Source organism: Bacillus sp. RCC_6_1 (genome assembly GCF_041360755.1).
Taxonomy (GTDB): domain Bacteria; phylum Bacillota; class Bacilli; order Bacillales; family Bacillaceae_G; genus Bacillus_A; species Bacillus_A cereus.
The window spans coordinates 1-115,343 of sequence record NZ_JBFUPV010000012.1; the positions used below are offsets into that span (position 1 = coordinate 1).

Consider the following 115,343-nt stretch of genomic DNA (forward strand, 5'->3'; position numbering starts at 1 on the left):
GTCCCCTGTGCAATACAGAGTTCAATCCTTAGTAGCTGCTTAATATATTTGTCTAATTTTTTGGGTTCAGTTCATAAGAAGTGATCTTTTTTAATCTATATACTTTTCACTACTAATTCGTTGATACTCTACTATCTTATCTAATCGATTTTGGTGAAAAAAAGGTTGGCTTCTAAACCAATCGTTCAAATCTTGATTATTTTTCGTTCTGTTACATCTTGAACATGCTGGAATGATATTGTTGATACTATATGTTCCACCTTTATCTACAGAAATGATATGTTCCTTTTCCAAACTATCCGCAACATCTCCGCAGTATGCACAGCAACTTTCGTTATCTTCATTTCTAAAGTAAGTTTTACATTCTTCCCACTCTTCATTCGAAATAGAATCGCCTAGATAAAGGTTCACTCGTCTTTCAATTTTGTTTATTTTCCTTCCTAATCCCTGGTCTTCCATCAATTTAACTAACAAATCACAAGCTTTTAATTTGCTCTCGATGGATACATCATCAGATTTTATAGCTGTGGTTACTACATTAAGAACTTGGAGATAAAGTGTCTTTTTATTATCTTCTTGGATGTTATTTTCGGATTTTTTCCCATCAACATTTAAACATTCTCTTTGTTCATTCCACTTATAGTAATACTTCCATTTTCTAATCTGTGACTCAGAGACACCAATTTCTTTAGCTATATCTTTTAATAATATTTTCCCGTTCGCTCTTTTCCATATTTCATAAGCAGCGTAGCTTTTTTCACTCCTAGCTCTAGCCATATTACCCCTCCTACATAATCCCCTTTTCTTTTGCTCTTTCATAAAGTACCATACGTCTTACACCAGTAACATCACATATCTTCTTTACCGTGTAATCATTCTCCTCTCAATTAGCAAGCAACTCTAAAGCATTGCTCCATTTTATTGAATTTATCAGTTTCAATATAGATTGTAAAAGCCATCTGCATTTCACCTGCCACCTCGCGGTCAATTTTTTATATTATCATTACCCCAATACTTACTCTAATTATAAATATCAAATAAAAAAACGCCATTAAGGCGTCTTAACAATCAAGGATTCATAAGTATTACCGTTAACACTTTCGTCTATCCCATCTACGTACTCAGTAAATTCCCTTTGAATTCTTAAAACATCATTCGGATGAGTTATCACTTCACTCGACAACATCTCAAAAAGCTTATTAGTTAAATCCTCTTCAACTAGTGGACTTTGCAAGACTACAAACGGCATATTTCCATCTTCAGTATTCAACGAAATGTCTCTAACCATTGGATCATTGTTAAAACTATAGGCAACAATCTCATTATTACACACTCCACCTACAACCATAGCGATACGATTTCCATTCTCATAAGAAAAGCTATTTACTCTTTCCTTAAGTTCTTCCTTAAGAATTCCTAGATTATACTCTTCTATTCTATTTGGATAACCTGCTAGTACTTCATCACTAATCTCTTTAACACCTGTATAAGCTACAAATTGTTTAGGACTTATCATATGAAACTTTGGACACTCTTCATTTCTTACAACCCTACCATCACCATATGTTGTCACAGCTAGACCATCTGACACAACTGTAATGAACAATTCATGTGCAACGACTGATACCAAACTCATATTTCCACTCCCTTTTATTTTTAATACTACTAATAATACTATATTCTATCATTAATATATACAATAACCATCATCCTAAGATAATAGTTTTTCAAAAGGGGTATTTATGTCACCAATCAACCCAGCAACATTACTAGGCTCAATAAGAAACACAAAAACCACGACACATACGCACCGTGGCTGAATATATAAATTCAATTGGTCTTTTCGTCCTTTTTGCGGATTCTTACCGCCCTTGCCCGTTCTCCGGTAACGTTTTGATAAAGGGGTTACGCTATCCCCATACTATTCTTCTTTCAAAGAACTCTATAGGTATAGCGTAATATTAATTACGTTTTGAAAAATCCCCGAAAATGTCCCCTAATTTATCCCTTGTTTTATCGATAAATAAAAAAGCTCTGTCATATGGACAGAGCTAATTCGAACTTAACCTAAGTATATCATCACGTATAAATTTAATTATGAGATGATTCTATCCTGTACGCACACCAAGCATTCACTCCAATTTTAGAAATAACATTGAATATTAAAGCTACTGCCGGTAGTATTAAAGCTGGCGTTGCTCCAACCACTGGAGCAAGATATGCCGTAATTATAGTAATAATTGCAGAACCAGCTCCTTTACATTTAGCAATGATTTCTTTTCGTTCCTCTACATATTTTTCTTCATTACACATTAACGCTCCAACTTCATCTTTCAATTTTTCCACAAACGAATTCTTTTTAACCTCCGCACCAAACGGAAACGTATTAGCAGGTCCATTAGCTGAAAGCCATACATTAGCAGCATCCTCATAATCTAAACCATTTTCCAACAACTTTTCAATAGTATTTCGTTGGTATGCCGGTAAAGCTTCCAAATAATTAGCATTAGGTTCTAAAACATCCCATATATGCATGTCCATTTAAATCATCTCCTTAATATATTCAGCGGAAATAACATGAGTAGTTTGGTGTAATGTATGCGGGTCCACGCCACCGAGGCTCATTCCTCCCCCGCCTCCTGGAGCATATGATCCAATTAACATACCAATTACATTGTTTGTATTAGAATCAAAAACCGGGCCACCTGATTGTCCTGGTCTAGCTTGGGTATTTAACACAATGTGTTTACTTTTAATACCTGTCCCCTTAGAGTCAATAAGAATTTTCGCTCCAACTTGTGTCTGATGTAAAGTTAAAACAAATCGATCAAAATCGGCATGTGGAAAACCAAATACACTTACATTAGACCCAGGGAAAATATTATCTGTGCCAGTTAAATCATAGATTGGGGCAATAGGTGACTTAATTGATAAAATATAAATATCTTTAATAGGATCAATCGCATGAATTTTTGCATCAGCAAAAGCGATTTGATTATCAGAGGTATCTTGATAATCAAAAAAACTATATTTAGGAGGCAAAATACACAGATTTCTATCATCTCCGCCTGTAACATGCATTGTCGTTGCAATCAATCCCTCTCCAACTACGAAACCAGTCCCCAATAGTTTCGCTCCTTGTGGATTATTTCTTGCAATACATACAATAAACTTACTTAAGCTTTCATATAACATATATACACTCCCTTTATTTGATATTCACCTATATAAATGTTATCAGAATCCTACTAAACTTAAAAGTTATATAATCCCCAATGCCATAGCTATCAACTGAATAGCGCTTTTTTTCTTCTGATAAAACGTATCACGTTTCATCATTAATTCGTTATATACATACGAATCTTTAACCTTCCGATTCCCAAGGTACTTCATCTCAATTATCCTGCGTTCATCTTCATCAAGTGCATGTTTTAACGTCCGTTCAATTTGTTTAAAACGTATCTCATGATTCTTATCGTCACCTTTCATTTTAGGAAAAAGAACGATGCCCCCTGCTTGAGCCTGTTCTTCTTGATTCTTCATCCGGACGCACAATGCTTTGTAGTTTTTCAGCTCCCTCACCACAAGTCTTCGCATCTCCTTTTCATCGATGTCTTCAAAAAATGACAATTGATTCATACGATACGGTTCCCCTCCGTTCGATGTGATTACTCTTTAAAACATTACTTCATTTCTTTCTGGCATTCTTTTAAATAATCGATAGCCTCTCGAATCTGTTCTTTTGTTGAAAGTAATTCCATCACATCGCCTTCTGTGTTATAAACACGAATCGTTCTATTCTTAAACTCCATACCCAACATCCCGTCATCACCTAAAAGTTTTATGTTATTCTCCATTCTCCTAACCTCACTTTCTATTCAAAGGATTATTTTGTTGAGTTTTTATAATGCTCTCTTTTCTCTTAGTAATTGACTGTTATTGATTATGACCGTATGAGCATTGCATTTTTCTTTTAATAGATCCATTAAATCTAGGACATCTTTTCTACTATTGAGTTTCGAACGACTATTGAATAAATACGTACAATCCGTATTACCGTTATTATGGTAATACTTATAAGAAATCAAATACTCAAATCTACGTGGTCTCATTTCTCTTCCTCCCCTGAATAAAACTCAATGTTTCGTTAATAATAGATACATGGTTATCTTTCCTCTGGTTTTCTTGGATGAGCAGTTAGCTTTTGCTAGCTGCTCTTTTAATTACACATTTTTGTCTTAACACTCATATATTATTGAGAATTAAAAAATCATTTCATGTATAAAGGGAAAGTATTCTTTTTCAATACTCCACTCCCTCTTTAAATACCACTGTTTGAATAAGGTTTTTAAAGAGGGAATACATTTAAAAATCTTGGTTACACTGTAAACAGGCTCGTGAATAGCCAATTTTACTAATACCCACTCTATGTCTATTACCTTGGGCCGAGCAATTAGCAAAAGCTAATTGCTCTTTTATATTGAGTTAATAATAAAATTTAGGTCTTATTCCTTTTCTACATCATATATTTTTAACCTCACCATCCAGCTCAAAGTGTTACCTCCTATCTTAAAAAGCACTGATGCATGGTGCTCTTTTTAGTTTCCTTATTTCTACAGAATGAAACTTTTGTTTAGTTTTCTTACCTGCATAATATTTTGATATTTGTTTATACTATAGTTGTAACTTTTTGTTACAACATATATCCGTATCGATTGTAACTTCTAAAATTGTACAACGAAGCAGTTAGCTATTTCGGCTAGCTGCTTTGTTGTATAAAATGAAGTTTTTGTTTAGTTTTCTACTCAATTACCTCAAATTCGGATGTTTGACAAAACTTTTCATGATAGCATCCAATTTGAACATCATATTCCCCATACTCATCTCGAATTATTGAATGAATTGTTTCAACTTCATCTTGATACATAACCTGATCTCCAACTTTTAAGTCCCCTATTTTTCGTATCGTAGGTTCATCATAAATATCCTTAGTTAACTTCACCATTCCGATGCCTTCTTTCGGCTCAACCGAGTAACCCTTTTCTTGCAAAACTTTAGCGACCTCCTGCATATCTTTCCATGCTGCTGTACCTGGTCCAAAGTTAATAGTCACTGTATTCATTTTCATTCTCCCTTTCGATTCAAATAGCGTTTTTGTTCAAATACTTCACGTCCATAAAAAAATTACATTTGGTATCACATTCTCTTTTTCATTAAGAGTTTTAGTCAGAAGAGCACTTATATATGGTGCTCTTTTTGGTATGGAATTTAAAACAGAGGCTTGCTCTTAAAAACTATTATGTAATTTTCATAGGTTTTTTCCTTACACCCCTGTGTCTGTTTACTCATAAGTTGTTAAAGTATAAATATAAATTGATAGTTAATTTATAAGGGAGGTGTAAAAATGAGTAAATTTAAAAAGCATTGTTGTCACATACCCTTTCCTTTACCTCAAATAGGGCCTACTGGATTAACCGGTGCTACTGGACCTTCGGGACCTACTGGAGCTACCGGACCTTCAGGTGGACCTCGGGGACCTACCGGACCTACTGGACCTCAAGGTAACCTGGGACCTACTGGACCTCAAGGTATTTCTGGACCTCAAGGGATTCCTGGGATTTCTGGATCTATTGGTCCAACTGGACCTTCTGGAATTCAAGGTATCCAAGGCATCCAAGGCGTTCCTGGCATTCAAGGCCCTATTGGACCCACTGGAATAACGGGGGTCACTGGAATTCAAGGGATTCCTGGTATTCAAGGGATTCCTGGCATTCAAGGCATTCAAGGGATTCCTGGCCCGACCGGACCTCAAGGGATTCCTGGCATTCCTGGTTCTGTAGGTCCAACTGGACCTTCTGGAGCTGTTGGACCTACCGGCCCTTCCGGGGGACCGCCAGGACCAACGGGCCCGACTGGACCTTCCGGGGGACCACCAGGACCAACCGGAGTGACTGGCCCCACTGGACCAACTGGGTCACCAGGACCAACCGGACTTCAAGGTATCCAAGGTATCCAAGGCATTCCTGGCCCCACTGGACCTCAAGGAAGTCAAGGGATTCAGGGGATTCAAGGTGATCCAGGACCTATTGGTCCTATTGGACCCACTGGAATAACTGGGGCAACTGGAATTCAGGGTATCCAAGGTATTCAAGGTAATCCAGGACTTATTGGCCCTATCGGCCCGACTGGCCCAACTGGGCTTCAAGGTATCCAAGGCATCCAAGGCATTCCTGGGCCTACTGGATTACCAGGAACCGCTGGAGCTACCGGACCTACTGGGCCTGCCGGTCTTACAGTATCTGGCTTATCCCAGTATGCTTATGTTTTCAATACAGCAGCTCAAGTTGTTGCCTTAGAAGCACCTATTCTTTTTAATTCACACGGTAGAATCACATCCGGTTTTACTCATACGCTCGGAACTTCTCAAATGACAGTTATTAATGCTGGAGATTATAAAATTTCTTTTTCTGTATCAGGAGTTGAACCTAATCAATTTGCCCTCTTTTTAAATGGGGCTCCCGTTACCAACTCCATTTATGGATCAGGTGCAGGTACTCAACAAAACAATGGGCAAACAATTCTCACTTTAGCAGCAGGTGATATTATTACCCTTAATAATCATACTTCCGCTGCTGCGGTTACTTTGCAGACTTTGGCGGGTGGAACACAAACAAATATAAATGCTTCGATTGTAATTGAAAAATTAAATTAATTTAATCATTTATTTCTTGAAACTCTGCCAGTAAATAACCTGGGATGGATTCTTTTTTCAACAAGCAGTTAGCTTTTGCTAGCTGCTCTTCTATTTTGTTCCTACTCCTATTTCCTAAAAAATCTTTACTTTATTCCTCCTTGAATAAAATCAATAATTCAGCATATAATATCTATGCATCTAGATTATTACCTTTGTATCGAGCAGTTAGACTGGGCTAACTGCTCTTTTATTTGTGACAAAATGAAATTTTTATTAAGTTTTCTATTAATAATGTGTATTGATTTCTTTTCTAAATTAATTTAGAGATAAATAGTTCATCGGTGAACTATTCTATGTTAAACTAAATTAAAAAAGAAAAGGGACGATTATTATGAGTTTAAAAAATCAAAGTTTCAAACAAGCAGGAGAAGTTGTCCAATCATTTGTAACAATAAACAAAGAAATTATAAAGTTCACACATCAAAACGCCTCCAGTTTAGGATTAACAGTACAACAAATGGGTATCTTAAATACAATTTATGCACTCCCTAATGTTACTCTTAAAGAGATTTCAGAACGTCTTTCAGTTCCTAAAAGTACAGTGAGTGTGAATGTAGATGAATTAGTTAATCTACAGCTCATCGAGCGAAAACAATCAGATGAAGATCGTAGAGAAATAAAATTAAAGGTAACAAACCAAGGACAAGAAGCATCGAAAAAATCCATTGAAAACTCTACTTCCTACAAGGCAATGGAATTAGCACTACAACAACTTCAAGAAGATGATGTTCAAACATTATTGCGTATTCATAAAGATTTATTAATCTCTCTACAGCAATTTCGTTAATTGATGTAAACCATTTTAAACACAAATTCTAATTCTTATTTTTCAAAGAACTGAGCAGTTAGATTTCACTAGCTGTTCTTTTATTTAAAATAGCGTTTTTATTAAGAAATTAGTCATTCCAACTAAAACGGATGTAATGTTCGTAATAAGATCCACCTAAAATGTTTTTCTTTTCTTCTACCTTAAATTCAACTTTCACACCATCCATTAATTCTTGTAACTTTTCCGTGAATGGTTTTGAGTGCAGAATATGCTTGTCTGGATTTTCCTTATGAATTTGATATCTATAACCTGAATATCCAATTGCAGCACTTTCGATTATTACGTATTCCATTTCCTCTGCAAATTCCAATACCTTTTCATCAATGACTTTTTCTTGGAGTTCTTTCAAATTCCCCACTAAGGACATTTCCATTCTCCTTTCTCTCAAATAACGATTTTGTTTTAAATCCTCACATTCCTAAAAAAAATACATACAGTATCATGAGGTATTCTTTTTTATTTTTCTTAAGGAACGCTTTAAAAAGCGCACTTTAGTTTTTAAATAAAGATTTTGTTTTACTTTTGCTAGCTACCCTTCCCTTGTATAAATGCACCTTTTTTTACATACGCTATTAAAATCCAAATAACCCTCTTTTAGGACGGCACTAATATGAACAAGACATTAAAATACATTTTAATCTTCTTTTGTGCGGTATTTTATATTGTAATTATGGGCTCGATTGTCTATCTAAACTTTGTTTAAGAGCATTTAATTTCTCCAAGTAAGAAATTAATCTAAGATCGAACATAAGTATTTATAATTAGGCATAAGGAGCACTCTACAAGGCGCTCTTTAACTTTAAAATAAGTTTTTGTTTAGTTTCCATTAACCATTTTGATTCATTTGCATACAGTATTATCACAAGGAATTCCACGGGTTACTCTGGTCAAGTTACCTTGAATTTCTTGTACACCTTGTGGGAAGAATCCGTTTATAACAAACGGGTTCTTTTATTTTTTCGTCATAAAATAACTATTTTGTTATATTCCCTGCACTTTTAAATAAGGCAAGCATATGTTATAGTGCTATGTTTCATCACATTCCTTTTTTTCAAGAGTACATATCGAATATGTACTCTTTTTGCATTACTATAAAATGAAATTTTTGTTTAGTTTTCTTACCTGCATAATATTTTGATATTTGCTTATGCTATAGTTGTAACTTTTTGTTACAACATATATCCGTATCGATTGTAACTTCTAAAATTGTACAACGAAGCAGTTAGCTATTTCGGCTAGCTGCTTTGTTGTTTAAAATGAAGTTTTTATTTAGTTTTCTTTCCTGCATAACATTTTCAAATCTGTTTATACTATAAATGTAACTTATGGTTACAATTTGCATATCCATCTGGAATAGTATTTACAGCAGGCAGTTAGCTACTTTAGCTAGCTGCTTTGTTGTGCAAAATAGCGTTTTTATTCAACATCAATGTATCTAATTTAATAATTGCACTTAAATCCTAATACATAAGCCGTTTCTAGTATTTAAGTACGTCATAGAATACAATATAGGACAAGTTTTCTCCTAATCTAGTCCTAATAAAATTGAGAAGGAGGTGAATACCAATGGCTATCATACCTCCATTTATGGCTTCTAGAAGATTTACTTCTACACTAGGTGCGGGTACAGGTACAGGTGCCGCTTTTGCAATTGCTGCTACAGCTTGCTTAAATGATGCTGGTGTTGCTGCTACAGCATTCCCAAAATTCACGTATTATAATTTCTACCTAAACGGTGTACTTCAGCCAGGCGGAGAATCAAGTGTTACTACTGGCCCAACTGGAGCGATTACAATTCCAGGTGGCGATACATTTGATCCTGCAATCCCAGTTACTATTGAATTTATCGTAACTTAGTTATATTCAATTTTTTCACAATTAATTACTGTAAGCATATACTAGTATAGAATGATAGGAATTTATATTCACGCTTGAAAAGGGCACTGTTTAATGGTGCTCTTTTTGATTTTAAGTTTTAATATCAAATAACGATTTTGTTGAAATTTTTCACACTTTAACTGGACGAGCATATGCTACTCTATAAGGGTTCCCCTCTTATACAATTCTTTTTACAAAGAGCACTTATATACGGTGCTCTTTTTTATTTAAATAAAGATTTTGTATTACTTAATGTTTCACGTCACTTATATTTGCAAATATCCAATCCGTGTCTACATCTTCCGGTTGTGGTATTTCTCCAAAGCTTTCTACAATAGACTTCTTTGCATCTTCAATTAACGTATCGATGTTTTCGGCTTTAGAAATGATACGTTTCACCTTTTCACCCACTTTAACCAAAAACTTCATTGCATCTTCTTTCGTACTTGTTTGAATAAAAATATCGATTGTAATTGGTACGTTTATAACTTTTACTCCTGTTGTAACCTCAGATATATTGATGTTTTTCCCAATAGGTATAGCGCAAAACTTATATTTACCCACTTGTATTCCGTGGCCTATTCCATGTACATAACCTTCAGTTGTTGCTAAGTGGAATTTTTGTGATTGTTCATTTATCTTAATTTCCATCCCATTCCCCTCCAAAATAAGAATTTTGTTCAGTTTCACTCTAAAAGTAAAATTTTCATTTTTTCATTCAACCAAGTTCATAACATATTCTTTTCTTCCCATAAAATAATGATTAGGTGCCTCACGCGCCTTTTATTCACTGAAAATAATACCTTTTACGTACTTACGTATTAGAAACCTCATTTCTGCTTCTTCTGCAATAGCAATTTCGTTCACTTTTTTGATACATTTATGAAACATTCACATGTTATCTTCAATATGTACTATTCTTTTTGAAAAACCATGTGAGAATACCAAAACAAGAAGCCCTAGAGCCCTAACTCTAGGGCTTTTTGTTTTTAAATAAGGATTTTGTTAAAGAGCTGAATAAAATTCAATATTCCGCCAATAATAATCACAATACAATCTGCTTCTTACCCAGGTTGTAATTCACAACAGAGAGCAGTCATTATAAAAAGCTGCTCTTTTTTATTTTTGTTACATAAACCTAGAATTTTGGCCCATACTATACTCAACCATGTAATTTTGTACTCCTAAATTCATGGGTGTAATTTCTCATTGCAGTTAGCTTTTGCTAACTGCTCTTTTGTATTGAGTTAAAAATAAGTTTTAGGTCTTATTCCTTTTCTACAACATATACTTTTAACCTAACCGTCCAGCTCAAAGTGTTACCTCCTATCTTAAAGAGCACTTATGCATGGTGCTCTTTTTTATTTTTTTCATTTCTGCATAATGTTTTCAGCCCTGTTCATACTATTTTTGTAACTTAAAGTTACAAACTATTTCTGTAAGCGCAGCGTTTCTTTTGTACAACAAGCAGTTAGTTTTATTAACTAGCTGCTTTGTTGTGCAAAAGAAATTTTTTAAAACTGCACATTTATTAAGAACATACATAAAATATCATGTGGTATTCTTTTTCAATTTTAGTTTGGTCATGGAGCGCCTTAAAAAGCGCTCTTTATATTTGCAAATAACCATTTCGTTCAAACATACACACGATTTATATAAACTAAGCATATATTTACATAGACAAGACATAGCTTTTACTAAACATGCACAATTTTTGTGCATGTTTTTTTGTTCAATACAATAGCTATTTTGTTAAATTTCTCGATACAGAAAGTACTAACTTTTTAAAATGAATTCATATACATTTATTGAATACATATAAAGTTCATATAAAACCAAATAATTTAGGAGCTGATCAGTATGACAAGTAAACCACTAGTAATAACGCTTCCTCCTATATCAAAAACCAAAATTACTTTTTATTCTTCTTCTGGTGACGTAATTAACCACACTTTTTTTACAAACGAGACTTCAGAGCCTATAGCAACGTTTGCATATTGTTCTATAGACTTTGAAAGATTTGAAACTAAAAGAATGCCAGTCCGTATAAAATAATTTTTCATTCTCCTTTACGAATAATCTTTTTTACATTACACACACTATCCTCAAGTCAGCTACACTCTTTTAAAACGGAGACTTCCCCTTCGGACTGTTTAGGCAGATGGCAAGTGATTTGGTCAATTACTTGCCATTTCCGATTAAAATAACGCTTTTGTTTAATGAAAATCAATTAACTATAATTTGAAAAATCGGAAACATTTACTCAATGTTTTTTCTGAATACTCATGCTATTATATATGTGCTGATGTTCACCATCCCAAGAACTCAGTAATTTCATCCACAGGCTTCACTCTCATCCTTTTGAGAGTGAGCCTTTATTTATAAGGATTATCCTCAATATTTATTTTTATAAAATTCAAATTTGATCTCTATCAAAATCTTCAATACCATGTAAAGTTTACGTAAAGATTGCTATGACTCAGCCTGTCCACCCCAAAAACGTTATATAATGAACTCGCAAATAACCGATTTGCGCAATACTTGTTTTCCATACGACTTATGTTGAGGCTAGGAGAAATCCTAGCCTTTTTTGTTTTCTCTCATATCAGTTGTGCCTTCCCATTTCCCTTCACGTACCCACTTCTTCTTGAGCTTTCCAACGTAAGTAAAACTGCGTTCATACATAATGCTGATTTCCGTATCTGGAATACCTTGTATATTCAAACCTCTTACAATTTCAGGGGTTAATCCAATTGGCGTTCTCTTTCTCGGTCCACCGTTCTTTTTCGGCTGTGTATCCAAGTATCTACCCAACTGGCGTAATTCTTCACCAGTCGGGCATGCTTTACACTCATTAACACTAAAACTTTCGTTGGATGAACTATTATAATAACAATGTCTACACTTCTGTTCGATAATGTCACCAATTTGGTATGTGAGCTCTTTTCGTTCTTCTTTTGTCAGTTTCATAGCATCCACCTACAAGACTGCTTTGAGCGCTAAACCGAGCGCTTGTGATCTGCCTTGTAACTCAAGGCGATGTTCACGTTCTTTCGCAGCTGTCTCTTCTGCGGCACGTACATTGATATGCATTTTTTGAAGGTCATGCCCCAATTCATGATTCTTTTCCGTAATCGTATTAAACTCGTTAAGTAATGTGTTGTAATCTTCATCACGATATTGTAGCTGCTCTTGTGATAGCTTTAGTGCATCTTCTGCTTCCAAGCGTGCTTTCGTTTCTGCAATCAGATCTTGAGCTAGTTTTTCTTTTATATTTTTTAATTCTTCGTATATTTCCGTTACTTCACTCAACTCTTTTAGAAGTACATCTTTTTCATCAAAAATGTTATTTAATTGCTCTTTCCAAGAAACATCTAGGGTTTCTACTTTCTCGATATGCTCAATAACTACAGGTTTTAATTTTGGTGGTTCAGATTTCGCTTTTTCGTTGTTTTGAGGCTGTAGTAATGGTTTTGTACCCTGAGCTTTCTTAGGTGTACCTACACGCTTATCAGGCGTTGCATTTGCCTCGCGTCTTTTTGCAACGTGATAATATAAATTCCCTTCCATTACTCCAAACTCTGCTCCGATTTTCCCCCAAGTCCATTTCTTTTCATCAGAAGCACGTAATTTTTCAGCAGTCGCACAAATTTGATCCCAGTTTTTTTGTTCAGCCATTTTCTCATTTCTCCCATCGTTTAGGCTTTCACCTAAGCTTTTTATACTTTTACCAATTACACAGTTTTCCGAACACCAACGCGCTATTTCATAATTGTTTCCAATCGATTTCGGAACAGTTTTACACCCTTTACAATTTTCATCTTGTATATTTAAAATCTTGATTCGGATTTGACGTTTTTCGGCTTTGTTCAATCCATCACCCCATATGAGATTGAAAGGCAGGTAGTACAACGAAATTGTCATACTACCAACCTGTATTTATTAGTCTTCTAATTTTTCATCAAAAGGTTTTTCCTCATCAGCAACTTTATTTTCTTCAGAAGATTGCGTCTCTTTCTCTTGCACCTGTTCTTCTACCGTTACAACTGTTTCTTCTGTCTTTGTTTCTTCCTTCGGTTTCTCTTCTACCTTTGACTGCTCTCCTACATCCGGCTGTTTCTCTTTCCATTCGTGCCATTTAATCGCCATCGGTGCAATGCGAGCACGGTAATCATCAATCATTTCAATTAGCTTCACGTTAGAAATCTTCAGCTCGTTTGCTAATTTTAGATAAGACTCTCCTTCAAGCTTTCGTTTTACAATGTAAGCAAAGTCATGTGGTAAATCATCTAAGCCTGGAGCAAGCCCGCTAATGATAAATGCATCAACGGTTTCACGATCCGCTTGCTCCCTTTCTTCGCGAGTTAGGATTTTCTCTTCTGGAATATCGAAGTCCGCTTCCATTTGCTCATACACCTGTTTAACTTCTTGCACAAAACCTTTTTCATCCACTTCATATTCAGTTAACGGTTTGTTCGTTTTTGCATTTAGCAACACATTATAATTCACAATAAGAGACTCCAATGATACAGCCACTTTAATATCGATTAATTCAGAAAGTGCATCTAACTTTCCATTTAATGAGCTATCCGTTACTTCCAAAACGATTTCTTTCTTCCCATCAGGTTTAAGATTTACTTTCTTTAAAGTTGGTTTGAATTCGATATATGACATATGATCCGCTCCTTTTATTTAGCCTTTTTTAGTTTTTTCTCTTCACGTTTTAATTTGTTGTACTCATCTAGTGTGATGAATCCGCCATATTTGATAACATGCTTTAAAAGAATGAGTTGTAAGTGTGGATATTTATATTCGAACATCTTCTTTTTCACCGCGAATGTTTCAGTCACCATACCCTTTATGTCCACGACTTCTACATCACCATTTGGCAAATAAACCATGAAGTCTGCGATATATGTAATTGCCTTAAAACTTTTACCGTTCTTTGTAAACGCTGGTTGCAAGGTGAATCTTGGTTGTAATTCGAAGCTTTTAATTTCACCTGCAGCTTGGCGAACCTTTAAACCAGAATAATAATCCGATTCAGCCTTACTATCGAATACATGGCCGTCTAGCTCAGCTTTTTTATTGTTATATTTACTCATAACTTTTCTCTTTCGCTTCACTAATTAACTGAGTGATTTCATATACAGCATTTTGTGCACATTCCATGTTTCTTCACCCCTTGAATATTTTTCAAAAATCAATACATACTATTTTCAAGCCGCTTAATCCACGGCTGGTACTTCCTTCTTTTACAGTAAGAGGCAGATTGGTTCATCACTTTTCTAATTCTTACTGTATATTTTTAAAAATATCGAAAATAATACCAACAAGCTGTTTGAACTAGCAGCTTCACTCTTCTCGCAATGGGAATGCAATTTATCACAATTAGCTAACTCATTCGACTAACTGGCAGACAACCGAAAATGTTGTCTGCTTTTTGTATGGAATTTTTCATTTTACATATACTACTTTTGAGCCTGTTGCCAATGCAAGCCATTTGGTGTTTTGAATTCCGACTAAGCTTTTTGTTGCATAGATTATTACATCTTTGACAACACTGTTTTAAAGCGCGTTTTCTGGTTATTCGTAGTTCTAATCCAGAATAATTTTTCTCCTATAAAGGACGGCAGGTACGACTGCTCGTCCTTTTTTACTTATACCGCATACTCTCCCTTCTGATAATTTCGAACCACATTGCCCTCATCATCGTAGTAAGCAATTTCCCAATAAGGATGGCAGTTGTGCTTTTCAATTTCTCCATCGAACAAAACAAACAGATTAGTTTTCCAGTTCCCAACGATCGTACCCCACATGCCAGCTACGTTTACTCGCATACCCATGTAAGCAAAATGTAGGTTTCTAAAGTTTTGCATTTTCTTAAACGCTTGTTCTGTGCTGTACATCCGCTTGATATCAAAAACCCCTTCGTTCTCACACTTTACAAACTTCATGAATTCAGCCATTGGCATCGTTAGAAGCTTTGTTCTGAACTTTTGCCAGTACAGAAATCTTGCCTTTCCTTCAGTTTCCGCTACCACATATTCTTCATTCGGCCATTGTTCGAAAATGGTAGTGAGTTTGAATTTGTAAAGAACCACCATCCTTTCACCTCCCCCTTAATTTGCAATCAACTGGTGGAACAGTTCTTTATTTCTTGTGTCTAGTGCATGATTAATGAGTTGGTATTTTATTAACTTTTCAATTTCATCATGATCTTCTCCGTCGATATGCGTTTCAAGTGAGCACTCATCATCTTCAAGTACTTCCATGTACAAAGGTTCCTTGTATTTACCTTTAAAATTGATTTGAATATATATCGGTGCATCATTCACATTGAAATGATGATATGCTGACATCCCATCTGTGACAGTTAAATTCGGTTTATAAAACGCGAACAGTTTGCCTTCTGCAAAATGTGCTGAAATTTCAATTCCATACGGATACTTCTTTGCATTTTCAACAAAGTGGATTCTAGTTACAAACCTTAAATGTTTATGAAATGTGTAGATAAATGGAAAGCCCTCGTGTCTTCTGGGCAAGATATGGTTTAAAACAAATTGCATAAACTCACGCTTTTTCTCAACCGACACGTTGCTCATGCAGTAACCCCCTTTTCCATCCTTCAAATTTTTGTATCCAAGCATCCCATTGTTCTTGGTATGAAGCTTCCTGCTGCTTTGCTACCTCACAATTACAACCCTCAATCGTTATCATCCCAGGATAAATTTCCGTATGAACTACGCCAGTGTTACTGCATGTTTTGCACATTTTCTTCACTCCTTTTCGAATCTTCTTAATCGATAATTGTTACCGTTCATTTCAATAACTTCCGTTTCATCATCAAAGATGCGGCTGAAAATACGTTCGTCATATATTCCAAACAAGGCTTGTACGGAATGGTTTGTTGTATAAATCGTGTGCCGTCCAATTCGACTATCGATAATTTCAAACATTTTCTTCCTTGCCCACTTATGCTTTTTTAACTCTTCTTCATCATCTGGTTCCTTTTCAGCCCCAAGATCATCAATTACCAAGCACTCTATTTTAGAAAGCATTGTAAGCAATTCATCTTCTGTCATATCGCTTTTACGGTTATAAGTGGACTTTAGCTTGGTAAATAACTTTTCTTCAGTAATGAAGCAAGCACTTATACCGCATTTCATCAGCTCTTTTGTCATCGATACGGCTAAATGACTTTTACCCGTTCCGTAATCACCGACAAGCATGATGTTTTGTCCAATTTTCTTATTAAACGTTCGTACGTACTGCTCACACGCTTCTTTCGCATGATGAAGTTGTTGACTTGGCGGAACATAATTTTGGAATGTTGCCTTTTTCAGTTTCTGATTGATTAAGCTGCCGTCTTCAAATCCTTTAAATAACTTGAGGACCTTTTCTTTTACATTCATTTCTTGTGCTTCCGTCGCCAGTTGTTGGTCTTCCTTCTCAACCGTTTTACATTGCGGGCAAAATTCTTTCCCTGTTTCTTTATCGATAAGCATGCGCTTATTGCACACATCTTTTATGTTCTTCTTACCAACCACGAAAACGTTTTGGCATCGATTCGGTGAAAATTGAAACATTTCAGCCGCTTTCTTTCTAGCGTTTTGAGAAATCGTATTTGCCGAAAAACTCTTCACTTGATTTACCTGCTTTAACTGCCCCATTCGATCCACCGCCTTTTACTTTTCCTGTTCGTTGTACAGGTCGTTCATTTAAATAACTTTCAAACTTTGTTCCAAACAAGGTGATAGGTCTTAAATAACAACACATATTCGAATCATTAAACCATTGAGCTGTTTTTGTTTTAATTACTTTTTTGAAATCTTCTAAAGTGAAGCCCTCTTTCCAACGAGCATTGATTAACTCCCTGGTCTTTTTGGACTTGTGTTGGTATTTTGTTTTTGCTTCAGCATTCAGATATTCAATAATTTCTTGATACGGAATTTTATCAGATGCATGGTCCTGAGCTTCATCAGGACTATATTCTTTTATATCTTTTAAATCTTTATCTTCTTCTTTATCTAATTCTTTATCTTCTTCTATGTCCGTGACATTTTCGTGACCTGTCACGTGACCATCTTCTTGCGGTGGGTTTAAAGATGCTTGTTTTTCTCGTTCTCTTTGGCGTTGTTTCCTAATCCGCGCTTGTTCTCTAATTTCATCCAAACGATCTAAGCTTTGATGTTTACCCCAATTTTTAATGTTGATGTAATGCTCTTGATCCACCTCAATCATTCCGAATTTATGAAAGGTTTCAAGTGCCAGTCGTACGGTGTTAAGTGGACGGTTAAAGACCGTAGCTAGCATGTCATCTGTATACGGAATGTTTTCTGCTAAGAAAATGTAACCATTTGCGTTCGTTTTCCCTGCAAGTGATAAAAGCTTCACCCAGCAAATTAAAATTGTGTCTGCTTCTGGCATACTTTCAATGATGCGAATCTTTTCATCATCGAACATACTAACCGATAGCTTTATCCATTTAACATCTGACACTTTTATTACCCCCTTATGCTACAAATTGCGATGTAAAACTCATTTTCCTTAATGACTTTCTGTATCCGGTAACCTGGATAGTTGTTGTGTATATAACGTGCAATCGACTGTTTTAAATCATCTTTCGATTGTGCTCTCTCCCACAATTTGCGAGAGAGTAGCACTTTGGACATGTTACTCACCTTCAATCACGAAATCACCTTGTCCGTCTCCTTCAGCTGACTGTTCCACTTCAATTGGATCAGCTTCAATAAATTCTGGTTCTTCCGTGATATCTTTACGAACCACTTCATCATGCTGCGCTTGTGACTGAACTTCGATGCTGATTGGTAAGTATTTAAACATGTAACGGACCACTGTTTTCTTCGCCATTTCATCATAGTCACTTGCCCATGGACTATAACTTGAATTCGCCGCTGCAGAACGTTGACGGCGCTTTTCAATTTCACTCTTCGGCATGAATTCCATTTGATGGCCACCATCTTTGAAATGCGCAACTGCATACGCTCCGATAAATTCGCCACGTTCACCAAATGATGGCTTATGCTTTAACTGAGGATGTAAACCAAGCTCATACTCGAACTCATCATTTTCATATACTGCATGTGCGTAAATGCTTTGAATATGACCAGAACGTCTAGCTAAATCAATCATCCCTTTGTAGCCGATAATGAATTGGACTTCCATTTTGTTTTGCTTTTTATTTTTGAACGGTAAAAGGTAGCAATGCCCGAGTAAACCTGGCTCTAATCCTAATTGCACTGCTTGCATTACAGCTCCCATAAGAGAAGGAACTTCACATTCTAATAACTTTGGATTCGTACGGATTGTCGTGAGTGCAATACGACTCATACGCTCCATACTCATGTGCTTTGGTAAAACTTCCGCAAAACGTGGAGCCATTTTCTTCATATAACCTTCAACCAATTTATCCGGTGTTGCAGGTGCGCTTGCCTTACGATTTGCCAATTGATTTTTAATTTGATCGTTAGTTGCCATTATTTATTTCCTCCCTTATTTAACCGTGAATTTTCTTGATTTAGATTCCTTAACATACTGTTCAAATAAATCAGGGTGTTCCGCTTTAAATCGCTTGCTATCAAAACGATTTGTTGTATATGACTTCCAATAAATTTTGTAGTTCTCCGTTCCACCAACTTCATTGGTACCGAGTTTTGCTTTGATTTTGTTTTCGTATTCTGCCTTTTGTTCTTGCAGAGCTTTAATTTCTCGGTCTACTTGGTCACGAGCTTCAATGAGAAGTTCTTCTTGTTTACCTAAACTTACAAAGCTATCTGTAATGGATTCTGGATATAGATGTTTTAATAATTCAGTTGATGCATCCGAACCATCAAACATTGGCGGCTCGTTCTTCTCAACATTGTTGAGCCAGAAGTCTTTCGCTATATCTACTAGATAACCAATCAATTCATCATCTCTTTCAATTTCTTTTATAACGAATTTATTACCACCGACTAATGCAGCGAAATATCCCCACTGTAAACCCGTTACATAAAAGTACCACTGTATTTGAACAATATATTGTTCAGGAATCTCGTCACTTTCCCACTCTTTTTTTAAATACTCGCTAGCAGTTTTAATTTCTAAAATACCGTTACCACGTTCTTTATTTATAATTATTCGATCTACATTAGCTAGGGCCCATTCATACTCAGGGTGTTGCAAAATTGCATTTCTTCTTCTAACCTTCATTTCAGTTCTTTTTACAAATTCTCGCGCAATAATATCCTCCATGACCGTTCCCCAGTACGCCGCTTCCGACTCAATCTTTGCATCCGGAGCAGAACCCGTTTTTTCTAAATACACCCCAATAGGCGATTTATATTTACTGATTCCTACGATTGCACCAATATCTGAACCACCGATGCCCGATTTTCTCCATTTCAACCATTCAATTTTTGAAATACTTGTTGTAGCAACTAACTGTTTTGCAATCATTTAATTGCCTCCTTTTTCAAAATTGGTATGTGCAAATTCACCGAAATACTGTATAGCCGCTGCATCGTAAGTTCTCGCAGCTGCTTCTTCATCAGCGAATGTACCAAGATGAATTTTTCTTTTATTAACCTTAATTTCAGCAATCCACTTCGACTTTTGTTTAGAAAACCAAACTCCTTTATACCTAGAAGCTCCTTTTCGAATATTTCTTTCGTTCTGCATATTTTGTGTTCTTGAGGCAAAGCGTAAGTTTTCACGAGTGTTATTTAGCCCGTTGCCATCTATATGATCTACATCTACACCCTTTGGAGCATTTGTAATTAAACGATGCATATAAATCACCTTACAATTTTTGCGACCTGTTCCTTTTACATATCCAACCGCATACCATCTTGTTTTTCTTTTATTTGCACACCATTTATATCGACTGATCAATTCATAATCTTCAGAACTAATAATCGCTACTTGCCCTTGTGTTAGAGGGATCTTTACAAAGTTCATTCCATCCACTCCTTTTCCGTGGTATACTTACTTTCAAATGAATTCTTTTAAGGGAACCCATTGCCGTGGATTCTTTTTATTCACCTGCAACAAACCTCGTTGCGTGCCGCTCTAAAAACTTTTCGGCACATACTTCACAAATTAAACTTCCTTCGAATTCGTAATAGGTCATTCCAAAATACAATTCACCTTCACAATCGCTACAATAGTATTCGAAGTCTTTTTTGCATGAATCTTGTTGATTTCCTAATACAATTGGATTTTCTAACATTCAACTCATCTCCTCTGAAAGAGTAATGTAATGAGCTCTTTCTACCACGTCCGCGTTTACTCCCTGGCTTCTTAACCGCTTAATAACCTTAAGAATATTTTTACGATCTTTTTCACGTTCCGCATCGTGCTTTTCTTTCGCTCGATATAGTGCTGCAAGTTCCCTTCTTGCTAGACATGCTTCCTTTACCCACTCACGCAATAATTTTTCATCATGTGTTCTTAATGCTTGGATTTGCATTAGATTACAATATTTTAAGAACTCATCTAACACCTGTTTCTTTTGCATGTCCTTTTGTAAAACTGGTGCTGTTATGCTCATACTGTTTTCTCCTTTCGTAACTGTTCATTTTCTTGCTTTAGCTGTTCGTTCTCGTTGATAAGCTTTTCAAATGTATCTAATAGCGCTACGCCACCCACGAATGAAACGATAACCACCGCTGTAACCAAAAGGCTGAATGTACTTTCAACCAACGTTTGGTTCCTCCTTTTGGGCTTCTAGCCATGCTTCCAAATCTTTTTGTAAGAAGAGTAATTTGCGCCCTTCTCGTATAACCGGAAACTTCGGATGACTTGCCAACTCATACATTCTGCAAACTGCGATGTTAAGGTAAGCTGCCGCTTCTTTTACTCGCAACACCTTGTTTGGTTGTGCTTGCAGTTGGAATGAAGCTAATGCGGCTTGAATTTCTTCACGAACAACTTCACGGATTGACTCTTTAATGATTTGATCTAATCCCATTTTGTTTTGCTCCCTTCAAAATTTATGTTGCATGTGTATTTTTTGTACTCTCTCGCATAAAGTTTGAGATTATTGGACTTCATTTCCTAAAAAAAGAATAAAAACATCTTCCTCTAATACCTGAGCCAATTGTAATGCATCACTTAATGTAGGAGTCGCATAACCTGTTTCCCAATTACTTATTACCGTTTTCTTTTTATTTATCTGCGCTCCTAATGCTTCCTGAGTTAATTTTTTACGTTTGCGAGCCTTGATTAAATTATGACGTTTCTTTCCCACGATGACACCCCCTAAAATCCAACTTACTTGGACTTCTTGTATTCATTATATATCCAATATTTTTGGATTGTCAACAATATTATATGAGTTTTTTGGACTTTTATTCATAAGTATAAAAACAAAAACAAAACCATTGAAAAAACTAATGCAAAAGTACAGTAAACAAAGTACAATTTAATTGTACTTTTATTTAGTAAATTATTTTTGACTACTTTGGTGAATATATTAACGGGGTGATTTTGTGACTACTTTGGGACAGAGGATTAAAGAGACCCGAAAGAAACGCGGCTTAACTCAAGATGGCTTAGCGCTAAAAATTAAAGAAAAAATGAATGCAGACATTAAAATGAATAAAACTACTATTTCTAATTATGAGACTGGTTATAGTTCTCCTTCTAATGAACTTCTAGTTGTAATTTCAGATGTCTTGAATGTATCGGCTGATTTCTTATTAGGAAGATCTGACGATCCAGAATTAAATGCAGTTCAGTATACTGAATTAAGAAAACAATTCAATGAGCTAATTGATGTGTTAGAAAAAATGCCAAAAGAAAAACAAGATATGTTATTGGATATGATGAAGGCTGCTGTAGGCCAAAACAAAAAATGATTGTCAGCATAAGAGCTAACAATCATTTTTTGTTTTAACGATATTTTTAATACTTTCAATTTCTTCTTTTTTCTTTTCATCATCAGTTAAAGCTCCTACTTTTAACATTTCCCATAGTGTAACCGCTATTGTGTTCCCCATATCAACTTCCTCCATATCGTAATCATTAGTTTGTGAATAGTGAGCAAACTTTTCCTAAATATCATTTTTTATTTTTAGGCAACATCCCTAAAAATGACGAATGCGATTGCCTAATTATAGACAATCGCATTTAAATACGTATGTAGTTTTTATATGTACAAAAACAGTATTAACCCATTCCGCCTCCAGGATCAACCATGTACATAATTACTGGAGCTTCTTTCTTAGGTTGTTCTTTCTGTTCTTCCTTAGCAGGAGTTAAGCATAGTGCTCCAACTAAAGCTAAGCTTGTTATAAACATCATTATTTTCTTCATTTCGCACCACCTGCATAAATTGTACCATATCTATAAATATCTTCCAATAATATTTTTGCGAATTTACTGTAAAATAAATTGCCACCACATTCATAAATTTTAATTGCTTCTTTAACTAAATCTTCATCACCATTCGCCAATCCTAATATGCACGTTTGCATTGCAGATAATTTACCGTTTTTTATTTTCAAATCCTTTAATATCTTTTTTGCAACTTCTTTATCACCATTTACAATTTCATTAAAAGCTTTTTCAGCTTCACCACATTCTTCTATAAAATCAACTTGTTTACCATTTATTAATTTTAAAAAAGCATAAGTATTCAAGATATTTTTCTTTCTTTTTTTCATTCTCTCAAACAGACAATCTCCTATTGTACTTAATGATTTTTTTATATGCCATTCAGCTTGAGAATAATCTTCCAACATATACGATTCTCCTAAATATACAAATGCCGAGGCTTGCAAAAGTGTTAAACAATTATTCATATCGTCTGTATTTATAATCTGGTGACATAAAGCTCTACATTCTTCAATCTTTTCAGCCGTTAAATAAGCATATGCCAATCCTTCTTTAATACGAGTGGAAAATGCTGTTTTAACGAACTCGTCTTGAATGTTATTTACTTCTGGTAACAACACTTCTGCATAATCAAACAGGGAATTAAATCTTTCAAGATCATACATTGTGTAAAACGTAAGAATCCCTAACAACACATGCATCTCTTTCGTCTTAATGATTCGGCTATTTTTTCGAAGTTCTAATTCCTCTAAAAACGAAGTTCCTGTTAAGATCCCTTTACCTCGTTTCCATACCAGTTCGTACACATAGGCCCATTCCCTATTGATTGCCAATGATGAAGTCTTTTCTTTTTCTATCAACAACCCTAATAATTCTAAATCACCTATTGTATTCGCGTATTCCATGGCAATACGTGAATTTTTTTTACTCACTGTTGTTGTACAGAACTTATGAATTAGTTCTTTTTTCTTCATGCTATTACCTTCATATAAAATGTTTAATAGTTTTACAACAGTCCAAAAATTAAATTCACGATTACCTGATAAGTTTTTTGAGAGGTTCCCACCACTTATACTTATTTTTTTTGCTAAGTCCTCTTGTTTTAATCGTTGAAAATCAATTTCATCAATAAGTTGATTCAAAAGACCTTTCACTTTTGTCCCCCTTCTGGACCAAAAGACACATTCCCTATTTTTAAATCCATCAGAAAACGCGTCATTGTCACGAAATTCCTCTACAGATGCGCTATACTATTTATGACTCATGGCAAATGTTTTCCCTACTACAATTAGGGTTAAACGGTGTAAGCGTGTTCCCAGCACAATTACACACGCTATGGGTCTTTTTCGTTCCGTTTGATTTCTTAAAATCAGTTTATCACAAGATTTAGAATCTTCATTTCACTTAAAGTCAATTCATGTTGAGAAAGTTTTTTCGAATGGTCTATACCTCAACACTATTAGCAAGTATATTAATTGTGACCTGTACTCTGGCAGTAAACGTCAAACATTTGCCGTTTACAATTTTTAAAAAAATCTATGAGCGTAGACCTTAACATTATAAGTAAAGGGGTTGTCTTAGGAGTTATAACTGTAGGAATTGATTTGAAAGACGAAGTTCAAGATTGGTTACTTAAAAAAAATGAAAAATAAATTTCTGTAAATCAAAAGCATAGTAGCATTAAGCACTGTGCTTTTTTCACTCTTTATATTCCCGTTCCTGGATCGGCATATCCTGCGCCACCTCCAGAACCTGCTTCATTATTCTTTTGAGCGTAGTTCCATCCGCCTGGATCTTTTATATATGTATTTCTCATGACTTCTTCCCCCCTTCCTAATTTGAATCTACAATTATTTTAGCTCATACGTTCTGCAACTGTAAATTAACTATTTTGGTATCTTGTAGGAGTATACACTTCCATTAATAAATTAAATATATTAATATATTTATAAAACGATTATAAGGAGTATATTATATGAATCAAATTGACTTTAGTTCTATACAATCACCTGTTAATCAATTAGCTTTGCAAGCAGCTATTATGTTTCTTACCATGGGCGTTACTTTTGGAGTAGTTTATATCTTACTACTAAAAATCCATGCTCCAAAAACGTTAGCTAGTGTGATTGCGACAGTGTGTACTGTGGTAGTTGCCTGTAAAACGATTTTAATTTTCTATACTTGAATACACCAAAAAGGAGCCAATGGGCTCCTTTTTAATTTTAATGTTAATGAAAAGTAATCAAGAGAACGTCTTTAAGTTGTTCATCAAACTCCAAATCAAGTTCTATATACATTGCCTTAAACAATTCTATTAATAGTTCATTAGCGTCCCCACTACGTTTGCCATTAACATAATCATGAAAATCCACCAATTTTTTCAAAACATCTGGACTATCGCTAAAAACTATCATTACTGAATTCAAAGCTTTCATAAATTCCAAGTAGTTTTCTCCAGTCCTATCACCAGTTACGAGCCAAATCCGATGTTCCATCAAATTTTTTAAAACATCCTTTTTTTCTTCCCAAATTCTATTTGTAAAAAAGGTCTTTCTTTCGTTTTTAATTGTTTTTCTTACTCCTAAATAAGTAAGTCCACCGCTAACGAAACCGCCTAAGACTCCTCCCCAGAATCCGAGCCAATTTGTGTCTATAGATAACCATTCAAAATTCATAAACTCACTACACCCCATTACTCTATTACTCCTTTTTAATTATTATATATTATAATATATATTTAAATAAAATTCTATCAAACCTTTATTTTAACTCAAATAAATTACGTCCCTCCTCTTGTTTTTTAAATATGAATCACAATGATTTTTAAACAAAATAGGAAATTACTTACAATTACATCCTATAACCGAATTTGTTCATTTATGGTAAAATGTATCCATCGCTGATATGTCCAACTAGGTAATTTTTATAACAGCAAAATTACAACTAGACTTATACAACATGATTCAAAACAAAATGAAGGAGTGTTTTAAGTGAAAGGACATATTCGAAAAAGAGGAAATAAATATTGTATTGTGGTCGACATTGGACCTGATCCAGAGACAGGAAAAAGAAGACAAAAGTGGTTTTCTGGGTATAAGACAAAAAAAGAAGCACAGGCTGATGTTGCGAAGAAGATTACAGAATTAAATGAAGGAACTTTTATAGAGCCGTCAAAAGTTACATTAAAGGAGTATCTAAATCATTGGCTAGAAATTAAAAGTATGAGTATAGAAAGAAGTACTTTTGTTGGGTATAGGGCATTTATCAACCAACATGTTATACCTAGTATAGGAATGGTCGCACTCCATAAATTAAATGTTATGCACATTCAAAAATGCTATAAGACTGCGATAGATAAAGGTATTACAAATAATTCCATTCTGCTTATGCATAGAATTTTAAAGAGTGCTTTAAACCTAGCTGTAAAACAAAATATTCTTTCTCGAAATCCAGCAGATTTTGCTGAGATACCTAAAAAAGAAAAAACCCCTATCCAGACTTGGACAGAGGAAGAAGTAAAAAAATTTTTAGCTCATTCACAAGAATCACGATATCACATTGGGTATCTACTTGCAATAACTACAGGTATGCGTCTGGGAGAAGTTCTAGGTTTACGATGGCAGGACATTGATTTTGAAAAACATACTGTTACAATAAATCAAACATCTGGTCATGATAATAAAATCAAAAGAACTGCAAAAACAAATTCATCAAAACGCACAATTCCTGTACCTAATGAAACAATAGCAGCCTTAAAAAAACATAAAATTTTAATCAATAAAGAGAAATTAAAGTTTGGTTCTGCTTATCTAGATCAAGATTTAATAAATTGTAATGAGTTTGGAAGAATAATAAAAAGAGCACATTTCAGAAAAAGTTTCATTAGGACGACACACAAAGTAGGTATAAAAGAAATTAAATTCCATGATTTAAGACATACACACGCAACTCTACTATTAAAACAAGGAGTTAATCCTAAAATCATCAGTGAGCGATTAGGTCATACAGATATTTCAATGACATTAAGTGTCTATTCTCATGTTTTACCGAATATGCAGGAAGAAGCAGTTAAAAACTTCGGTAAAAGTATCTTTGGATAACCTATGTTTGCAAAATGTTTGCATTTTATCAAAAAAAGTCAAACAAACGTTGTCATATCAGGGTTTGTTTGACCTATCATCTTATATTCTTGATAAAATCTCCGAATCCCTATTGAAATATTTAATAATGGAGCGTTCTCACCACCACGGGTTATGCATTGGAATCGATATACATAGGAGAAAAAATCTTGTTTTTTTTCATCTTTTATCGGCTCTGACATCGCCTCACAAATATTTTGTGATCTAAGAGGAGAAAAATAGATTTCTTCTTCATTTGTATTTTCTAAATATATAGGACGCTCACAAAAAATATGTGAGATTAAAGCGGGTACCCACTTAGAATACGTTTCATTATCATGTAGTACTGGCAAATTAGAAATCAAATCGGATTGCCATTCATATTTTGGTGGTTCTACTAATCTATTTGGCTTCCAATCATGAATAATCTCATACCAACTTTGAAAAATATAATCGAGTTGCTCTTGTTTAATCGGTTCTTTTGATACAATCCATGGTATATTTTCATTTAATACGTACGGATTATGCTGAATAAACAATATATCCGAAAACATATCATATAATCTTTCATTCAAACGTTTCAACTTACTCGTTAATAAAAACGTCTTATAATGTATCTCTACGATGTCCAGCCATTCAATAGGAAAGTATATAAATGATACCTCTTCATTTAAAAGGGGTTCTACTATATTTTCAAATGTTAGCAGCCTTAATTTTTTCATAAAATGATTCCTTCCTTTCTTCAGTTGTCTTGATTATCAAAAAGCTAGAACAATAGTTACTTAATCTAATCCATTTAAATCAAGTATTTAAAAGAAAAGTAAAAACTATTTATCTGAATAAAACATTATCAAATCGACTCTTTTAACAATTAAAAGTAATTATCATATACAGCACCTCATTATATTTATATTTTAATACATTTAAATTATACAATTTATATAATGTATTGTACTTATCATTTACAAAAAATTTACAAAAAACTAAAAAAGAACACCTTAAATCGGCGCTCTCTTTACAAATATTAAGCGTTATGTAATTGAACATATAGATAACAGTAATCCTCCAAATGAAATTGTTCCTAGTAAACCTACTACAAATCCTGTTAAACAAATACAATCAGCAAGACAAATAGAAGACTGCGATAATGGAACGAATGACCTACTTGTACCCGAACCATATTGTTTTATCTTCTCATAATTCATATCTAACATTAAATGTAGACATGTTACACCATCCTCAATAGTATGTACAGATTCTTTTTCTAATCGCTCCAATAATTTACTATCAAAAGCAACTGCTAGAGGGTACTGCTTATCCGATTTCATATTTTGATAAATTAGTTGCAAACGAGATAATATATTATTTTTCTTCTTTTCAGATGTTACTGTACATTTCATATTATTAAATTCATTTAATAACAGTGATAATTCATCTCTTTTTCCGTATAAATCTTTAGCTATTTTTCTCTTTAGTTTATACGAATGGAAAATAGATTTTAGTTCAACCATATTCATACACTTCCTAATTACATAGTATTTACCCTATTATTTTGTAGATAAACAGTACTTTTTAATCTTATTTAAAATACACTTAAGCAACTTATTTTACTATCGATTAACATTACATTAACCTTACACGGTTGTAATAAAATCATTAGCTAGAAGGAAGCAATGCCCAAACTAGACAGATATTTAATGATAAAACCATAAGAAAAAAACAATGATTAGATTTTAAATCTAGTCATTGCTTTATCCATCACATCTTGATTACATCTATATATCTTATTGTTACTCTTTCACTTGAATGATTGAATATATCCATTAATAATGGCTATATTCTTTGTCGGCACGTACATATAACTAATGTTTTTTAATTGATAAAGTGAAACTTTAATCAGCTCTCACCAATCGGGCTTTTATGGGCAGTCCTCCACCTAACTTCTCTTTGCTCTCGCTGAATTTTTTTGGGGATGTTACTGCCCGCAACTAGCAAGATAGATGTTATCAATATTCATACGTTACAATAGTACCGGTAGTATCAGTAAAACCATCAAAACAGTTAGAGCAACCACCACAGCCTCCACAACCGCCACAGCCTCCGCAACCAAAACAACCGAAGCAACCAATACAACGGAAGCCACCACAACGGAAGCCGCCACAACGACCTCCACCACAACCGCCACAACGACCACAACCGCCACAGCGACGAGCAGCATCTTCAATATAGTAATATGGATATTGGTTTTGCTGGTCCCAATAGACAATATTTCCAGACCGGTAATCATTAAGGCTTAACGCTTGTAGTTCTTGTTGAAACTGATTCATTTTCATAACCTCCGTTTATAAAATACAACCTCATCGATACTTCCCTATATTCCTGTTCGTTACATCTAAGTAGAAATAGCGCTATAAACTAAGTTCAATACGTACACCAACAAAGTATGACTTATCACTAGATGATGCACCTTGTTCATATACCTATTTTTACTATGGGCTCATTTTTATAAAGTGAAACTTTAATCAGTGGGGTTTTGTTCATCCCCTACCTAACTTCTTTGCTTCCGCTGAATTTTGAGGTGGGGGGCTTACTGCCCGGCAAATAGCGGGATAAATAAAAATTAAAAAATATGAATTCTAGCGTCATATCTTCATACTTACTAAGTTCAATTAATTTCTCAACAATTATGATGCCATATTCTATATATTTCCGTCTGCTGCTTAGATTTTTCTGTACTGTAAATGGCTTTCGCTATAACACCTCCAAGTGACCGATTTCTATGACGGTTAAGAAATTCCAACAAAAAAAGCCCTAATTAGGGCTTTTCATTCTATTTCTCCAGCAAATCTCTATATGAAATTGCTAATTGAAAAAAGACACATTTAGATTGATGCGTCTTTTTTTGATGCCTCTTTTGTGAAATCATATAAAGCAATTGCGCCTAAAAGAACAAGTATCCCTTGAGGAACATCTAGCAAAATAGTTTTCCAAATTTCTGGAATTACCCATTTAATATCTGCTGCTGTTTCAAGATATGTTTGGAAATAGCTGATTGTAAAATTAATTATCCCTAAAAATACAAACAACGATAAACCAAATCGAATTAATTTCTTATTTGTAAACATATAACACCTCTCAAAATTCATTGGATATTCCTGCTTTTGCTTCTTTATATTTCCATATCTCTATATCTAATTTTAACACATAAAGAACTCAAAAAAATACGATATGCATATTTGCATATCGTATTAACAACACTCCATGATAATTTAGAAATTCCTGCAAAGAAAAAACAACTCCGTTACAGCTAACAGCTCGGGTTTCTTTTCTTATTTAACTTCATACCACCAACATTTACGTTCTTTGATTGTAAAATAAATGTGACAGAAGTTTATCCAGTTAATGCGTAGACAAGTAAATGAGCTAAATTATCGATATTCTATTTCGCCATTTCCGTAGCACTAATGACTTTTCGCAAATTTGACAAGAAAAAATATATAGATAGGTATGATCCATACCTATCTATAACATTACTTCTATTCTTTATCCAATTACGTCTTTTACGTCTGTATCCACTGGCCACTTTTCTAATGTATAAGCCATTTCCCAAAATGAATATTCATATCGACTGCTAATAATAAAATGCTGTTTCATACGTTTGCGATCTGCCTCTGTTACTTTTTCAGCGATAGTATCTAAACGTGTAATTTGTTCTTCAACTAGCGTACGGAACCAATCAGATCCATAAGCAGAAATCCATTCGTTATAAATTGGCTCTTCCGGCTGGCACTCTTTTAAGCGTTCGCCAATTTCATAATACAACCAATAGCAAGGTAAAATTGCTGCAATGATATCTCCTAAATGCCCTTCATACCCAGCACGATACATATGTGAAGTATACGCATATGCAGTTGGCGCAGGAATAAAATTATCTTTTTCTTCTTTTGTTATCCCTAATTTCTTCGCAAAATTCTCATGTAAAGATAACTCTGCCTCATATGTATTTTGAGCATGATGTGCCATACGAGCTGTCGTCTCTAATTCAAGAGCTTTCGCAGCTCCTAAAGTTTGTACTCTAGCAAAATGGCTCAAATAATATGAATCTTGAAGCACATAATAACGAAAACTAGCTAAATCTAACGTTCCTTCACCAAGTTTTTTTACAAAAGGATGGTTAAAACTCGCTTCCCAAATTGAATCTACTTCTTTACGTAACGATTGTGAAAAAGTCATTTAAATCCCTCCAATAATGTATAAAATATAAGTATTTATCCACAATTATTAAAGCTGTAAAATAAAAAAACTTTCTTTACAGGCGTAAAGAAAGTGAAATCGACAGTATTTATTTACTCATTAAATAGCAACGTCTTTCCCACTTCCCTACGCTGGCATTAACCAGATCAGGTACTAAGAGTCTCAAAATCACATTTGATCTCAGCCTATAAAAGGCCCCCCTAGTGGATAAATATTTTGTTTTTATAATGTATTCATCATAGCATACTTCGTGAAACTGTCAAAAAATTAGTTATATAATTCCCTTAAAACCCTTCTTCTTTTCTAACTTTTAATGATGTTTCAATAATCATATCTAATAGTTCGCTATAACTAATTCCCGCCGCTTCTGCACTTTTTGGCAATAAACTTGATTGTGTCATCCCTGGTAATGTATTAATTTCCATTACATATGGAATTCCGTCCTTCACCATCATATCAACTCTTGCATAAACACTACATTTTAATGCTTTATAACAAGCAAGTGACGCTTTATTTACACGTTCATTAATTTCTGCTGGAAGTTCGATAACTTCCTCAACTGTACTAGTATCATCATATTTTGCATTGTAGTCAAAGAACTCGGCTGCATGTCGAATTGAAACTATAGGTAACTGTTTTCCATCCAGAATTGAACATGTAATTTCATCACCTTTTATATACTTCTCAATTACTACTTCAGAATCCCATTCGAATACAGTTTCTAGCATTGAGATCAATTCATTTTTATTATAAACGATTTTCACTCCGACACTCGATCCGCCAGAGTTTGGTTTTACTACTAATGGAAATCCTAACTTATCTAACTCATCAAGATTTAGATCCTCCATTTTTGTAAGTTCAATCCAATCTGGTGTTTCTACACCTTCATAACGTAAAATCTTTTTCGAAATATTTTTATCCATACATATACTGCTAGATAACATATTATTTCCGCTATAAGGAATCCCTAAACTCTCCAGTGTTCCTTGAACTGTCCCATCTTCTCCGTATTTTCCGTGTAACGCGAGCAACGCAAAGTCAATGTCTTTCGCTTTTTCAATTAAATCCACTTTTTCATTTAATGTAATTGGAACTATTTCATACTTATTTTTATCTAAATGAGCAATCATTTCATTCCCCGTCATAATTGAAACTTGTTTTTCAGACGATACCCCGCCCATAATAACACCGATTTTCATTTTCTCAACTCCAAATTTCATTTTTTAATGTATCACCAATTATTTTAATTCCCCGAACTATTTCTTCTTCTTTCAAGCGCGAAAACCCTAATCGGAAAGTGTTCGCTCCTTCTCCATCAGAGTAAAAAACATCTCCAGGTGAAAACGTAACGCCTTTCTCATAACACTTTTGTAAAAGTGTGCGGGCATTCATATGCTCTTCTAGTTCTATAAATAAATGAAGTCCACCATCTCCAGTCATTCTTTTGAAATGAATGTACTGGTTACATGCCCCGACAGCTAACTCATATTTTTTCTTATAAACAGATCTTGCCTTTTTTAAATATTTCTCAAAATATCCCTCATGTAAATATTGAAACAGAACAGCTTGATCTAGCGTAGATGTGTGAATCGTTCTTGCTCTTTTTACGCTTTCTAAATAATGAATCAGCTCTTTATCTGCAATAATCCAGCCTACACGTAAACCAGGGAAAAGTACCTTTGAAAAGCTACTAATATAAATCACATTATTGCCAGCTCCCGCAAAAGTTAATAATGGAGCTAAATGTGAACCTGAATAACGTAATTCTTCATTAAATCCGTCCTCTATAATAGGAACGTTGTATTTTGAGAATAACCTCATCAATTCCGTTCTTTTCTCTGAACTCGTAACAATACCGGTTGGATTATGATAAGAAGGAATTAAATAAGCAAAATCAAAATCTTTTTCACGCAAACTTTTTTCAACTTCATTCGTATCAATACCATCCTCATGCATATCAATCCCATGAACTTCAAGTCCATGTAAACGGAAAAGCTTAAGTGCAGCGTGGTGAGTTGGATTCTCACAAATGACACGACCGGATTTTTTTGATAAAGAAGAGAGTACAATATCCAATCCTTCTGTAAATCCATTTGTAATTAGAATATCTTTATTCGAAATGTCTACACCTTTCATTTCCATGTAATGAAGTAAATAATTCATTAACGGTCTATATCCCTTTGCATATCCGTAGTTCAATACGATGTCTCCTTCAATGGACATACGAGTAAGAAAAGCTCTTTTGAAATTTTCAACATCAAATAGCTTCTCATCTGGGGCTATACTATTAAAAACAATCATTCCCTTTTCCCAACGAACACCATGTTTCATTAAATCTAATTCATCCGCTAATGCGGTCACTGTATTAAGTTTATTTTTCCAATCTATTTCAACAGATGAAGTGTTAGATATATCCACCTTCGCAACAAAGTTCCCTTTTCCTTTAACTGCATAAATGAGTCCTTCTTGCTCTAAATCTGCATAAGCAGCGAGTACAGTGTTTCTACTCACACTTAGTAATTCACTTAGTTCCCTTGTTGATGGGATTTTTTGATCCCCGAGCAAATGCCCTTTCATAATCATCTTCTTCAAATAATCTTTCAATTGAATATAAACAGGACGATCTTTAACAACTTTAAAATCCTTAAACAATTCCTTACCCCCTGCAATCATTTTTGCATATTTATTTCATTCTCAAAAGGTCCACGACATATGTATTTTTTATAAAGGGCGGTACGGTCTTACAAATCTTTTCGATATAAGTTAATTACATCTTTTAAAGCTGCAGCTGCAGCGCCTCGTGGATTAGAAGCCCCACCAATTGTAGTAACTTGTCCCATCGTATCTGTAAAGAACGTAATTCCTTTTTCGGTCCCATTTACTTTTGCTAACGGATGATCTTTCTCTATTTCGCACGGTTCAACATTTAAATTCACATTGCCACCCTCATCCTTATATGTTGATGCTATTAATTTAATAATTTTATGTTGTTCCTTAGCATTTCTAATTTGCTGTTTTGTAACGTGCTCGATTCCTTTTATATGTATATCAGTAAGTGTTTTCTCTGTTTCCATTAAGCTGTTTGTCAAAAGTAACAATTTACACGCACTATCTGAACCACTTATATCTAATATAGGGTTTGTCTCAGCAATTCCTTTATCTTGTGCTTCTTTCAATGCTTCTTCAAATGTCATATCTTCCTCATACATTTTCGTAAGAATATAATTAGTTGTTCCATTTAATATTCCTTCTATTTTTTCAATACTGCAACCGGCTAAACTAAATTGTCCGATATCTAGGGTCGGTAATGCAGCGGCTGTTGCACCGCTATATCGAATTCGTACATTGGCGCCTCTTGCTGCTTCATTTATTTCTCTCCAGTTTGTAACGAGCGCCCCTTTAGAAATTGCTACTATATCCATCTGTTTCTCAATCGCTTGTTTCATATATTGTTTCCCTGGATTTCCATCTTTAAGATTTGTAACTGTTGATTCTACCAATACAGTACCACTTATGCTAGTTGTTGCACGTTCCTTCGGATGATACTCTAAATATTTTTCAATTGCAGCGGTACCGCCACCATACATCAATAAATGATGAAGTGATAAGCCGTCTTCATTATGTATTGCAATATTTCTCCCTAATACGCCACTTACAACTAATTGAATCCCATATGTTTCATATATATATGAATATTTTTCATTTAATAATTTTATAAACTCTCTGCCTACTGTTCCGTATCCTGATAATACAACTTGAATTTTCATAATATCCCCCCATATTTTTCTACCAAATCCCTCTTTCAATATAATATAAAGCGCTCTCGAATTCCATCGAGAGCGCTTTATTATTACCTATTTCGGTAAACGTGATAGCTTTTCAGCAATTGTTCTATAAAACTCTTGAATGCTAGAAAAACCTAATGAGTCTGAAACACTTAATCCTACCATATCGAGATGATCCCAATTCGCTTTCGTTTCGATATGATTCCATTTTCCAATCTGTAATGACCCATTATTATTTACAGCAACATTAGAAGATGGTGCAATCATAGAATTCGTATTTACTACACCATCATTTTGCCACCAAGAAGTATCAACTAACGGACGGTTTTCTTCATATCTCGCATAAGAACCTAAGAAAAATGCATTCCCCATCAACACTTTATTCATCGTAATATGCGGTAAATGTAAACCTGTTATAGGTGCTGCTTGTGATGCATGTCCACTATAGGATAAATAATACACATCTGGTTGCGTCTTTACCCAATTATTTAACTCCTTTGCACCATCTGTACTTAAATCCCATTGACTTATATCTTTTGTATTTTTCCAAAGTGAACTATTTAGAATACGATTACTATATTGGAAAAAGGACTCTCCAGCATTTTTCTTTATACCCCATTGATCCAATTTAAAATCATATAATGATAAATTATTGTTTCCTCCAAAGCTTGCAGCTGTAATGAGTAAATCTTTAACGAACGGTAGCAGAAGACTACCATCCGCAAGTGTTGTACCGTTGTGAGGGGTTGCTAATGTTGTAACACTATGAACATATGATTTTCCGCCTTCAAATAGTGGTGATATTTTGATGTCTGGGTGATTTTTCACATAATTCTTTTCTTCAAAACTACCTTCTTTTAATAGCTGTACTAATGTTCTAATCGTTTGTCCACCCATGCTATGTCCAACTAAATGAACTTTATTTGTTTCACTCCAATTCGGCGCAAAACCACTATAAGTTCTGCCAAAACGATTATGTCCATGTTTCTCAGCATGTACGGCACCATAGTCTACTGTCCCACCGCTAATTTGTGCATACAATTCACATGCACGATCCCAGTTACTAGAAACAGGTCCAACAGCTGCGGTATGTACCGTATAACCATTGCGTTTCAAATCTTCCTGTATATCATGAACACCACCCCAATATTTTACGCCAAGCATTTCTTCTCTACCCCATCCAGCAAATCCATTCACCAATATGATTGGATAATTATTTTGTTGCCTCTCTTCAGCGTATGATATTTTCGCTGCGAATGAACATACGGTCACTAATGCGAAAAAACATATTTTTAAAAATAACTTCCCCATACTTTCTCCCCCTAATAAAACGTTTACATTTTTCTTTTTTAAAAATTAACAGAATACTTTAACAACTTAAACATAATGTAAAGTATTTTATATACGTTGTATATATAGAAAACATATACAAATGTTGATAAATATTAATTCAAGTAAATATTTACTTTTTACAATACAACTTGTAAATCTGTTTATTTGAATTTATAATTAGATATAGTTGCCTCATGTTAAAAAGATTTAAAAACCATAAGAAAACTAATCTCATTGCTTGAAAAGGAGGAAAAAGCATGCAAATCGGATCAAATATTCATACATTATCTCAACCTACTAAAATAACTCCATCTACTCTTGAGCATAATACTATCTCTTCTACTAAACTTGAAAGTAAGAAAATAAATGATCCTATCAAGTTTGATATTCGTTCATCTGAAAAAGAAATGAAACAGCCTGAGCATAAATTTAATGAATTAGATTTATGGAAGATGTTAAAGGATAAAGGTGTTCCCTTATGGATCATCCTTGAAATGCTACAAAAGGCTCGTAAAGAAAAAGAAGCACAAAATAATTCAGTTCAAAATTCAAATGCGATTGAAGAAACGAGTGAGACTCGATTAAATGAAGTAATGTAAAGCATAATAATTGATTTGTCTATAAACTAAAAAGAGTTCGAAGCTGATGAAATTTTTATCAACTTCGAACTCTTTTTTAAGGTTTTTCGCCAATCGTTACAAAGTGAAAAGATACTTCTCCTTCCAAACCTTTAATTAACTTTTTTACTTTGACATTTTCATTAACCAATGTATTATCTGTCGACATTTTAGGTTTTTCGTCACCTAGTGATTTTTTCAAATGAAGAAGATGCATTTTCATTTCATTTGCCTTTATTTCTTTATAAACACTATTTTTTGCTACAATCATATACCATTCCGTTGAATATTTACGATTGTTACCTATCCAAGCATCACTATCGTATGTAACAGGAATCTCTTCCTCTCCTATTTTAATACTTTTCATAGTCTTATTGTCTTCACTTGTAAATAATAGCGCCCCTTCTTTGGGGAATTTCGGTAACGTATCTATAATATAATTGGAGCCATTATCTTGTTTTCGAAAAAGTTTTTCTTTAATCAATGCTTGTGCTGTAGATTCATTTAAAATTAAGACATTTCCATTTCCAACTTCCCCTTTTTTCACAGAAAACACTTCATTTTCTTCCGTAATTTCCTGATAACGATTAATAATTGGTGAAATATTATTTTCATCTCCAATAATTAATACACCGTTTGCAGGAAATGGATTTTCCTTTTTAGAACATGCACTAAAACTTATTAATAATAGTATCGTTAACATAAAAATAGTTAAAGTTCTTTTCATCTCGTTTCCTTTCATCATACAGTTCATTTTTCTACATACTTTATTGTAGTCTTACAAGCTAATAAATTCTATTGCTCCATAACCTTATAAAGCTTTTGCAGATAACGCCAACGGGTTATAAAGAAATATAAAACTTGTATACATATAAATGAAATTAAAATAACGATAGAGCTATTTATGATAGAAAAATCGACTAATTGCTGTAATGCTATATAAGCGACTACAGTATGAATCACTGCAACGACAATTGGTAAAAAGAACATTAATAATAACTGTCTCGTTACAACTTTTTTTAACTCACCTTTACTTAATCCCATTTTCGAAATCATTTTATATTGCTGCTGATCGCGATCCAAATCTGTATATAATCGGAAATAAATAAAACTAGCAGCGAATGTAAAGAAGACGATTCCGACTAAAATACTTACCATAAGTAATAAACCATTCTTTTGCTTTGCTTCCAACAAGTTTAATGTTAAAGCTTCAAAGTAGAAATCTCTGTCCCTAAGATCTTTATCGAATATACTCTTTAATTGATTGGAAATCTCTTTCGTTTTTATCCAATCATCTACAACAAATCCGTAAGTACGATATGGAATTTCTTTATTAACTGGGTCACTAGTAAGAGGCATTCCATCATATACCTGATCTTGAACAGCGATATAAATAGTTCTAGAATCGTGTGGTAAAACTAAATTTTCTACAGCTTTTTTCACATGAAATGTCTTTGTCCAGTCACCTTGAATGACTTCTATATTCTTTTTATACTCGCCATTTTTAAATTCTTGTTTTTGTGATACGACTCCAGGAATTAATAAAATTTCATCTTCTTTTTCAATTTTTTCTTGTTGATAGCCTAGTGCTTTAGCAAGATCGTTGTATTCACTTAACTTCATTACATTTACGCCATTTTCTGTGTATATATATGAAGATGAAGCCATTCGATACGGAATATTAGCATCAGAAAGGTGCTTTTTTATAATAGAAAGATTTTTATTCAATACTTTGTCATTTTCAAGACTTCCATACAAAAATGTATAGGGATTTGTCATCCTTACTAAATCCCTATTTCCAATTGCGGCTGTTGTACCAATTGCTGTAAATGCAACTGCTGAAACAATAGATACTATAAAAAACATCGTTGCATTATCTTTCATACGGTAAATTAATTCAGAAAATGTTAATATATTTGTTCTCTTTAAAAAGAAAGATTCTCTCCTTTTAGCAAGGCGCAATATATACACGCTACACTGTGTATATAAAAAGTACGTTCCTATAATTACTAGGAGCACACCTATTCCAAGCGTAATAAAATTGGTACTTGGTATGAAGCGAAATACTGAAAAATATCCATACCCTATACTAATTAAAGAAAGTAGCGATAATAAAACTGAAGATTTCGGTTCAGGTTTTGGCTTTTCCTCTGCTCGAATAAGTTCCACAAGTTCCGTTACTTTTATCATTTTAAATGTAAATAATGAAACAATTAAAAACAAGAAAAGAAATGTGATAACAGTTAATAATACAGCCCGCACTGGTATATAAAAAGGTAAACCATTATTAATCATTAATACACTTGCACTTATCAATAAGACTAGTTTAGAAAATATGAGTCCAATGAAAATCCCTATACAAATTGAACCAAGTCCAATCAACATATTTTCAATTAATAATAATTTCTTAAGCTGTCTCATTGACATACCTTGCATCATTAAAATGCCAAATTCTTTCTTACGCGTTTTTAAAAACGAACTAACTGAATATAAAATGAAGAAAAATGAAAATACAAAAATCAATCCTTGCGAAACTGAAAATCCCAATGTACCAAATGCACTTATTGTTGCACTTGTCGATTTCAACTCACCTTGTAAATCAGGATGAAATAATAAAAGAGCATACGTAAAGAAAATCATAATAGAAAATGCACTACTTAAAAAATGGGCAGCATATGTACGCTTATTGCGAAAAATATTATTAAATGCGAACTGACGAAAAGTCATGCCTTTTCCCTCCTAACAAAGAAAGGACATCCATAATCTTTTGATAAAAAGTTTGCCTACTTTCACCACAATAAATTTCGTTATATAGTTGACCATCTTTAATAAAGATTACTCGGCTGCAAAAGCTCGCTGCATACGGATCATGTGTAACTAACATCATCGTTGCTTTTTCTTCTTTATTTAGAGTATCCAGCATCTCCATTACATCATTTGAAGATTTAGAGTCCAAGTTCCCTGTTGGTTCATCTGCAAGTAATAATTGCGGCTTATGAACAATTGCACGAGCGATTGCTGTTCTTTGAGCTTGTCCCCCTGATATTTCAAACGTTCTTTTATTCAATATATCTGTAATATTTAACTTCTCTGCAATCTCTTCCAATCGCTTGTTCATTTCTTGCACGGAAACACCATCTAAAGTCATCGGCAATACGATGTTTTCTTTTACAGTAAGTGTGCTAAGAAGATTAAATGATTGAAAAACAAATCCTAATTGTTTTCTGCGGAATAACGCTAATTCTTCTGATGATAATTGAAAAGGATTTGTGCCATTAATAAATATTTCTCCCGATGATGGAGAATCAATAGTAGATACCATATTCAATAACGTTGTTTTTCCGCTACCTGATGGACCCATAATTCCTACAAATTCACCTTCTTGAATTGATAAATCAATATCTACTAATGCTTTATAAGGTACTTTCCCTTTATATACTTTACTAATACTTTTAGCCTGTAAAATTTCCATGTATATTCTCCCTTCATTTCCACTGCTCACTATAAAGTGTAAATAAATTGTCTTACAGCTCATATTGATTCATCTTTCATTTACCTTACACGCTTGTAAGATTTCTAAAAAAACTGACAACATAATTATTTCAAACTAAAATTAACGCATAACTATCTTATAATAATTGTATAGTAGTAGGAAATATAATGTATAATAAATCTTTATTATATAAATGAGAAAAGACCGATTGCTATCGGTCTTTTACTACCAAACGTTATATTTTTATCCACTCAGATTTTCTCAATATATAATGATTATATATTTGATTTTCTATCCTCTGTTGGCTCTTATAAATAAACCCGCATTTTTCAATAACTTTATTTGATGCTACATTGTTAATTAAAGCAATTGCGTTAAGGACATTTAAATTTGTTTCTTTAAACAAATAGTCAATTAAACCTTTAGTCGCTTTTGTAGCATAGCCATGATTTTGATATTCATTTGAGATAGCATACATTATCTCTCTGTTTGGTGAAGGGAGTTCTTCTTTCATACCCGTGCAGCACCATCCAATGAGTTCATTTGTAGCTTTCTTAAATATTCCTAGCTTTAACATATGATTATCTATGTTATTCGTAGTTTTCACTGCATCAAGAAATGCTTTGTTTGCTGGTATTTCATAATCTGCAATCCAATCCACCCTTTGTTCTTTCGTTGATTTTCAGTCTGGTAAAAATTTTGCTATTTCCGGTTGATTTGCTATTTTATAAATACTCTCTGCATCTTTGACCGTAAACTCTTGCAAGTATATATCTCCACAATCTATTTTAAATAACTTAGTGAATCTCTCTTCTCCCATGTTAATCCCCCTTATTTACGTTATAGCTCCTTAATCTGCTTCGTAAGTTCAATAAACCGTTCATCCAGTGCTTTATATTCTTTGTCTTTAGAAGTTAAAAAGCTTAATTTTCCTAATACTTCTTGTCTCTCTGTTTCTAACGTTAAACGTAGCTCTTCAATATCATCTCTTGTTTTAGTAGGTTCTTCTAGCTGCTTTTGTATCGTATTGTTTGAAAACACGAGTTTTGTGTTAGTTGTTTTCTCCAGAAAATATCGATCGTGAGATACAATTACTAATGTTCCGTTATACTCAGCTAATGTATTTTCAAGTTGTTCACGTGAAGGTAGATCCAAGTGATTCGTCGGTTCGTCTAAAATGAGTACATCTTTTTCATCTAAAATATAAGCCATTAGCTTACACTTTACTCTTTCTCCCATACTCATATGCTCAATCGGCTCTTTCCATTGAGACGCTTGGAATCCTAAATGTTTCATTAAATTTTGGACTTTTCCTCTTTCTTCAAACGTCTCTTTAAAAAATAAATTTTCTGGTGTTTTATCAAGCGGTAAATCAAAAACTTCTTGTGTTAAATAGCCGATGTTTGCTGAAGGTGAAATCCATATTTCTCCTTCAGCAGTTTCCGTTCCCATAATCATCTTCAGTAATGTTGTTTTCCCACTACCGTTTGGTCCAACAATCGCAACTTTCTCACCGTGCTGAATTGTAAAATTAACGTTTTCAAATAATACTTTCCCATGAAAGTCTTTTTTTAATTGCTTTACTTCTAAAAAGCGTTTTCCTACTTTTTTGTTCGCTTGAATAGAAAACTCAACTGAATACTCTTCTTTCACACGTTCTACTTTCGTTTTCTCCAGCTCTTTTTCAAGTCGTTTTCGTTTTGACTTCACTTGTGCATCCATTCGCTTCGCTTTTACACGATAGAATTCTTTCACACCTTCTTGTTTTGTAGACTGCGCGTGTGCCTTTTGTGACCATGAACTCAATTCTTTTATATGTGTTTCTACTTGTTCTATCTTTTTTTGTTGTTTTTCATATTCACGCTGCTGCGACTTTCTTTTTTGCTCACGTGCTTTCATGTAGCTCGTATAATTACCACTATGCTCAATTAATTTTTTGTCCTCAATTGACCATATTTTTGTTGCGACAACATCTAAAAAATATCGATCATGCGATACAACGATAACTGTACCTTTCATGTTTTTTATTTGTTTAATGAGAAATCCCGTACTGATCTCATCTAAATGATTTGTCGGTTCGTCTAATATTAAGACATTAGGATTTTCAGCAAATCCTTTTGCTAATCGAATTTTCAGCTTTTCACCACCACTTAAAGTATGAAAATCGTTCGTTGGCACGCCCCATTTCGCAAGAAGTTCTGCTTCTTTTGCAATTACATCATTACTAATAAAAGATTCTATTTCTTGCTCAACATATGCGGTTGTCATATTCATTTGCTGCCATTCAACAATCCCTTTTGAAGGCTCAATCTTTCCATTTATTAATTGAAGTAACGTTGATTTACCAGCACCGTTTTTACCAATTAATCCGATAACATCCCCTTGTTTTACTGTCACATTCATTTTCTCTAACAACATATTTTCTTTTATTTCAACATAAACATCATTTAATTTTAATAGTTCTTTCATAATACCGATCCCTTTCATTAAGGGAGAATAAAAAAATCCTCCCAAATAAATTTGGCAGGATTAGTCGTTAAAATATTTACACCCAAATAAGCTATTACGTAACATAAATAGCAATACCGTTCTATGGAAATTGGGCAGACTAATCCTATTTTTTAGAAATTGAAATTTATTGAATTTCAACATTTAAAAATAAGATTAGTTAATCATCGTCCACCCATCATTCCTTTCTGTCATTAATAACCATATTGTACCATGATAATACTGTATGCGTAAATATTATTATTTGTACTTCAAAAGCAATTATTTTTCTTCAAGTTTATTTTTACAATTTCATGTGCTCATATCTTTAATTTTTACTAATTTGTATCATTTATTCATATGAAAAGTTTTTAAAAAATACAAAACAAGGCTAAAAAACTTATCTCCAACGTTCTTTAGCCTTGATCACTTTTTACACATTAAAAAATATTACTCGTACTACCGTACCTTTATCAACTTCTGAATGGATTTCTACACTATGTCCTAATTGCTTCGTAATTTCATATACGAGATATAGCCCCATTCCTGTTGATTCTTTAAAATCTCTACCGTTTTCTCCTGTAAAGAAAGGTTTGAAGACTCTTGGTAAATCTTGCTTCGGTATACCTACGCCATTATCAGCAATTTCAAGTATAACGGTATTACCTTCCTTACAAGCTTTCACTTTAATCTTTTCTCTACTACCTGATGAATATTTAATCGCATTCGATAGTATTTGCCCAATTAAAAATTGTAACCATTTCGCATCACTTTCTACAGTAATGTCCTTATCAATTTCAAGCTCTGGATATACAAAATTCCGGATAAAGAACCGTTTATGCTCATGTACCGAATCATTCACTATTTTATGTAGTTGTACTCTTTCTACATAAAAATCTTGTGTAAATGCTTCTAAACGTGCGACATACAGAGCCATTTCTAATCCCTTTTTTAATCGATCAGTTTCCTCATTTATACTTTCAAAACGTGAATCTACTTCATCCTGTGTAATTAATTCTATTACAGATAAAGGTGTTTTCATTTGATGAATCCACTGATTCATAAAGGTTAAATGGTCATTATTTTTTCTCTCTTGCATTTGCAGCTGATTTTGATAATGTCGATATTGCACCTCAAGTAGTTCTTGAAGAGCAGCCGATACAGCTGCAAAATCAGATTTTTGAACAGATTCATCCAAAGATTGCATCGGGTTTGCTAAGCGCTCATAAAAAGAACGATGTGTAAAATAACGAAACACTAAATAACTTCCCATAAAGAAAGCCCCTAGAAACATTGCATATAACGCCGTTGTAATATGATTATGCCCATCAAACCAATATACGAGAAATATAGCTAGTAGTTGAATTATAGTAAAGCAAATAAGTGGTATATGATCACGTATAAACAACCTTATCATTTTTCTATACCAGTATCCCAAGTAATATGCAATCTATATCCAACACTACGAATCGTTTCAATCGCACCTTCTATATGTAACGTTTGTAACTTTTTACGCACACGTGTTGTATTTACACTTAATGTATTATCATCAACATAAGATTCGCTATCCCATAATTTATTTAACAACACTTCCCTACTCACAACACGCGGATAATTTTTCATTAATGTCTCTAATAAAATAGCTTCGTTTCTCGTTATATCAATCTCTTCGTTTCTAAGTTTCAATACAAGTCTTTCAGGATATAAACAAAGGCCTTGTTGCTCAATCATTCGCTCTTCTAGTTTCGGTGCATAATCTCCATATGCACGTCTTAAATGACTACGAATTTTCGCCACTACAACTTCATAATGAAAAGGCTTCGGAATAAAATCATCGCCACCATTTTCTAACGCCATAACTTGATCCATCGTACCTTCACGGGCCGAAATGAATAGTATCGGACATGTAGAAACAACGCGAATTTGACGACACCAAAAGTACCCATCAAAACTCGGTAAATTAATATCTAATAAAACTAACTCTGGTTGTTCATCTAAAAAAATGTCTAATACATTTTGAAAGTCCGATACAATAACTCCTTGATAACCATATTTCGCAACATGTTTTGATAATAGTTCTGCAATTTTCATATCGTCTTCTACAATCATAATTTTGACCATTATTGAACTCCTTTTTAATCCACAATCTCAAATATACTTATATAAAATAAATACTACCTCTTTTCACAAAATCCGTAAATTAAAAAAGGATGCTTTTATACAAAAGTATCCTTTTTCGTCCCTTATCTATTTAATATGAAATTTACTAAAAGTAAATCCTAGTTTCTCCACATAATCCATCCCTAATTCCATACGCGCCGTTTTCAACGGATCCACAACTTGGCAAACTTTTAAATTACCTGCTGCCGATAATAAAAGCGTTGCATCAGCTTTAGACATTGCTAATTCTTCATGTAAAAATGTCACCATATTACGTACAGCACGATTTGCTGCATCATCTAGCAATTTTTCTGAAGCAATCGTCATTACTTTTTCTTTTTGAATAGCCATTGGTAGTGGCCATTTTTTCCCTTTTATAATTTGAACTGTTACAGTTACCTCACCAGCAACCTCTACTCCACTAACCCCAATTTCACCATCCCCCATTGCTGCGTGTAAATCACCTAACGCTAATAGTGCTCCTGGGACATTAACTGGTAGTAGTAATGTTGTTCCTTCTTTAATTTCTTTACAGTCCATATTCCCGCCGTGATCATGCGGTGTGCCACATGAAATGCTCTCTTCTTTCGGTGCAATACCAATTACCCCAATCATTGGATTAATCGGGATTTGTAGTTCACTTGAAAACAAAACATGTTCATTATGTATTGGGACAATTTTCACTGTATTTTCATTTAACTCATTCCCTATTACACCAAGGTTTGCACCTGTAGTTAAAACGCCCTGCTCTGCAATTTTAATCTTTTCAATCGTTACGGCTAATATATCGCCAGGTTCTGCTCCTTTAACATATACAGGTCCAGTCGCTGGATTAATTCGGTTCCAATCTAATTCTTGAAACACAACATCTTCAGAATCGATTTGATTTTCAAAGCAATCATATGTTTCAAATACAAGACTGCTCCCAATTTCCACTTCCATACAAGGCTTATTTTCTGGTGACATTGAGTAAATGATATGGTCTTTATGAATTCGATACATAATACCTCTCCCTTTTATATTTATCTACTATTACTAATTAGCTCTTTTTATACAAGCTCCTCTTAAAATTAAATGTTATTTTTATGTAAAAAAGCACGCAGATTGTTTTATAACATACACTCTTTACTATAACAGAAAGGTGGTATCACTATGCCCCTTATTCCATACAACGAAAGTGATGTTGATTTACTAGCTCGTTTAATTCGTGCTGAAGCTGAAGGCGAAGGTCGCCAAGGTGAGGAGTTAGTTGGATGCGTTGTAGTAAACCGTGTATTTTGTGATTGCTTAGATTTTAAACAACTCCGTACCGTACGCGACGCTGTATATCAAAGCCCCGGCGGATTTGAAGCAGTACAATATGGATATTTTTATCAACGCGCTCGTGAATCAGAAAAAGAAATTGCACGAAAAGTTTTACAAGGTGAATGGCGCTGGCCTGCACGATGGGCTCTTTGGTATTTCCGTCCAGTTGGAGCTTGTCCACCTGAATGGTATAATCAGCCATTTGTAGGACAGTTTAAAAGCCATTGTTTTTATGAACCAAGTGGTGATGAATGTCCAAAAATGTATTCACGATAGTAAAAAAGAAAACACCGAAAGTACCTGCTTTTATATATACTTTCGGTGTTTTCTTTTCATTCAAGTAATCTAATAGTAAGATAAAATATTTAACTCCTATAACATTTTATTAATCGAATATTCAACATGTACTGAAGTTTCTTAGACTAATAGAAACCAAATGGTATATAAGAGGTTATCACTAAATAACAACTTTTAGTTTTAATGTATATATTTGTTTATAAAAAAATGATAAACTAATTTACGCATTGGAAAAATTTTATAATGATAAAAAGGGGATCACTATGAAATTACTACGTTTATTTCTCATTCTAACTCTTGTTGTATTATTAAGCGCATGTGGTAATACAGCAGTAAAAGTCACCAAGGTTCAAAAAAACGGCGAAACAACTTTAAACATTGGCTCCCTGAAAGGGTATTACGATGTACAAACGATCAAAACTGAACAAGGAAATGTACAATTTCCTTTTGATGCAACCGTTGAAGAGGGTACAATTTTATTACAAATCACTAAAGACGATAAGGTCATTTACGAAGAAGAAGTCACTTCTCAAAAAGAAGGTTTACTTTCTTTTGAAGCACCAAAATCTGGATCTTATAATTTAATTGTACGCGTAAAGAACGAAAAAGAAAAAGCAAAAGGTATACAAATACATACAAAACTATAAAAAAACGGCAAGCGAATTCTAGCTTGCCGTTTTTATTTCTAACTCAATTTTCATAATATATACTTATCGATTAAACGAATTGTTTTGTGTATACTTCATCTTTATTTACATTCTATATTTAGACATTATTCTTAAAAAATCTTCTAAAATAAAAATTAAGTTATGATTTCCGGAATTTTAGTTTAATTACCTAAAAAAATTCTTTATCGCTTCTAATTGAATTTTGTGACTACACTCATCACAACAATATACCCCTTTTGGTTTTTCTTTAAATCGCTTATATTTTTCACTGCCCTCGTAAACACGAAATATATTCTTACAAGAAAAGCAAACAATCTCATAAAACATCATATGCATTTTCCTCTCCTTGTTTATACACTTTTTTAATCACTTGTGAGAAGGTCATTTTTCTACAGCATAAATTTTAATATCCTTTGACTAAAAGGTTTACCTCTATTCTTATCGAATTATATTAATATCTTATAACGCGAGGTGAACATCTTGTTCAGTAATATAGAATTAGTTTTAGATGCTAAAGCAAGTTTAGCTGAAGGACCATGTTGGAATGAAAAAAAGCAACTTTTATATTGGGTTGATATTATGGAGAGAAAATTATGCATATACAATCCTACCGCTAATACGAACCGAGTAATTGCACTCAATCAACAAATCGGCTGTGTTGTTCCATATTTAGAGGATGTACTACTCTTAGCTATGGAAAAAGGCTTTTATTCTATTAATATAAATACCGAAAAACTGACACATATTTTTGACCCTGAACCACATTTAATAGAAAATCGTTTCAATGATGGAAAATGTGATCCAGCTGGTCGTTTCTGGGCAGGTTCTACAGATACATACGGTATGAATGCTGCAGGTTCCTTGTATTGTTTACATCATAATTTAAGTGTAGAGAAAAAAGTTTCACATGTAAATACATCAAATGGAATTGCTTGGTCACCTGATCATACATACTTTTACTTTATAGATACACCTACTAAAAAAGTGGTTCGCTATCAATATAATATACGTACTGGAGACATTCATAATCCAATTGATGTAATCATTTTCTCTGAAAATGATGGTCTACCTGATGGTATGACAATTGACGAAGACGGCTGTTTATGGATTGCACATTGGGGAGGTTCAAAAATAACTAGATGGAATCCCTCTACTGGAGAAAAAATATTAAGCATTCCAATTCCAGCTTTATATGTAACATCATGTACATTTGGAGGACCTAATTTAACAGATTTATATATCACAACAGCCAGAACAAGAATGACTGATGACGAATTAAAAGAGTATCCACATGCTGGTGGTATTTTTCGAATTCAAACAAATGTTAAAGGCTGTCCCACCTATTCATTTTGCAATAAAAATATTGGGGCTGAAACAATATGAACCGTATCGAATACATAAGACAAGAAGAAAAGAAATATCACGACCTTTGCTATGAACAATATAAACTATTTGAAATTGGCTCTTGGCTGTACAAACCGGTTAAAACAGTTATGGACTTGATGGATCACTTTGAAGGACAAAACAACTTGCAAGTACTTGATCTTGGCTCTGGCATCGGTAGAAATAGCATTCCAATTGCACAAATAATAAAAAATTATAATGGCACTGTTACATGTGTTGATTTACTTGATTCCGCTTTAACAAAGCTAAAAATTTATAGTAAAGAACATGATGTATTCGAGGCTATAAAAACAGAACAAGCAGAAATTGAAAACTATCATATTGACTCTAACGCTTATGATTATATCGTTGCAGTATCAAGTTTAGAGCATGTTAAATCAAAAGAAGATTTTAAAAAAGTGCTCCATTCTATGAAACAAGGGACAAAAAACGGCGGTATTAATTGTTTAATTATTAACTCTAACATACAAGAAATTGTTTTAAAAACGAATGAAGAATTAGAAGCTTTAATTGAAATTAATCTCCCAACTGATGAAATGATACATCTATTAAAAAGTATTTATAAAGGATGGAAAGAAGTAAAAGTTGAAATAAAAGAATTAGCTTATAATATAGTTCGTAATGAAAGACACATTCAATTAAAAACAAATGCTATTACTTTTGCCTTTCAGAAATAATACTATAAAAGGTAAGGATATTTTCTCATATATTCATAGGAATACCCTTACCTTTTATCTTCATAATATTATTTCGTTATTAGTTTTCGTATCATCTAAAATATAATTTTCATTCGAAATACTAATCAGCTATTAATTGAATTCATTAACTGGAAGAAATATTCCGCTTCATGAGTCTCATTCAATTTATACCATGAATGAAGTGTATCTGGCGCAAATACATCTAATTTTCTCAATACCTCCATGGCAAATTCTAGAGGAGCTACACCCGATGCGGTAATAAGGTTTTCACTGGATGATACAGGTCCCTCTTTATAAAAATTTTCTCCTTTATAAGTAGGACAAACCATTTTCATATACTCTAAACTATTGCTTGTGTGATTTATAGAATCCAAGTAACCGTAATTTGCAAGACCTATAGTTGCACCGCAAATGGCAGCCACAATTGTACCAAGTTTTAAAGCCTCATCAACTTTTTGCAAAATAGGTTTATGTATTTCTTCACTCCAAGTATTCCCTCCAGGTAAAATTAATAGATCGTTACTCTCAAGGATACATTCATCTAGGGAAATATCCGGCTTTATATTCAAGCCCCCCATTGAAATAACCATTTCTTTATTTATTCCAACTGTGACTACTTTAAAAGGCGCTACATCTTTTTTAAAATATCTCCCTGTATTAAGTTCAGCAATTAAATGTCCGTACTCCCAATCAGACATCGTGTCAAATACATATAGATAGGCTTTTCTTGTTTGCATTCAATAACACTCCATTCATATACTACAGTTTTAATTACAAAAATTGCTCTTTTCAGTTTAACATTTTATTCAACATTTATGGTTTAAAATTCCAAATAAAAGAGCACTTGTTTCCGCAAGTGCTCTTTTTGGGGATTTTGAGATATCCTATTAAAGAAAGTTAAGGTTACTTAAAGTTAATAGGTACTTCTATTATATGCTTGTCCTTTTTATTTGTGCATAATCAATATATAAACATCTTTAATAATTCTTAATAACTTTTAATTATAGTTCTCTCTTACATTTTATCGTTAAAAAATTAATTGGAGGTTTATTTGCCATGTTCTTATTTGGTTCATCAATTTCCGAAACTTGTACTAATCCATATTGATTAAAATCTTTTTTTATAGATTCAGAATCATAGAAGAACATTTTTACACCTTCCATTATCTCATAATAATCTTTATCCAACTGTTTTCCTTTTCCGTACATGGGAGCTTTTTTAGAAACAGTTGTAAAAACCATATATCCGCCTGGTTTTAACTGATTATAACAATCTTCAATAAAATTCTCTCTTTCCTGTCCATTCAACAAATGAAGAAGTGCATGACTAAATATCCCATCATACAGTTTATTATCAAAAGGCATTTCGTTTACTGAACCGTGATACATACTAACATCTTCTAGTCCGTTTTCTCTTGCTAAATCGATCGCTGTTTTCGAAATTTCAATACCTGTTACATTTATACCATTATCGATAAAAACCTTTGCATTTCTTCCATAACCAATACCCGGAACTAATATATCCTTAACGTTCTTTTCAATAAAAAAATCTTTTGTCAAAATTGCAGATTCTGTAGGTTCCAATCCCCACATCGTTTGTTTTTCAATAAAACTTGATTCCCAAAATTCCATTATGTTTCTATCTCCTTATTCTTATCTCATGTTTAATATCACATGAAAGACCTATTCATTTTAACGCTGCTTTTTTCACCACAGTCACTATAGCTCCATTGAATATAGCATATTAATAAGCCTATATCTAATTTAAAGATTGGCTGAATATCTATTCTAAATATTAACTTTTACATTTAGAAAAAATAAAAAATGCCAATAATTCAATTGTATATTGGCATTTCACATAAGAAATTATCTTTTTATATTGTACCGATCTAATACTTTTTCTAACATTTCTAAAGTTATTGGTTCTGCTTCTTTTATTAATCGATAACCAATACGCCCATTCGGTTCCGCTGTAACTTGCTGTAAACTCTTTACATCATGGATCCCTTTTTCTCTTAATTGCATATATAGTTGTTGCTCCGACATTTTTGCCTGCATCAAATTCTCTTTTAAAATCTCTCCGTTTTCAACAATTATAATGCTACTTCCATTTAAAAATTGTTCCAACTTCCTTGATTTTAATTCAAAGAAATGAATGATAAGTAATATACTTGCAAATATGATAGCCGCAAATATAGATGGGACTACTTTTCTACTTAATACAGGTTCTACAATAATACGGCCAATTGATACAACTATAATGATTTCAGCTCTTGTCATTTGGCTAACAGATGTACTACCTGTCATTTTCAAAACAATTATTCCAGTAAGAGTTAATATAATACTTTCCCAAATTATATTCATATTAGCCCAATCCTTTAATGTTGTATTTTACTATCATTCCCATTAAAGTTGTGTTTTACTTACCTATTAAGTTGTTAAATCCTTCAGACCATGATGGAAATAAAGGTATCCAACCATACTCTTTACGTGCCTTATTATTGGAAGCTCCTCTTTCCCAACTATTTTTCCCATCTTGAACTTTAGGCTTAGGTGCCCCTATCCCTGCTGCATATATTGGTAACCATTCTTTACTAGTTGCTGGATAATTATCTACAATATTTACGATTCCTGAAGGCCAATTAAGGGCTAGCATAGTAGCTCTTGCAGCATCTTCGACATGTATAAACGAGCTTATCCCGTCTGATGCGATAATCTCATTATTACGAACTTGATTTGCTATTAATCCGTTTTCCGCATACCATGTTCCTGGTCCATATAATGTGCCATAACGAAGTATAACCGATTCAGGTAACTCAGTAACAGCTTCTTCTAATTTTAATATGCCATTAACAGTGACTTGCCGAGGCGCGGAAGCAGTAATATGTAGTGAATCTTTTTCAGTCGCAAATGTATCCCCTGGTTCATACGCCCATGAAATACTTTGAGCGATTATTTTCTGTACCCCTACATTTTTAGCTGCATCGACAAGGTTACGAGTGCCTTTTGTTCTAATTTTTGCATTATCCTCAAAATTCCATGATGACAATGACGTTAATTGATGAATAACTATATCGGGATTTGTTTCTTCTAATACAGAAAATACAGCCTCTCTATTAAATACATCAGCTATTACTGGTATGGCACCAACCTTTTTCATTGCTTCTACTTGCGAAGTAGTACGGATCATCGCAAACACCGTGTGCCCATTTTTTATTAACAGTGGTAATAAAGAACGTCCTATTACACCAGTTGCACCTGCTACAAATATTTTCATATATGTTCCTCCTCATTTAGTAATCATAAATGTGACGAAACATTTGTAAGGTATGTGACAAATATTTACTCATTTTTTTCGTTATTCATATGAAACATATACTTTTAATGGTTTAATTATCCCTAAACTCAATTCATCAAAGCATTCTATGAGTGAAGTATAATGTATTTCATGTTGAAAGATCTCTTCTATAAATGGTGTTTTTCCTATTTCTTCAAAAAACCAATCTGCATGCTTTTGATAATCGGATCCATCACTTGATCCAATGATTTGCAATTCTTTCTGATAAAAGTTAGCAGTTAATGTTAGTTCTTCTATATTACCATCAGACAGTATACATATTTCACCATTAGTTTTAAGAGTTTTTTGCAAAGTATGGAACCCACTATTTGTAGCAGAACATTCAAAACCATAATTATATGTTTCTATTATTTTCTCTTCTGAATCATATATGTTTTTCGCACCAAACTTCTTTGCAAAATCTCTTCTATTTTTATTAGGCTCAACAACATCCACGTGCTCAATGCCTACATAGTATTTTAAGAAATTACAAGCGAGTAAACCAATAACTCCCATTCCAGTTATAAGTACTTTTTCATCCTGTCGCGGGTTTAGTTTCAATACTCCTTTAGCGGCATCACACGAAAGAATAGATAATAAAGCAACTTTAGGTTGTATAGAACTAGGCACTCGGATTACTTTATGCCCCTTAACTATCCCTATCGTTTCATGTCCATAAAAAGAAACTACTTTATCACCTACGTTTACATGTGTTACTTTATTACCAACTTGAATCACTTCACCATAACTTTCATATCCAGTTTTTCTTGGATAAAAAGGATTCGTTTCCGTAACATCGGATCCATTATACTGTGGTAACTCGGCCCCAATGCTTATCGCTCCTGCGATTGTTTTAACGATAATTTCATCGTCCTGTATGTCCTTAATTTCATTTATTTCCCACTTGAGTTGTTTAGGCCCTTTTAAAATTAATTTATATTGTTCCATTTATATCCTCTCTTTTTATAAAGATGTTATAAGTAATATTGTTATCCATCTAGTTATCGACTATATTTATTTACCCACTAGAGAAATTACCCTTGCCCACGTTTATACCGTTACTGCTCCTGTACATTACTGTTCAGCATCTAACACTTTAAGATTACTATTCTGATAACATTTTAAGAAAAGTTGTTGCCGCCCAAATGAAATACGCAAGTTGCGTAACGATATACATCGTAATTTCAAAACCTGTAAGCTTTCTTTCCTTTTTTATTTTCTTTAAATATCTATAAAAACAAAATGAACATAAAATCAGTAAAACAATAGACATTTGATATAGATTTTCCACTAAAAGAACTGCCATTTATTTCATCACCTTTCCAATAAAGTGAAACTTTAATCAGTGGGGGGGTTGTTCATCCTCCACTGATTATCAGCCCTCACCAGTCGGGATTTAACGGGATAAAAAACATATAGTTCAAGCATATCATTTTAACGGAACTAATTACCGCAATTTTCAAATTAAATGAACTTCCTAAGTAAAAGAAGTAACTTTTTGGAAATGTTTCAATACAATATTATGTAATTCAATACGCTCTATATAATATTAGATTAGGTTTTCTTTTACTGTACATGCTTAGGAGGAAGTTTTACATGCAATTGATTCATAACATACAAAAAACGTTTAATAACCTATGTAACTACGATACGGTCAATTTAATACACGTTATTCAATCATTAAATATTTCACTTCATAAAATATCTCCTTTTATTACTTCACCAGTTAATCTTGAATACGGACGGAACGTTATCTATCAGTCTGAATTTGTAGAGATTTTAGTATTAAATTTCCCCAGCAAAGCAAAGACTTTTGTGCACGATCACGGAATATCTGTAGGATGTATACTAATAGTCAATGGTACGCTACAAAATATAACGTACGAAAATAATAGCGAGCGGATTGAAGAGTTTACAGAGGGAAATATTTTCACAGTAAAAAAAGATACTGTGCATAAAATGTATAACAGATTCGGCAGTAATAACTTTCCACGTATATTCCCCACCATTAAAAGATGTCCAAATATATGAATAGTCTTTAGAAGGAGGAAATATGCAAAATTTGAAAGATTACTATATAAAGAGCTTACAAGATGGTCGTAACGTTTGGCTCTATGGACAAAAAGTAGATGTAACTACAGACAAACATTTTGCAGGAACATTAAGTACCATTTCTAATTTATTTTCATTGTTTGATGATCCAATACGAAGAGATTCTGTTGGATATGTTAGCCCAAAAACGAAAGAATTTGTCCATACAGCCTTTTTAATTCCGAATTCCTATAACGAATTATTAATGAGGAGAACCGCTTTTGAAACGTGGAGTTATGCTACAGACGGTGTAATGAGTAGACTATCTGATTACGCAAGATCGAGACTTACCGGCTGGTACGTATCAAAATATTTTTATAAAAAATTCGATGTACAGTTTCCAGATAAAATTACATCTTATTATGAAGAAGCGAGAGATAATCACTTGTTCTTAAGCGTAGTTCAACGTGATCCACAAATAAATCGATCTACAGAATCAATGTTGAATACAAATGACTTAGGATTACTAAGAGTTACGAAGAAAACTTCTGACGGAATTTATTTAAGTGGTGCTAAAATGATTGGTACTGCTTCTCCTTATTCAAATGATTTATTAATCTATCCATTAGCAAAACTGACTGATACTCAAAAAGATTTAGCTCACTTTCTCATTGTGGCAGCCAATTCTCCTGGATTACATATGGTTTGTAGAGAACCATTTGCGAATACACATTCAATTACAGTTGATTCCCCTCTTAGCTCACAGTACGATGAAATGGATGCACTATTAATCTTTGATAATGTATTTGTACCATGGGAACGTGTCTTACTATATAACAACCCTGAAGCGTTATGGGCAATAAAGTCAGATATAGCTTCTAGTAGTTTAGCTTATCACCAAGCAATTGTACGATTAGTAGTAAAGCTAGAATTTATAACTGCAATTGCTTATGAAATTGCTGAAGCGATTGGTGCTACTACTTATTTGCATGTTCAAGAGAAGCTTGGGGAATTAATTATGCAAATCGAAACAATTCGCGCACTTTTAATTGCTGCAGAAGTTGAAGGTACTACAAATGAAACAAAAACTTATTTGCCGAACTTTAAATATATTGAAACTGCAAGGAATCTTGGTTCCAAATATTATCCCCGTGCAATAGAAATTTTACAATTAATTGGAGCAGGTGGGTTCATTCAACTTCCTTCGAGCTCGAATGACTTCCAGAGTCCGATAGCTGATTTATTGAAAAAATACTTTAATGGAACGAATATAGATGCCGAACAACGTACAAAATTATTTAAGTTAGCCTGGGATATCATCGGAAGCCCATTAGGATCTAGACACGAATTGTACGAAAGATTTTACGCGGGAGATTCAATACGAAATACAGCTACGCAATATGTAAATTATGATAAAAATCATTTTAAAAAGATGCTAAGTAAATATTTACATTAATGAAAAAGAGCACTTTTTGCTAAGAGTGCTCTTAAAAAACATATAGTTATTCAGTTACATATATAGTTGCTCCGGCCACAACTGCTACTTTTCTCCGTAATCGTTTCATTTTATTCAACTTTTATAATTCAGCTTTATAACCTCTGGTATATGCTTCCTATCATATTTCCTCATATAGGCTTCTCCATCTGGAGTAACTAATTGTAAAACAATCTCACAACAAACCTCCTAATTCAAATTATTCCTTTCTAAACTGAAAATCCAACTGTCTTGATTGCTTGATTTCCTCAATTACTTTACGAATACCTTCTTCAATCTTATCTTCTTTTACATTCGAAACATTTAATTTTAATAGTTTTTCTTTAGGAAAATCCCTCATATAATTCTTATCAATAGTATCGACACTTATTTGAATGTCACCTAATTTTTGTATAAGTGTTTCTGTAACTATGTTTTTCTGCATTTCTAAACAAGTGTGTATTCCAAGTGTGTTTTGTCTATTATATGTAAATAATGATGAATTTTTATTTTGCACTTTTTCTAATGTTTCTGCTAGTTTTATTGATCTATTGTAGTAGGAAGAATTAATTTTACTTTTATGACGTTCAAACATACCACTCTTTATATAAATTTCTAAAGCCGCTTGAGAAATCATCGGACTATCAATATCTAGTATTTTTTTGTATGTATAGAAAGCATTTGCAATGGATCGTGGGATGACCGCAACTCCAACCCGTAAACCTGGAAAAATAATCTTCGAATAACTTTTCAAATATATGACATGACTACAATTATCCAAGCTATATAACGGATCTGCTTTTGAATCAGTTTCTAAATCTGCTAAATAATCATCTTCCACTATAAATACATTGTATTTCTTAGCCAATAGTGTGATTTTTTCTTTCTCATCTTTAGAATAAGACGTTCCAAGCGGATGATGATATCTCGGTATCGTATAGAAGAATTTTATTTTTCCGGTTTGAAATATTTGCTCCAATTCATTCAAATCGATACCTTCATTCGTACGTTTAATACCGATTACAGGAACTTTATTTATTTCTAGATAATCAATATATAGATGATATGTTGGTTGTTCAATTAATACAGTTTCATTTCCATTCGGAAATGGTATAGAAGTTAATATAGCAAGTGCCTGCTGAACACCTGACGTTATAAAAATATTTTCTTCTTTTGTAAAGACTTGATAATTTGCTAGTTGTTTTTGAATAACTGGTATTAAAGATGGTAACCCTTTCGGCGTTCCATATACAAACAAATCATTTTTATACGTATCAATAGCCTTATTAATACAATGTTGAAAATCTAAATATGGGAAAACATCTGGATCTGGTGCTGAGGAAGCAAAATCAATTATCTCGTTATTTTCTATGGTACTCCCAGATTTCTTAACAACGTAATATCCACTTTGAGGGACAGAATATATAATATGACGCTTTTCTAATTCATGAAGCGCACGTATAACTGTCGCCTTATTACATTCATATTGCGTAACGAGTGACCGTATAGACGGTAATTTCTTTCCTTCATTTATTTCTCCATTTTGAATCATATTTTCTATGTCGTTTAAAATATGTAAATACTTATACATATTACACCTCCTTCAGCAATTTTCTATTTAATTATATCGATTTTATATTCATATAGCATTCATTCCTCAATTAGTTAATTTTCCGATCATCTATATCGTAAATCCCAATAGCGTATGAATCATTTTCAATCCATTTCTTTACTGCTTCTGTTTTAAGTACCCCTTCAACTTCTTTTTCTATTTTCTGTCCAAGTTCTCTCGCCCCTACTTCATCATCGCTAATCTTAGTTTTTATATCAATGGTAACAGGTTGATTCTTTTTATAATTTATTTGCTGAATCCCAAACCCTTCATATCCATTCTTCCTGAATACGTCATCAAATATCTGTCCAAAAACTAACTCCCATCTATGTTCTGCATTTACAATCTCTTTGTTTCTTTGAGATATATTTACTTTATAGGACATAATACCTTGAATTTGCAATCTTTTATTAATTTCTTTTTTTATTTCGTTAGCATTTTCGCTATCAGCAATTTCTAAATCTACTATTCTTGCTTTTTCATCCCATATAGCAGCACTAAAAAAAGATTCCTCCTTTACCGCTGCTGTAGCAATATCCATCACTATAGAATCTTCACTTTTAGCATCTTCAATCTCATTCTCACAGGCACATAATAAAGCAAATGGAATTAAAAATACAAGTACCTTTGTTCCCTTTCTCATGTAGCACCCCTCCACACATTTTCATTTACGATAAACTTTTTACTTTGACATATAAATACCTTCTATAATTATTAAATTTAACATTATTTCACATTTTCCCCACTTAACAAGGGAATTACAATTAATAAATAGAATATCTCTATGAATAAATAAAAAGTGAGGGATATATAATGCAACGTGTAAATACGATTGATATTAGTAATGTACTACAATTGGAAAAAACTCTTTCGACTTTATTAAATAAGATGATTTCTTCAAAACTAGACCTTGAAAATTGGTTAAAAGAGCAGTCAAAAGTAATTTGGGAAATCGAAGAACAATTAAGATCACATTACATCGCCTTTCAATGTAATACGGATGATGAAGAAATAAAGGATACTTTTGAACATGATCAACAATTTGTAAAGCCTCTTTTAAAGCGGTACCAAAATTTATTGGATAATAAATATTTAGAGTCACCTTTTCGAATGGAATTAGATTCTAACGTATATGGTTTGTTAGATGCAAAAATAAAAAATGCTCAAAAGTTATTTTGTGAGGAAAATATCGAATTAGAAATAAAGGAAGATAAATTAGTCACAGAGTACTTTGAAATCACTGGAGGATTAAGTGGAATTTGGGACGGAGAAGAAAAAACGATAACAGAATTACAATCCTACTTACAAGATTCGAATCGTGACATCCGTAAAAAGGCAAAAACCATTATTTCTGAACAATTTTTATCTGTTGAAAAAGAACTCCAAAACATATTAAATCAATTAATTGAAATTCGTCATCAAAAAGCAAAAAATATTCAACTAGAGAATTATCGCGATTATATGTTCAAAAAATACGAGCGTTTTGATTATTCAGCGATAGATTGCTATGAACTAGCCGAATCCATACGTAAGTATGTTGTGCCTCTTAAAGATAAAATAATGCTAGAGAAAAAAGAAAAACTGCAAGTAGATACACTTCGCCCTTGGGATGTATCAGCTGTAACTCCAGATCAAAAAGTACTTAAACCTATTGCAAATGAAAATGATTTAATTGAAAAGAGCACTCATATCTTTAATAAACTAGATGTTGAATTTTCAGCACTTTTAAACCGAATGTATAAACACAATTGTCTTGATTTAACAAGCCGCAAAGGAAAAGCAGCTGGTGGCTTTTGTGAGTACTTACCAGCTTCACAATTATCTTATATTTTTATGAACTTAAATTATACACAAGATGATATTATCACTTTTATACATGAAATGGGTCATAGTATTCATAACGAACTCATAAAACCATTAGAATTACGACAGTATATAGAAATTCCAGCTGAAACAGCTGAACTAGCCAGTATGACAATGGAGTTATTCTCGCTTAATTATTGGGATACCTTCTATACAGACAAAAAAGATTTAAAACAAGCAAAAATTAACTTCTTTAAAGATGTTATTTCATATTTACCTATTATGCTTATTGTAGATCAATTTCAACACTGGCTGTATGAAAATCCAATTCATACTTCTGAAGAAAGAAATGAAAAATACTTACAACTTCAAAAACATTATCAATCTAGCGTCATACATATTGATGGCTACGAAAACTGGATAGCAACGAGTTGGTTACCTGTACTCCATATTTTTGAAGTACCATTTTATTATATTGAATACGCGATTGCCCAACTTGGGGCATTACAAATGTATAAACAATATAAAGAGGATCCTAAGCAAACACTAGAAAATTATAAAAAGGCATTATCACTAGGAAGCTCGCAATCTATAAAAGAAGTATATGATGCAGCCGGTATTCGTTTTGATTTCTCTGGTGAAACCATTAAAGAACTAATGCTATTTGTAGAAAAAGAATTAGAATTACTTGAGCAATTATAAGAAGAAAACTACACCTATATTTTAGGTGTAGTTTTCTTCTTCATTTTATTAATCAGTTCTATGTACTGAGTATCACCATATCCGATTGTTGGAAAAAGATAAAACAACTTTGTTAATAATTCTTGATTTGATAAACCTTTATTTTTAGAGATGAATTTCATTACGATATTATCTTCTTTTAGCATTTCTAAATATAAATCTATAGCTTGATACATTACAGGTGGTACTTTATGATAAGTCTTTTTATGGTTTACTAATACTTCATTGTATATAGTAGAATAATCCCCCAATTCAAGTTCAATTTGATTTACTTTAAATTCATCCTCCCTGAAACTATTTAAGTATACTTTCCCTTCATAGCACGACTGCTCAAGGTATGAAAGTAAAGTAAGTAGATTCATTTGGCAAAACATATCTTCACCGAACCATAAAACAATACATTTATACTTTTTCGCAAATAGATTTTCTAACGGATCTATAACTTTTTTTGCATAATTTTCGACTGAACTGTTATGACCTTCTGCTCTTATTTTAATAAACTCTTCATCAAAAACTTGTGCAGTAGCGCTATTTACACACATGGCCTCGTTAAATGGGGCATAATCAGACTCACCCATTAGCTCCTCCGTTTTAAATTCTTCATACATCATTTGACCATTCAATATGTTAAGTACATCTTTATCAAATAGCTCACTATTCTTATTACGTAACTGTTCAACCTCTAATTTTCTAGAAATATTCATTTTGAACTCCCCTTCTTTATTTATATTGAGTTTAACAAATGATTGAATAAGCATGTTGTTCGTTGGTATTCTCTTGGATTCAGTCCAAAAACATTTTTACATATTCGATTTAGCCGTTCCTATTTATAGTGCGATAGAATATTCATTTTCTGGAAATGGGAATATCATTGACTATGAACATTCTATTACAAAAGCACTATTTGAAGGCTACCAAGAGGAAAATGAACTACCAAAAGAGATGATAGACAAGTTTCCATTATTTATTAAATTAAAGGAGATTTTTGAATATAGCTTAATGCATATGTATTGGGATAAAGAAGAATTAACGGAGGAACAAGTACGGATTATGAACCTTTATAGGATGAAGATCGAAAATAAGTATACCTATATCAATATTTAAGAATGCTGTTGTTTAACTACAAGGAAACTTTGGTTAAACAACAGCATTTATTAATTTGCTGACAGCCTTTTTTATGACTTATAAATACTGATTCAATAATCTTTTCAAATACACTTCATTTTGCGGTGATACTTTTTCAGAAAATCTAGCTGCAATAATAATAGGAGCCCATTGAAAAACTTCATCTCTTGATAAGCCGGTACGACTGCAATATATATGTAAATACATCTCAGCTAATTCTACCGAAGATTGTGAGTACAACAAGTATGTTCGAAATACATCTGCGCGAATATCACCTGAACTTGCATCTACCCAGTCTATAACTTTCACTTTCTCTTCCTTACTCAAAATCAAATTAAATGGATAGAAATCTCCATGACATAGCCTAAAATCAAATGTAATAGAATCTAATTTTTGTAATATATTCTTCTTTTTGCTTTCATCCAATTTATGTACAGATTTAATTTGACGCTCTAACCTTTTCCTCATTAACTCCATTTCATCTGTATTCACACGTATAGCATGGATCTTTTTTTGCTCATTAACACAAAGTCCGATATAACGCTCTGCCTCATTTAAATTATTAAGTAGGAGATCACCAACACTGTCCCCTTTTACGTATTCCATAATAATTGCCTGTCTATCGTGTATCTTTGTCACTTCAAATACGTTTGGAACTGGCAGCCCGCATGAATAAGCATATTTTTGTTTTTTTGCTTCATTCATAGACTCTGTATCTGGGAGGTAATCTTTAAATAATTTTACAACCTTATCATCAGTTAAATAAATTTCTGCTGTATTCCCTTTTGCAATTGGATTACCTAAAACCACTTCATTTCTCCCCTTAACATAAATTAAAATAACACCTTATACCCCTCTTTAAATTCACTATAATCCTAGCTAAAACCTTCTTCACGAATATACAAAAAACTTACCGCTTTCCATCCTTAAATAGAAAGCGGTAAGTTTAATTGTTTAGGAATATCAGAATGAAACTCTGATGTATGCACAATTGAAAATGTATATCCTTGCTCAATAAATGATACTTCATTACATTTACATTCAAATGATACACTATTTTTCTTAAAGTTATTTTGGATTCGCTGTAAAAATACGACGTCTGGTGTTCCGAAAGAAACGTGTACTTTCGGTGATAGAGCTTTCATCGCGATTGGAATCCAAGGTCGCTGCCACCAAGTTGCGACGACATAAGCAGTGCCACCAACTACAAAGTTAAAAATATCCCCGTCTTCCATCGTTTTCATATTTAGATTTGATTTCAGCCATTCCCTAAAAATAGGTACACTTTTAACAGGAAGACCAATTTCCCTTACATATAAAATGTTTAAAGGTGACTGCGGTACTAATACATCTTCTTTAACATAACTATGCGCGATAATTTCGAGTAGATTTCCATCTCCGTCTTTAAAGTATAAATTGAATCGACCATCCTCTTCATCAATTATATGACCATCTTTCCATTTCGCAATGAGTAATCCAGACTCCTCAAGCCATCTTGCTGTTTCATGAAATTTTGAATATGAAATTTCAAAAGCAAAATGTGCAGGTACAATTGGTTCATACACTTCTTGAAAACTAATTGTTGTATAAGGTGTTACTTCAAATTGAATGAAGGATGCTGTTTCTTTTTTTATTGGAAAAGATAATATGTCCTTATACACTTGTTTTACCCCTTCTATGGAAACCGTTTGTAATTTTATATCTGATATATGTGTAATCACTTTACATTCCCCCTCATTTCTTATTATCTATTCGTATTGTATTACACTTATAAATAGATAAAATCAAACGGAAGGATGGATTTTTCATATAGAAAATACAACTTTAGTATGAATATGTTAGCTCCAATTATTTTTTATTTCTGCTATAACAATTTCTGGTTTATCCCAGTGCAACATGTGTGTAGTATCAGGAATTACTTTTACTATACTATCAGTTTTCTCTTTGAAAACATTTACTGTCTTATCTCTATAATCCGCCCAAACTTGTGGAACTGTAGCTCGGAGTAATACAATATTAGCCGGCAGCTTCTCATATATATCTATCGTTTCATCTTTATGCATACCTCTTATTATATTACTAGCTGTATTCCCCCTGGCATGCCACCATACTTTATTATCCATTTCGCCCCCTAGGTCCTTTACAGCAACTTCTAACAATGAAGACCACCTAGTATAAGCTTCTTTTTCACTTTTGAAAAATTCGTCCCAATTATTAAAAACGTATTCATCAAAGTCCTTTTCATAATAAGCAATTTCTTCTTCCAACGTTTTTTCTTGAAGCCTTTTTGTTTGATATTCACCATCAATAAGAATACTTCCTTGTACTTTTTCTGAATGATGTAACAAATAAAATAACGCTACAAAACTTCCCCATGAATGTGATAGAAAATAGAAGTATTCGATTCTCAATTCATTTATTATTTCATTTAACCAATTTGCTAAATTCTGCATCTCATAATCTTCTGTTCTTTCAAATGGCGGTGTTTTACCATATCCAGGTGCATCAACGGAGATAAATCTATACTCTTCTTTTAATTCCTCAGCAATTTCTATAAAACTTAAACTCGTACTACCTAATCCATGTAAACAAAAGATAACGGGCTTGTCATTATTCCCCCATTCAGTAATATGTACATTTATTTTTTCATTGCTAATATAGTAACGTTTCAAAACATTTATCCTCCATATTTTGATTTACACTTTATTTATTTCTATTATTTTCAAGTATTTCCTGTATTCTTTTCCACACAAAAAGCTGCTTTTCTTTAAATGAAAAGCAGCTTTTACACTAAAATATATTATAATTTAACAGCGATAATCATAAATCTTTTTGAATTCGTACGAATCCCTTTTTCAGAACTATTTGTTTCAATGAACTTTTGTAAAATAGTAAAATCCTCTTCCTCTTCTCCAAATCTAGGAATAATAGGTGTATGTTTTAATAAGAAAATAATATCTTCAGGCGTACTGTAATAATCAGTAACATCATATTCGCGTACTTGCACGAGATCAAATCCTGCACTAATAAGTTTATCCATATACTTTTCTTTTAAAGTGCCATCTCGTTCACCTAAGCATTGTCCTCTGCCAAATGCTTCTTTCAGGTTTAATTTATCATTCTCACTTACTTGTTGTGTTAAGAAAAAGGCACCCTTTTTCATTACTTTTGCTAACTCAGATGCTAGAAACGGAGCATGACAACTTGAAGCAATATCAAAATGGGCATGCGGAAATGTTAAAGCTTCAGAACCCATTTGAAGAAACTCAACATTTTGTACACCTGATTTTTTCAAGTTAGAATGTGCCGTTTCAATCATGCCGTTAGAATTATCAATTCCAATTAACAATTTAGCCCAAGATGCTATGTTAAGTACATTTTCTCCTCCACCTGTACCAACATCAAGTAGAATGTCTGATGGTTTACATCTTTCTTTTACTTCTCCATAAAAGTCCCATATTTCTCCTACAGTTTCACTTTTTATTTTACTAAAATCCCATCCATTTAATCTTCCTACTTTATCATAAAAGCTTTTATACTCTAATTCATTCACCTTATAATTTCCCCTTTGTAAAAATAAATTAAACATGTATTATAACCTGCAACACTGTTTAATTATATATTATAAAATAAAAATTATTAAAACAACATTTCACTTCGCACTACATTTAGTTTACATAACAATTTTATAGTTTACCTTTAACTATATGTTCTAAATGTCTTCTTCCCCAACTACACATACTATCCAAAACAGTACTGACTGTTTTTCCATGTTCAGTTAAGCTATATTCTACTTTAGGTGGTATTTCTTGATAATGCTTATGAATCTTATAAATCTCTTTCTCTTGTAAAAAGGCCTGGCCATAATAATGGAATTGCACATACTGTTCTATATTTAATGCAAAATAGTTTTACTACGGGTAATGTATTATTTCCAGATGGAGGGTACACATATCATTAAATTATTAGCAACAAAAGCCCCTTATTACAGTGGCTTTTGTTGCTAATTTAAACATTGCTGAAGTAATATAGGATTCTCTTTTATTAGTTCTGCTAAAACAAAAGTTGTGGAAAAGGTCGTAAGATTAACTCTTTATCTAGCAATCCTTTTTGTTCTCGAATCATTCCGCCTCCTCGCATAAAAACCGCCCTAATTTCTATTCCCTACAATTTTATATAAAATCAATATTATAAAGTAGGATTCAACAACTTCTTACAGAATTCTATATTTAATACGTATTGGGCGGATTATTTTCAAGTTCCTCTATAAAAAAGGGAGGTCATACAATTGTGAAATTTGTACAAGAACAAAGATTAACTGTCAAGACAACTTTTTCAAAAGAATACAAGATTTTTATTTTTGGTTTACTCATTTCACGAATCGGGGATTCACTATATACTTTTGCACTGCCTTGGATTGCCTATCAATTAACTGGTTCAGCTGTAATTATGAGTTCTTTATTTGCTGTTAACGTATTGCCAATCGTTTTATTTGGCCCTTTAGTTGGTGTACTAGTTGATCGATATGATCGAAAAAAGTTACTTTGGATGGCGGATATTACCAATATTATTTTAGTAAGTCTCGTACCAATTTTACATGCATTACATATATTAGAAGTCTGGCATTTATACGTAATTACTTTTATCTTAGCAGTTATGTCCATGCTTTTTGATGTAACAACAGTTACAGTCATTCCACACATCGCAGGTGCATCATTAACGAAGGCTAATTCTTTATATCAAATGGTTAATCAATTGGCTAGTTTGTTTGGTCCAATCATAGCTGGGCTTTTCATATCTTTTATTGGCGGCTTTCAAGTACTTTGGATTAATGTTCTTTCATTTATTGCTACATTAATTGCTGTGATTATATTACCTTCTATGAAAAACTTAAATAAAAAGAATACTGATAAAAAAACATTGCAAAATGTACTAAATGATTTGTTTGATGGATTTAAATGGCTCAAAAATGATCGGTTAAATATAGCTTTGTCACTTCAAGCTATGGTAGGTAACTTTGGAGCAAGTGCTGTTTTAGGTGTACTTATGTATTATTTATTATCGACATTAAATCTTACCTCCGCACAAAGTGGCTATAATTATACTTTAATAGGAATAGGTGGGCTTTTAGGAAGCTTAATTGCCGTTCCTTTAGAAAAGAAATTTCGACGTGGTGTACTTATTCCTTTACTCCTATTTTTAGGAGCGCTTGGGTTAACATTTGCTTTGTGGAGTACATATTGGCTTGCTCCCGGAATTGCTTTCGGAATCGCGATGACATGTAATATCACATGGAATACGATTGTTACATCAATTCGGCAGGAAACTGTTCCATCCAATTTGCAAGGACGTGTTTTAGGTTTTTCTCGTGTACTTACACGATTATCTATGCCATTGGGGGCATTAGTAGGTGGAATTATTTCAGCCTACAATCCTGTATTTATATTTGCTTTAGCTGCTTTTACTAAAATAATTGAAGTCTTTATTGCCTTATATAGTCCGATACGAAAACTGTAAAGAGAAAGATTTATATATTTTGAGATATTAATAAAATAAAAAAGGCATAAAACATGCCTTTTTTTATTACTTATTTGTTTATTGGATAACAAACTTCTGTAACCCACTTATTAGGATCCGATTCCATCGCTGGGCTCACATGATAAATATTAAACATTGGGCCTGCTAATTCGTAACCTTCTGTCTCAATCCATTTTGCCGCAGCTTCATTTACAGCTGTCATCTGTTCATAACTTCCATTAACTGTTATGGAAGCTACATGAGTTGATTCAATCTTTTTAAATGCAACATCTTTTGTATTTTCGTGCTTACCAAGAATACTTAGCTGTATTTCTATATCTACATCATTTTCTTTGTATTCACTATCATGGAAAACCGCAATACTATAACTTGGATGGTCAATACTAATATTTCCCATTTGAATTTCTTGCATCAATATACTCCATAAATCACCTTCGCAATTATACGATGGAATAATCTTTCTAACACTAGCTACAGTTCTTTCTGGAATTTCTTTTATTGAAACATGATAATTCATCTCAACAACATCCTCTCTCATCATTTTCATTGAGTCTTCGAGGAGACGGAATTGTTTTTGGAGGTTATTCATGTCTTCTTTAACTTGAGCACTACGATTAAAAAATTTCTCTTTTATGGTATCTATATTATCGCATTCTATTATTTCTTTAATAGTAGCAATATTAAACCCCATAGCTTTTAACGTTTGAATTTGATTTACTTTTTTTAATTGGTCTGCTGAATAAAATCGATATCCACTCTGCTCATCGACTTTTACTGGTTGTAGTAATTCCACTTTATCGTAGTGTCTCAACATTCGTATACTAATGGAAGATAGTTTTGAAAAATCCCCTATTTTAAACATGATTTCCTCCTATAAGTTACATCTACTTTGAAGCTCAACTTTATCTTAAACAATGACATTGTGTGAGGGTCAACTGTTTATAACGTTTGAATTATATTTCTTTAATTATTTACCCTTATATACTCTTCTGTCTTATGCCTATAAAGATTGATAATAATCCGTTCACAGCTAATAAAATTACTATAATACTTGTAAGTAAACCTACATCTGCCGCAAATATTTTTATCGTACGCCATGGTGAGCTTGTACAATAAGTAAGAAGTGGGATGAAAATAATAGATAATAGTAGGAATAGAGCCCCTACGAATAACCAAGTTAATTTTTTTACAGTTTCCTTATGTTTATATTTTTTAATTAACATAATTGATGAAATGAAAAGCGCGAGTATAACTGTAGACATAACAATTTGTGTAAATGGTATGCTTTTATGGGGATCAACCGGTTCTTCTTCATTCAAAATATTAATAATCCCCTTTTTTAATACTGAAAGTGCTGGTTCTTCTAATACATGATTTTTATTTGTTAAAATCACACCACCCCAGCCACTTTTATTTAAAGTAAATATTTCTGTACGAGCATCGGGCGTTGATCCTGAATGCCAAATCATCGTTTCGCTTTCATTTATACTTGTTGTTCTTAATCCAAAACCATAGCTTTTTTCTGAATTTATGTTATAAAGTGGTGTAAGATAAAGGTCGATGTTTTCTTTCTTTAAAAATTGAGTATCTTCTTGTCGATTCAAAAACATAATAAATTGAATCATATCTTCCAAATTTGCGGTAATATAACCATACGGTGCCCCGGCATTATCATAGGATACTACACTTTTTCTTGGTATGCCAAACCATGACTGATAACCTGTTAAATAGCCTTTTTCATATGCAGTTTCTTTACTTGCTGCCGCACCATTCATATTTAATAGCTGAAAAACATGTTTTTCCATATATGAGGAATATGTATCATTTGTAATTTCCTCAATAAGTGCACCTAAAACAATATAATTCGCATTACTATATTGATATTTTTCTCCTGGTAGAGCAGTTAATTTTACATTTGAAAGTCTCATTACATTTTCTTTTAATGCTGTAGAACTTTTGGATTGCTTATCTGATATTAATAAGCCTTCATATGTGTTTATTCCGCTTGTATGAGTTAAAAGGTGTTGGATTGTTATAGATGAGGATATTTGAGAATCTTTTAGTTTAAACCAAGGAAGATGTTGTTGAACTGAATCCTCTAATTTTATCTTTTTGTCTTCTATTAATTTTACTATAGCTAAAGCTGTTAAAGATTTGCTTATTGAGCCGATTGCAAATGGTGTTTTACTAGTTATTTTTTTTTCAGATTCCCCAGTAATCCCCCACGTTTTAGTGAAGAATACATCTTTATTATGTACAATTGCAACAGCAGCCCCTGGAATATTCTGTTCCTTTATAAATTTTTCAATATACTTATCTAAAGTAGCTTTAATATCTTGCTGAGCATATGCTTTTGGATAAATGATACATAATACTATTACATTACAAAGAATATAGATTTGAAATAGTTTATAGATAGTTTTCTTCATTATACTTTAGATAGCTTTCTTTTTTTATAACTTACTAAGCTAATAAACACTACTACAGAGAGCATAAAGCTAATCATTATTAATAAAACGTTCCACCATTGATTCTCTGATATGCGATATAAAATATTATAATTAAATGTATTTTTGCTATTAGTTGAATTAAATGATTCAGTTAAAAATATTGAAAATGTAGTTTGCGAGATGAGGTAAGTAATAATTGCGATGAATATGCCACGTAAGATAAATGTGTTGAATTTTCCTTTTTCATTTTGAAGTTGTTTCATTTTAACTTGTAAATCAATTTCATTTATTTCTATAAAATCTTTAACAAATAATTGAGGGGTACCTAAATCATCTATACTGTCTTCACCATGTTCATGACACTCTTGAATATGTTCTAATATTTGTCTCTTAATATTTTCCCTTTCTTCTAAACTAATATCGTATTGCTTTAATTCCTTAAGTACGTCTCTTAAAAATTGCTTTTCTTTACCTATCAATTTATTCCTCATTTCAGAAGGTCTCCTTTCAAACCACTTTTTAATAATGTTTGAATGTCCAATTGCAATTCTAACCACTCATTAATTTTCTTCTCAAGACGTATTTTCCCATTTTCATTAATTTCATAATAAATCCTCACTTTACCACTGTCTGTTACCTCTTGATAAGTGTTAACCCACTCTTGATTTTTCAACTTAGTTAAAATAGGATAAATACTTCCTACTCCTTTCAATTTTAAATTGTTTATTTCAAGTTCTTTCATAATCTCATAACCATAACTTTTCTTTTTCGACAAAATAGATAATACACACATTTCTAAATGACCTTTAATTAAACTTGTTCTATCCATAGGATAAATTTAACAGAAATATATACTTCATTCAAGTATATATTTCTGTTAAATTTAAAAAATCAGACAATGAAAAATAGATTAATAAACAAAAACATATCACTTACGAACCATTTTAAACCTTAATTTTCGTTTTTATAATATAATAATTACATAATATATTAATCGTTTATCACTATTTGTTTTGTATCTCTCCTTCCATATTACTTCTTTTCTTATTGAAAAATATTGTATGGAGACATAAAAATACTAAAAGATCCAATTTCTTAATTTTGATATTAAGAAATTGGATCTTCTTTCATTACCTTGTATTAATCATACTGCGCTAATATATACATTATAAAGAATATATGTTTTATTAATTTATGTTAATAAAACATATATTAATAAAATTTACTGATTACTCTCAAGACATTCATAAACCGCCATCATATCTCGTTTATCCAACTCACGTATGCGATTGAAAATGGGTATTTGTCCAACAGCTTCTGTTAATAAGCTTTCATTCACAACATCACTTACTTTTCCAGTTAACCACGTTTGTACATCCACGCCCTCGACAACTTCTTTTAACCCTTCGTCATTAATACCACTTGCATTACAAGTTACACATGGAATTGTTAGTTTAAAGACACCATCATGTAGATTATCTTCGGTTATCACTTTCTTACCTTTACAAAATGGACATGGATTACTTTTTTTAATTTTATTAATTTGGGTAACTAATTTTTTGTATCCAAACGCTTCGTATACATACGTAAGTTTTTTATATTTACCATTTGTGAAATACTTATCTATAATGGTTTCTCTCGTTTCATAAACATTAGGGAAATCACAAACAGTTACCTGATTATTAACACTAATGGATTCGATATTTCCTTTTATTTCGCTCCAGAATGGTAAGACATTTTGTAACACCATTTCATAGTTTGAAAAGCTTGCTTGTTCTAATTCAAACATTTTCAATGCAACTTGTGCTTTTCTTGGCAATAAAGAAACATCTTCCGTCAATACCATATCGCCACCAACAATAGACTTCAATTTAACAAGTGCCGGTAAATCACCAACTATTTTCAATACTTTATTAATAGGCTGATTGATTATTTCACGAATATCTACGTTACCAAATTTAAGTGGTTTATGATGATTTAAAACCGTCCCCTCACAAATTGGACATTTCATCATTTTTTTTGAACTCTTAATTTCTTCTTTAATAGGTGCTTTTGAAATAACAATATATCCACCAATAATTATATTAAACCCTACCCATGTTCTGCGTGTCTTTCCTTTTTTATCATAAAATGATTTTTCAAAATATCCGTACCAAAACGTATGCTTTTCTTCTTCTGACATATCATTATAGCTCTTTGACAAATCGTGACCAAGCTCATTTTTTATTTCTTCGAATAGAAATTCTATTTTTTCATGCTGATAAAATTTTAATACCTTCATGATTTCTTGATCGAATAGCCCATCCCAAAATGGAACACTTTTATCTTGAATGGCAATATCTTTATCAAAAACTTCAATTTGAAGACGTCCAGAACAAGATGGACAATGATTGTCCTGTGAATAGAAATCAAAACTTCTCGTATCTTTATTAATTGGATGAGCAGTTACAATATGATTAATTAATCCACCAATCTCATATAAGAAACTATATTGACTATATAAATGTCTTTCAAGATCAATAGCAATAACAGGTGCGATTGTATCAGATTCATATTCACCATAAATTAACCTAGCCATTGATGATAAACTTTTTAAAATACCGCCCTTATAAACATTTTCGGCATTTTTAAAATAGTTAATATGATTTTCTTCTAAATAGTGAACTCCTTTTTTCTGCTTAAGCATTGAAGAGATATTTATTTTCTCTGTGCTATTCACATTACTTTTTTGACGATAGTAATCCTCATGATTAACAACATCCAAATGCTCTACAGATTCATTCTGCCTTTTTCCAAAATCAACTATATAATCAGAGCTTTCTAACATGTAACGATTATGCTCAATCATAATGATAGAAACTGATTCATCTTGCAGAATACCTCTAATACTATCGATAAATTGATTTAAAATATTTTGTGATAAACCTTTTGAAGGCTCATCAAAAATGAATAATGTATGTGGATTTCTAGTGTTTGCAAATAATTCCGAAACTAAATGAACACATTGAAACTCACCTGTCGATAATGTTTGTGTTTTTCTCTCTAATGTTAAATAGCCAAGTCCTAATTTAATTAGTAGGCTCAAACGTTTATAAGCGATATCTTCATTTGGAAGTTCATCAATAATATCCTCAATCGAGCGCTCAAAAATATCATCAATGTCTTCACTATACTTTGTTAGTTTCTTTTTAATATCTAGGAAAGTTGCTACAGTTGATCGACTTGTAATTGATTGATTTCGGTCTTGTCCCACCATAACTAATTTATCTTTTGGATATCTTTTCAAGAAATCTGTAGCTAGACATTCATTGACAAGTGTAGATTTCCCACATCCTGATTCTCCTGTAACCGCTACAAGCCTGTTTTTAGGAATTTGAAACTCCTCCATTTGGATATTACGGCAATATAAATCATAGAATGTATAATATTCTGTTGGTATTTCTTTATTTCGATCCCACAGTATTGACTTTGGTCTTGGTGATTCTTTCACAATTTTCCCGCCATATTTTCCGCTACCAGGTCCAAAGAACAATTGCTCATCAGTTGTATCTAGTACCGTATCTGAATGATCAATAAGCCAAATTTGATTTTTACACCCTAATCGTTTAATCTCTTCCAAAATTTGCAATAATGTTTCATGATCAAGTCCAACTGAAATCTCATCAATAATAATTACAGCATTTTCACTTACTGCCATGAATTCAGCCAAATAAAGTCGTGTTAACTCTCCACCTGACAACGTACCCATAATTCGATTTAATGTTAAATAACCAATGTTCATATTAATAATATTTTGCAGTATATGCTGTTTTTCTTCACTAATATTTAATTCTTTTGCTAGTGAAAGAATAGATTCAACACTTAAACCATTAATATTTGAAATTGAATGCGGCTTGGCCAACAAATCAATTTCATGTTGTTCAATTTCTTCACTATAACGTTTTCCCTTACATTTTTTACACTCAACATTTTTTGTAGTACCACGGCCTTTACAACCAGTACACCAGCCTAATTGATTATTAAATGAAAAGACCTCTGGAGAAAGATTAAATACTTCAGCAAGTTTTTCCCGAACCTCTGTAAAAACACCAGTATGAGTACCAATCGTTGAACGCGGATTAGACGAAATCGATGATTTTCCTAGAAAAAGTACTAATGGCATTTCTTCCATCTTAATAGCACTAAAATTTGTTTCCATAATGTTAGGAAATAAATATTGATATTCAGCCTTTGGTAATAAAGAAACTAATCGTTTTTTTGACTCTTCACCAATTGTTTGGCAAAAAGTTGTTTTACCCGATCCAGATAACCCAGCAATTCCAAACGATTTATTAAACGGTATAGTTGCATCTAATTTATTTATGTTATTAGCAATTAATTGATTTACTTTCATATTAACCTCTATTCTTATTTATCCATAAAAGCATTTTTATAATATAATAATTACATAATGAATATTACCTATTATGTAATTACCCTCTAACTTCATGAATCTTACCCTTGTATATTTCAAACCATTGTTGCCATTCATCTTTAGAAAATTCTTTCTCTTCTCCTTCTAAAACGTAAGAAAAAAGATTTAAACAAATATGCCAACCAGCTATATCTCTCGGTGTATGATCTGTTAATTCATGAATGTACTCTTTAAGGAATAAAAGAGTACCATTTTCCTCTTTATGTATTTCAAATCGGACACGATCTTTATCCCAAGTAAATTCAAGTACTGAGTTTACTTGACACTCTAAAATATCAATGTTTATGAATGAACCGTTCATCATGTCGAACTTTATTATTCCACCCGTTTTAAGGCTTTCAATCTGTAAATTGGACATCCATTTTTTCAGCTTACTGTTTTCTGTTAATACAGACCAAACTTCTTCTGCCGTATATGGAAATTGGCGTTCAAATTTCACAATATATCCATCATTTAGTTTCCCAATTTCAGCTATCATTTTGATTGCCTCCTTATACAGAATATATGTTCTCATTTCATTTTACACGAATATAAATATAAAATAAATATTTATGTCAACGAAGTGTTAATTTAAAGTGAATGACGCTGAGAAAAACTTAAATATTTTCTAAATCGAGTTATATAGTATTGAAAATTAAATATAGATTTACGTACAAATAAAAAAGCCGCATTTGCGACTTATGAAATCATAGGATTAACTCCTTTTTTGGTTGAATGATTAGCGCTTAATCGCATCGACAATTAGCGATGGAAAACCAAGTTTATCGCCTTTATTTCTAGAATCATACCTTTTCGAACGGAAAATAACACCGTCGTTTGCATCCCATTCGTTGTAATAAAACTGACCATTTTCATCACAATATTCAAGTAAAACTACCTCGAATCCAGCAGTTTCAAACATTTTCGTTAATGTTTTATAATTATGAACGATTTTATGACTTGCTGCTGGATGATCTTTCGGACCGGGTCCCCCTATTTGAACTATATTTTGATATACCTCATCCTGAAAGAATGCATCAGGGACTCCGCACCGAATATGACCAGATGGTTTTAAAAATTCATAACAGATTTCAGCTGCTCTTACACCATCTTCAAAAGTAAGGTGTTCCCATACATGCTCAGCTAAAATAGCTGAAATAGAGTTGTATTCAAATCTTTCTTCCCACGTAGCTTTATCTAGTAAGTTAAGTTCATCTTCTTGCGTTTGAATCCAGCCTGGATTATTATTAAACACTCCAGCTCCGACAACTACTTTAATTTCGTCTTGTTTTATTGCCACCATGTTCACCTCTTAAACATTTTAATTCATTAATATATTCTATGTTTACTATTATCCTTCCTCCTTCAACAAATGTAGTAACATGAGTCCAGTACAATACCGAACTCATGCCCTAAAAACTCTCTAACGCAACAATCTGTCTAACTCTATAAAATTAGTTCATAATATACGATTTTTCTTACAGAAATATAGCACACCAAACATTAGCATAATACCAATTACGTAAAAAATTGTTGTTCCGCTCCCACCAGTATTAGGAATTACCCAATTATTCTTCGCATTTTTCACTGTTATTTTTTGTGTCTTTACTGCTTCTGTAATTTCTATTTCTATTGGATCTCTAAGTAACATGTATCCGTTCGGTGCTTTTATTTCTTTAATCGTATACTTTCCAATTGCTAATTGGTTGGAAATTACCTTTCCTTTTTCATCCGTTATTAATCTACTAAGTTCTTTCCCTTCTTTATCTAACACTTGAAATACAGCGCCTTTTAGCTTTAATTCACTATCCTTATCATCAACTTTTTCAATTTCAAATTGCCCAGTCGGATCTGGCAATTTCTTATTTTCTATTTTAATTTCTACTACTGTATCTTTTTCTATTTTTACAGCTATTTTATCTTTTAATAATTCATAACCTTTAGGTGCCTCTATTTCCACTAGGGTATAGTTTCCTATTGGTAAGTCCTTTGATATCATTTCTCCTTTTTCATCTGTTATTAACTCTCCAACTACTTTTCCTTTTGCATCTTCTATATGAAACTTTGCCCCTGCTAGTTTTTTATTTTTATCACTTATGTCTACTTTCACAAGCTTCATTTTCCCCATTGGATCGGGCAATTTCTTATTTCCTATTTTAATTTCTACTTCTGCATCTTTTTCTATTTTTACAGTTATTTTATCTTTTAATAATTCATAGCCTTTTGGTGCCTCTATTTCCACTAAGGTATAGTTTCCTATTGGTAAGTCTTTTGATATTACTTCTCCTTTTTCATTTGTTACTAGTTCTCCAACTATTTTCCCATTTAAATCTTCAATTTTAAACTTTGCTCCTGCTAGCTTTTTATTTTTATCACTTATGTCTACTTTCACAAGCTTCATTTTTCCCATTGAATCTGGATATTTCTTATTTCCTATTTTAATTTCTACTTCTGCATCTTTCTCTACTTTTACAGCTATTTTATCTTTTGATAATTCGTAACCTTTAGGTGCTTCTTTTTCCACTAAAGTATAGTTTCCTATTGGTAAGTCTTTTGATATCGCTTCTCCTTCTTCATTTGTTACTAGTTCTCCAACTATTTTCCCATTTAAATCTTCAATTTTAAACTTTGCTCCCACCAATTTTTTATTATCATTATTACTATCAACCTTTTTTATTTTTACTTTTCCTGTACTAGGCTTGTTCCAATGTTTCCAGTTAAATTTGAAATTGTGAAACTCAAATCCACCAGTTTGTTGTACCGCACCAACAAATGCTTGTCCATTAATCGAACCGCCTTTTGTTTCTAATACAGCATTGGGAGCAAACACACTCCCAACTACACCATATCCCTCTGTTGTAATTTTTTTCGCATTTGGAAAAACCCAAATCATTTTCCCATATAGCTCAGTAAACGGGGAATTAGGCGAATATGGTTGTGATGTAGGAACTATATCTGTAGCCTTTCCAATATTGTTCGTGTCATATAGAATAGACCCATTTTTAAATGTAACCTCTATTGCATCTGAATACATTACAATAAAATCTTTGTCCTTAGCATTGGGCAAAAATACATCTCTTATATCTAAATTAATTTTCCCTGTCAATTCTGATGAAACATAAATATTAGGATTGTTTATATCTTTTCCGATTCCATGACTCATATTTGGAATTGGGGTATTCGTTTTATATTGACCTGCATTTTTACTGACTTGGTTCACTATATTGCGAAATTCATTAAATTTCGCGTCAATTTCTAGTTTTTCTTTATAAACGATACGATCATAAGAAGATTGTATGATGCGATCTGGATCACTCTCTTTTGTCATTACGACTATTCCGTTTTGAATGATAAAAGATTCTTCTCTTGATTTTTTTAGTTTTCCAGACAATAACAAGGACGGATATCCCTCATCAACCCATTTTTCACCTACTATATTAGATGTTCCTGCTGCTGCACCTACAATCGTATACCCCGATGCATCCATATCACCTTGAACTGCAATTGCTCCTTCAATGTCGCCACCTATTGCTTTATGGTTACCAAAGACAACAGCATTATAACGCGATATATCTCCTAGACCTTCTAAGGTAGTCGTGGATCCATATGCTTCTTTTGGTACATATACGACAAAACTTACACTTAACATTAACAAAACAATAAAATGAATACTTACCAGCTTTAATCGTAGCCTCAATTCCTTTGTTCCCACCTTTACCGTATTTTTTTTATAATCGAATAAAATGAATTTTTATTAATGATGATTTACTTCATCCCCTATATACCGTCTTTACTTATCTTTGAATTTCCGGTCCCACTTCCCATTAATGCAGGATAAATACATTCTATCGAGTTAACTTTTTCTTATAAATTACGACTAGAAGCACACATAACAATAGGATTGTAACTATTACAGTCCACTTATTAAATATAAATATCTCTGTACTCACTTTTTGTTTTTCTTTCTCGTTTAACTCCACGCGCTCACCTCGAACTAGCAATCTATTGGTGTTTACTCCATAAGGCGTACACGTAATTAAAGTTGTATAATCTTTATTTTCTACAATTTGTAGATCGTCCGTTTCATGTGGTAACACTACTTTAATTTGATCTACTTTATAAGCAAGAACTTTGTCTAAAGAATGAATATAAAAAAGATCTCCTTTGCTCAACTTATCTAAATCTGTAAATAATTTTGCTGATGGTAAACCACGATGCCCTGTTAAAATAGTATGCGTACTTTCTCCACCTACCGGGAGCGAAGAAAAATCTAAATGACCTATCCCGCGACCCAATACTTCCTCAGAGGTCCCTTGATAGATTGGCAGTTTTATATTAATTTTCGATATTTCAATATACCCCATTACATCTCCTAAATTTAACACATCAGCATACGCTTGATGATTACTTTTTTTTTCAGAAAATGGATCTGTAAATGTTTTCGCAGAAGTTTGAACTTGTTTATTATATTCGGCTGCTTCTTTTTCCCTACGTTCGACTTCTTTCTTTTGTAATGCTTTAATCTTCTTATCGTAAGAGCTAATCTCAAAATAATGTGCACGAGTCGCCAACCAATTACTAATAGTAGGATATAAAAAAATACCTAATCCAAATAAAAAAATACCCCCCAAAACAAGATTTCGTTTCATATTTCCACCTCTGTATATGCTTAAATATCGAAAAGAGGGAAGCATTTTGCTTCTCCCCTTTTCCCATAGTTACATGTTCCTAAAATCTTAATTTCTAGCAAACTTTTTTCTAAAGAAAACAAATGCCGCTGTAAGCATTAACGTAAGGCCTATTACAGTAAAAAGAGTCGTTCCTATGCCACCCGTTACCGGAAGAATCCATCCACTTTTATTATTTTCAATCGTCAATTTAACCGTTTGATTATTTTCACTAATCTTTACATCAATGGGGTCTTTTAATAATTGATAAGATGCTTTTGTACCATCTTCTTTTGTATATGTTGGTGCTTTCGTTTCAAAAATTTGATAGTCTCCATATGGAATGTTAGACCATTTAATAACACCATTTTCATCTGATACACCTGTTACTTCTTTTCCTGCTACGACAACTATTTTTCCATTATTATCTTTAAGTACAAACTCTGCACCTTTTAATTTATTCTTATTAGCACTATCAATTTTTGTTAACTCAATTATTCCAGTTGTCGGAATAACAACTACAGGTTTAGATTCCTTTTCTCCAATTACATCATTTTTATTTGTAAAATGTATTTTTGCTGTATTTAAAATTTCCGAACCAGATGGTACTCCTTCTTTTACTTGGGATTTAATTTGCAAATGAAATTCTTTTTTACCATCTAATTTTGTGAAATCTTTTACTGTAGCTGTTACTTTTTGACCTTCTATAGCTACCTCAACAACGTTTGCATTTACTTCTGCTCCATCAATTTTCACGATTGGCTTTCCTTGAATCACTAAACGATTATCCAAAGTATCTTTTACCACATATTTTTTGTATTCCTTAATGTCTTCTGGAATTAATGTTTTAATATCATAATTATAATTAGTTAAAGGATTTATTGGTAACGCTTCCAATTTTCCGTTAATTTTTTTATCAATTGTTGGTTCTTCATTGTTTTTCACTTCTATTTTAACTACTGTACCAGAAGTAATAGTTCCATCTTCATTAATTGTTCCGGAGTTCTTAACAAAAAACTCACGTTTAGTTGGATCTATTACGTAGCCTTTCGGAGCTTTTGTTTCTTGGAAATGGTATTCACCATACTCCAATCCTTGCACGCGAATATGACCATTAGCATCTGTTACTAACTCTTTTTTCACTTCTGTACCATCTTTTTTAAATAAAGAGAATACTGCACCTGCTAATGCTTTTTCATTTACACCAGTTTTTATTAAATCCACTGCACCACGTTTAATCTCATTTTTGGGATACATGTGAACATCATAGTTTAGCACCTTACCCTCTTTATTCGTTAATGGGATATCCACTGTATACGTATTGGGATTTAGATTAACATGTGGAGGTCCTGCCACTTCTTTCACCTCATAACGTCCTAGCGGAAGATCTTTTAATACAGCTTGTCCGTTATCATCTGTTACTACTTGATTTGGAGTGGCTCCCATTACAGGTTTCACGTCTTCTTTTACGATTTTCCCATCGTTTGAAATTTTTTCAAAAGAAGCAACCCTTTTCACTTCAAACGTTACACCTTTTAATGGTTTCACATCTTTTGGCACCTCTTGATTTGCAGAACCGTCACCTTCTAGTCCCTGCGCTCCATCTTTTTCTTGTTCATACTTATGAATCGTTAAAGTACCTTTAGATGGTGAATCTGCCTTTACTAATACACTAGACCATGTAGAAAATGTTAAGAATAACACTAAAAGCACACTAAATATTTTTTTCATTTCTCTTATCCCCTTTACTACTTCTATCATTTTAAAAATTTCTTTATTACTATTACCTTCTTAAAAGCAATAGTGTGCCAAGTATCAGATTTAAACGAATAACATAAAACATAGTCGTCCAACAATCCATTGTTTACAATCACTTATTCACTTTTCTTATCTTCTATTATTACGTTGTCTCTCCGCATGATATATGTAATTTTCTCCCCTAAATTACACGTATATCCCTATTTCAAGAATCATTACATTTGTTACATAATAGCTTTCACTGCTAATTTCGACTAGTCACTTACTGTCAATCTATTCATATCTCACTTCCTATCCCTATTTAAAATCCAATCTTAATCATTTTTTGATACATATAAGTAATAACCAACAAATAAGTGTGACGATTCATATTTTACGTTACTGTCCAAAACTATTACCTGTATATTCAAATAATATGTGCTATTCATGTTAAATTATGGTATTATTCTTAGAAGTTTATAACTTTTATTTATATTTTTTATTGATAAAGGTTTTCCGTATCTACTTATGAAAAAGGAATATATGTTTATTTAACTATTACGCATAACTGTAAGGAGGAAGAATATGACTAAAAAACTCAGTCTAGTTGAGATAGAGTACATTTGCAATATGTTTTTTCAATCTTTCGAAATTCCAGTTTGTTTTTTAGATTGTAACAAAAATATTCTTTTAGAATTTAAATCCAAAAATGATTCACATTCGTTATATACATCAAAAATAGAACAGTTACATATGCTTTTTCAGAGAAATGATACATATAATTCCCCCATCTTCAGAACTCACGAATATCTAGGGCACTTTATTTTAATTCACATAAAGAGCGATTATATGGTGAACGGTACTGTTATTATTGGGCCCTTGACACATGTAAATTTTTCTACAAGTAAAGCGGATAGTAACCTTAATTTTATTCCAAATTATAAAAGAACAAGAGACCATTATTTTTCATTGTCAGTCAAAGATCAAAATTTCTTTGTAAATATAGCGATATTGTTCTATAACATTCTCTATAAAAAAAATTCAGATGTAAGCACCTTTTCAAATAACAGTGACTCACTTCATATAAGTCATAGCAGCATCTTAAACGAAGATGTATATATTTCAATGCAAAAAGACGAATCCATTTATCATAATTTATATATAGAGCAGCAACTACTTAGTTCTATAGAAGACGGGGATAAAGAAACCGTCCTCAAATATTATTACGAATTCCAACAAGAGACTCTTTCATCTTTATCTTCATTCCATCAATTAAGACGTCATAAAAACATTTGTATTTCATCCATCACGCTCGCTACTAGATATGCGATAAAAGGGGGACTTCCATCTGGGATTGCTTACAAAATTTATGATTTGCATATTCAAAGAACAGAAGATTTAAAAGACAAAGAATCTGTTTGGGATTTATTAAAAAATGCTTTTTGTACCTTTGCAGACCGTGTAAAGGCACAAAAAACGCAGCAATATTCACAGACTATTGCTATTTGTAAAAACTACATTTTTAAAAATATTTACAATCCAATATCTGTTAAACAACTTGCTAAATTTGCAAATGTGAATTCAGATTATTTATCTATATTATTTAAAAAAGAAGTCGGTATTTCATTAATTGAGTACATTCAACGTGAACGAATCGAAGAAGCAAAGAAATTATTAACTTTCACCACCGATCCTTTATCAGACATATGTGCTTCGCTTAATTTTAGCGATCAAAGTTATTTCACTAAAATTTTTAAAAAATTCACCAATGAAACACCTGGTAAATATCGAAAATCTCATGTTGTCATTTAGAGTGAAACTTCCATTAAAACAAAATGTTTTCAGTAACTCATCAATGGCAGATTAGAAGCACTCCCAGATTCATGAACTATAGGATTTATGCTTTTTCCAAACCAAAAAACACGTTACTATTCTTTTATTTTAATGAGAATAGTAACGTGTTTTTTATGTAATGTAGTTTTGTAGACAGAACATGATCCAACTACAAATTTTTATAGAAGCCAAATGCACCGCTTAACTACTAAAATCTTATTAAGTAAAAAATCCATATTTTGTTTTACTTACTTTCTACTTTATTTCTTTTGAATAATGAACTCTTTTCTTCAAACGAATAATCCCTACTATTATTTTTGTATCTTTCTAAATTTGCGAACAAAAGTGAGTACTGTGCCTGTAATAATCATCAATATGCCGATTGCTGCACTGTTAGTTGTACTTACACCCGTCTTTGGAAGCTCCTTATATGTATATTCTTTTTTATCGCTATTACTGTTGTTAGAGATATTACTCTTATTTGCCTTATTAGCAAGGCCATTAGCTTTGCTAGTTTCCTTATCTTTCACTAATACTTTTTGTATTGTATTTACGTCATTACCCATGGAATCTTTGACACTATATATTATTTCATAAGTACCAGCTTTAGTTGTATCTATAGTTCCTTCATACGCTATTTTAGAAGTAAGGTCACCGTCCTCTTTATCAGTAGCTGATACCCCTACCAACGGATCAAATTGATCACCCTCAGTAATTGAAGTTGTAGCAGGTACTTTTAGTATTGGTTTTTCATTTGTAACTTCTTCTCTAACTTTAACTGTTACAGTTTGTTTCGCCGTTACTTCATGACCTTTAGAATCTGTAACCGTGTACGTTAATACGTAAGTACCGACTTTAGATGTATCTACTCCACCAGCAATTTTTACTTTAGAAGTAAGATCGCCGTCTTCTTTATCAATAGCTTTTACTTTTATCATTGGATCGAATGAATCTCCTACATGAATTGTCGCTCCAACAGGCACTGTTAATTTAGGTTCTAAATCTAATATTTCTCCATTTCCCTCTACAATTACAGTCTGTGTAGCCGTTGTAGTTCTCCCTTGGGAATCAACGACCAAGTATTCCACAATGTATGTACCTGGTTTTGAAGTATCTACATCGCCTTTATGCTTTACTTTATTTGTTAAATCACCATCTTCTTTATCAACAGCTTTTACATTTCTCATTGGATCAAACGTATCACCTACACGTAGTGTAATCGTAAACGGCACAGTTAACTCTGGAGCTTGGTTTTCTGCTGTTTTTTCGTTTTCTTTCACTGTTCCGGTAATTTTTGCAGCATCAAAAGCATTTTGGACTGCTTGAACTTCAATTGAGCTCGTTCCATATTTATTAGTTGCCACTTTAAGGCATGCCAATTTCAATTCAGAGAAATTAGAAGTCATGTTTAATTCATCAGTATTTGCATAATAGAAAATATCAAACATTTTATCTTCACCAATACCATTTACATTTACACCGTTATGAGTACCACCTTGTGCAATTAAATACGCAACTTTATTAATAATACTTGAGTTAAAATGAACGCCTCCATAATCCTCTCCATTTAAATCATTATATTTACTATAATCATCGGGATACGGTAGTCCTTCTGAAAAATTAATTGCAGTTGGATTTTTCATATTACGAAAAGTCGATCCAGTTTGCTCTCCTATTGTCCAGTTAAATTCCCCATTATTTATGTATTTCTCTATAGCCGTTCCCATAATATCCGATAATGCCTCGTTAATTGCCCCAGATTCTCCTGAGAATTCAAGGTTAGATTCACTTGATGTAACTGCGTGTGTAAATTCATGACCGGCTATATCGAACGCTTTTACCATAGGATCTCCATATAAAAGCATACTGATGTTATTAATATTAGTACTAAATGCATTCTCCCAATTTTCAGGATCATTTGTTCCTCCAGAATCCCATGCATGTACAACTGAAACTACTTTTTTTCCTTTATTATCAAAACTATTACGATTATATTTTTCTTTATAAAAATCATATACCTTTGTTGCTAAGAAATGAGCGCTTACCGCCTTTGGATCATTAAATGTTGTTGAAGCGCTAGTTGCTAGTATGCCAGGATAATAACTTTCTTCATTTGTAATATCTCTATAATTTACATCATATGTCTCAATTCCTTGCCCTCTTGTGTAATCAGCAAGCGCATAATTCCCACTGGTCTGTTTAGAAATACCAAATGTACGAGTTACGCCTAAATCATCTTTTCCTGTTCCAGTTAATGATGTGAAATTGCTAGTTTTATTTTCCTTAACGGATTCAACATACTCTTCACTTATTTTCAAACTTGATTCTTGTACCATATCTTTTAATATATCGCCATTATGAGCATTCACTAAATAAGTTCCAGATACATAATTTGGTGTTGTAGCAGCAAATGTAACTTGATATGCATTGCTAGCCTGCCCATGATTTTCATCAACAAAAATAACCGCCTTAACTTCTGGTTCAGAAATAAATTTAATGTCGTTTCCGTACTTTTTATAAATATATTGTTTCGCTTCTTCTTTTGATAAATTAATAGGTTTCTTTAAATCTTCTTGTGTTAAATTTTGTGCGCTAGCTCCTGAAATGCTTTTAATAATACCTTTTTTATCTACGTGAGCAGTTAACTGGTGGCCATACACTTCTTTTCCTTCATATATTTGTTGCATGCGCACAAGTGTAGTTCCATCATAAGAACCACGTTTTTGAAGAACCTTGTAATCTACTCCTGTTTCTGCACTAACTTGTTTTGGAGACAAAGCATGCTCCGTATTTTCCTTAAGTGCATCTTTCACTACATTCTCTGGCGCCTTTTTTGATGGTTGTGTAAGATCACCTGTACGGAACGAATCCTCTTGAATTTCAACTTGCATTTGACCAGGTTCCTCTGCATGACCTACTCCATATGGTGTTACACTTGTTAAAACAAATCCTGTTGTTAATGCAACTATAGCTATTTCTTTTTTATTTCCCATGGTATTTACCTCGTATAAATTTCTATTATTTATATGAAACTGCTAAAATGTATACAATCTATTCCTAACATAAAAAGATGACTTTTGTAATCTACAAAAGCCACCTCTTCAATATATAATATCCCTAAAATGTTTTTAATACATAATTTCTATACAAAAAAGAAAAAAGCATTCATTAACGAGCATTTTGCAATACTTTTATTAGGTCATTTATATTTTCAACTTTCTGCTGAAACTGATCAAATCTGTTATGTAGCGATGAAGGATTTTTATCTTCAGTTGAAATAACTTGTTTTAATTCATTTTCTAATTTATCATACATATCAAAAAAATTATCAAATTCTACACTTACAAGCTCTTCATTTTCGCGATAGAATCTTTTTGCTTCTATATAAGTCATATATGATTTATTTAAAAATCCTAATGAAATTAAATATTTAGAAGTGTTTTCTTGATAAATAGCAATATCACATGCTATTTTAATATCAGAATAAGTCTTTTGAACGAGACAATGCAATTCAAAAATCTTAAACTTTAATCCATTATTCATTTCATCCCCTCCCATCGTATCTATTCTACATAAAATTAGAATATTATACAAAGAAAATTATTAGCAAGAAATTGACAATTAAAAAAATAACTTAAGGATAAACAAAATCCCTCTCATTATAAATTATAATTGCGGAGCATTTACCAACATAACAGCAAAATAAAAAACGAAAAGAATAAATCTTTCCGCTCTTAGAGTAATAAATACATTTCATATTGCGCTAAAGAATTCTTTTCAAATCCACATTTCTTAAAAAAACCCTCTAATAAATTATTGTTAGGAAACCCAATTGATAAACTTGATAAATTTAATTCTTCTCTTGCTACTTGTAATAATTTCATCCCAACACCAATATTTCTATAACCTTTGTCTACGAAAATAAAACTAATTTTACCTTGTTCAGTTACGCATAGAGAGCCTTTTAAGTCATTATCAACATATGCACCATAAAATACATTATTTGTTTTTTTGATATAATCAATATCATTTTGCCAATTTATATGGAAGTTTAACCATTTCTGAATTTCATCTTTAAAAGTTGGAAATTCTAATTGTTTTACTTCAATATCCTTACAAACTTTATTCTTTATTTTAGTCAAATCATTTAAATTATAATAAGAAAGATCGTACACTTTTTCATAGCCCAACTTATTATAAAAATGAATCGCTCGGTCGTTTCCTACAATGACTTCGAGAAAAAGTTGCTTACATCCATGTTGAATCGCCTCTTCTTTATGCAGTTCAAATAATTTTTGACTCACACCAATACCGCGGTAATTAGGATGAACCGCTAATGTTCCGCAGCGCATAGTCTTTATACTTTCATAATCCTTTATGCCACCTAGTATTACGCCAACAGATTTGCCTTCTTCTAAAGCAAGAAAAGAATGTTCTAGCAAATTACCTTCTGGTCCCAAAAAACGTTGTATAAAATCCTCTTTTGAAACCTCCATCTTAATAATGTAATCTGAAAATCCATCTTTAAAAGCTTCATATACTAAATCAATATTTACTTCACTACACCTTTTATATTGAATCATATAAAATTGCCCTCCAACTGCTTATATTAAACTCAACGTGTACCCATATAATATATTCCATCTATTATAAATTTCAGCTCTTAATTTGAAATGAGCGGACATTTCCCTACATATAACTCACTATTGATTTGTTTTATAACAAACTATCTATTATTTACTACATTAACCTCATAAACACGTAAAAAAGCAATTAAATGCTCACATGCTCTTTCACATGCTAGCATTTTAAAGATTTTTTGTTCTTCTTTCGTTTTATCATTTGCTTGATCTGAAGCAGCTTTTAAACAGAGAAATGGTTTTTTATTTATTTGGCATACATAGGCGAAAGCTGCTACTTCTTGATCAACTGCCAATGCTCCATATACGGTATGGAGTAAATATCTCATTTCTGAACTACGAATACGTTGATCTCCTGATAAAAATGTACCGAAATGTATCGGATCATACGATCGTATTTTTTTTATTCTTCTTACAAGTGATTTTGTTGTTTCAATAGGTGCTGTTCTACCGTTATATAAATTAAAAACATCTTCTCCTGAACCAGCAGCAGTAACATCATGTTGTATTGCGTTTAGTGCGACTACAATATGACCGTTTTTCACCTTGTTTGATAAACTTCCGCATATTCCTGTCATAAACAACTCATCTGGCTGAAACTCACTAATTAACAATTGTACACAACTAGCGCAGCTTACTTTACCGACACCAGTAACAACTGATATAATTTCCAGCTCATTAATAGTATGAAAATGAAATTCCCAAGCTGCTCTTTTTTCAACACGTTCACTTGGATAATGTTGATGCAAATACGTCAGTTCTGGTTCCCATGCAGAGACAATTGCAATACGTTTCATTACACGCTTCACTTCCCCTATTGTCATTTAAATGAGTTATCTATACTTTCTCATTCATAATCTAGAATCCATTCTTTATATTTCTTATATAAATCTCGTATTATTTCTTTATTCTTCCCAATTACTTCACTTCCTCTATCATCATACATAAACATGACAATATCTTTCGTTGCATTTATGAGAAATACATTTGGATAAGAAATTTCTTTTTTTCGTCCAAATCGAGGATACAGAGCAGAGAAATCCTCATAATTAGCAGCTTGTATAAGCAATTTATACTTAATATCTTCCGCAAGACATTTTAAAGAAAATTGATATGTACAATATAAATCTGCTTCTTCATCTTCAAATAGAAACGGTAACGTTTCTTGTCTTATATGAAATCTTAAATCTCTTTTCTTAATATATTTATTGTATACATTTATTTTCTGTGGAGTTTTTATGTTTTCCTTTTTAAATCTATAAACATTTGTCACTACAAACACTACATCTTCTTTTGAAAATATGTCTTCAAATAAGAATTTATTATATGTATATAGTTGAGAAAAGTATTCCATATTTAAATCGTCGGTTCCTTCTACAATTTGATATTTATCTTTTCCAAAATCAAAATGTAAATGATTTTCCCACTAAGAATATAAGTAGGGTACTAATGTAACTCCTGGAAATGTTTGATTCACATATTCTTTTAATTGCATTTCCTTGTCCTTTCTACTGTACAATTCCTTTTAAATCCCAGTATGCTTGTTCTAGCCATGGATGTATAACTTTCAATGTATCTTTCCTTTCCCACAAATATGAAATATATACAAAAGCTGCTTTTTCCAAAGATTTTTCCAATCCTTTTTTTATTTCTATTAAATATGGTGGTGTCCCTTTTTGATCCCATTCTATTTTATCTGCAACAAATAATACTAAATCCATCTTCGTTGCATGTTTACGCAACGTTGTGTGGCAACAAATTGCATTTAAAATCTCTTCATCTTCTACTTTAAATATTTCTTTTGCGATTACTCTCGATAGTTTTTGATGAATGATCATAGGAAACTTTCTTTCTGCTTCCACTATTTCTACACCAAATTCTTCAGCAACTGCAATCCGCTCCTCGTTCGGAAAAATGCCACTAATATCATGTAAATATCCTGCAATTGCTGCTTTTTCTTTATCTACGTGAAACTTTTCTGCAATCTTTTTTGCCTCATTTGCCACACGAATTGAATGTTTATATGTAAACTCTTTATTATATTTTAGTAGAAAAGCTTTAATATCATTTTCTATTTTTCCAGTTGGAGTAAATGAATATATATCATTACATAACATAGAAAATCCCCCTTATAACTAACTTTCATTATAATGTAGAATCTAAATATCCTCGTTATTTTATATTCGTTATTAATCTTTTTACTCCTTTTTAATACGTTACATGAAATTTTATACAGAATCATCGCTACAAGTACATAAATGTTTGATATTATAGTAATGTTGATGATTTGTAAGGAAAGGAACTACACAATGAATAAAAACATATTAATTATTGATGATGATAAAGAAATTGTTGAATTACTTGCTGTTTATTTGCGAAATGAAGGCTATAACATTTATAAAGCTTATGATGGTGATGAAGCATTGCAAAAGGTTTCTACATATGAAGTTGACCTTATGATTTTGGATATTATGATGCCAAAGCGAAACGGTTTAGAAGTTTGTCAGGAAGTGCGTGAAAATAATACTGTACCAATTCTAATGCTTAGTGCAAAAGCAGAAGATATGGATAAAATATTAGGTCTTATGACAGGTGCCGATGATTATATGATCAAGCCATTCAATCCATTAGAATTAGTAGCAAGAGTGAAAGCTTTATTACGAAGATCCTCTTTCCAAAACGCTACTTCGCAAAACAATGAAGATGGTATTATTCGTATTCGCTCTGTTGAAATACACAAACATAATCATACTGTTAAAGTAAATGGAGAGTATATTAAATTAACCTCTATTGAGTTCGATATTTTATATTTACTTGCAAGTAATACAGGAAGAGTATTTAGTTCAGAAGAAATTTTCGAACGCGTTTGGAATGAAGATGGTTACGGTTCAAATAAGACTGTAATGGTTCATATTAGCAACTTACGGGATAAACTTGAAACAGTAATAAATGGAGAAAAATTTATTCACACTGTTTGGGGAGTTGGCTATAAAATTGAGAAATGAAGCATTTGATATATTAAAAGATATCCCTAAATGGAAACTTATTTTTTGGCTCTTATTAGCTATCACACTCACGCCTATTACTGAGTTAATTATTTATCGCCTCGTTACGAGTGTAATTGAGAGTTCACTTACTCTAACTGAACTTGGTAAAGAATTCATTCGAATTTTTGGTTATGAAAAGTATAAAGGGATTAAAGAATCGTTATGGATGATGATTGTATCTTATTTGTTTTTATTTTCTATTTTTTCATCCTATCTTTACATTTTTTATCGTCACGAGAAAAAACTTTATTATGAAACTTGTATTAAAAAAATGATAGAAGAAATTCGTTATATTGCAAATGGAAACTTCAATCATAAAGTTTCTATTGTAAATCATAATTATCTGGAAGAGTTAGCAATCGGGGTCAATGAAATTGTTGAACAATTAAAAGTCTCAATTGATGAAGAAAGACAAGCGGAACAAGCAAAAAGTGAGCTTATTACAAATGTATCACATGACTTACGCACTCCCCTTACTTCTATAGTTGGATACGTAAATTTAATCCATCATGATAATTATAGAGATGAAGTAGAATTGCGATACTATATTCAAGTCATTTACGATAAAGTCACTCGTCTTAATGCATTAATGAATGACCTGTTCGAATATACACGTGTTCAAAATAAAGAGTTAAGCTTGTATTCTGTCCCTATTGACATAGTAGAGTTACTTGGGCAATTAACTGTTCAATTCCGTATACAATTTCAAGAAGCAAATATAGAATGTCGACCTTCTTTCCCATCTCAAAAGCTCATGGTATTAGCTGATGGTGAAAAATTAGTGCGTGTGTTTGAAAATCTTATTATAAACGCTATCGCTTATGGAAGCGAAGGTCGCTATATTGACCTTACTGCTTATGAAAGCAATAATATGATTACAATTGATATAACAAATTACGGACAACCTATTCCTAGTACGGATTTACCTCATATTTTTGAGCGTTTTTATCGCGTTGAGAAATCTCGCTCTACAAACACTGGTGGATCTGGACTTGGATTAGCTATTGCAAAAAGTATAGTCGAATTGCATAAAGGAACAATTGAAGTATATAGTGATGATGAAAAAACAACATTCACTGTAAAACTACTCCCATACAAATGTTAATATTATAAATAAAAAGTTCAATTTCTTATCATATAAGAAATTGAACTTTTTCCATTAATACCCAAAATTTAATAATCCTTTATAATTCTTTAGAAATTCTTTACCTTTTCTTTCTTCCTAATTAAGCATTCCTTTTTACAATACTAGTATTGATGTCATAATAGGAGGATCGCTTATGCAATTCTTAAAGAAATTCGCTATTTTATTATTATCTTTTTTTATTACTACACTTATCGTTTTATATTTTTATCTTTATGTAAATGGTCCGATTATTCAAGCTAAATCAGCTATTTTAATAAATGCTAATTCAGGTGAAATTGTTTATAAAAAAAATGAAGAAACTCCGGTACAATCAGCTGCTTTATCTAAATTAATGACAGAATATATCGTATTGGAGCAACTAAATGATAGAAAAATACAGTTAGATGACTTAGTACAAATAAGTAACGAAGTTTTCCGAGTAGAAACAAGCCCTATACAAGTAACATCGAATGATAAAACAACGGTTCGTGATTTACTTCATGCATTGCTACTGGCAGGGAATAATCGTTCTGCACTCGCTCTAGCAGAACACATTGCTGGAAATGAAGATAACTTTACAGTATTAATGAATAAAAAAGCAAAAGAACTAAAGTTATTACAACCATCTCCATTTCTAAACTCTACTGGAATTAATAATGATACAGATAAACAATCAACTACAACAGCGATAGACGCAGCTAAACTAGCAGCAAAATTAGTAAAAGATTTTCCAGATGTATTGAATATTACGAAACTAACCTCTTACCAATTTACCTTCAAAGATTCCCAGGTTTTCAATACGAATAAAATGATATATTCCCTTAATGAAAACATTAAACTTCAAGGTGTTGATGGCTTACAAACTAGTTTTTCAACTAACGGTAATTATAGTTTTGTCAGTACAGCAAAACTTGGAGATACTAGACTAATTTCAGTAATATTAGATGCAGATGAAGAAAACATTTCATTTATTGAAACAAAAAAGTTGCTACAGTATGGTTTTGATCCTTCCTCGTACTCTGCACTCCAAGCTTTTAAAGACGCCCTTACATCTTGGACAATATTGCTTCAGTTTAAAAATTTAATTATACAAACTATAATGATTTTTTTAATCATTACCACCTTAATGTTTTTACATATACGTCAGAAAAAATCCGAGGATTTCAATTAAGAAATCTTCTTATATATAAAAACCGACTTGCGTTTGAGATGCAAGTCGGTTTTTAATTCTATCATCCTCGTCCAATCAAATTTGCTGAAACAGATTGCAAGTTTAACTCCCTCGCCCATATAGATAGCTGACCAATATGATGAATTTCATATCCCATTACATGTCTTAAAACCTATGTTTTTCGAGGCATACATCCATCTCTGTTTCCTTTCGTTATGTTCTTTTGTTTGTATAAATGGGTTAATCTATTAATTCTATTAAATCCAACAATTGAACTATTACATATTAAAGTTCTATTCATATACTATAGTAGATTACTAGAAAGGAGGCTTAACTATGGATAGTTGCGTTGTATTTGTAAACGGACAACCTTTTTTAGTTCTTTCAGTAGCTGGTATTGAAATTGCTAGATTAGAGATTTCCCTTCAAGTAGCATTAGCTCTAAGAGTGCTTGGGATACCAATCTGTGATTAATTACCAAATTAAAAGAAAAAGAGGGCATTAGCCCTCTTTTTTTATTTTCTTCTCACCTTTTCTTAACAACAAACAAAATTCAAATTTAATTAATTATAAAAAATTAAAGTATATGAACGTTACATGAAACACTTGTTAAGATAGCTGTCCTTCACACTATTTATTTCGCCGACATTATATAATCAAAGCACACAATGATTAACTTTTTATACGGCTTATTTTAAGTGTGCTAGCATTCTAGGCTAGATGATCATGACTGCAAAAAAACTTCAAGTTCTCGTTTATATAAATCAAATAACGCTTTCACTTTTTGAACCGATTGATAATCTTTAAATTGCGGTTTTCTATCTTCTTCTCCTTGAAGAGCACTAATCCAACTATACTCTACATCTACAATATGAAATAATGTTTCTAACATACCCCCAGTTTGCAAAGTAAATCTTCCTCTGAAAGTTGTTCACACCACTTAAACCAATCATCTCTTACTTGCCAATTATATTGAAATAAAGTGTACACATTTATCTCTCCCTTACTTCAATTATCCACCTAACAGCATCTGTTATACATTTAACCATTGACAATCACTTCTCTTCGGCCAAGTTCCTCTACAGCGTGATTAATTATTTCACTTACAGATAAAGAACCATCCAATATGATATCTGAATTCGGCTTAACAGTATGAATTGCCTCTAAATAAGCTTTTCTCGCATATGTCATGTAATGTTCCAAATCATTATGTATTTCATCTATTGTACCTTCCTTAAAATCTCGCAAAATCCTTCTAGCCATCGCAATATCTAAAGGCGTATCAATAAATATAGTTACATCAATGAATTTTCGCATCTCACTATTTAAGTATGCAAAAGGATAATCTACAATAATATAGTCTAAGGTATTATTTTGTATAAGTTGCTCAATATCATGAATTAATGGTGTTAATACCCACTCGTCGTAATTCGCCCCATCATCAATCCATTTACAAATATCAGCAGGAGATTTATCAAATGTGTAACTATCAAAATATAGAGCTTTTGAGTTTTTAAACTTATGCTTTAATCTTTCTGTAATTGTAGTTTTACCTCCCCCCGAAACAGCTGCAATTGAAATTATTTTTGTTTTATTATCCACTATACCCACCAAACCCCTTTGTTAACATAATATAATTATAAATTACTATCGTTGCTACTTCTTCCATTCATATTCTAACATACTCATTTCCCATAAATTCCAATACGTTTCTCCTACTCTTTTTGACTCTCTTAATAAGCCTTCTTTTACAAACCCTATTTTTTCGTAACATGAAATGGCCGATGTATTAAAATCATACACACCAAGAGTTACTCTATGTAGTTTTAATTCGTCAAAAGCAATATGAAGTACTGCTTTCATCATATGTTTTCCTATAGAACGTCCTCTCATCTTCGTATTACCAACTAATACTTTTCCAATTCTAGCGGACTTATTAATATTATCTATTTGCCCAAGCGAAATATGTCCAATAACGTCTGAAGTCTCTTCATCTACCACTTTGAAAGCGAGTGTATTTGCACTTTCTATATACTTCTCTAATTGCTGTTCGTCTAAAGGAAATGTGAATGCATTTCCTGACCATTGTATTAGAAATTCTTCGGAATTAATCCAATTTATTAATTGTTTAAAATCAGATTTCTTAAAGCTTTCTAGTTTAATCACTTCCTTGCTCCTTTCGTACATCATGCTTTATAACCTCAAACTTATTTCTATATAAAGAATATATTCTCCTTTTATATAAAATTAAAATAAAGCCATTCATGTGAATGGCTTTACAAAAAAGCAGCATAATTATGCTTTGTTTGCTACATCAATACCATTAAAATCAAAGTCAGCAGTAACCGTTGTAACCGGTGGGAAAATTGCTTCAATTTTGCAAATGGAAATAATTACTCCAACCGATCCAGGAATAGCCGCAAGCCTAACTACATCACAACTTACAGACGAAACAGTACCTACATAAGTACGTCCCTCTGTATTAATTTGAACTGTTCGATTAATTAATTTCTTAAGTTCATCTCTAATTCCTTGTACACAAGAATTATCACATTTCTCATGCTGTTCTTTTTTACACTCTTCGAATACTTCCCAACAATCATCTTGTTTACATGTACACTTCTTTTTACAATTATTAAATCGAGAACCCAATACCTCACCCCCTAATCCTTTCTATTAGTAAAGTATGTCCACTAGCTTAAAAGGGTACGAGGCAAACACATAAAAAGAAAAAAACAAACAATTGTACCAAACTTTCTTTTCATTATTCATTATAAAAACAGACTTCTCCTAATTAAAAGCTTTTTAATGAGCGGCCGTGAATTTAGTCCTACTCCATTTAATGTTTAGACACCACTTTCTAAAACAAACCTTTTTTCTTTTAAATAAGACGCCCCTTAAAAACACACTAGATTTTCCCATTAACTCACATATACATAGACTTTATTTGTGGATTTCCCATTTTTCATTGTGAAATATACATTTAAAAAGCGTACTCGAAAATAAGATATTATTTGTAATCAGAACATTTTCTTCAACAAGTGTTTATTGAAAAATACCATAACTAGTAGTAGTTCTCTCCACTTTCTCTTAAAAATTAGCATAGTTTGTATGAATTCTATATCGAGTAGAAGACACTCTATCATATAAAGATAAAATAGTAGGTTAATAAACAAGCAATTTTTTTATTAAAACATAGAATAATATGAACACTATTGAAAGGAGGTAGAAATAAATGTCCTGGAAAAATGATTGCTGGAGTTCTCAGAAAAAGCATTGTTGTGATGATTGGTGGAAATCTAAAGAAAAACATCATTGTGATGATAATTGGAGTTCTCAGAAAAAGCATTGTAATGATGATTGGTGGAAATCTAAAGAAAAGTGTCATTGTGATGACGATTGGAGTTCTCAGGAAAAACATTGTAATGATGATTGGTGGAAATCTAAAGAAAAGTGTCATCGTGATGATGATTGGAGTTCTAAACGAAATAAGTGTCGTTGTAAATGTTTCTTTATTTGTTGCCATTGTAAAAGGAAAAATTGGTAATATTTTCGATGCCAACTTAAAGGAAAGAATATGTCTTTTGGAACCGATAAATACTAGAATGTATTATACAAAAAGCTGACTGAATATAATCAGCTTTTTATCAATGAACACGTAAAGATTTCAACAGACATATGTATTTACTGATTAGGTGGGCTATTAAGAAAAAACAAGCTAACTCTTATAAATCGATTTTTAATTACTTCACGTACGTATAAAGCTTTAGATGCCCTCATTACTTCAGACGAATTCACCAGTATTTTCAGCAAAAAATTCATGGAATCTTTAATTAGTCGAGTACTTTCATTGCCTTCAGAAACCCCAGAGACAAGCGGGGTTTCTTTTATTTAAATAAAGATTTTGTTTAAACTTTACAAAACTCACCTATATTAAAATATCTTCTAAAATCCTTATTGAACATTTATAATACTATTAAACGGTTTAAATTCGACAATCAGTAATGGAGGCATTTTAATGGGAAACATCCCAAAAGTATCATCACACCAATCAAATCCTAATATACCCTCACAGCAAGTGAATCCTAATACCCAACAAGGTAGCATAAAAAAAACAAGACGCCGTATTATAACTACTTTGGCTTTTATATTACCTATAATTTTTGTCCTTCAATATTCTCTGAATAACCAACAAGAAATGATTAAAGAAAAACAAATCACACTTAATACGGAACAACAAAAATTATCTTCTGTAAAGAAGGATGGTCATTCCCTTAACAAGGATGTCAAGGCTTTAACAAGTAGTGAAGAAGAAATTTTAAAATTCGCAAGGAAACTGTATGGATTTTCCAAACCGAATGAAACTATATTTCAAATAACTGAATAAAATTACACGGCATTACCTAAAAGGCGATTTGAAGATAATCGCCTTTTTATATTTAATTTCTAAAGGAATCATACTAATCTCTCTTTCTATCATATAACTACTTTGTTTAATTTGTTAAAATAAAACCGCTTGTCCGTTTCACTTTGCTCTATCATTACATTTACTATTAGTAATACGATTTTTAGAGGTGATAAATAATGGACGAGTTTTTATCTTTTGCTGCACTTAATCCCGGTTCTATTGGACCTACACTTCCAACTGTTCAACCTTTTCAATTCCCTACCGGTCCCACCGGTTCTACAGGAGCTACTGGATTAACCGGATCAACTGGACCGACTGGGCCAACCGGATCAACCGGACCAACCGGATCAACTGGATCAACTGGATCAACTGGACCAACCGGATCAACTGGATCAACTGGACCAACTGGACCAACTGGACCAACTGGATTTAATCTTCCTGCTGGACCTGCATCTATTACCTTGACTTCTAACGAAACCACAGCATGTGTATCCACTCAAGGAAATAATACTTTATTTTTTTCGGGTCAAGTATTAGTAAACGGTATTCCTACTCCAGGGGTAGTGGTCAGTTTTTCGTTTAGTAACCCATCTCTTGCTTTCATGGTTCCTCTTGCTGTCATTACCAATGCCTCAGGTAACTTTACCGCTGTATTTCTAGCCGCTAATGGGCCTGGAACAGTAACCGTTACTGCTTCTCTTCTTGATTCTCCTGGAACAATGGCTAGCGTCATTATTACCATTGTGAATTGTCCGTAATGATTTTATTTTTAAGAACTAAGCAATTTCTAATAAAAAGAGCACTGATTTTATAGTGCTCTTTTTTTATCATTTGGATGTGCCTTTCAAATTAAATTTCGTAACAGCCTATTAAAATAACGCTTTTATTGAATTTCATCCTTAACAAAATTTAATTACTCCAATGAATAAACATGCCACAGTATCGTATTTTAATAAAAACTATAAAACAGACATACTTAACACTAATAGTAGAATTTTTCTTCTTCATCAAATTCACTTCTTTTCTTTTTATAAACATAAAAAAGGATCTCTATCTATATAGAGATCCTTTCTAACTTTATAATTTACTAGACTGTAACCCCTGAATAAACGGAACTACTTCAGGATTTACAAGCGATGATAAATCACCTAACTCTTTTCCTAAGTAAGCTGCTTTAATAACACGGCGCATTACTTTAGAGTTACGTGTTTTCGGTAAATCTTCTACAACGTGGATGTCTTTAGGACACAACGCTTTTCCAATATGAGAGTTTACTAAACTCATTAATTCTTTCTTTAATTCTCCTGTGAATGTTACATGATCTCTTAATACTACAAAACAATGACAAACTTCACCTTTTACTTCGTCAGGTACACCAATTGCAGCAGCTTCAATTACATCGTTATGTTTCACAAGAATAGATTCATATTCAGCAGGTCCAATACGTTTACCTGCAATATTTAACGTATCGTCTGAACGCCCTGTGATGATATATTGTTCACCATCGTAAATGACCCAGTCACCGTGGACCCATTTATTTTCAAAACGTGACCAATATGTGTTCACGTAACGTTCATCATCTTCCCAGAAGCTTTTCGTCATACCTACCCAAGGTTTCTCTAAGCATAATTCTCCGACTTCATCTCGAATTGGTTTACCTTGATCATCCAGTACGACAGCTGCCATTCCTGGTAAAGATGCGTTAAAACTAATCGGTGCGATTGGCTTAATAAGAACATTACCGAAAATCCCACCAGAGATTTCAGTTCCACCTGAGTAGTTACAGATTGGAACATTTCCTTTTCCAACTGTTTCAAACAGCCACATCCATGGATCAGGATTCCAAGGTTCTCCTGTTGATGCGAATACTTCCAAACTCTTTAAAGAGTGTTTATTGACATACTCATCACCTTTTGCCATTAATGCTCGGATTAACGTTGGCGAAATACCTAGATGAGTAATTTCATATTTATCAACTGTCTCCCATAACCGGTCTGCTTCTGGGAAGTCTGGAACACCTTCGTACATAACCATCGTTGCTCCATTAATGAGTGAACCGAATAATAGAAATGGCCCCATCATCCAGCCCATATCAGTTACCCATAATACACGATCACCTTGTTTAATATTCATTCCAAATCCTGCATCAAAGGCTGCTTTCAAAGGAAATCCTGCATGCGTGTGTACTGTTCCTTTCGGCTTACCAGTCGTTCCTGATGTATAAATGAGCATTAATGGATCATCGCTTTGCATTTCTTCGGCATGTATGAATGGTTTTTCTTTTTCTAGCGTACTCCACGAAAAGTCATAGTTATGTGGTGTAAAATCATTTCCTGCATGACGAACGATTACCACTTTTTCAACAGTTGGGCAATGTTCACAAGCTTTATCTACTTCATCTTTTAAAGAAACAATTTTACCTCGGCGTGAAAATCCATCTGCGGTAATAATCATTTTTGAACCTGCCGCTTGCACACGTGTCATAACTGCATCAGACGCAAAGCCTGAGAATATTGGTGAAATAATTGCTCCAATTTTCATTACAGCTAGCATCGCAACAACTGTTTCTGGAATCATTGGCATATAAATTGTTACACGGTCACCTTTTTCAATACCCGCGTGTTTCAAACCATTGGCAACACGGCTTACCCAGTTATCAAGCTCTTCATATGTAAATGATTTTGAAGTTCCATTTTCCCCTTCATACTGAAGTGCTGGCTGTATTCTCGTCTCTTCATCCGCAAGCCAGCGGGATAAAGCTGATTCTACAACGTTACATGTTCCGCCATTATACCACTGTGCAAACGGTGTACCATTTTCTAAATCTAATACTTCTGTATAAGGTTTCATCCATTGATAGCCAACTGCTTTTTCTGCCTCTCCCCAAAACCAAGCTGTTTCCTCAATAGATTTATTATAAAAAGTTTCATAATCTTCATATCCCAATGATTTCATCCAACCATATAAACGTGTTTTTTCCTTGTACTCTTCTGTTGGAAACCAAACTGCTTGTTTCAATGTTTTCCCCTCCTTAACTTTTTGAGCAAGAAAGCCCTAAATAGGGCTTTTAAACTGGATATACAGGATGTTTACGATCCGTGAATACTTGATATTTACTCATATACATTTCGAAACGTCCTTTTAACTCTTCACGTAAATTGTTTGGATGAACAATACCATCAATCACCATCTCTGATGCTAAATGATAAATATCAATATCTTTCTTATACTCTTCACGTTTTTCAGCAATGAAGCTAGCACGCTCTTCTTCTGGTAAAGCTGCAATTTTATTTGCATATACAGCATTAACCGCAGCTTCTGGACCCATTACCGCAATAGAGGCTGTCGGTAATGCCAGGCAGCAATCTGGTTCAAATGCCGGACCTGCCATCGCATATAAACCAGCACCATATGCTTTACGAACAACGATAGAAATCTTCGGTACAGTTGCTTCACTCATTGCAGAAATCATTTTTGCACCGTGGCGAATAATACCGGCACGCTCTACTTTTGTACCGATCATAAATCCTGGTACATCCGCAAGGAATAATAATGGAATATGATATGCATCGCATAAATTAATAAACTTAGCAGCTTTATCAGCTGAATCGTGGAATAATACGCCACCCTTCATACGCGGCTGATTTGCAATAATACCAACTGGCTTACCATCAATACGTGCTAAGCCTGTAATTAGCTCTTGAGCAAATAATTTTTTTACTTCATAGAATGAACCCTCATCAATAACTCTATTAATGAGATCTTTCATATTGAAAGGAGCATTTTGATTTTCTGGAATGATTTGTTCTAACGTTTTATCGAATTGTTTCGGTTCTTGAGGTGTAACCAATGGAGTCTTTTCTAAATAGTTGTTTGGAAAATATGAAATGTATTGTCTTGCTTGTGTAATCGCATCTTCTTCTGTCTTACATAAAACATCTCCGCATCCTGATACAGAGCAATGCATACGAGCTCCGCCCATCTCTTCTAAAGTTACCTTCTCACCGATAACCATCTCAGCCATACGAGGAGATCCTAAATACATAGATGCATTTCCCTCTACCATCATTACAACGTCACAAAAGGCTGGAATATACGCACCACCAGCTGCAGAAGGTCCAAATAACAAGCATACTTGAGGAACTTTACCTGATAACTTCACTTGATTATAGAAGATTCTTCCTGCACCGCGGCGCCCTGGGAACATTTCTACTTGATCTGTAATACGCGCTCCAGCAGAGTCAACTAAATAAAATAACGGAACACGTAGTTTTTCAGCTGTTTCTTGAATACGTAAAATCTTTTCAACTGTGCGTGATCCCCATGATCCAGCTTTTACAGTAGAATCATTGGCCATTACACACGCAGTACGACCATGTATTTTACCCGTTGCCGTTACAACGCCATCCGCAGGTAAGCCTGTTTGTTCACAGTTAGCAAATAATGCATCTTCTACATATTCGCCATTATCAAATAGAAGCGCTAAACGGTCTCGAACGAATAATTTTCCTTTTGCTTTATTTTGCTCATGATATTTCGGTGCCCCGCCTTGTTTAATTGTTTCAACTCGTTCTTCAAATGAATTAGATTGTTGTTTTTGGTCTAACATATTTACTCCCCCTTATACATCGGTTTGCGTTTTTCTTTGAATGCCTGTAATCCTTCTATTCGATCTTTCGTATGGATTACACCTTCATACGCTTGTTTTTCCATTTGTAATCCGGTATGTAAATCAACTTGAATACCATTTGAAATTGCCTCTTTTGCTAATCGAACAGCAATAGGTCCATTACTAGCAATTTTCTCTGCTATTTCAATCGCTTTCTCTTCAAGTAAATTAGCTGGTACAACAAATTCTACTAAACCATATTCTTTTGCTTCTTGCGCTGAAATACGTCTACCTGTATAAATTAATTCTTTCGCTCTACCAACACCAATTAATCTCGGTAAGCGCTGTGTACCACCCGCTCCTGGTATAATTGCAAGTGTCGTTTCAGTAAGACCAAGACTTGCAGATTCAGCAGCAATTCTAAAATCACAAGCTAAACTTAATTCCGTACCACCACCAAGTGCGATTCCATTTATAGCAGCAATAACTGGCTGTGGTAATTGTTCAACCATCTCCATAGTAGTGCGAATCATACTAACAGCATGGCGAACTTGTTCTTCATTCATATCGGCACGCTCTTTTAAATCTGCACCAGCACAAAACGCTTTTTCACCAGCACCTGTTAGAATAACTACACGCGTATTGGACTCTTCACTTATTTGAGTTAATATGTTTTGTAACTCTTCTAATAACGCTAAAGATAATGAGTTTGCTTGTCTTTCACGATATAACGAAATCTTTACAACGTGAGGTGTTACATAATCAACTGAAATGTTTTGTAATTGTAGCATCTTCTCACCTACTTATCGTTTTATGTTGAAGCGCTCTATACACATGACTCGGTAATTGGATATTTAACTTACTTTGAATAAATTGACTAGCTCTCAATAACTTTTCTTCGTCTATATTCGTTTGGACTCCTAATTTATGGAGCATATGTACTAGGTCATCAGTAGCAACATTACCTGATGCTCCTGGTGCATAAGGGCAGCCCCCGAGTCCACCACAAGAACTATCAAACGTTGTAATACCGTATTCTAATGATTTAACTACATTCGCTAGAGCCATTCCATACGTATTATGAAAATGCATTGCAAACTGCGAAGCATCATACTTCTTTAATAGGTGTTCTAATACTTGTTCTACTTGTAATGGATTCGCTACACCGATTGTATCCCCTAGAGAAACTTCATAAATACCGTATGAAAATAGTTGATTACATAATTCGTCAACTGCTGCGAGACTTATATTCCCTTCATAAGGACATCCAAATACAGTAGAAACATAGCCTCTTACCTTTTTCCCTTCGAATAATGCCTGTTTTGTTATATCTTCAATTACGACTAATGCTTCTTTGATCGATTTATTAATATTACTTTTATTATGAGATTCACTTGCTGATAAAAAAACATTCACCTCATCTACATTTTGCAAAAAAGCTCGTTCCAAACCATTTTGATTCGGAACAAGCGCAGCATATGTAACATTGGGATCCCTTTTCAGCTCAGAAAATACATCATTTGCATCCGCTAATGCAGGGACCCATTTTGGGTGAACGAATGAGGAAACTTCAACATACGACAATCCCGCTTCTGTAAGTAGTTGAATCCATTTTACTTTATCTTTTGTGCCAACAATCTTTTTTTCATTTTGTAAGCCATCACGTGGCCCGACTTCTTTAATGACAGCAAAATTAGGTAGTTTCAATTCGCTTCCCCCTATATCTCCCTATTCAATTTCTAATAATACATCTCCTTCATTTACAAAATCGCCTTCTTGCACATTAATTTTCATAACTGTGCCAGCTTCTTCTGAAATGATTGGAATTTCCATTTTCATAGATTCCAAAATGACGACATCCTGCTCTTCCTCTACTGTATCTCCTACTCCTACAACAATCTTCCAAACGTTTCCTGCCATCGATGCGTATACTTTCGTCATCATTTTTTCCCCCTTAATATTGTTAAATCTTATTTTTTAACGAGTTGTTTCGTTACAAAGCCTGTTGTATAAATACCCTCTTTGAACACTTCGTCTTCCAAAACTTGCAGTAGCATTGGTGTGTTCGTTTTAATACCTTCTACTTTTAATTCCTCTAGAGCATCATGTAATTTTGAAATTGCTTCTTCACGAGTCTCGCCATGTGCAATGACTTTCGCAATCATTGGATCATAGAAAGGTGTAATCGTTACATGATTTTCTAAGAAGTGATCAATCCGTACATTTGACGGTAGTGTTAAATCTGTAATTTTCCCAGGTGATGGGAAGAATGTTTTCGGATCCTCTGCATAAATACGAGCTTCAATGGCATGACCACTACGTTTTACATCATCCTGAGTAAATGATAGTTTCTCTCCACTTGCGATAAGGAGTTGCTGTTCTACAAGGTCTAATCCCGTAATTTCTTCTGTCACTGGATGCTCTACTTGTAATCGCGTATTCATCTCTAAGAAATAGAAGTTCTTCTGATCATCTACAAGAAACTCAACTGTACCTGCATTTGTATAACCAAGTGCTTTGGCAGCTTGTACAGCAACTTCTCCCATCGCCTTTCGTGTACCTTCATCTAAAAATGGTGAAGGTGCTTCTTCGATTACTTTTTGATTTCGGCGCTGTACCGAACATTCACGCTCCCATAAATACACTGTGTTACCATGTGTATCTGCTAAAAGCTGAATTTCAATATGATGCGCGTCTGCTATATATCGCTCTAAATACATTTCTCCGTTACCAAAGAAGTTTTGCGCTCTTGTTTTATTACTTTCGAACGCTTTGGTGAGCGTTTGCTCAGTTTCCATCAACTGCATACCAATGCCTCCGCCGCCTGCGGATGCCTTAAGCATTAATGGATAACCAATTTGTTTTGCAATTTCAATTGCTTCTTCAGCAGTTTCAATATTTGTAGTAATACCTGGGACTACTGGGACATCTGCTGCTTGCATTGCGATACGTGATTCGATTTTACTTCCCATCTTCGTAATGATTTCTTCTGAAGGACCGATAAATACGATTCCTTCTTCTTTGCAGCGAACCGGAAAAGACGGATTCTCTGATAATAAACCATAACCCGGATGAATCGCTTCTGCATTTGTCTTCTTAGCTATTTCAATAATTTTTTCAAGGTTTAAATAACTTTCTTGAACACGCGGTCCACCTACTAAGTAAGCTTCATTTGCCATTTTCACATGAAGGGCATTTTCATCTGCTTCAGAATAAATAGCAACAGTGCGAATGCCAAGTTTTTGACAAGTTTTCATAATACGAACAGCGATTTCCCCGCGATTCGCAATTAATATTTTTTGAAACATAGTGATTCCTCCCTTTTATCTACATCCTAAATGTCTAGCAATTACGAGACGTTGAATTTCAGAAGTTCCTTCACCAATTTCTAATAGTTTCGCATCACGAATATGTCGTTCAACTTCATATTCACGCATATAGCCATATCCACCATGAATCTGTACTGCTTGATTCGCAATACGGCTTGCCGCTTCCGATGCAAATAGTTTTGCCATTGCCGCTTCTTTGCCGAAAGGTTTATCATTATCTTTTAACCAAGCTGCTTTATGTACTAAATTGCGTGCTAGCTCTACTTCAGTCGCCATATCAGCTAATTTAAATTGAATCGCTTGGAAATTAGAGATTGACTTTCCAAATTGTTGACGTTCTTTCGCATATTGCAATGCACGTTCAAAGGCTGATTGCGCAATACCAACTGCCAATGCTGCGATTGAAATACGTCCTCCATCAAGTGTATATAAAAATTGTTTAAAACCTTTATTTACATCACCAAGAATATTTTCTTTCGGTACACGAACACCATCAAGTACGATTTCACAAGTATTAGAAGCGCGAACGCCCATTTTATCGTAAGGACTAGAAATCGTTAATCCTTCACTAGTAGTAGGTACGATAAATGCTGAAATGCGTTTTCTACCATTCTCTTCAACACCGTTGACAGCGGTTACAATAATGGTATTTGCATACTCTGCGTTTGTAATCCAACACTTCTCACCACTGATTACATACTCATCGCCATCTAGTACCGCTTTCGTTTGAGTACCACCTGCATCTGATCCAGCATTCGGCTCCGTTAATCCGAAGGCACCTAATGTTTTACCTGACGCCATTGGAACTAAATACTTTTGTTTTTGTTCTTCTGTACCGAAATAATAAATTGGAGAAGCACCTAATGAAATTGTTGCAGCATAGCTTAAACCAGTGCCACCACAAGCGCGACCAATTTCTTCAACTGCTAACGCATACGATACAGTATCGCCACCTGAACCTCCATACTCTTCTGGGAATGGGATGCCTAATAATCCTAGTTCGCCCATTTTTTGAAATGTTTCATATGGAAACTCTGCAGTTTTGTCATAATATACAGCTTTCGGTGCGATTTCCTTTTCAGCAAAGTCACGTACCATTTCTTTAATCATTTGTTTTTCGCGAGTTAGAGTAAATTCCATTCCGCTACACACCCCTTATCGAATATTGAGTTTCGACAGCGTGCGAGTTTCTACTACAAACATAACAACTTAAAAGACAAGAATATTAGTTAGACAATTGCTATAATTCTGTCATAACTTAATTTTAAAACAGATTCTGTACTAATGCACAAAAAAATTCCTACATTGTTCTACAACAACATAGGATATTTTGTGTCGAATTATGTAATTTATTGTTTAATAATCTCTACCTTTTCCCGAATCAGAAATTTCTACTAATGCTTCAGGGTATGGTTCGAAATACGTTTGTCTTAATAAATACTTTTCATCAAATCGAATGGCCCATGATTTTAAAATTGTAAGTAAACTACTAAGTGGTATTTTCTTTTCTGCATACTTTTGTAACAGTTCTATAAAATGATCTTTTTCTTGTTTTTTTAGCTTTGTTTTAAAGTATCCAAAAATGTGCTCGCATACATTTACATTCGATGTATAGCGGGGGGTGCGCATAAATAATTCATATAAAGTCTTCTCATAGTTTTCAAATACAACTTCAATCTTTTCATTTTTGTGATTTGCAATTATACGCCCTAATTCCTTTTGTTTCACTTGATTATATGCCATAAATAAATATTTATTGTCCGACTGAAACGATACAAGGTCTTTCATATTTTTATTATGTTTAATCATTTTGTAATATGCGATTGTAAATAGTCTTGTAAAGAAATGCTCTCTAATAATAAAATTCGACAATCTGCCTTCCTCTTCAATAGGAAGATGCGAAAATTTTTTTACTACTGCTCCGCCAAATAAGCCCGATCCTTTTCCCTTTGCTGGCGCTTTTTCAAAACCAGAATAAATTTTCACATCACGCGTACCACAACTTGGTGAACGATTCTTTAAAATAAAACCATCCACATCCGATATCGTTTGTAAAAAGTCATTTGAAAACTGCTCCATTTTTTCAGTTACATCTTCTCGTGTCGACGGTTGCACAAGTCTGTTCTCACCATTTTCTTCTACAATTCGTATCGTTTCACGAGGAGTTCCCAATCCAATCTCCACTTCTGGACAAACAGGTATAAATGTAACAAATGGCTGCAAATTTCGTATTGTTACATCTGGAATCATCTCTCCATTATATCGACAAGCATCAAATTCTAAACATTTACTTACGACGATTGTAGGTTTTGCAAATTGCCGCATCTCATTACCTCCTTAGTGCTAGTCCGTATACTATAAATTGTACTAAGATTAACATTTTAAGCAAAGTTTGATTCATTTATTTTTATGAGAAATATATATCCAATAATATATTAACAATCATTCAACTCTATTTTCAATAAATGTGCGCCCTATTATACTGGTTTAGATATTGTGAAATGAATAATACACAGATGCTCCGGAGAAATTAATGATTAAGAAAGGAGGGAATTGTTATGAAAAAGAAATTATCATCTATTTTAAGTGTTTTAGCACTCTCTATTATGTTTTTAGGTACATCTGCGCAAGCTGAATACGATGGAAATAATATGAATAGAGTGAATAACACTGATATTTCAACTCGAGTAAATGACAATAATTTAGACAGAGTTAATAATGATGTAAGAACTCGAAATGTAAATACAACAAATGATTTAAATGATAATCGTGATAGAAATAATAATTGGGCTTGGCTTGGTTTATTAGGACTAGCAGGATTATTAGGTCTTAGAAGAAGAGACAAAGAAACACGCTGATTTAGAATGTTTTTAATAAACAAGTACTTATTTATCAAAAATATATAACGAAAATAAATCGCCTTTTTAAAGGCGATTTATTTTTACTTAAAAAGTAATATATGTAATTCACACTTCGACGATTAAATTCGTGGAGTTAATCCATACAATATAAATTGAATCGTATTTTCAATTTCTGCTTCATCATTCCATTTTTCTTCAGGTAATAATAAAAATCGTGTTAATAATAAACCTAATACAGCTGATAAAGTAAGACGTAGTACGGAAGATGGTGGTATCTCAATAATCTCTCCTTCTTCTTGAAATTTCACAATCAACTTTTTGAAATGTGAAAACAGTTCTGTTTCTACTAATTGCTGTATTTCATTTTTTAGTTCTGGTTGAAATGGTACTTCTTGAATTAATATTTTTATCATAGGAAAGTGTTTTTGAGCAAATTTAAATCTATTATGAATTACAACTCTTAAAAGTCCTTCATACGATTCATACTCTGATTTAAATATTTCTTTTGCAAAGGTTTGTACGAAAAATGGTGCAACGAACTTAGTTAAAGTTGGCATTACGACCGCTAGTAATAAATCTTTTTTCGTCTTATAGTAGCGGAAGATGGTTCCTTCCGCTACACCAGCACGCTTTGCAATTTCACTTGTTGAAGTTGAAGCGTATCCTTTTTCTCCAAACATATCAACAGCCGCCTCTAATATTCGCATTTGACGTTCATTTCGTTTATCCGTATTAGTTGCAGCTATTAATTCCTCCAGCCAATCCTTCTGCATTTATAAAGCTCCTTTTTGTCATTATTATATTTTGCGATGTTTCTTTAAAGCAAATACATTCCCTACTGCAAATAATAGTGAAAAAAGTAATAATACAGTAAGATCTAATGCAATCTCTGTAAACCCTTGATTCCGAATCATCACTTGTCTCATTGCGTCAGCGCCGTATGTGAGTGGAAATACTTTCCCTAACATTTGTAGCCACTTATTCATAGATTCCATTGGAAACAATCCAGAAAAGAAGATTTGTGGCACAATAACAAGCGGTATAAATTGAATCATTTGAAATTCATTATTTGCGTATGCCGATAAAAACGTACCTAATGTTAGTGCAGTTAAAGAGAGCATACATGTAATAAGTAGCGTTAGCCATATGGAGCCAGCTACGTATAAATCTAAAATATAAACGGAAAAGCTTACGATAATAATGGATTGTATAAAGGCAAAGATTCCAAAACCAATAATATAACCTGCGACTATTTCCCATCTTCTTACTGGGGTGGATAATAACCTTTCTAGCGTACCACTTAAACGTTCTCTTACGAAAGATACACCTGATAATATAAATACAAAGAAAAATGTAAAGAAACCAATTAATACAGGACCAAGCCCATCAAACATCGTAAAGTCTTTAGAGCCATGTAAATAATTTACTTCAGGTTTCATAATCGATACATCATTCTTCTCTGTGCTTTTTTGCAATACTTGAAGTACAGCACGATTTTTTGACGAATCACTACCTTCCAACAGAAGTTTCATTTTTCCATTCTCTATTCGAAATACTGCATCTACCTTTTGTTTTTCCAACTCAGAAATCGCCTTTTCCTTACTGTATTCATAAATTGACGCTTCTTGATTTTTCATCACTTTTACTATTTGAGCGGGCATATCAACAACAGCAATTTGCGGTATATAGTCTTTCTGTGTAAACACTAGTGACAAAAGCCAAAGTAATAACATCGGCGCTCCAAACATCATTGCTAACGAACGCTTATCTCGAAAAAATTGACGAATAATACGTATAATTACACCAGTAACTCTCATGATGGCACCACCTCTTCTAGCAAAAAGACATCTTCAATCCGTCCAGATGACACGCGTTTTTTCAATTCTTCAGTTGTTCCAACCGCAACTAGTTTCCCTTCTCTAATTAACCCTAGACGCTCACAAAATTCAGCTTCATCCATAATGTGCGTCGTTACAATAATCGTTGTGCCTTTCTTTTTAAGATCATAAAATTTTTCCCAAATCGTTTTTCTAAGAAGCGGATCTATCCCCACTGTAGGCTCATCTAAAATTAATATTTCTGGTTCGTGAAGGAGCGCTATTGCTAATGATAAGCGTTTTTTCATTCCACCTGAAAATTGTTGTACTTGCTTTTTCATATACTGTGACAATTGTACAAGTTCAAAAACCTCTGCAATTCTTGTCTTTTTACGTTTTCCCTTTAGTCCATACATCGTTGCTATAAAATCTGCATTTTCATATGCTGACAATTCTTCGTATAATGCATCCGCCTGGGCCATATAACCAATTCTTTTCATTTCATTTAAATTAGGCATATTAGTATTATTAACAAGCACTTCACCTTTCGTTGCCTCATTAATACCTGCAATCATTTTAATGAGCGTTGTTTTCCCAGATCCAGAAGGTCCAACAAAACCAAAAATTTCTGCTTTTTCAACTTGCAATGAAAGATTGTGTAACACTTCTTTTTTCCCAAAACTTTTTGATACAGTCCGTAAAATAATGGAAGGTTGTTGCACGTTTCATCCTCCTTTTCCAATAAAATGAGTGAGTACTCACTTTTATTTTACCTTTGCTTAATTATATGTCAAACTTCATTGATTAGTATGTATGTTCAATCAACGATATTAAACAATGAAACAGAGTCGACATTAGAATTTCATTTCCTAAAGTCGACTCTGTTTCATTTAAACTATAAATTTCACTTTACGTTTTTAAATTCATATACTTCCGAATTCTAGCAACATCTAAAGAATATTCAATAACTAATTGCTGTAACGGTAAAATAACTGTGTCAGGATATAAATGTGCATATTGTAATGTTTCTGCATATTTTTCTAACCTTTTTTCTAAATACTTTATTATTTGATCAGGATGACTTACTAATAAACATTTACAATAATAATGTATTTGTTCCTCAATCGCCGTGTATTCTTCAATTTCATATTCTTTATGCATGTGTACACCCCTTTAAGTTTTTTACATGAATTACTTATCACAATTTTCACTCGACAAATTTTAAGTTTTTTGATTATTTACACTATAACAAACAATCAGGGTCAAATTTTGTTACTTTATGTAACGTAGAAAATTTTTAACAAAATTGTAATGTTAACTCCTGCAAAATACATAAAATCTCTTTACTCACTTTTGTATAAAAAAATCGTACAGCTTAATTTAACTGCACGACTACAATCTCTGGCCTATTCAAAATTCTTTGCGGAATGATACTATTTCCTAATCCTCTACTCACTACCATTGATGTATTTTGTTCTACATATAAACCTGCTGTATATTTAGGTAAAACACCTTGATTTGGAGCAACTAATCCACCGATAAATGGCAATCTAACTTGTCCTCCATGAGCATGTCCCGATAAAACCAAATCCAACCTCTCATTCGTATATTCCTTTATAAATTCAGGCCTATGGGATAATAATACATTATATCTATCTGGCTGCATTTCAATTTTTGCTTTTTTAATTTCATCTATTATAATATTTCCTTCATCACGGTTTCCAGTAACAAACTCTGGATCATCAATACCTAGCAAGTTTATTTCTTGCTCACCCTTTCGAATGCCTACATGTTCATTCCTTAAAACATTGACACCATATTTCTTCAACTCTTTTTCTAAACTGTTATACTTTCCAGACCATTGTTCATGGTTTCCTGTCACAAAATATACAGGATACTTCTTTACCATTTCTTGTATTAATTGCATACTCACTTCTGCATCGTATGATTTACTGTCAATTAAATCACCCGTAATCGCAATAATATCTGGGTCTATACTTTTTATTTTTTGAATTAACACATCTTGATTATCGCCAAATTTTTTATTGTGTAAGTCTGAAATTTGTAGAATTTTATACCCTTTAAAAGAGGATGGTATTTTACTAGAGGTTATTTTAACCTCAGTTATACTTATTAAATTGTTCTGTAAATATAAAAAGATTGTAAAACCTACTAATATACAAATAATCATTACAATTCTATTAATTTTCTTTTTCATATTTTCTCCTTTACATTCTCATCAAACACTTCTATATGCTAACTGAATTATATTATACTTTCTTGAAATTTATTTAAATTAATAAAATAATACAGTACATGAAATTTCGTATGAGATATGTCATATATATTCGTTATATTTTTACTTTTACCTTTTTAATAATAAGAATACAAAAACGACTCTTATCACAAGAAAAGAGTCGTTTTCTAACTTTATACTTTTAATACTTTCATGTTAAAAATGCGAAAACTAAAATACTATTTAAGAGCCTTAACTATAACTTTAGTTGCCTCTGCAATGAGTTGATTATCATAGGTTGCCTCTTTCTCATCTTTACTAGATAAAATTACGATGATAATTGGTGCTCTATTTGGAGGCCAAACGATAGCAATATCATTTCTTGTCCCGTAACTACCAGCACCTGATTTATCTCCAACTACCCAGTCAGTTGGTACGCCTGCACGAATAAGTTTGTCCCCTGTAGCATTTCCTTTCATCCACTCTGTAAGAATTTTACGTTTTTCAGCTGGAAGTGCATTTCCGACCGTAAAAGCTTTAAGATTCATAGCAATAGCTTTCGCTGTACTAGTGTCACGAATGTCTCCTGGAATAGCTTCGTTTAATTCTGTTTCAAAGCGATCAGACATAGTAATCCGATCCCCCATATGCCTAAGCGCTTTTTCATATCCTTTAGGTCCTCCTATTTTATTAAATAAAATGTTCCCTGCAGTATTATCACTTGAACGAACAGCAGCCTCAGCAATTTCTCCTAGTTTCATTCCAGTATCTACATGTTTCTCTGTAACAGGTGAATAATCCACTAAGTCTTCTTTCGTATATGTGATTACTTCATTTAATGAATCAATTGAGTTTTGCTGTAGTAATACTCCCGCGGCTAAAGCCTTGTAGGTTGATGCGAAGGCAAATCTTTCGTTAGGTCGATAAGAGATTGTTTGATTTGTACCAGTATCAATCGCATATACACCTACTCGAGCATCAAATTTTTTCTCAAGTTGTGAGAACTCTTTATGCGTCGCCTGATTTTTATGTTTCACTTGTCCAGTCTTTTCTTTCGCTTCAACTTGCAGTGCCCCTCCTGTAAAAGCTTCTAGGCTTGTAATACTTAAACCTAATATACCAACGCATATTCCTATTTTTAGCATCCTCTTATTTTTCAAAATCATCATTCCTTCCAAATTTTTAGCACCTTTTTATACGTACACATAATAGACAATCACCGAACCAAATTTGTTCCACAAACTAAAAAAATTATAGCTAGTATGAGAGTTATTAACAAAATAAGAGATAGTAGCTACGACGCCTCTATCTCTTATTTCATATTTCATTTTTTTACTTATAAATGGCTTTATATGAACAGGGTCTCTTCCCTGAGAAAAGTACTCTAATTTTGCTTAGAACTACCTGTACTAGTAGCTTCACCATGTATACGTTGCTGTTTCAAATCAAAGTATACATCTAATACTTCCTTTCCAATTATAGAATTAATTCCATTTTTATCATCATGAAGCCATGGAACTACTACGGAAAATGCTACTTCTGGATTATCATATGGAGCATATCCAACTAACGTTAAGTTGTAACATTCCATACGTTCTCCTTTTGCATTTCTACCAATCGGGTCATCTCCACCATATACAGTTTGGGCTGTTCCTGTCTTTCCTGCTGGTTTATATGGCGCGTTTTTGAAATATTTCACGCCAGTTCCATCACCTTCTTGGAATACCCATCTAAACCCTTCTTTTATCCGATCAATATGTTCTTTCTTCATATCAATTCGATTTAATACGACAGGCTCTATGGAACGTATAACTTTGCCAACCTCTTCTTTTATTGATTGTTCTCGTATTTCTTGTACAATTTGAGGTTGCATTCTATAACCACCATTCGCAATCGTTGAAATATATTGCGCTAATTGCAACGGCGTATACGTATCATACTGACCGATAGAAAAATCTAGTAAAAACCCAGGTTGACTATCTACTTTTCTCGTTTGTCCAATTATTTCATTCGGTAAATCAATACCTGTTGGGACACCTAAACCAAATTGCTTGAAATAATAGCGCATCGTATCAAATGCTCCTTGTTTAATATCCAATGAGCCATTTGGTACGTAATTGACTCCCGCAATTTTTAAAGCTGTTTGGAACATGTATACATTCGAAGATACTTGTAAAGCCCGTAAATCATTAATATTACCAAATCCGGATACATTCCACGATTTCTTAGCTTGTGTACCTTTAAATTTCATCGGCGCGTCATAAAATTGATCTCCTGGATGTATTGCCCCTGTCTCATATCCAGTTAATAAAGTAGCACCTTTTACAGCTGACCCTAGCTCATACGAAGTTGTCATGTTACCTAATGCCAAATCCTCAACCTCTATTCTTCCTTCTTTTTCTACAATCTTTTTGCCTGCCATTGATAAAATTTGTCCGTTATTTGGATTCGTCATGACAACAAAAGCTCGATCGAGCAGTGGCTCTGAACTCTTAAAAGCTCTCAAGTTTTTCTCTATACTTTCTTCCACTTTCTTTTGTAATTCCATATCAATCGTTAATGTTAAACTATTACCACTTTTTCCTTTAGAGATTATTTCTGTGCTAACAATGTTTCCTGATTTATCAGTAATATTTTTCACTTCTTCTTTTGTGCCGTGTAATACATCTTCATATCGTTGTTCAATATAACTTTTTCCAACACGATCATTACGGTTATATCCACGTACTAAATAAGAATCTAAATTTTCTTTCGGTAATCCTTCTTCACTACTCGTAATATTTCCTAATACAGAACGAAATAAATTACCATTTACATAATTACGTTCCCAATCAACAGTTGCATCTACTCCTGGAAAATTCGCAAGGTTTTCACTTATCCGCGCATACTCTTCATCTGTTACATCTTTTTTAATAATTTGTGGTGTTAGTTGATAACCTGAACTCATTTTACTTTTAATAGCTAACACCTTTAAATCTTGTGCTGTTAATTCTGCTAATTCTACCTCTGTAACACGACCTCGTCTTAAGTCTTCTATTTTTTTATCTAACTCTTTTCCCTCTATACCCTTTTCTTTAAACTTTTCTATATCTTTCTTAGTAATCTTTGTCTCCGCACGTTTCAAATTCAACTGCATCCAAAAATCTTTTTTATCGATATCTGTTAATTTATTTATATCTTGTTCAGGCATTTCAAGTACTTTCGCCAAGTCTTTTGCTGTTTTTAAAATATCTTCACTCGTAATTCCCTTCACCCTTGTATACGTAATTGTGCGAAGAGATTTATTATTAACAACTGTTTTCCCTTCTCGATCTAAAATTTGTCCACGTGGAACTGGAATACTAGTTATTGCATTTTGACTACTTTCCACTTGGTTCTTATAAGCCTCTCCCTCAACGATTTGTACCTTTCCTAGCTGCATAATAATAGCTGAGAATAGTACAAATATGCAAAGGAACATTATATTTAATCGAATAGATATATATGTCTTCTGCTTCTTGCCTTTTTGTCCTTTCATAAATCCTCCATTTAATCCTTTCAGGAATTGCTACAAATACTAAAAGCATTCCTTATATATTAGATACCGATAATCGGTTATAAATATCGCCTCAATTTTTTGCTTAATCCTTGTAAGCAACCATTCCTTTTCGTTTAGCTACGGAATTAATAACTCTCCCTTCTTGTTTTCTCTCTATTTTTTTTGCCACTTGCATTAGAAGTGCTAAACTGTATAATAACTCTTATTAAACTTACATATAAACTTGCTAGTAAATTTTCATGCTAATTATTCCTTTCTTCATGCTGTAATACTTAATAGACAACCTAAACAATAAAGTTGTTCCACATTTACAAAAAAAATAATTAAATATAAGATGAAAT

General features: G+C 32.9%; 121 protein-coding genes, 11 pseudogenes and 1 riboswitch. Of the genes and pseudogenes, 27 read left to right on the top strand and 105 right to left on the bottom strand.

Annotation, left to right across the window (positions count from 1 at the left end):
- Positions 1 to 90 precede the first annotated feature (90 nt).
- The 9 genes and pseudogenes from AB6801_RS24300 to AB6801_RS24340 form a co-directional block, all read right to left on the bottom strand.
- On the bottom strand, positions 91 to 777 hold the full coding sequence (locus AB6801_RS24300; protein ID WP_098607637.1) for a phage terminase small subunit-related protein: 687 nt from the start codon (positions 775 to 777) through the stop codon (positions 91 to 93).
- A gap of 10 nt (positions 778 to 787) precedes the next feature.
- A pseudogene (locus AB6801_RS24305) lies at positions 788 to 910 on the bottom strand (recombinase family protein); the annotation flags it as partial.
- A 141-nt stretch (positions 911 to 1,051) separates the two neighbouring features.
- Complete coding sequence (locus AB6801_RS24310) at positions 1,052 to 1,636, bottom strand: hypothetical protein (RefSeq protein ID WP_098607638.1); 585 nt, start codon at positions 1,634 to 1,636, stop codon at positions 1,052 to 1,054.
- 455 nt (positions 1,637 to 2,091) lie between these two features.
- Complete coding sequence (locus AB6801_RS24315) at positions 2,092 to 2,541, bottom strand: hypothetical protein (RefSeq protein ID WP_098607641.1); 450 nt, start codon at positions 2,539 to 2,541, stop codon at positions 2,092 to 2,094.
- On the bottom strand, positions 2,542 to 3,195 hold the full coding sequence (locus AB6801_RS24320) for a S1 family peptidase (protein WP_370941190.1): 654 nt from the start codon (positions 3,193 to 3,195) through the stop codon (positions 2,542 to 2,544). It abuts the gene before it with no gap.
- A gap of 66 nt (positions 3,196 to 3,261) precedes the next feature.
- The gene (locus AB6801_RS24325; RefSeq protein WP_370941191.1) at positions 3,262 to 3,639 is read right to left on the bottom strand and encodes an ArpU family phage packaging/lysis transcriptional regulator; all 378 of its coding nucleotides are present in this window, start codon (positions 3,637 to 3,639) and stop codon (positions 3,262 to 3,264) included.
- A 44-nt stretch (positions 3,640 to 3,683) separates the two neighbouring features.
- Entirely contained in the window at positions 3,684 to 3,812 is a 129-nt protein-coding gene (locus AB6801_RS24330) for a hypothetical protein (RefSeq protein ID WP_002063172.1), read from the bottom strand.
- A gap of 90 nt (positions 3,813 to 3,902) precedes the next feature.
- Entirely contained in the window at positions 3,903 to 4,112 is a 210-nt protein-coding gene (locus AB6801_RS24335; protein ID WP_001247800.1) for a hypothetical protein, read from the bottom strand.
- Positions 4,113 to 4,801: 689 nt separating this feature from the next.
- Positions 4,802 to 5,122, bottom strand: coding sequence for a DUF8088 domain-containing protein (locus tag AB6801_RS24340; protein WP_001099203.1), 321 nt, complete (start codon positions 5,120 to 5,122; stop codon positions 4,802 to 4,804).
- 282 nt (positions 5,123 to 5,404) lie between these two features.
- Between AB6801_RS24340 and AB6801_RS24345 the strand changes: the two genes are divergently transcribed.
- Together AB6801_RS24345 and AB6801_RS24350 are read left to right on the top strand one after the other, a co-directional pair.
- Positions 5,405 to 6,712, top strand: a complete 1,308-nt coding sequence (locus AB6801_RS24345) for a BclA C-terminal domain-containing protein (protein ID WP_084064285.1) — start codon at positions 5,405 to 5,407, stop codon at positions 6,710 to 6,712.
- A 373-nt stretch (positions 6,713 to 7,085) separates the two neighbouring features.
- Positions 7,086 to 7,541 carry a MarR family winged helix-turn-helix transcriptional regulator gene (locus AB6801_RS24350; protein ID WP_000053894.1) on the top strand — a complete coding sequence of 152 codons (456 nt, stop codon included), beginning with the start codon at positions 7,086 to 7,088 and terminating at the stop codon, positions 7,539 to 7,541.
- 109 nt (positions 7,542 to 7,650) lie between these two features.
- On the opposite strand, the gene AB6801_RS24355 is transcribed toward AB6801_RS24350, so the two are convergent.
- The gene (locus AB6801_RS24355; RefSeq protein WP_000060546.1) at positions 7,651 to 7,950 is read right to left on the bottom strand and encodes a hypothetical protein; all 300 of its coding nucleotides are present in this window, start codon (positions 7,948 to 7,950) and stop codon (positions 7,651 to 7,653) included.
- 1,199 nt (positions 7,951 to 9,149) lie between these two features.
- On the opposite strand from AB6801_RS24355, the gene AB6801_RS24360 reads away from it, so the two are divergent.
- Positions 9,150 to 9,440: a DUF4183 domain-containing protein gene (locus AB6801_RS24360; protein ID WP_086388989.1), complete on the top strand. Its 291-nt coding sequence runs from the start codon at positions 9,150 to 9,152 to the stop codon at positions 9,438 to 9,440.
- Between the two features lie 270 nt (positions 9,441 to 9,710).
- Here AB6801_RS24360 and AB6801_RS24365 read toward each other — a convergent pair whose 3' ends face one another.
- Positions 9,711 to 10,112 carry a hypothetical protein gene (locus AB6801_RS24365; RefSeq protein ID WP_370941192.1) on the bottom strand — a complete coding sequence of 134 codons (402 nt, stop codon included), beginning with the start codon at positions 10,110 to 10,112 and terminating at the stop codon, positions 9,711 to 9,713.
- A 1,209-nt stretch (positions 10,113 to 11,321) separates the two neighbouring features.
- On the opposite strand from AB6801_RS24365, the gene AB6801_RS24370 reads away from it, so the two are divergent.
- A complete protein-coding gene (locus AB6801_RS24370; RefSeq protein WP_370941193.1) occupies positions 11,322 to 11,516 on the top strand; it encodes a hypothetical protein in 195 nt (64 codons plus the stop codon).
- Positions 11,517 to 12,041: 525 nt separating this feature from the next.
- Here AB6801_RS24370 and AB6801_RS24375 read toward each other — a convergent pair.
- From AB6801_RS24375 to AB6801_RS24460, 18 genes are all read right to left on the bottom strand, one after another.
- Positions 12,042 to 12,431, bottom strand: coding sequence for a hypothetical protein (locus AB6801_RS24375; protein WP_370941194.1), 390 nt, complete (start codon positions 12,429 to 12,431; stop codon positions 12,042 to 12,044).
- Between the two features lie 9 nt (positions 12,432 to 12,440).
- Complete coding sequence (locus AB6801_RS24380) at positions 12,441 to 13,334, bottom strand: zinc-finger domain-containing protein (protein WP_370941195.1); 894 nt, start codon at positions 13,332 to 13,334, stop codon at positions 12,441 to 12,443.
- Positions 13,335 to 13,403: 69 nt separating this feature from the next.
- A complete protein-coding gene (locus tag AB6801_RS24385) occupies positions 13,404 to 14,135 on the bottom strand; it encodes a 2-methylcitrate dehydratase (protein WP_098281549.1) in 732 nt (243 codons plus the stop codon).
- Positions 14,136 to 14,149: 14 nt separating this feature from the next.
- A complete protein-coding gene (locus AB6801_RS24390; protein WP_000049835.1) occupies positions 14,150 to 14,566 on the bottom strand; it encodes a DUF1064 domain-containing protein in 417 nt (138 codons plus the stop codon).
- Positions 14,567 to 15,121: 555 nt separating this feature from the next.
- The gene (locus AB6801_RS24395; protein ID WP_071730492.1) at positions 15,122 to 15,568 is read right to left on the bottom strand and encodes an MFS transporter; all 447 of its coding nucleotides are present in this window, start codon (positions 15,566 to 15,568) and stop codon (positions 15,122 to 15,124) included.
- A gap of 15 nt (positions 15,569 to 15,583) precedes the next feature.
- Complete coding sequence (locus AB6801_RS24400) at positions 15,584 to 16,066, bottom strand: YpiB family protein (protein ID WP_000073300.1); 483 nt, start codon at positions 16,064 to 16,066, stop codon at positions 15,584 to 15,586.
- Positions 16,047 to 16,235: a hypothetical protein gene (locus AB6801_RS24405; RefSeq protein WP_098283800.1), complete on the bottom strand. Its 189-nt coding sequence runs from the start codon at positions 16,233 to 16,235 to the stop codon at positions 16,047 to 16,049. Before AB6801_RS24405 ends, AB6801_RS24400 begins: the two co-directional genes overlap by 20 nt.
- A gap of 5 nt (positions 16,236 to 16,240) precedes the next feature.
- Positions 16,241 to 17,134, bottom strand: coding sequence for an ATP-binding protein (locus AB6801_RS24410; RefSeq protein WP_483299417.1), 894 nt, complete (start codon positions 17,132 to 17,134; stop codon positions 16,241 to 16,243).
- On the bottom strand, positions 17,067 to 17,963 hold the full coding sequence (locus AB6801_RS24415; protein WP_370941196.1) for a phage replisome organizer N-terminal domain-containing protein: 897 nt from the start codon (positions 17,961 to 17,963) through the stop codon (positions 17,067 to 17,069). The genes AB6801_RS24410 and AB6801_RS24415 overlap by 68 nt, the downstream gene beginning before the upstream one ends.
- Positions 17,964 to 17,968: 5 nt before the next feature.
- On the bottom strand, positions 17,969 to 18,136 hold the full coding sequence (locus AB6801_RS24420; RefSeq protein WP_164876568.1) for a hypothetical protein: 168 nt from the start codon (positions 18,134 to 18,136) through the stop codon (positions 17,969 to 17,971).
- Position 18,137: 1 nt separating this feature from the next.
- Positions 18,138 to 18,962 carry a recombination protein RecT gene (gene recT / locus AB6801_RS24425; protein ID WP_098392542.1) on the bottom strand — a complete coding sequence of 275 codons (825 nt, stop codon included), beginning with the start codon at positions 18,960 to 18,962 and terminating at the stop codon, positions 18,138 to 18,140.
- 15 nt (positions 18,963 to 18,977) lie between these two features.
- On the bottom strand, positions 18,978 to 19,922 hold the full coding sequence (locus AB6801_RS24430; RefSeq protein ID WP_370941197.1) for a YqaJ viral recombinase family nuclease: 945 nt from the start codon (positions 19,920 to 19,922) through the stop codon (positions 18,978 to 18,980).
- Positions 19,923 to 20,423: an AP2 domain-containing protein gene (locus AB6801_RS24435; RefSeq protein ID WP_179863458.1), complete on the bottom strand. Its 501-nt coding sequence runs from the start codon at positions 20,421 to 20,423 to the stop codon at positions 19,923 to 19,925.
- Between the two features lie 76 nt (positions 20,424 to 20,499).
- Positions 20,500 to 20,694, bottom strand: a complete 195-nt coding sequence (locus tag AB6801_RS24440) for a hypothetical protein (protein WP_098023293.1) — start codon at positions 20,692 to 20,694, stop codon at positions 20,500 to 20,502.
- Entirely contained in the window at positions 20,695 to 21,015 is a 321-nt protein-coding gene (locus AB6801_RS24445; protein WP_098023292.1) for a hypothetical protein, read from the bottom strand.
- Positions 21,012 to 21,167 carry a hypothetical protein gene (locus tag AB6801_RS24450; protein ID WP_000230374.1) on the bottom strand — a complete coding sequence of 52 codons (156 nt, stop codon included), beginning with the start codon at positions 21,165 to 21,167 and terminating at the stop codon, positions 21,012 to 21,014. Before AB6801_RS24450 ends, AB6801_RS24445 begins: the two co-directional genes overlap by 4 nt.
- Positions 21,160 to 21,435: a helix-turn-helix domain-containing protein gene (locus AB6801_RS24455; RefSeq protein WP_370941198.1), complete on the bottom strand. Its 276-nt coding sequence runs from the start codon at positions 21,433 to 21,435 to the stop codon at positions 21,160 to 21,162. The genes AB6801_RS24450 and AB6801_RS24455 overlap by 8 nt, the downstream gene beginning before the upstream one ends.
- Positions 21,436 to 21,504: 69 nt before the next feature.
- Entirely contained in the window at positions 21,505 to 21,714 is a 210-nt protein-coding gene (locus AB6801_RS24460) for a helix-turn-helix transcriptional regulator (protein WP_098281556.1), read from the bottom strand.
- A gap of 241 nt (positions 21,715 to 21,955) precedes the next feature.
- Between AB6801_RS24460 and AB6801_RS24465 the strand changes: the two genes are divergently transcribed.
- Positions 21,956 to 22,324 (top strand): helix-turn-helix domain-containing protein, encoded by a 369-nt coding sequence (locus AB6801_RS24465; protein WP_098023290.1) that lies wholly within the window; start codon positions 21,956 to 21,958, stop codon positions 22,322 to 22,324.
- Positions 22,325 to 22,339: 15 nt separating this feature from the next.
- Here the strand turns inward: AB6801_RS24465 and AB6801_RS24470 are convergent, their stop codons facing one another.
- The 3 genes from AB6801_RS24470 to AB6801_RS24480 all read right to left on the bottom strand — a co-directional run bounded on the left by AB6801_RS24470 (position 22,340) and on the right by AB6801_RS24480 (position 23,956).
- Positions 22,340 to 22,465, bottom strand: coding sequence for a hypothetical protein (locus AB6801_RS24470; RefSeq protein ID WP_255258859.1), 126 nt, complete (start codon positions 22,463 to 22,465; stop codon positions 22,340 to 22,342).
- A 169-nt stretch (positions 22,466 to 22,634) separates the two neighbouring features.
- Positions 22,635 to 22,781 carry a hypothetical protein gene (locus tag AB6801_RS24475; RefSeq protein ID WP_176521052.1) on the bottom strand — a complete coding sequence of 49 codons (147 nt, stop codon included), beginning with the start codon at positions 22,779 to 22,781 and terminating at the stop codon, positions 22,635 to 22,637.
- Entirely contained in the window at positions 22,778 to 23,956 is a 1,179-nt protein-coding gene (locus AB6801_RS24480; protein WP_098283806.1) for an AimR family lysis-lysogeny pheromone receptor, read from the bottom strand. Before AB6801_RS24480 ends, AB6801_RS24475 begins: the two co-directional genes overlap by 4 nt.
- An 821-nt stretch (positions 23,957 to 24,777) precedes the next feature.
- Here AB6801_RS24480 and AB6801_RS24485 point away from each other — a divergent pair.
- The gene (locus AB6801_RS24485; RefSeq protein WP_098283807.1) at positions 24,778 to 24,987 is read left to right on the top strand and encodes a hypothetical protein; all 210 of its coding nucleotides are present in this window, start codon (positions 24,778 to 24,780) and stop codon (positions 24,985 to 24,987) included.
- A 43-nt stretch (positions 24,988 to 25,030) separates the two neighbouring features.
- Here AB6801_RS24485 and AB6801_RS24490 read toward each other — a convergent pair whose 3' ends face one another.
- A complete protein-coding gene (locus AB6801_RS24490; RefSeq protein ID WP_370941199.1) occupies positions 25,031 to 25,495 on the bottom strand; it encodes a hypothetical protein in 465 nt (154 codons plus the stop codon).
- Between the two features lie 297 nt (positions 25,496 to 25,792).
- Here AB6801_RS24490 and AB6801_RS24495 point away from each other — a divergent pair, with 297 nt between their 5' ends.
- The gene (locus tag AB6801_RS24495; RefSeq protein WP_370941200.1) at positions 25,793 to 26,902 is read left to right on the top strand and encodes a site-specific integrase; all 1,110 of its coding nucleotides are present in this window, start codon (positions 25,793 to 25,795) and stop codon (positions 26,900 to 26,902) included.
- A 38-nt stretch (positions 26,903 to 26,940) separates the two neighbouring features.
- Here AB6801_RS24495 and AB6801_RS24500 read toward each other — a convergent pair whose 3' ends face one another.
- From AB6801_RS24500 to AB6801_RS24545, 10 genes and pseudogenes are all read right to left on the bottom strand, one after another.
- Entirely contained in the window at positions 26,941 to 27,642 is a 702-nt protein-coding gene (locus tag AB6801_RS24500) for a pPIWI_RE module domain-containing protein (RefSeq protein WP_370941201.1), read from the bottom strand.
- Positions 27,643 to 27,951: 309 nt separating this feature from the next.
- Positions 27,952 to 28,437, bottom strand: a complete 486-nt coding sequence (locus AB6801_RS24505) for a hypothetical protein (RefSeq protein ID WP_002063155.1) — start codon at positions 28,435 to 28,437, stop codon at positions 27,952 to 27,954.
- Between the two features lie 209 nt (positions 28,438 to 28,646).
- Positions 28,647 to 28,781 (bottom strand): annotated as a pseudogene (locus tag AB6801_RS24510) (site-specific integrase); the annotation flags it as partial.
- 145 nt (positions 28,782 to 28,926) lie between these two features.
- Positions 28,927 to 29,247 carry a heterocycloanthracin/sonorensin family bacteriocin gene (locus AB6801_RS24515; protein ID WP_001071364.1) on the bottom strand — a complete coding sequence of 107 codons (321 nt, stop codon included), beginning with the start codon at positions 29,245 to 29,247 and terminating at the stop codon, positions 28,927 to 28,929.
- Positions 29,248 to 29,802: 555 nt separating this feature from the next.
- The gene (locus AB6801_RS24520) at positions 29,803 to 30,066 is read right to left on the bottom strand and encodes a DUF3937 family protein (RefSeq protein ID WP_002101034.1); all 264 of its coding nucleotides are present in this window, start codon (positions 30,064 to 30,066) and stop codon (positions 29,803 to 29,805) included.
- 397 nt (positions 30,067 to 30,463) lie between these two features.
- The gene (gene tenA, locus AB6801_RS24525; protein ID WP_000144520.1) at positions 30,464 to 31,153 is read right to left on the bottom strand and encodes a thiaminase II; all 690 of its coding nucleotides are present in this window, start codon (positions 31,151 to 31,153) and stop codon (positions 30,464 to 30,466) included.
- 127 nt (positions 31,154 to 31,280) lie between these two features.
- A riboswitch (TPP riboswitch) is annotated at positions 31,281 to 31,386 on the bottom strand.
- A 72-nt stretch (positions 31,387 to 31,458) separates the two neighbouring features.
- On the bottom strand, positions 31,459 to 32,373 hold the full coding sequence (locus tag AB6801_RS24530; protein WP_097999478.1) for a D-alanine--D-alanine ligase: 915 nt from the start codon (positions 32,371 to 32,373) through the stop codon (positions 31,459 to 31,461).
- Between the two features lie 4 nt (positions 32,374 to 32,377).
- The gene (gene pdxR / locus AB6801_RS24535) at positions 32,378 to 33,826 is read right to left on the bottom strand and encodes a MocR-like pyridoxine biosynthesis transcription factor PdxR (RefSeq protein WP_000471610.1); all 1,449 of its coding nucleotides are present in this window, start codon (positions 33,824 to 33,826) and stop codon (positions 32,378 to 32,380) included.
- An 89-nt stretch (positions 33,827 to 33,915) separates the two neighbouring features.
- Entirely contained in the window at positions 33,916 to 34,941 is a 1,026-nt protein-coding gene (locus tag AB6801_RS24540; RefSeq protein WP_000701762.1) for a homoserine dehydrogenase, read from the bottom strand.
- An 87-nt stretch (positions 34,942 to 35,028) separates the two neighbouring features.
- The gene (locus AB6801_RS24545; RefSeq protein WP_000517066.1) at positions 35,029 to 36,270 is read right to left on the bottom strand and encodes an esterase/lipase family protein; all 1,242 of its coding nucleotides are present in this window, start codon (positions 36,268 to 36,270) and stop codon (positions 35,029 to 35,031) included.
- Between the two features lie 278 nt (positions 36,271 to 36,548).
- Between AB6801_RS24545 and AB6801_RS24550 the strand changes: the two genes are divergently transcribed.
- Positions 36,549 to 36,890 carry a DUF3914 domain-containing protein gene (locus AB6801_RS24550; RefSeq protein WP_001165515.1) on the top strand — a complete coding sequence of 114 codons (342 nt, stop codon included), beginning with the start codon at positions 36,549 to 36,551 and terminating at the stop codon, positions 36,888 to 36,890.
- A gap of 76 nt (positions 36,891 to 36,966) precedes the next feature.
- Here the strand turns inward: AB6801_RS24550 and AB6801_RS24555 are convergent, their stop codons facing one another.
- The 8 genes and pseudogenes from AB6801_RS24555 to AB6801_RS24590 all read right to left on the bottom strand — a co-directional run bounded on the left by AB6801_RS24555 (position 36,967) and on the right by AB6801_RS24590 (position 46,050).
- Entirely contained in the window at positions 36,967 to 37,653 is a 687-nt protein-coding gene (locus AB6801_RS24555; protein ID WP_000975419.1) for a lipoprotein BA_5634 family protein, read from the bottom strand.
- Positions 37,654 to 37,703: 50 nt separating this feature from the next.
- Positions 37,704 to 39,635 (bottom strand): ABC transporter permease, encoded by a 1,932-nt coding sequence (locus AB6801_RS24560; protein WP_000144153.1) that lies wholly within the window; start codon positions 39,633 to 39,635, stop codon positions 37,704 to 37,706.
- Positions 39,610 to 40,380, bottom strand: a complete 771-nt coding sequence (locus AB6801_RS24565; RefSeq protein ID WP_000404440.1) for an ABC transporter ATP-binding protein — start codon at positions 40,378 to 40,380, stop codon at positions 39,610 to 39,612. The genes AB6801_RS24560 and AB6801_RS24565 overlap by 26 nt, the downstream gene beginning before the upstream one ends.
- A gap of 256 nt (positions 40,381 to 40,636) precedes the next feature.
- A pseudogene (locus tag AB6801_RS24570) lies at positions 40,637 to 41,221 on the bottom strand (GNAT family N-acetyltransferase).
- A gap of 20 nt (positions 41,222 to 41,241) precedes the next feature.
- A complete protein-coding gene (abc-f, locus tag AB6801_RS24575) occupies positions 41,242 to 42,870 on the bottom strand; it encodes a ribosomal protection-like ABC-F family protein (RefSeq protein WP_002103136.1) in 1,629 nt (542 codons plus the stop codon).
- Between the two features lie 451 nt (positions 42,871 to 43,321).
- The gene (locus tag AB6801_RS24580; protein WP_002103134.1) at positions 43,322 to 44,305 is read right to left on the bottom strand and encodes a sensor histidine kinase; all 984 of its coding nucleotides are present in this window, start codon (positions 44,303 to 44,305) and stop codon (positions 43,322 to 43,324) included.
- Complete coding sequence (locus AB6801_RS24585; RefSeq protein ID WP_370941202.1) at positions 44,302 to 45,009, bottom strand: winged helix-turn-helix domain-containing protein; 708 nt, start codon at positions 45,007 to 45,009, stop codon at positions 44,302 to 44,304. Before AB6801_RS24585 ends, AB6801_RS24580 begins: the two co-directional genes overlap by 4 nt.
- Before the next feature lie 126 nt (positions 45,010 to 45,135).
- Positions 45,136 to 46,050: an acetamidase/formamidase family protein gene (locus AB6801_RS24590; RefSeq protein ID WP_000285663.1), complete on the bottom strand. Its 915-nt coding sequence runs from the start codon at positions 46,048 to 46,050 to the stop codon at positions 45,136 to 45,138.
- Positions 46,051 to 46,200: 150 nt separating this feature from the next.
- Here AB6801_RS24590 and AB6801_RS24595 point away from each other — a divergent pair, with 150 nt between their 5' ends.
- Both AB6801_RS24595 and AB6801_RS24600 read left to right on the top strand, forming a co-directional pair.
- Positions 46,201 to 46,629 (top strand): cell wall hydrolase, encoded by a 429-nt coding sequence (locus AB6801_RS24595; protein ID WP_001128398.1) that lies wholly within the window; start codon positions 46,201 to 46,203, stop codon positions 46,627 to 46,629.
- 284 nt (positions 46,630 to 46,913) lie between these two features.
- Entirely contained in the window at positions 46,914 to 47,297 is a 384-nt protein-coding gene (locus AB6801_RS24600) for a BA_1872 family lipoprotein (protein ID WP_000771814.1), read from the top strand.
- Between the two features lie 186 nt (positions 47,298 to 47,483).
- On the opposite strand, the gene AB6801_RS24605 is transcribed toward AB6801_RS24600, so the two are convergent.
- Complete coding sequence (locus AB6801_RS24605; RefSeq protein ID WP_000551046.1) at positions 47,484 to 47,654, bottom strand: DUF2197 domain-containing protein; 171 nt, start codon at positions 47,652 to 47,654, stop codon at positions 47,484 to 47,486.
- Between the two features lie 144 nt (positions 47,655 to 47,798).
- Between AB6801_RS24605 and AB6801_RS24610 the strand changes: the two genes are divergently transcribed.
- Positions 47,799 to 48,701: an SMP-30/gluconolactonase/LRE family protein gene (locus AB6801_RS24610; RefSeq protein WP_097861963.1), complete on the top strand. Its 903-nt coding sequence runs from the start codon at positions 47,799 to 47,801 to the stop codon at positions 48,699 to 48,701.
- Positions 48,698 to 49,399, top strand: a complete 702-nt coding sequence (locus AB6801_RS24615; protein ID WP_001079537.1) for a class I SAM-dependent methyltransferase — start codon at positions 48,698 to 48,700, stop codon at positions 49,397 to 49,399. Before AB6801_RS24610 ends, AB6801_RS24615 begins: the two co-directional genes overlap by 4 nt.
- 125 nt (positions 49,400 to 49,524) lie before the next feature.
- On the opposite strand, the gene AB6801_RS24620 is transcribed toward AB6801_RS24615, so the two are convergent.
- The 6 genes from AB6801_RS24620 to AB6801_RS24645 all read right to left on the bottom strand — a co-directional run bounded on the left by AB6801_RS24620 (position 49,525) and on the right by AB6801_RS24645 (position 54,062).
- Positions 49,525 to 50,157: a type 1 glutamine amidotransferase family protein gene (locus AB6801_RS24620; RefSeq protein WP_001194774.1), complete on the bottom strand. Its 633-nt coding sequence runs from the start codon at positions 50,155 to 50,157 to the stop codon at positions 49,525 to 49,527.
- A 264-nt stretch (positions 50,158 to 50,421) separates the two neighbouring features.
- Positions 50,422 to 51,051 carry a class I SAM-dependent methyltransferase gene (locus AB6801_RS24625; protein WP_000397628.1) on the bottom strand — a complete coding sequence of 210 codons (630 nt, stop codon included), beginning with the start codon at positions 51,049 to 51,051 and terminating at the stop codon, positions 50,422 to 50,424.
- A 234-nt stretch (positions 51,052 to 51,285) separates the two neighbouring features.
- On the bottom strand, positions 51,286 to 51,783 hold the full coding sequence (locus AB6801_RS24630; RefSeq protein WP_097999460.1) for a DUF421 domain-containing protein: 498 nt from the start codon (positions 51,781 to 51,783) through the stop codon (positions 51,286 to 51,288).
- Positions 51,784 to 51,838: 55 nt separating this feature from the next.
- Positions 51,839 to 52,696 carry an NAD-dependent epimerase/dehydratase family protein gene (locus AB6801_RS24635; protein WP_097842428.1) on the bottom strand — a complete coding sequence of 286 codons (858 nt, stop codon included), beginning with the start codon at positions 52,694 to 52,696 and terminating at the stop codon, positions 51,839 to 51,841.
- Positions 52,697 to 52,777: 81 nt separating this feature from the next.
- Complete coding sequence (locus AB6801_RS24640; protein ID WP_000438841.1) at positions 52,778 to 53,704, bottom strand: zinc-dependent alcohol dehydrogenase; 927 nt, start codon at positions 53,702 to 53,704, stop codon at positions 52,778 to 52,780.
- Between the two features lie 157 nt (positions 53,705 to 53,861).
- Complete coding sequence (locus AB6801_RS24645; protein ID WP_000279694.1) at positions 53,862 to 54,062, bottom strand: hypothetical protein; 201 nt, start codon at positions 54,060 to 54,062, stop codon at positions 53,862 to 53,864.
- Between the two features lie 290 nt (positions 54,063 to 54,352).
- Between AB6801_RS24645 and AB6801_RS24650 the strand changes: the two are divergent.
- A pseudogene (locus AB6801_RS24650) lies at positions 54,353 to 54,791 on the top strand (cysteine dioxygenase).
- An 18-nt stretch (positions 54,792 to 54,809) separates the two neighbouring features.
- Complete coding sequence (locus tag AB6801_RS24655; protein WP_097999461.1) at positions 54,810 to 56,243, top strand: 4-hydroxyphenylacetate 3-hydroxylase family protein; 1,434 nt, start codon at positions 54,810 to 54,812, stop codon at positions 56,241 to 56,243.
- A 114-nt stretch (positions 56,244 to 56,357) separates the two neighbouring features.
- Here AB6801_RS24655 and AB6801_RS24660 read toward each other — a convergent pair.
- From AB6801_RS24660 to AB6801_RS24670, 3 genes and pseudogenes are all read right to left on the bottom strand, one after another.
- Positions 56,358 to 56,468 (bottom strand): annotated as a pseudogene (locus tag AB6801_RS24660) (carboxypeptidase regulatory-like domain-containing protein); the annotation flags it as partial.
- A 13-nt stretch (positions 56,469 to 56,481) separates the two neighbouring features.
- Positions 56,482 to 57,852, bottom strand: coding sequence for an aminotransferase-like domain-containing protein (locus tag AB6801_RS24665; RefSeq protein WP_053512861.1), 1,371 nt, complete (start codon positions 57,850 to 57,852; stop codon positions 56,482 to 56,484).
- A 70-nt stretch (positions 57,853 to 57,922) separates the two neighbouring features.
- The gene (locus AB6801_RS24670; protein ID WP_058839798.1) at positions 57,923 to 58,516 is read right to left on the bottom strand and encodes a DUF4030 domain-containing protein; all 594 of its coding nucleotides are present in this window, start codon (positions 58,514 to 58,516) and stop codon (positions 57,923 to 57,925) included.
- 170 nt (positions 58,517 to 58,686) lie between these two features.
- On the opposite strand from AB6801_RS24670, the gene AB6801_RS24675 reads away from it, so the two are divergent.
- Positions 58,687 to 60,378, top strand: coding sequence for a M3 family oligoendopeptidase (locus tag AB6801_RS24675; protein WP_097999462.1), 1,692 nt, complete (start codon positions 58,687 to 58,689; stop codon positions 60,376 to 60,378).
- A gap of 14 nt (positions 60,379 to 60,392) precedes the next feature.
- Here the strand turns inward: AB6801_RS24675 and AB6801_RS24680 are convergent, their stop codons facing one another.
- On the bottom strand, positions 60,393 to 61,121 hold the full coding sequence (locus AB6801_RS24680; protein ID WP_001027427.1) for a hypothetical protein: 729 nt from the start codon (positions 61,119 to 61,121) through the stop codon (positions 60,393 to 60,395).
- Between the two features lie 52 nt (positions 61,122 to 61,173).
- Between AB6801_RS24680 and AB6801_RS24685 the strand changes: the two genes are divergently transcribed.
- Positions 61,174 to 61,521: an aminoglycoside phosphotransferase gene (locus AB6801_RS24685; RefSeq protein ID WP_097999463.1), complete on the top strand. Its 348-nt coding sequence runs from the start codon at positions 61,174 to 61,176 to the stop codon at positions 61,519 to 61,521.
- A gap of 78 nt (positions 61,522 to 61,599) precedes the next feature.
- Here the strand turns inward: AB6801_RS24685 and AB6801_RS24690 are convergent, their stop codons facing one another.
- The 5 genes and pseudogenes from AB6801_RS24690 to AB6801_RS24710 form a co-directional block, all read right to left on the bottom strand.
- Positions 61,600 to 62,352 carry an aminoglycoside phosphotransferase family protein gene (locus AB6801_RS24690; RefSeq protein ID WP_097999464.1) on the bottom strand — a complete coding sequence of 251 codons (753 nt, stop codon included), beginning with the start codon at positions 62,350 to 62,352 and terminating at the stop codon, positions 61,600 to 61,602.
- Between the two features lie 116 nt (positions 62,353 to 62,468).
- Entirely contained in the window at positions 62,469 to 63,263 is a 795-nt protein-coding gene (locus AB6801_RS24695) for a VOC family protein (protein WP_097999465.1), read from the bottom strand.
- A 117-nt stretch (positions 63,264 to 63,380) separates the two neighbouring features.
- Positions 63,381 to 64,214 (bottom strand): alpha/beta fold hydrolase, encoded by an 834-nt coding sequence (locus AB6801_RS24700; protein WP_097999466.1) that lies wholly within the window; start codon positions 64,212 to 64,214, stop codon positions 63,381 to 63,383.
- A 128-nt stretch (positions 64,215 to 64,342) separates the two neighbouring features.
- Positions 64,343 to 65,095: a class I SAM-dependent methyltransferase gene (locus AB6801_RS24705; RefSeq protein WP_370941203.1), complete on the bottom strand. Its 753-nt coding sequence runs from the start codon at positions 65,093 to 65,095 to the stop codon at positions 64,343 to 64,345.
- A 133-nt stretch (positions 65,096 to 65,228) separates the two neighbouring features.
- Positions 65,229 to 65,363: pseudogene (locus AB6801_RS24710) on the bottom strand (winged helix-turn-helix transcriptional regulator); the annotation flags it as partial.
- Here AB6801_RS24710 and AB6801_RS24715 point away from each other — a divergent pair.
- Positions 65,360 to 65,503 (top strand): annotated as a pseudogene (locus AB6801_RS24715) (SDR family oxidoreductase); the annotation flags it as partial. The pseudogenes AB6801_RS24710 and AB6801_RS24715 overlap by 4 nt on opposite strands.
- Positions 65,504 to 65,832: 329 nt before the next feature.
- Positions 65,833 to 67,059: an MFS transporter gene (locus tag AB6801_RS24720; protein WP_000673886.1), complete on the top strand. Its 1,227-nt coding sequence runs from the start codon at positions 65,833 to 65,835 to the stop codon at positions 67,057 to 67,059.
- 70 nt (positions 67,060 to 67,129) lie between these two features.
- Here the strand turns inward: AB6801_RS24720 and AB6801_RS24725 are convergent, their stop codons facing one another.
- The 10 genes from AB6801_RS24725 to AB6801_RS24770 form a co-directional block, all read right to left on the bottom strand.
- A complete protein-coding gene (locus AB6801_RS24725; protein ID WP_087947581.1) occupies positions 67,130 to 67,942 on the bottom strand; it encodes a MerR family transcriptional regulator in 813 nt (270 codons plus the stop codon).
- Positions 67,943 to 68,057: 115 nt separating this feature from the next.
- Entirely contained in the window at positions 68,058 to 69,509 is a 1,452-nt protein-coding gene (locus AB6801_RS24730; protein ID WP_000751428.1) for a serine hydrolase domain-containing protein, read from the bottom strand.
- Positions 69,509 to 70,021, bottom strand: a complete 513-nt coding sequence (locus AB6801_RS24735; protein ID WP_001244705.1) for a hypothetical protein — start codon at positions 70,019 to 70,021, stop codon at positions 69,509 to 69,511. The genes AB6801_RS24730 and AB6801_RS24735 overlap by 1 nt, the downstream gene beginning before the upstream one ends.
- Positions 70,018 to 70,323: a PadR family transcriptional regulator gene (locus AB6801_RS24740; protein ID WP_002094025.1), complete on the bottom strand. Its 306-nt coding sequence runs from the start codon at positions 70,321 to 70,323 to the stop codon at positions 70,018 to 70,020. The genes AB6801_RS24735 and AB6801_RS24740 overlap by 4 nt, the downstream gene beginning before the upstream one ends.
- Positions 70,324 to 70,752: 429 nt before the next feature.
- The gene (locus tag AB6801_RS24745; protein ID WP_097999467.1) at positions 70,753 to 73,923 is read right to left on the bottom strand and encodes an ATP-binding cassette domain-containing protein; all 3,171 of its coding nucleotides are present in this window, start codon (positions 73,921 to 73,923) and stop codon (positions 70,753 to 70,755) included.
- Positions 73,924 to 74,002: 79 nt separating this feature from the next.
- Positions 74,003 to 74,482, bottom strand: coding sequence for an SRPBCC family protein (locus tag AB6801_RS24750; protein WP_000559839.1), 480 nt, complete (start codon positions 74,480 to 74,482; stop codon positions 74,003 to 74,005).
- A 240-nt stretch (positions 74,483 to 74,722) separates the two neighbouring features.
- Positions 74,723 to 75,286: a class I SAM-dependent methyltransferase gene (locus AB6801_RS24755; RefSeq protein ID WP_141530669.1), complete on the bottom strand. Its 564-nt coding sequence runs from the start codon at positions 75,284 to 75,286 to the stop codon at positions 74,723 to 74,725.
- A gap of 156 nt (positions 75,287 to 75,442) precedes the next feature.
- Positions 75,443 to 77,680: a SpaA isopeptide-forming pilin-related protein gene (locus AB6801_RS24760; RefSeq protein WP_370941204.1), complete on the bottom strand. Its 2,238-nt coding sequence runs from the start codon at positions 77,678 to 77,680 to the stop codon at positions 75,443 to 75,445.
- Between the two features lie 148 nt (positions 77,681 to 77,828).
- Positions 77,829 to 78,632, bottom strand: coding sequence for a class C sortase (locus AB6801_RS24765; protein ID WP_370941205.1), 804 nt, complete (start codon positions 78,630 to 78,632; stop codon positions 77,829 to 77,831).
- An 87-nt stretch (positions 78,633 to 78,719) separates the two neighbouring features.
- The gene (locus AB6801_RS24770) at positions 78,720 to 80,381 is read right to left on the bottom strand and encodes a SpaA isopeptide-forming pilin-related protein (RefSeq protein ID WP_370941206.1); all 1,662 of its coding nucleotides are present in this window, start codon (positions 80,379 to 80,381) and stop codon (positions 78,720 to 78,722) included.
- 591 nt (positions 80,382 to 80,972) lie between these two features.
- Between AB6801_RS24770 and AB6801_RS24775 the strand changes: the two genes are divergently transcribed.
- Complete coding sequence (locus AB6801_RS24775) at positions 80,973 to 82,199, top strand: AraC family transcriptional regulator (protein WP_000162833.1); 1,227 nt, start codon at positions 80,973 to 80,975, stop codon at positions 82,197 to 82,199.
- Between the two features lie 332 nt (positions 82,200 to 82,531).
- On the opposite strand, the gene AB6801_RS24780 is transcribed toward AB6801_RS24775, so the two are convergent.
- From AB6801_RS24780 to yqeK, 6 genes and pseudogenes are all read right to left on the bottom strand, one after another.
- Complete coding sequence (locus AB6801_RS24780) at positions 82,532 to 85,213, bottom strand: M4 family metallopeptidase (protein ID WP_097999471.1); 2,682 nt, start codon at positions 85,211 to 85,213, stop codon at positions 82,532 to 82,534.
- A 175-nt stretch (positions 85,214 to 85,388) separates the two neighbouring features.
- Positions 85,389 to 85,763: a hypothetical protein gene (locus AB6801_RS24785; RefSeq protein ID WP_001059023.1), complete on the bottom strand. Its 375-nt coding sequence runs from the start codon at positions 85,761 to 85,763 to the stop codon at positions 85,389 to 85,391.
- Between the two features lie 191 nt (positions 85,764 to 85,954).
- Positions 85,955 to 86,803, bottom strand: coding sequence for a GNAT family N-acetyltransferase (locus AB6801_RS24790; RefSeq protein ID WP_000617062.1), 849 nt, complete (start codon positions 86,801 to 86,803; stop codon positions 85,955 to 85,957).
- Between the two features lie 143 nt (positions 86,804 to 86,946).
- Positions 86,947 to 87,684, bottom strand: a complete 738-nt coding sequence (gene mtnN, locus AB6801_RS24795) for a 5'-methylthioadenosine/S-adenosylhomocysteine nucleosidase (protein ID WP_001987381.1) — start codon at positions 87,682 to 87,684, stop codon at positions 86,947 to 86,949.
- Between the two features lie 23 nt (positions 87,685 to 87,707).
- Positions 87,708 to 88,355: pseudogene (locus tag AB6801_RS24800) on the bottom strand (DUF3885 domain-containing protein).
- Between the two features lie 13 nt (positions 88,356 to 88,368).
- Positions 88,369 to 88,977 (bottom strand): bis(5'-nucleosyl)-tetraphosphatase (symmetrical) YqeK, encoded by a 609-nt coding sequence (gene yqeK / locus AB6801_RS24805; RefSeq protein WP_000882444.1) that lies wholly within the window; start codon positions 88,975 to 88,977, stop codon positions 88,369 to 88,371.
- Positions 88,978 to 89,169: 192 nt separating this feature from the next.
- On the opposite strand from yqeK, the gene AB6801_RS24810 reads away from it, so the two are divergent.
- The 3 genes from AB6801_RS24810 to AB6801_RS24820 all read left to right on the top strand — a co-directional run bounded on the left by AB6801_RS24810 (position 89,170) and on the right by AB6801_RS24820 (position 92,204).
- Positions 89,170 to 89,865, top strand: a complete 696-nt coding sequence (locus AB6801_RS24810) for a response regulator transcription factor (RefSeq protein ID WP_097999472.1) — start codon at positions 89,170 to 89,172, stop codon at positions 89,863 to 89,865.
- Positions 89,855 to 91,012: a sensor histidine kinase gene (locus tag AB6801_RS24815; protein WP_001243309.1), complete on the top strand. Its 1,158-nt coding sequence runs from the start codon at positions 89,855 to 89,857 to the stop codon at positions 91,010 to 91,012. Before AB6801_RS24810 ends, AB6801_RS24815 begins: the two co-directional genes overlap by 11 nt.
- 175 nt (positions 91,013 to 91,187) lie before the next feature.
- Positions 91,188 to 92,204 (top strand): D-alanyl-D-alanine carboxypeptidase family protein, encoded by a 1,017-nt coding sequence (locus AB6801_RS24820; protein WP_097999473.1) that lies wholly within the window; start codon positions 91,188 to 91,190, stop codon positions 92,202 to 92,204.
- 61 nt (positions 92,205 to 92,265) lie between these two features.
- Here AB6801_RS24820 and AB6801_RS31290 read toward each other — a convergent pair.
- Positions 92,266 to 92,376, bottom strand: a pseudogene (locus AB6801_RS31290) (DinB family protein); the annotation flags it as partial.
- 164 nt (positions 92,377 to 92,540) lie between these two features.
- On the opposite strand from AB6801_RS31290, the gene AB6801_RS24825 reads away from it, so the two are divergent.
- Positions 92,541 to 92,678, top strand: a complete 138-nt coding sequence (locus tag AB6801_RS24825; protein WP_000376554.1) for a DUF3956 domain-containing protein — start codon at positions 92,541 to 92,543, stop codon at positions 92,676 to 92,678.
- Between the two features lie 256 nt (positions 92,679 to 92,934).
- Here AB6801_RS24825 and AB6801_RS24830 read toward each other — a convergent pair.
- The 4 genes and pseudogenes from AB6801_RS24830 to AB6801_RS24845 all read right to left on the bottom strand — a co-directional run.
- A pseudogene (locus AB6801_RS24830) lies at positions 92,935 to 93,194 on the bottom strand (DinB family protein); the annotation flags it as partial.
- A gap of 51 nt (positions 93,195 to 93,245) precedes the next feature.
- Positions 93,246 to 93,815 carry a nucleoside/nucleotide kinase family protein gene (locus AB6801_RS24835; RefSeq protein ID WP_000513265.1) on the bottom strand — a complete coding sequence of 190 codons (570 nt, stop codon included), beginning with the start codon at positions 93,813 to 93,815 and terminating at the stop codon, positions 93,246 to 93,248.
- A gap of 45 nt (positions 93,816 to 93,860) precedes the next feature.
- The gene (locus AB6801_RS24840) at positions 93,861 to 94,394 is read right to left on the bottom strand and encodes a GNAT family N-acetyltransferase (protein WP_000990082.1); all 534 of its coding nucleotides are present in this window, start codon (positions 94,392 to 94,394) and stop codon (positions 93,861 to 93,863) included.
- Positions 94,395 to 94,499: 105 nt separating this feature from the next.
- A complete protein-coding gene (locus tag AB6801_RS24845) occupies positions 94,500 to 94,856 on the bottom strand; it encodes a hypothetical protein (protein ID WP_000535577.1) in 357 nt (118 codons plus the stop codon).
- A gap of 563 nt (positions 94,857 to 95,419) precedes the next feature.
- On the opposite strand from AB6801_RS24845, the gene AB6801_RS24850 reads away from it, so the two are divergent.
- From AB6801_RS24850 to AB6801_RS24860, 3 genes and pseudogenes are all read left to right on the top strand, one after another.
- Complete coding sequence (locus AB6801_RS24850) at positions 95,420 to 95,830, top strand: hypothetical protein (protein WP_170925778.1); 411 nt, start codon at positions 95,420 to 95,422, stop codon at positions 95,828 to 95,830.
- Between the two features lie 392 nt (positions 95,831 to 96,222).
- Positions 96,223 to 96,591 (top strand): FtsB family cell division protein, encoded by a 369-nt coding sequence (locus tag AB6801_RS24855; protein WP_000526886.1) that lies wholly within the window; start codon positions 96,223 to 96,225, stop codon positions 96,589 to 96,591.
- Positions 96,592 to 96,788: 197 nt separating this feature from the next.
- A pseudogene (locus tag AB6801_RS24860) lies at positions 96,789 to 96,845 on the top strand (exosporium leader peptide-containing protein); the annotation flags it as partial.
- Between the two features lie 17 nt (positions 96,846 to 96,862).
- On the opposite strand, the gene AB6801_RS24865 reads toward AB6801_RS24860, so the two are convergent.
- The 10 genes from AB6801_RS24865 to AB6801_RS24910 all read right to left on the bottom strand — a co-directional run bounded on the left by AB6801_RS24865 (position 96,863) and on the right by AB6801_RS24910 (position 106,875).
- Positions 96,863 to 97,093: a hypothetical protein gene (locus AB6801_RS24865; RefSeq protein WP_255262016.1), complete on the bottom strand. Its 231-nt coding sequence runs from the start codon at positions 97,091 to 97,093 to the stop codon at positions 96,863 to 96,865.
- A gap of 45 nt (positions 97,094 to 97,138) precedes the next feature.
- Positions 97,139 to 97,354 (bottom strand): hypothetical protein, encoded by a 216-nt coding sequence (locus tag AB6801_RS24870; protein WP_000236249.1) that lies wholly within the window; start codon positions 97,352 to 97,354, stop codon positions 97,139 to 97,141.
- A gap of 335 nt (positions 97,355 to 97,689) precedes the next feature.
- Entirely contained in the window at positions 97,690 to 99,630 is a 1,941-nt protein-coding gene (locus tag AB6801_RS24875; protein WP_000806481.1) for an AMP-binding protein, read from the bottom strand.
- Positions 99,631 to 99,679: 49 nt separating this feature from the next.
- A complete protein-coding gene (locus tag AB6801_RS24880) occupies positions 99,680 to 101,221 on the bottom strand; it encodes an acyl-CoA carboxylase subunit beta (protein WP_000886744.1) in 1,542 nt (513 codons plus the stop codon).
- A gap of 2 nt (positions 101,222 to 101,223) precedes the next feature.
- Positions 101,224 to 102,012, bottom strand: coding sequence for an enoyl-CoA hydratase (locus AB6801_RS24885; RefSeq protein WP_000939816.1), 789 nt, complete (start codon positions 102,010 to 102,012; stop codon positions 101,224 to 101,226).
- A gap of 4 nt (positions 102,013 to 102,016) precedes the next feature.
- Positions 102,017 to 102,928 carry a hydroxymethylglutaryl-CoA lyase gene (gene mvaB / locus AB6801_RS24890; RefSeq protein ID WP_000775437.1) on the bottom strand — a complete coding sequence of 304 codons (912 nt, stop codon included), beginning with the start codon at positions 102,926 to 102,928 and terminating at the stop codon, positions 102,017 to 102,019.
- A 21-nt stretch (positions 102,929 to 102,949) separates the two neighbouring features.
- Positions 102,950 to 103,165, bottom strand: coding sequence for an acetyl-CoA carboxylase biotin carboxyl carrier protein subunit (locus AB6801_RS24895; RefSeq protein ID WP_001987345.1), 216 nt, complete (start codon positions 103,163 to 103,165; stop codon positions 102,950 to 102,952).
- A gap of 26 nt (positions 103,166 to 103,191) precedes the next feature.
- Positions 103,192 to 104,529 carry an acetyl-CoA carboxylase biotin carboxylase subunit gene (locus AB6801_RS24900; protein ID WP_000486742.1) on the bottom strand — a complete coding sequence of 446 codons (1,338 nt, stop codon included), beginning with the start codon at positions 104,527 to 104,529 and terminating at the stop codon, positions 103,192 to 103,194.
- A 15-nt stretch (positions 104,530 to 104,544) separates the two neighbouring features.
- Positions 104,545 to 105,690 carry an acyl-CoA dehydrogenase gene (locus AB6801_RS24905; protein ID WP_000397282.1) on the bottom strand — a complete coding sequence of 382 codons (1,146 nt, stop codon included), beginning with the start codon at positions 105,688 to 105,690 and terminating at the stop codon, positions 104,545 to 104,547.
- Positions 105,691 to 105,906: 216 nt separating this feature from the next.
- Positions 105,907 to 106,875: a YbgA family protein gene (locus tag AB6801_RS24910; protein ID WP_001248645.1), complete on the bottom strand. Its 969-nt coding sequence runs from the start codon at positions 106,873 to 106,875 to the stop codon at positions 105,907 to 105,909.
- Positions 106,876 to 107,108: 233 nt separating this feature from the next.
- Here AB6801_RS24910 and AB6801_RS24915 point away from each other — a divergent pair, with 233 nt between their 5' ends.
- A complete protein-coding gene (locus AB6801_RS24915) occupies positions 107,109 to 107,408 on the top strand; it encodes a WGxxGxxG family protein (RefSeq protein ID WP_000728151.1) in 300 nt (99 codons plus the stop codon).
- A 122-nt stretch (positions 107,409 to 107,530) separates the two neighbouring features.
- On the opposite strand, the gene AB6801_RS24920 is transcribed toward AB6801_RS24915, so the two are convergent.
- The 7 genes from AB6801_RS24920 to AB6801_RS24950 form a co-directional block, all read right to left on the bottom strand.
- A complete protein-coding gene (locus AB6801_RS24920; RefSeq protein ID WP_001168198.1) occupies positions 107,531 to 108,184 on the bottom strand; it encodes a TetR/AcrR family transcriptional regulator in 654 nt (217 codons plus the stop codon).
- A 24-nt stretch (positions 108,185 to 108,208) separates the two neighbouring features.
- Positions 108,209 to 109,228 carry an ABC transporter permease gene (locus tag AB6801_RS24925; RefSeq protein WP_001266728.1) on the bottom strand — a complete coding sequence of 340 codons (1,020 nt, stop codon included), beginning with the start codon at positions 109,226 to 109,228 and terminating at the stop codon, positions 108,209 to 108,211.
- A complete protein-coding gene (locus tag AB6801_RS24930) occupies positions 109,225 to 109,950 on the bottom strand; it encodes an ABC transporter ATP-binding protein (RefSeq protein WP_001187071.1) in 726 nt (241 codons plus the stop codon). The genes AB6801_RS24925 and AB6801_RS24930 overlap by 4 nt, the downstream gene beginning before the upstream one ends.
- 187 nt (positions 109,951 to 110,137) lie before the next feature.
- Positions 110,138 to 110,389, bottom strand: a complete 252-nt coding sequence (locus tag AB6801_RS24935; RefSeq protein ID WP_000548621.1) for a hypothetical protein — start codon at positions 110,387 to 110,389, stop codon at positions 110,138 to 110,140.
- Between the two features lie 214 nt (positions 110,390 to 110,603).
- Complete coding sequence (locus AB6801_RS24940; RefSeq protein ID WP_086392438.1) at positions 110,604 to 111,446, bottom strand: metallophosphoesterase; 843 nt, start codon at positions 111,444 to 111,446, stop codon at positions 110,604 to 110,606.
- Positions 111,447 to 111,703: 257 nt separating this feature from the next.
- Positions 111,704 to 112,630 carry a class A beta-lactamase Bla1 gene (gene bla / locus AB6801_RS24945; RefSeq protein WP_141530670.1) on the bottom strand — a complete coding sequence of 309 codons (927 nt, stop codon included), beginning with the start codon at positions 112,628 to 112,630 and terminating at the stop codon, positions 111,704 to 111,706.
- A gap of 218 nt (positions 112,631 to 112,848) precedes the next feature.
- Positions 112,849 to 114,981, bottom strand: coding sequence for a peptidoglycan D,D-transpeptidase FtsI family protein (locus AB6801_RS24950; RefSeq protein ID WP_000678283.1), 2,133 nt, complete (start codon positions 114,979 to 114,981; stop codon positions 112,849 to 112,851).
- Positions 114,982 to 115,343: the final 362 nt, after the last annotated feature.

What these genes read in the sequence shown, in the direction of transcription:
- AB6801_RS24470 (WP_255258859.1), bottom strand. Translation starts at nt 22,465, where the DNA reads ATGGGGAACACAATAGCGGTTACACTATGGGAAATGTTAAAAGTAGGA.
- AB6801_RS24855 (WP_000526886.1), top strand. Translation starts at nt 96,223, where the DNA reads ATGGGAAACATCCCAAAAGTATCATCACACCAATCAAATCCTAATATA.
- AB6801_RS24560 (WP_000144153.1), bottom strand. Translation starts at nt 39,635, where the DNA reads ATGACTTTTCGTCAGTTCGCATTTAATAATATTTTTCGCAATAAGCGT.
- AB6801_RS24675 (WP_097999462.1), top strand. Translation starts at nt 58,687, where the DNA reads ATGCAACGTGTAAATACGATTGATATTAGTAATGTACTACAATTGGAA.
- AB6801_RS24370 (WP_370941193.1), top strand. Translation starts at nt 11,322, where the DNA reads ATGACAAGTAAACCACTAGTAATAACGCTTCCTCCTATATCAAAAACC.
- abc-f (WP_002103136.1), bottom strand. Translation starts at nt 42,870, where the DNA reads ATGAAAGAACTATTAAAATTAAATGATGTTTATGTTGAAATAAAAGAA.
- AB6801_RS24785 (WP_001059023.1), bottom strand. Translation starts at nt 85,763, where the DNA reads ATGAATAATGGATTAAAGTTTAAGATTTTTGAATTGCATTGTCTCGTT.
- AB6801_RS24390 (WP_000049835.1), bottom strand. Translation starts at nt 14,566, where the DNA reads ATGAGTAAATATAACAATAAAAAAGCTGAGCTAGACGGCCATGTATTC.
- AB6801_RS24655 (WP_097999461.1), top strand. Translation starts at nt 54,810, where the DNA reads ATGCAAAATTTGAAAGATTACTATATAAAGAGCTTACAAGATGGTCGT.
- AB6801_RS24670 (WP_058839798.1), bottom strand. Translation starts at nt 58,516, where the DNA reads ATGAGAAAGGGAACAAAGGTACTTGTATTTTTAATTCCATTTGCTTTA.
- AB6801_RS24320 (WP_370941190.1), bottom strand. Translation starts at nt 3,195, where the DNA reads ATGTTATATGAAAGCTTAAGTAAGTTTATTGTATGTATTGCAAGAAAT.
- AB6801_RS24765 (WP_370941205.1), bottom strand. Translation starts at nt 78,632, where the DNA reads ATGAAACGAAATCTTGTTTTGGGGGGTATTTTTTTATTTGGATTAGGT.
- AB6801_RS24825 (WP_000376554.1), top strand. Translation starts at nt 92,541, where the DNA reads ATGGATAGTTGCGTTGTATTTGTAAACGGACAACCTTTTTTAGTTCTT.
- AB6801_RS24505 (WP_002063155.1), bottom strand. Translation starts at nt 28,437, where the DNA reads ATGAATATGGTTGAACTAAAATCTATTTTCCATTCGTATAAACTAAAG.
- AB6801_RS24620 (WP_001194774.1), bottom strand. Translation starts at nt 50,157, where the DNA reads ATGCAAACAAGAAAAGCCTATCTATATGTATTTGACACGATGTCTGAT.
- AB6801_RS24740 (WP_002094025.1), bottom strand. Translation starts at nt 70,323, where the DNA reads ATGTGTGTATTATCTATTTTGTCGAAAAAGAAAAGTTATGGTTATGAG.
- AB6801_RS24600 (WP_000771814.1), top strand. Translation starts at nt 46,914, where the DNA reads ATGAAATTACTACGTTTATTTCTCATTCTAACTCTTGTTGTATTATTA.
- AB6801_RS24735 (WP_001244705.1), bottom strand. Translation starts at nt 70,021, where the DNA reads ATGAGGAATAAATTGATAGGTAAAGAAAAGCAATTTTTAAGAGACGTA.
- AB6801_RS24625 (WP_000397628.1), bottom strand. Translation starts at nt 51,051, where the DNA reads ATGGAATTTTGGGAATCAAGTTTTATTGAAAAACAAACGATGTGGGGA.
- AB6801_RS24595 (WP_001128398.1), top strand. Translation starts at nt 46,201, where the DNA reads ATGCCCCTTATTCCATACAACGAAAGTGATGTTGATTTACTAGCTCGT.
- AB6801_RS24725 (WP_087947581.1), bottom strand. Translation starts at nt 67,942, where the DNA reads ATGTTTAAAATAGGGGATTTTTCAAAACTATCTTCCATTAGTATACGA.
- AB6801_RS24395 (WP_071730492.1), bottom strand. Translation starts at nt 15,568, where the DNA reads ATGGTGGTTCTTTACAAATTCAAACTCACTACCATTTTCGAACAATGG.
- AB6801_RS24580 (WP_002103134.1), bottom strand. Translation starts at nt 44,305, where the DNA reads ATGATAAGGTTGTTTATACGTGATCATATACCACTTATTTGCTTTACT.
- AB6801_RS24775 (WP_000162833.1), top strand. Translation starts at nt 80,973, where the DNA reads ATGACTAAAAAACTCAGTCTAGTTGAGATAGAGTACATTTGCAATATG.
- AB6801_RS24515 (WP_001071364.1), bottom strand. Translation starts at nt 29,247, where the DNA reads ATGAATCAGTTTCAACAAGAACTACAAGCGTTAAGCCTTAATGATTAC.
- AB6801_RS24315 (WP_098607641.1), bottom strand. Translation starts at nt 2,541, where the DNA reads ATGGACATGCATATATGGGATGTTTTAGAACCTAATGCTAATTATTTG.
- AB6801_RS24400 (WP_000073300.1), bottom strand. Translation starts at nt 16,066, where the DNA reads ATGAGCAACGTGTCGGTTGAGAAAAAGCGTGAGTTTATGCAATTTGTT.
- AB6801_RS24605 (WP_000551046.1), bottom strand. Translation starts at nt 47,654, where the DNA reads ATGCATATGATGTTTTATGAGATTGTTTGCTTTTCTTGTAAGAATATA.
- AB6801_RS24325 (WP_370941191.1), bottom strand. Translation starts at nt 3,639, where the DNA reads ATGAATCAATTGTCATTTTTTGAAGACATCGATGAAAAGGAGATGCGA.
- AB6801_RS24790 (WP_000617062.1), bottom strand. Translation starts at nt 86,803, where the DNA reads ATGATTCAATATAAAAGGTGTAGTGAAGTAAATATTGATTTAGTATAT.
- AB6801_RS24330 (WP_002063172.1), bottom strand. Translation starts at nt 3,812, where the DNA reads ATGGAGTTTAAGAATAGAACGATTCGTGTTTATAACACAGAAGGCGAT.
- AB6801_RS24440 (WP_098023293.1), bottom strand. Translation starts at nt 20,694, where the DNA reads ATGTTAGAAAATCCAATTGTATTAGGAAATCAACAAGATTCATGCAAA.
- AB6801_RS24895 (WP_001987345.1), bottom strand. Translation starts at nt 103,165, where the DNA reads ATGATGACGAAAGTATACGCATCGATGGCAGGAAACGTTTGGAAGATT.
- AB6801_RS24880 (WP_000886744.1), bottom strand. Translation starts at nt 101,221, where the DNA reads ATGTTAGACCAAAAACAACAATCTAATTCATTTGAAGAACGAGTTGAA.
- AB6801_RS24300 (WP_098607637.1), bottom strand. Translation starts at nt 777, where the DNA reads ATGGCTAGAGCTAGGAGTGAAAAAAGCTACGCTGCTTATGAAATATGG.
- AB6801_RS24500 (WP_370941201.1), bottom strand. Translation starts at nt 27,642, where the DNA reads ATGAAAAAATTAAGGCTGCTAACATTTGAAAATATAGTAGAACCCCTT.
- AB6801_RS24455 (WP_370941198.1), bottom strand. Translation starts at nt 21,435, where the DNA reads ATGGGATTAGATCAAATCATTAAAGAGTCAATCCGTGAAGTTGTTCGT.
- AB6801_RS24550 (WP_001165515.1), top strand. Translation starts at nt 36,549, where the DNA reads ATGCAAATCGGATCAAATATTCATACATTATCTCAACCTACTAAAATA.
- AB6801_RS24585 (WP_370941202.1), bottom strand. Translation starts at nt 45,009, where the DNA reads ATGGTCAAAATTATGATTGTAGAAGACGATATGAAAATTGCAGAACTA.
- AB6801_RS24665 (WP_053512861.1), bottom strand. Translation starts at nt 57,852, where the DNA reads ATGTATAAGTATTTACATATTTTAAACGACATAGAAAATATGATTCAA.
- AB6801_RS24530 (WP_097999478.1), bottom strand. Translation starts at nt 32,373, where the DNA reads ATGAAAATCGGTGTTATTATGGGCGGGGTATCGTCTGAAAAACAAGTT.
- AB6801_RS24920 (WP_001168198.1), bottom strand. Translation starts at nt 108,184, where the DNA reads ATGCAGAAGGATTGGCTGGAGGAATTAATAGCTGCAACTAATACGGAT.
- AB6801_RS24475 (WP_176521052.1), bottom strand. Translation starts at nt 22,781, where the DNA reads ATGAAGAAAATAATGATGTTTATAACAAGCTTAGCTTTAGTTGGAGCA.
- AB6801_RS24900 (WP_000486742.1), bottom strand. Translation starts at nt 104,529, where the DNA reads ATGTTTCAAAAAATATTAATTGCGAATCGCGGGGAAATCGCTGTTCGT.
- AB6801_RS24645 (WP_000279694.1), bottom strand. Translation starts at nt 54,062, where the DNA reads ATGGCAGTTCTTTTAGTGGAAAATCTATATCAAATGTCTATTGTTTTA.
- AB6801_RS24490 (WP_370941199.1), bottom strand. Translation starts at nt 25,495, where the DNA reads ATGGGGTGTAGTGAGTTTATGAATTTTGAATGGTTATCTATAGACACA.
- AB6801_RS24780 (WP_097999471.1), bottom strand. Translation starts at nt 85,213, where the DNA reads ATGGGAAATAAAAAAGAAATAGCTATAGTTGCATTAACAACAGGATTT.
- AB6801_RS24520 (WP_002101034.1), bottom strand. Translation starts at nt 30,066, where the DNA reads ATGAATTTTGAGAGGTGTTATATGTTTACAAATAAGAAATTAATTCGA.
- AB6801_RS24375 (WP_370941194.1), bottom strand. Translation starts at nt 12,431, where the DNA reads ATGAAACTGACAAAAGAAGAACGAAAAGAGCTCACATACCAAATTGGT.
- AB6801_RS24630 (WP_097999460.1), bottom strand. Translation starts at nt 51,783, where the DNA reads ATGAATATAATTTGGGAAAGTATTATATTAACTCTTACTGGAATAATT.
- AB6801_RS24445 (WP_098023292.1), bottom strand. Translation starts at nt 21,015, where the DNA reads ATGAGCATAACAGCACCAGTTTTACAAAAGGACATGCAAAAGAAACAG.
- AB6801_RS24950 (WP_000678283.1), bottom strand. Translation starts at nt 114,981, where the DNA reads ATGAAAGGACAAAAAGGCAAGAAGCAGAAGACATATATATCTATTCGA.
- AB6801_RS24590 (WP_000285663.1), bottom strand. Translation starts at nt 46,050, where the DNA reads ATGTATCGAATTCATAAAGACCATATCATTTACTCAATGTCACCAGAA.
- AB6801_RS24335 (WP_001247800.1), bottom strand. Translation starts at nt 4,112, where the DNA reads ATGAGACCACGTAGATTTGAGTATTTGATTTCTTATAAGTATTACCAT.
- AB6801_RS24840 (WP_000990082.1), bottom strand. Translation starts at nt 94,394, where the DNA reads ATGATGTACGAAAGGAGCAAGGAAGTGATTAAACTAGAAAGCTTTAAG.
- AB6801_RS24485 (WP_098283807.1), top strand. Translation starts at nt 24,778, where the DNA reads ATGAATCAAATTGACTTTAGTTCTATACAATCACCTGTTAATCAATTA.
- AB6801_RS24545 (WP_000517066.1), bottom strand. Translation starts at nt 36,270, where the DNA reads ATGGGGAAGTTATTTTTAAAAATATGTTTTTTCGCATTAGTGACCGTA.
- recT (WP_098392542.1), bottom strand. Translation starts at nt 18,962, where the DNA reads ATGGCAACTAACGATCAAATTAAAAATCAATTGGCAAATCGTAAGGCA.
- AB6801_RS24410 (WP_483299417.1), bottom strand. Translation starts at nt 17,134, where the DNA reads ATGGGGCAGTTAAAGCAGGTAAATCAAGTGAAGAGTTTTTCGGCAAAT.
- AB6801_RS24435 (WP_179863458.1), bottom strand. Translation starts at nt 20,423, where the DNA reads ATGAACTTTGTAAAGATCCCTCTAACACAAGGGCAAGTAGCGATTATT.
- AB6801_RS24555 (WP_000975419.1), bottom strand. Translation starts at nt 37,653, where the DNA reads ATGATGAAAGGAAACGAGATGAAAAGAACTTTAACTATTTTTATGTTA.
- AB6801_RS24885 (WP_000939816.1), bottom strand. Translation starts at nt 102,012, where the DNA reads ATGCTACAATTACAAAACATTTCAGTTGATTATGTAACACCTCACGTT.
- AB6801_RS24730 (WP_000751428.1), bottom strand. Translation starts at nt 69,509, where the DNA reads ATGAAGAAAACTATCTATAAACTATTTCAAATCTATATTCTTTGTAAT.
- AB6801_RS24385 (WP_098281549.1), bottom strand. Translation starts at nt 14,135, where the DNA reads ATGTCATATATCGAATTCAAACCAACTTTAAAGAAAGTAAATCTTAAA.
- AB6801_RS24870 (WP_000236249.1), bottom strand. Translation starts at nt 97,354, where the DNA reads ATGGTAATAATGACGCTAGCCATTGTTCCAGGAGAATCAAGAAGAGAA.
- AB6801_RS24820 (WP_097999473.1), top strand. Translation starts at nt 91,188, where the DNA reads ATGCAATTCTTAAAGAAATTCGCTATTTTATTATTATCTTTTTTTATT.
- AB6801_RS24810 (WP_097999472.1), top strand. Translation starts at nt 89,170, where the DNA reads ATGAATAAAAACATATTAATTATTGATGATGATAAAGAAATTGTTGAA.
- AB6801_RS24755 (WP_141530669.1), bottom strand. Translation starts at nt 75,286, where the DNA reads ATGGTGGCAATAAAACAAGACGAAATTAAAGTAGTTGTCGGAGCTGGA.
- AB6801_RS24925 (WP_001266728.1), bottom strand. Translation starts at nt 109,228, where the DNA reads ATGAGAGTTACTGGTGTAATTATACGTATTATTCGTCAATTTTTTCGA.
- AB6801_RS24420 (WP_164876568.1), bottom strand. Translation starts at nt 18,136, where the DNA reads ATGTCCAAAGTGCTACTCTCTCGCAAATTGTGGGAGAGAGCACAATCG.
- AB6801_RS24430 (WP_370941197.1), bottom strand. Translation starts at nt 19,922, where the DNA reads ATGATTGCAAAACAGTTAGTTGCTACAACAAGTATTTCAAAAATTGAA.
- AB6801_RS24405 (WP_098283800.1), bottom strand. Translation starts at nt 16,235, where the DNA reads ATGTGCAAAACATGCAGTAACACTGGCGTAGTTCATACGGAAATTTAT.
- AB6801_RS24935 (WP_000548621.1), bottom strand. Translation starts at nt 110,389, where the DNA reads ATGCATAAAGAATATGAAATTGAAGAATACACGGCGATTGAGGAACAA.
- AB6801_RS24360 (WP_086388989.1), top strand. Translation starts at nt 9,150, where the DNA reads ATGGCTATCATACCTCCATTTATGGCTTCTAGAAGATTTACTTCTACA.
- AB6801_RS24350 (WP_000053894.1), top strand. Translation starts at nt 7,086, where the DNA reads ATGAGTTTAAAAAATCAAAGTTTCAAACAAGCAGGAGAAGTTGTCCAA.
- bla (WP_141530670.1), bottom strand. Translation starts at nt 112,630, where the DNA reads ATGATTTTGAAAAATAAGAGGATGCTAAAAATAGGAATATGCGTTGGT.
- AB6801_RS24340 (WP_001099203.1), bottom strand. Translation starts at nt 5,122, where the DNA reads ATGAATACAGTGACTATTAACTTTGGACCAGGTACAGCAGCATGGAAA.
- AB6801_RS24615 (WP_001079537.1), top strand. Translation starts at nt 48,698, where the DNA reads ATGAACCGTATCGAATACATAAGACAAGAAGAAAAGAAATATCACGAC.
- AB6801_RS24905 (WP_000397282.1), bottom strand. Translation starts at nt 105,690, where the DNA reads ATGGAATTTACTCTAACTCGCGAAAAACAAATGATTAAAGAAATGGTA.
- AB6801_RS24915 (WP_000728151.1), top strand. Translation starts at nt 107,109, where the DNA reads ATGAAAAAGAAATTATCATCTATTTTAAGTGTTTTAGCACTCTCTATT.
- AB6801_RS24750 (WP_000559839.1), bottom strand. Translation starts at nt 74,482, where the DNA reads ATGATAGCTGAAATTGGGAAACTAAATGATGGATATATTGTGAAATTT.
- AB6801_RS24565 (WP_000404440.1), bottom strand. Translation starts at nt 40,380, where the DNA reads ATGGAAATTTTACAGGCTAAAAGTATTAGTAAAGTATATAAAGGGAAA.
- AB6801_RS24685 (WP_097999463.1), top strand. Translation starts at nt 61,174, where the DNA reads ATGTTGTTCGTTGGTATTCTCTTGGATTCAGTCCAAAAACATTTTTAC.
- AB6801_RS24540 (WP_000701762.1), bottom strand. Translation starts at nt 34,941, where the DNA reads ATGAAAATTCAAGTTGTATTATCAGGATACGGAACAGTAGGCAGAGAG.
- AB6801_RS24355 (WP_000060546.1), bottom strand. Translation starts at nt 7,950, where the DNA reads ATGTCCTTAGTGGGGAATTTGAAAGAACTCCAAGAAAAAGTCATTGAT.
- AB6801_RS24770 (WP_370941206.1), bottom strand. Translation starts at nt 80,381, where the DNA reads ATGAAAAAAATATTTAGTGTGCTTTTAGTGTTATTCTTAACATTTTCT.
- AB6801_RS24365 (WP_370941192.1), bottom strand. Translation starts at nt 10,112, where the DNA reads ATGGAAATTAAGATAAATGAACAATCACAAAAATTCCACTTAGCAACA.
- mtnN (WP_001987381.1), bottom strand. Translation starts at nt 87,684, where the DNA reads ATGACAATAGGGGAAGTGAAGCGTGTAATGAAACGTATTGCAATTGTC.
- AB6801_RS24635 (WP_097842428.1), bottom strand. Translation starts at nt 52,696, where the DNA reads ATGAAAATATTTGTAGCAGGTGCAACTGGTGTAATAGGACGTTCTTTA.
- AB6801_RS24310 (WP_098607638.1), bottom strand. Translation starts at nt 1,636, where the DNA reads ATGAGTTTGGTATCAGTCGTTGCACATGAATTGTTCATTACAGTTGTG.
- AB6801_RS24940 (WP_086392438.1), bottom strand. Translation starts at nt 111,446, where the DNA reads ATGAAAAAGAAAATTAATAGAATTGTAATGATTATTTGTATATTAGTA.
- AB6801_RS24745 (WP_097999467.1), bottom strand. Translation starts at nt 73,923, where the DNA reads ATGAAAGTAAATCAATTAATTGCTAATAACATAAATAAATTAGATGCA.
- AB6801_RS24345 (WP_084064285.1), top strand. Translation starts at nt 5,405, where the DNA reads ATGAGTAAATTTAAAAAGCATTGTTGTCACATACCCTTTCCTTTACCT.
- tenA (WP_000144520.1), bottom strand. Translation starts at nt 31,153, where the DNA reads ATGACTTTTTCACAATCGTTACGTAAAGAAGTAGATTCAATTTGGGAA.
- yqeK (WP_000882444.1), bottom strand. Translation starts at nt 88,977, where the DNA reads ATGTTATGTAATGATATATATTCATTTACTCCAACTGGAAAAATAGAA.
- AB6801_RS24910 (WP_001248645.1), bottom strand. Translation starts at nt 106,875, where the DNA reads ATGCGGCAATTTGCAAAACCTACAATCGTCGTAAGTAAATGTTTAGAA.
- AB6801_RS24640 (WP_000438841.1), bottom strand. Translation starts at nt 53,704, where the DNA reads ATGGAACAATATAAATTAATTTTAAAAGGGCCTAAACAACTCAAGTGG.
- AB6801_RS24680 (WP_001027427.1), bottom strand. Translation starts at nt 61,121, where the DNA reads ATGAATATTTCTAGAAAATTAGAGGTTGAACAGTTACGTAATAAGAAT.